Source organism: Mesorhizobium sp. ISC15, assembly GCF_037162615.1.
GTDB lineage: Bacteria > Pseudomonadota > Alphaproteobacteria > Rhizobiales > Rhizobiaceae > Mesorhizobium > Mesorhizobium mediterraneum.
Window position 1 is genome coordinate 1,542,458 of the sequence record NZ_JAVSPX010000001.1, and the last position, 113,626, is coordinate 1,656,083.

Genomic DNA, 113,626 nt, shown 5'->3' on the forward strand with positions numbered 1-113,626 from the left:
GCCCCAGAATGGTGCGCCGGTGGCAAACTCGACCACGGCCCAGACCAGGCAGACCGCGACGATGGCAACGCGCCGCCACAGAGGCCGGAAGAACGGGTGCTCGGAGTCCTTCATCGGATCAACCCCCGCATCGGATCAGCCATTTGCCGGGAATAGTGCATTCAAGCATTGGGGAAGCCCTGTGTTTCAACGGTGTAGCCGGCAGCCGTCATCACCCGCATCAACTCCTTGTAGCCGACTTGTGCCATCTTGAGCGGCGGATTCTTCCTGGGATCCTGCTCGGCCTCGACGACGAACCAGCCTTCATAACCGTAGTTCGCCAGCCTTTCCACAATGGCGCCAAAATCCAGCGAGCCATCTCCCGGCACCGTGAAGGCGCCAAGTGCCACAGCATCGAGGAAGGATTGCTTCTGGCGGTCGAGTTTCTCGATCACCTCCATGCGCACGTCCTTCACATGCACGTGGTTGATGCGTTTGTGATGGTTGTCGATGGCGCGCAGAACATCGCCGCCGGCAAAAGCCAGATGGCCTGCATCGAGCAGCAGTGGAATGCCTTCTCCCGAGTAGCGCATGAATGCGTCGAGTTCGGGCTCGGTCTCGACCACCGCCGCCATATGATGGTGATAGGACAGCGGCATGCCCTGCTCGGCGCACCATTCGCCGAACTGCGTGAGGCGCCTCGCATAGGCTTTCATCTCGTCGTCCGAAAGCTTGGGCTTGGTGGCGAGCGGCTTCGAGCGATCTCCCTGGATGGAGCGGCCCACCTCGCCATAGACGATGCAGGGCGCGTTCACCGCCTTGAACAGATCGATCATCGGCTGGATGCGATCCTTGTTGTCAGCCATGCCTTCGTCGACCAGTGTGCCGGAGAACCAGCCGCCGCAAAGCGTGACGTCGGCCTCTTTCAGGATCGGCAGCATGATCTCCGGATCGCTGGGAAAACGGCGGCCCATTTCCATGCCGGTGAAGCCTGCCGAACGCGACTGCGCCAGGCATTCCTCCAGCGACACATCATCGCTGAGTTCCGCAAGATCGTCGTTCCACCATGCAATGGGGGACATGCCCAGTTTGGCTCTCAAGTCGTTACTCCAGTTCAGGCCTTAGGATCAGCTTCACGGACGGCTTAAGGCCGCCCGCTCAGCGCTTCCTCGTATTTCTTGCGCGCCGCGTTCACTTGCGGGCGCACCGAGACTTCCGGCACGGCGACATCCCACCAGCTTCCACCGGCTTCGGTCGAAACCAGCGGATCGGTGTCGATGACAAGCACAGTGGTCCTGGTATTCTTCCGAGCTTGCGCCAGCGCCGTTTCCAGCCCGGCGATCGACGAAACTTTCTCGGCGATCGCGCCCAGGCTTGCCGCATGCGCGGCGAAGTCGATATCGGGCAGAACCTCGTGGCGGGCGTCCTTCAAGAGATTGTTGAAGTTGGCGCCGCCGGTCGCCATCTGCAGCCGGTTGATGCAGCCATAGCCTCGGTTGTCGAGCAGCACGATGGTCAGCTTGAGGCCGAGCATGACAGACGTTGCGATCTCGGAATTGAGCATCAGATAGGAGCCATCGCCAATCATCACGACGACCTCCTCGTCGGGCTTGGCCATTTTGACGCCAAGCCCGCCTGCGATCTCGTAACCCATGGTCGAGAAGCCGTATTCGGCATGGTAGGAGCCGGGCGCCCCCGCCTGCCAGAGCTTGTGCAATTCGCCGGGCAGGCCGCCGGCGGCATGAAGCAGCGTCACACCGGCGCCCATGGCGCGCTGCACGGCACCGATCACCTGCGCGTCGGAGGGATAGGCGGCATTGGTCGACGCCGTCACCTTGTCGGCATCGGCCTGCCAATCCTTCTTGCCCCTGGCCGCATTGTCGGTCCAGGCGACCGGCGCCTTCCAGTCTTTCAGCGCCGCGCCGAGCTCGGCGAGCCCTTCCGCCGCGTCTGCGACCAGCGGCAGCGCCTGGTGCTTTCCCGCATCGAAAGGCTGGACGTTGAGGCCGATGATGGTTTTGCCGGAATTCTTGAACAGCGCCCAGGAACCGGTGGTGAAATCCTGCAGCCTGGTGCCGACGGCAAGCACGACGTCGGCCTCTTCAGCCAGCCTGTTGGCCGCCGAGGTGCCGGTGACGCCGACCGCCGCCATGTTGAGCGGATGATCGTCCGGCAGCGAGGATTTGCCGCCCTGCGTCTCACAGACCGGGATGCTGGCGTCTTGCACCAGCTTCGCCAATTCACCCGACGCCTGCGAATAGAGCACGCCACCGCCGGCAATCACCAACGGCTTAGTCGCCCCCTTCAGCGCCGCAACCGCAGCCGCGAGTTCTTGGCGGTCCGGACGCGGCCGTCGCTGATGCCAGACCCGTTCGGCAAAGAAGCTCTCGGGGTAATCATAAGCCTCGGCCTGCACGTCCTGGCAGAGCGCCAGCGTCACCGGTCCGCATTCAGCCGGATCGGTGAGCACCTGCATGGCACGGTTGAGCGCCGGGATGATCTGCTCCGGCCGGGTGATGCGATCGAAATAGCGCGACACCGGCCGGAAGCAGTCATTGACCGTCGCGGTGCCGTCGGAGAAATCCTCTGCCTGCTGCAGCACGGGATCGGGGATGCGATTGGCGAAGACGTCGCCGGGGAGAAACAGGACGGGCAACCTGTTTACATGCGCGAGTGCCGCCGCCGTCACCATGTTGAGCGCGCCGGGGCCGATCGAGCTGGTCGCCGCCATGAAGCGGCGGCGAAAATTGGCCTTGGCATAGGCGATCGCCGCATGCGCCATCGCCTGCTCGTTATGGGCGCGGAAGGTCGGCAATTCGTCGCGCACCTGATAGAGCGCCTCGCCGACGCCGGCGACATTGCCATGGCCGAAGATCGCCCAGACTCCGCCGAAGATCGGCATTTTCCTGCCGTCGATCTCGGTCATCTGGCGAGCAAGAAAGCGGGTCAGCGCCTGCGCCATCGTCAGGCGGATTGTCTTGGTCATCTTGTTTTCCTCCGCAGTCCTTATGCCGCGCCTTCTTATGCTGCTTTGCGGCCGCGCGCGGCAAGCCATGCCTCGGTCAGTCTCTCGAAGCGAGACGCCATGTCGGCCACCGCTTCCTCGTCCGACATTCTGCCGGCAAGCCACTGTTCGGCTGCGTTGATGAAGATGGTTCGACCGACGGCGAAGCCCTTGACGATGGGCGCTTTGGCGGTGGCGGCAAAGGCGGCTTCCAGCTCGTCCTGTGGCGCTTCGAGGCCGAGCAGCACAATCCCGCGGCACCATGGGTCGTTCTTCAGGATCACCGCCTCGATCTTTGCCCAAGCCCCGGCTGAAGCCTGCGGTTCGAGCTTCCACCAGTCGGGCTTGATGCCAAGCGCGTAGAGTTCCTCGAGCGCGCGCGGGATCGTCGTGTCGTCGAGCTCGCCGTGCTTGCCGGCAATGATCTCGATGAGAAGTTCTCTGCCCACTTTCCGCGCGGCCTCGAACAGGCTTTTGAGCTTCTGCTGCTGCTCGGTCTTCAGCGGCTCCGGGTCGTCGGGGTGATAGAAGCATAGGCACTTGATGCAATGGTCGACCGGCCACTCGATCAATTGCGAGCCGATGTCCTGCGAGAATTCGAAACGAAGCGGCCGCGATCCCGGCAGTTCGACCGGCCGGCCGAGCCAGGCGAAGGAATGGCGGGCGAATTCGAACATCGCCTCGCGGCCGTATTTCTCGTCGAGCAGCATGCCGTAACCGGCACGGCCGGCGGCAACCCTTGCCGCCGCCTTGACCGTCAGCACCTTGAAATCATGGATGCGCGATGGGTCGGCACCGGCTTTCGCGGCGACATCGTCAAGCTGGATACGGTGGTCGCAGGCCAGCGCCATCAGCGAGGGAATGTCGCGCCTGCGCGTCGTCGCCCAATGGACATGGTTGATCGCCTCGTCCTTGCGCAGCGCCAAGTGCCTGCTGCCGTTCTTCAGGAAGAACTGCAATTCCTCGAAGGTCGGGTATTCCGGAGCGCAGAGCAGCCGCGACACCGCGAAGGCGCCGCAGGCATTGGCCCAGGTGGCCGCCGTCTCAAGACTTTCGCCGCCGAGCCAGCCGCGCAGGAAGCCCGACATGAAGGCGTCGCCGGCGCCGAGCACATTGTAGACCTCGATCGGAAAGCCTTTGCCGACAATGCCGTCTTCGAGATCGTCACTGATCGGTCCGTCATAGACGATGCAGCCCATGGCGCCGCGCTTCAAGACGATGGTGGCCTTGGACAGCGAGCGGATCGTCTTGAGCGCATTCAGGCAATCGTCAGTGCCGGAGGCGATCATGATCTCTTCTTCGGTGCCGACGATGAGGTCGCAATCAGGCAGTACCGATTTCAGCTGCGCCGAGACCCGGTCGGATTTCACATAGCGTTCGAACCCTTCGGCATGGCCGGCAAGGCCCCAGAGATTGGGCCGATAGTCGATGTCGAACACCACCCTGCCGCCCTTGGCCTTGATAGTGCGGATCGCCTTGCGCTGCGCGGCATCGCTGTTGGGCCGTGAAAAATGCGTACCGGTGACGACGATCGCGCGCGCCGAGGCAATGAACGCTTCGTCGATGTCGTCTTCCGAAAGCGCCATGTCAGCGCAGTCGGAGCGGTAGAAGATCATCGGCGAGACGCCTTCGTCCTCGACCGACAGCAGCACCAGCGCGGTCAGCCGGTCCGGGTCGGTTTTGAGGCCGGCGACGGAGACGCCCTCGCGCGTCAGCTGCTCGCGGATGAAGCGGCCCATCTGCTCGTCGCCGACGCGGGTGAGCAGTGCCGAGCGCAGGCCAAGCCTCGCCGTGCCGACCGAAATGTTGGCCGGGCAGCCGCCGACCGACTTGGCAAAGGAGGTGATGTCCTCAAGGCGCGAGCCGATCTGCTGGCCATAGAGGTCGACGGAGGCGCGACCGATGGTGATAACATCGAGCGCCGCATATTTCGCGTCCACGGCTTCGCCCATTCGAACCTCCCATAAGCCTTGTTGTCTTGGGTAACACGCGCGAGCGGCAGCGTGGCGCCGGCAATATGAAATAATAATTCCAATCCATAGTCAATATGGAACACGCGTTCCTTTGCTGAAAAGTGCTGGCGCGATGGCCACCTAGGCCTTGCGCTTGCGGCCGGTATCGCGCCGCTTCTCGCCAACCGCGACGGTCAGCGCCATGGCCAGCGCCATGGTCGCCGACAGCGAGCGGAAGCCGGCGAAATCGGCTTCGGCGACCTCGAACCAGACCTTGGCGAACTGGGCGAGCGGCGAGAACGAGCTGTCGGTGATCGCCACGATCGGCACGCCTTGCTCGGAGATGACGCGCGCCTCCTCGATGGCCGCCGGGGCATAGGGTGAGAAACTGATGGCGATGACGGCATCCCTGGGCGAGGCAAAGCCGATCATCTCGGCGTTGAGTCCGGCGGCCGATTCGATCAGCTGGTTGCGGATCTTGAGCTTGCCCAGCGCATAGGCGATGTAGGAGGCGACCGGATAGGAGCGGCGCTTGGCCAGCACATAGATGGTCTCCGCCTTCGCCAGCAAGGCGATAGCATCTTCGAAATGCTCTTCGTTCAACCTGCCTGAAATATCGTTGAGCGAGGTGCTAGCCGCGGCGACGAAGCCGTCGAAGATCGCTCGGTGACCGGCGCCTTCCTCGGCCTTGGCGCGCAATGCCGCCAGCCTTTCGTCATAGGACGAATTGCGCTCACGCAGGCGCTCGCGAAATACCAGCTGCAGGCTGGTGAAGCCGTCGAAGCCGAGCTGCTGGGCAAAGCGGATCAGGGTCGAAGGCTGAACGCCGGCAGAGGCGGCTATGCTGGCGGCGGTGCCGAAGGCAATATCGTCGGGATTGTCGAGCGCATAGGCGGCGATCTGCGCGATACGCTTGGGCAGGCTATGGCGCCGTTCCAGGATCGTCGTACGCAGCGTCTCGAAATCGCGGGGCACCCGTTCGTCCATCGTCGCTCCGCCTAGGCCCATCAGTCGATGCTGTGTGCCCCATCATAGCGAGCCTGTGCAAGAAGGCCATAAAAAATGAGGCATGCGTTCCATTTCTGGATAAAATGGACTAATTCATCCACGCAAATCTTCCTGATAGCGGAGACAAGGGAATGGTCGGAGTCGGTCTTATCGGCACAGGCTTCATGGGCAAGTGCCACGCCATCGCCTGGAACGCGGTCGGCACTGTCTTTCCCGACGTGGCCAAACCAAGGCTGGTCCATCTCGGCGAGGTCGACGAGGACCTTGCCAAGCGCCGTGCCACCGAATTCGGCTTTGCCAAGGGTTCCGGTGACTGGCGCGCCGTCGTTAACGACCCCGAGGTCGATATCGTATCGTTGACGACGCCAAACCAGTTCCATCCGGAAATGGCCATCGCCATCCTCGAAGCCGGCAAGCATCTATGGTGCGAAAAACCGATGGCGCCGGGCTTCGCAGAGGCCGAAGCCATGGCGGCAGCAGCGAAACAATCCGGTAAGGTGGCCGCTCTCGGCTACAACTACATCCAGAACCCCGCGATCCGCCATATCGGTGCGCTGCTCGACGAAAAGATCATCGGCGAGGTCAACCATCTGCGCATCGAGATGGACGAGGATTTCATGGCCGATCCGGAGGCGCTGTTCTTCTGGAAGCACGAGGCGGCGTCCGGTTACGGCGCGCTCGACGATTTCGCGGTGCATCCGCTGTCGCTGGTCGCCGTGCTGTTCGGCCGCGTCGCCCGCGTCATGTGCGACATGGCAAAACCCTATGCCGATCGCCGCGTCGCTTCAGGCGGGCGCCGCGCGGTCGAGACCTATGACATCGCCAGCGTGCTGATGCATCTCGAAAACGGCGTTGCCGGCACCTTGCTGGCCAACCGTTCGGCCTGGGGCCGCAAGGGCCGGATCGCTATCCAGTTCTTCGGCTCGAAGGGCTCGATCCTGTACGATCAGGAGCGGATGAACGAGTTCCAGCTCTATCTCACCGCCGACCGGCCGACCGAGCAGGGTTACCGAACCATCCTGGTGGCGCCGCACCACAGACCTTACGACGCCTTCCTGCCGGCACCCGGCCACGGTCTCGGCTTCAACGATCTCAAGATCATCGAATGCCGAGAACTGCTGACCAGGCTGGCCGGCAAGCCGGCGCGCATCATCGATTTCGACGAAGGCCTTGAGATCGAGCGCACCGTGCATGCCATGGCGCGCTCGTTCGAGGAGCAGCGCTGGGTGGATGTTAGGTAGCGATTCGCCGACGTTGGCTTCCCTTCTCCCCTTGTGGGAGAAGGTGGCCGAGCGAAGCTCGGTCGGATGAGGGGTGTTGGCCAGATCGCGACTTTGACGTCTTAAGAACCTAAAATCACTCGATATCTCAACGCCTCATTTCTTCCAGCACCCCTCATCCGTCTCGGTGCTTCGCGCCGATCCACCTTCTCCCACAAGGGGAGAAGGGGAAGCGTCAAGCGGCTCCCGGGCGGCTGGCGACCAGGGCGCGTCGCGCCGACCGGCGTTGCTCGACCGCGTCGGCAAGGCCGTGCAGCACCGTTTCGGTGGTTGCCCAGTCGATGCAGCCATCGGTGATGCTCTGGCCGTAGACGAGCGGCTTGCCGGGCATGACGTCCTGCCGGCCGGCAACGAGGTTGCTCTCGATCATGACGCCGATAATGCGCTCGTCGCCTGCCGCGACTTGGCCCGCCACGTCGGCCGCTACCTTCGGTTGGTTCTCTGGCTTCTTGTTGCTGTTGGCGTGGCTGACATCGATCATCAGCCGGGGCGCGACACCGATCCGGGCGAGTTCCGCACTGGCGGCGGCGACGCTTGCCGCGTCATAATTGGACTGAATGCCGCCGCGCAGGATGACGTGGCAGTCCTCGTTGCCGGTGGTCGTCGCGATGGCGCTGCGCCCGCCCTTCGTCACCGCCAAGAAATGATGCGGCTGGGCGGCGGATTTCACCGCCTCGGCGGCGATCCGCAAATTGCCGTCGGTGCCGTTCTTGAAGCCGACCGGGCAGGACAGGCCGGATGCGAGTTCGCGATGGATCTGGCTCTCGGTCGTGCGCGCGCCGATCGCGCCCCAGGCGACGAGGTCGGCAATGTATTGCGGGGTGGCCATGTCGAGGAATTCGGTCGCTGCCGGCAGGCCGAGATTGTTGACGGCGGAGAGCACATTGCGCGCCATCCTCAGTCCTTTGTCGATGTTGAAGCTGCCGTCGAGGTCAGGATCGTTGATCAGGCCTTTCCAGCCGACCGTCGTGCGCGGCTTCTCGAAATACACGCGCATCACGATCTCCAGCCGATCGGATAGGCTTTCGCGCAGCGATGCCAGGCGGCTGGCATAGTCTACGGCGGCGGCCGGGTCGTGGATCGAGCAGGGGCCGACGACGACGATCAGCCGATCGTCAGTGCCGGTCAGCACGGCGTGGATAGCGTTGCGCGACGCGGTCACGGTGCGCGTCGCCGTCAGCGTGCGCGGTATCTCCCGCATCACCTGGTCCGGCGTACTCAATTCCCTTATTTCCTTGACCCGAAGATCATCTGTGGTCGTCAACACGGCTCTCTGCTCCTGATTGGGAGACCTGCCGGCTGAAACAAAAAAGCCGCCAGGTCTGGCGGCTGTTCGGATTTTGATGCTGCAATCTTCAGATCGAGCGCAATCCTCCCGCCGCCAGCGAGTTCCTAAAGTACCAATAGGTGGCGGTCAGGTTGATCATGGGGCTCATATAGTCGAAGCCGTGGCGATTGTCACGTGTCTGATGAGGAGGAGGTCTACTCCAGCCCATTCGCGATTGGCTGAAGCCTTCCGAACTTCGTCATCCTAGGGCGAAGCAGGAGCGAAGCTCCGTCGCGGAGACCCTGGGATCCATTCCGTGACGCTAGCCGAAGAGCGCAGCGGAGCAGAATTCTGCATCGCGGCAACGCGTTGAAGTCACGGCGTGGATCCTCGGGTCTGCGCTGCGTCGCTACGCTCCTTGCTCCGCCCGTGGATGACGAAGTGATGACGAGGACACATCGGTCGCTTTCGAGCCCCAACACGCAGTGCCGAGCGGTTCATGCAGTCCAGGGATTGAAGAGTTCAATCCCAAAGCCTTCGAAATCCGTCGTATTACGCGTTGCCAAGGTGAGCTCCTGCGCAATCGCCGTGGCTGCAATCAGGCCGTCCATCGACGACAGACCGCGACCGCGGCGCTTCGCAAGGCCCATCAGGTCGCCCCACGCCAAGGCAACCGATTCGTCCACCGGAAGAACCCTCTGCTCGAAGCGCTGCGGCAGGTCCCGAGCGAGCCATTGGGCCAGTGCCTCGCGTTTCCGGCCCTCATCCATGAGGGCGACGCCGCGTCGGATCTCGGCGATCGACACGACGCTAATGAATGAGCGGTCCTCATCAAGCCCGTCCAGCCAGTCCAGAACGCGTGCGTCCGGCGCCGGCCTTGTCACCTCGGACAAGACATTCGTATCGAGCAGTAGCCTCACAGCGGCAGATCACGCGGTTCGTCGCGCTGGCGCTCAAGGTTAAGATCGGCGCCGCGCAGCGGCGACTCCAACAGGAACTCCGCAAGCGTACCCTTGCGCGCGGTCTTCCGTTGCCATTCCTCGGCCGAGACGACAACCACGCTTGGTCTGCCGTTTCTGGTGATCGTCTGCGGCGAAGACTGCGCGCGCTCGATAACCTCCGAGAGCCGGGCTTTTGCCCCAGCGACCGTCCAGTTGGTATCCTCTTTGGGCGCAGCCAGCATTTCGACCTCCGTGACCATTATGACCATCTTGACTATATGGGAATGGCAATACGGCGGCAACAGGGAAGGAGAGAGGGTTTTTTCAGAGCCCGGGTGCCTTGGTGAGTTTGGTCGAACCGATCACGCCGGCGCGGGTATTCTCGGGTCATCTCGGCCGACGCATGGCCGAGCTGCTTCTGGACGTGAGGCTACTCGGCTGACCCTACTCCGGCGACGAGCCTGCAATATTCTGGTCATAGTCGACCAGCGACCCGGTCATGACGCCCGACTGCGGGCTGACCATATAGCTGATCAGCCGGGCAAGCTGGTCCGGCTTCACCAATTGGCCCATCGGCTGCGCCGCCTCGGCCTTTTCCAGCCAATTGTCAGGGGCATCGTGCCATTTCTTCTGCACGATCGCCTCGCCCTCGGTGTCCATCCAGCCGGGCAGCACGGCGTTGCAGCGGATACGATTGCTGCGGTAAGCATTGGCGACATTCTTGGTCAGCGTCGCCAGCGCGCCCTTGCTGGTCGAATAGGGCGTCAGGAACGACTGGCCGCAATGCGCCGACATCGACAGCACGTTGACGATCGAGCCCGGCGCCTTGCGTCCCAGCAGATGCGTCACCACGCCCTGCATCAGAAAGAAGGGACCGCGCACATTGGTCGCGAAGATCGTGTCGAAAAGCTCTTCACTCGTCTCGACCAGTGAACCGCGCGCCGAGGTGGCGGCTGCGTTGACCAGCGCGTTGACGCTGCCGAAATCGCCGATCGCCGTTTCGACCGCGCGCTTGCAGTCGGCCACTTTGGAAACATCGGCGCTGATGAAGATGGCGTCGACGCCCGACTTCTTGAGGATGGCGACGGCCTTGTCGCCCTTCTCCTGCGAGCGGCCGATCAGCGCCAGCGCCCGGCAGCCCTCATCGGCCAGCGCCTCGGCGACGGCGAAGCCAATGCCTTGCGCACCTCCGGTGACGATGGCGCGTGTTTCTGAATTGCGACCGGCGGAACCGTTCATCGCCTTGCTCCTGTGCTTGATAGTCAGACTGTCTTGTCGAGGCGAACGGTCTTGCCTTCCTTCGCCGATTTCAGCGCCGCGTCCGCCAGCCTCAGCGCGACGAGCCCGTCCTTGCCGCTCGGCGCCGCCTTCTTGCCTGATGTCGCCGCCGCGATGAAGGCAGCGATCTCGTTGGCATAGGCGTCGAGGTAGCGGGTCATGAAGAAGTCGTGCAGCGGCGGGCGCGTATAGCCCTTTTCATTGGCCAGTTCGATCGACACCGGCCGCTGGTTCTCGGCCGCAATCATGCCTTTCGAGCCATGCACCTCGATGCGCTGGTCGTAGCCATAGGTGGCTCGGCGTGAATTGGAGATGATGCACTGCTTGCCGGAGGCGGTTTCGAGGATGACGCTGACGCTGTCGAAATCGCCGGCCTCGCCGATTTGCCTGTCGACCAGCACTGAGGCATGGGCGCTGACGGCCACCGGCTCCTCGCCGAGCAGGAAGCGCGCCATGTCGAAATCATGGATGGTCATATCGCGAAAAATGCCGCCCGAGCGGCCGATATAATCGAGCGGCGGCGGGCCGGGATCGCGCGAGGTGATGGTCACCATCTCGACCGTGCCGATGGCGCCGTCGTCGATCGCCTTGCGCACGGCGGCGAAATGCGGATCGAAGCGGCGATTGAAGCCAACCATCAAAGTGGCCCCGGCCTTGTCGACCACGGCCAGGCATTCTTCCACTCTGCCGGCGTCCAGGTCGATCGGCTTCTCGCAGAAGATCGCCTTGCCGGCCTTGGCGAACCGCTCGATCAAATCGGCATGGGTGTCGGTCGGCGTGCAGATGATGACCGCGTCGATATCCCCGGCTTTTTCGATGGCCTCAATGGTGCGAACTTCGGCGCCATAGGCCGATGCCAGGTCCGTCGCCGCCTTCTCGAAGGCATCGGCAACTGCCATCAGCCTGGCCTGCGGATTGGAACCAACGGCACGGGCGTGGACCTTGCCGATGCGGCCGGCACCGAGAAGAGCGAAGCGGAGAGACATGGGAATTTCCTTTGAGGATTGTTCGAAAATGGAAGTGCGTCTTTCCTGCACCGTTCAGCGCGAGGCGCAGTAGATTTTCTTATCGCGGCAGATCGGCGACGGGTCGATGACCCGCGCCGGCATTGGCCCTAGGCCGCAAGTTCCGCCTCCCCGGTCTTGGCGCCGGTGATATATGAGACGATATCGTTGCCGTCGGTGTCCTGCTTGCGCAAATTGGCGACGATGCGGCCGCGCCGGAAGACAACGATGCGGTCGCAAAGGTCGAACACCTGGCGCATGTTGTGGCTGATCAGGATCAGCGGCTCGCCATTGGCCTTCAGTGTGCGGATGATGTTCTCCACCTGCATCGTCTCCTGCACACCAAGTGCTGCCGTCGGCTCGTCCATGATGATCAGCTTGGATGCAAAGGTCGCGGTTCTGGCGATCGCCACGCACTGGCGCTGGCCGCCCGACATATGGCGGATAGTGTTGTTGAGGTTGGGAATCTTGACCGCCGTGCGGACCAGCGCCGCCTCGGTCGCCTTGCGCATGAATTTGCGATCGAGGATCGAGAAAGGCCCGAGATTGAAAAGCACCTTCTCGCGGCCGAGAAACAGGTTCGACGGCACGTCGAGATCGTCGGCAAGCGCCAGGTTCTGGAACACGGTCTCGATGCCGGCCTCGCGCGCCGCGATCGGGCCGGCGAAGTTCACTTCCTTGCCATCGAACCAGACCTTGCCGCTGGTGCGCTGCTCGACGGCGGTGATCTGGCGCACGAAGGTCGACTTGCCGGCGCCGTTGTCACCCATGATGGCGACATGCTCGCCCTTGCGCAGCTCGAAGTTCGCGCTTTCGAGCGCATGCACGCCGCCATAGTATTTGGTCAGGTTTTCGGTCTTCAGGACGATGTCTGACATGATCAAGCCCTCATTGCCCGCAGGCGCTGGCGCCACTGGTCGAGAACGACTGCGCCGATGATGATCACGCCCTTGACCATCTCCTGGTAGTAGGCGTCGAGGCGCAGGAAGGTGAAGCCGGAGATGATGACGCCGAAGATCAGCGCACCGATCACCGTTCCGATGATAGAGCCGCGGCCGCCCGACAGCGAGACGCCGCCGATGACGGCCATGGCGATGGCGTCCAACTCGTACATCACGCCCATGCCGGCCTGAGCGGTGAGGTTCTTGGAGCTCAGCACCACGGCGGCGAGCGAGGCGAGGATGCCGGCAATGACGAAGACGAGGATCTTGTGGTTCTGGACATTTATGCCGGACATGCGCGCGGCATCCTCGTTGGAGCCGATGGCATAACAGTGCTTGCCGTACCTGGTGTATGACAGGATCAGCTGGAACAGAATCGCCAGCGATATGAAGATGATGACCGGCATCAGCCCCTTGCCGATGGCGGCGAAACTCTCGGTGGGAAACGAGATCGGCTGCCCCTTGGACCACCATTTGGCGATGCCGCGCGCGGTGACCATCATGCCGAGCGTGGCGATGAACGGCGGAATGCGCGTGTAGGCGATCAACGAGCCGTTGACCAAGCCCGCCAGCAGCCCGCAGCCGATCGCGACCAGCACCGGCACGATCACCGGCAGGTCCGTCCATCCTTGCGCGAGGAACACCGCCTTGGGGTTAGGGTTGCCGTTGACCGTCGCCACCTGGGCGAAACTCATGGCGATCATCGCCGTGGCGCCGACGATCGAACCAGAGGAAAGGTCGATGCCGCCGGAAATGATCACCTGCGTCACGCCGATGGCGATGATGCCGACGATCGACACCTGCAGGATGATGATCTGCAGGCGCGCCTCGTTGAAGATCGTATCGACATTGGCGCGGGTGTTGAACAGAAAGCTGTCGCCAAGAAAGACGCGGCCTATCAGCTCGAAGGCGCCGACAAGGATGATGAGCGCCAGGAAAACGTTGAATTCGGCAGGCCATGTGCGCTTCTTCGCATCATAGCTGAGCCCGCCGACGCCATGGGTTGTCTGTGCCAAATCTTGCTTCCTCCGTCAGCAGTCGCCTCCCGCCGCCTGTCTACGGCGATGAGGGAAAGAGGAGCGGCGTTTCTTTTGCTTGAACATCGGATTACCCCAAACCGGTTCCGATGCTCTGACGCGCCGCTCCCTATCGAAACGATCCCGCTGCCTCAGTTCTTCTTAAGGAACTTGTCGATGTTCGCCGGCGTGACCAGCTGGAAGGGGATGTAGACCTTCTGTTCGACCGCCTCGCCCTTGGAAAGCTTGAGCGCCGCGTCCAGCGCCCCGGCGCCCTGGCCGGCCGCGTCCTGGAACACGGTCGCGTCGAGGTCGCCCGCCTGCATTGCGGCAAGCGCGTCCTGGGTGGCGTCGACGCCGCCGACGACAACCGACTTCATGTCGATATTGGCAGCCTTCATGGCCTGGATGGCGCCGATGGCGCTTTCATCATTGTTGGCGATCACGCCATCGAATGGCGTGCCGGTCGACAGCCAGTTGGTCATCAGATTCTGCGCTTCCTCGCGTTTCCAGTTCGACGTCTGCTTGTCGATGATCTTGATGAAGCTGCATTCCGGAGTGGCGATCACATCGTCAATGTCCTTGGTGCGCTGCACCGCGGCCTGGTTCGACAGCTCGCCCATGATCACGTAGACATTGGCCTCGGTCTTGCCGGCCTCCTTGAACAGGCGGCAGACTTCCTGGGTTTCGAGAGTGCCTGACTCAACCTCGTTAGAGGCGACGAAGGCCTGGTTGTCCGGCAGCGTGTCGACATTGACCGGCTCGCGGTTGACATAGACCAACGGAACCTTGGCCGCAGCCGCGGCGTCCGACATCGCCTGGGTGGCCGAGGTGTCGACCGGATTGACGATGATCGCGTCGACGCCCGAGGCGACGAAGTTCTTGATCTGGTCGAGCTGCTTGGCGACGTCGTTCTGCGCGTCCTCGACCTGCAGCTCCACACCTTCCATGCCCTTGGCCTGCTCGATCATGCCGTTGCGCAGCACGGTGAGAAAATTGTCGTCGAACAGCGCCATCGACACGCCGATCTTGGCCGCGAGGGCGGACGAACTCATCAGCGCCGAAAACACGACGCCCAAAAGCAGTTTCTTCATTTTATTTTCTCCTCCACAGAATTGGTGTCCGGCTGCACCGATCTACCCGGAATCCCCGATCTCACAGGGAATCTCTCCCGATTGCCATCTCCGTTCCCGATGGCGATTTCCGAGTTGACTGGAACGCCAAGCCCTCTGCTTGAAACAGATGTTCCGGAACGAAAGAACCAAAATACCTATCTGGTGAAATATTTATTCCATTCCGCGTGCGGGCGTCAAGGAGATTCCGAAAGCGGATGCCGGATTTTCGGATAACGCAGCTGAGGGCCGGCAAATCTTCTGCAAGAATCCATCAGGCTGATTGTTCACATCATTGCCGACGCATCGTGCCCGAACCTAGATGTTTTCCGGCAGATAGATGTCGAAGGGCAGGAAGGTCTGGCCGGGCGCGTTGGCAGCGCCTGCCTCGATGGCATGCGCCATCAGATCGACAAGCTCGCGGCATAGTGCTGCCAGCGGCGTCGAAATAACCATGGTCAGGATGTTGTCGGCAAGCGCCGCGCGCGATTCGGCGTTGATCTCGTTGCAGACGACCACCGGCATGTTTGCCGGCCTGGCCGCCCGTAGCGCGGAAACTGCGCCTTCCATGCCGCCGCCAGCGACGTAGCAGCCGGCAAGATCCGGGTACCGCGCCAGAAGATCGATCATCGCATCATGGGTCACCTGGTTGGCCTCCAGATTGACCAGCGTCTCCAGCACCGTGAATTCCGGCGCATGCTCGCGGAAGAATGATCTGAAGCCGATCTCGCGCAGCTCATGGCCATGGAAGCGATGACTGCCGACAAAAAGCGCGACCTTGCCGGGCTTCCTCGCCGCCCTGGCGATCATCCAGGCCGCGGTGCGGCCGACCTTGCGGTTGTCGAGGCCGACATAGCCTTCGCGGATGCCGGCGGCAAAGTCGGACAGCAGCGAGAAGACGGGTTGCCCTCTCGCCTTCAGCGCCTCGACGGCTGCCGTCAGCGTCGGATGATCCGGACCGACAAGGGCGACCGCCCTGGATTTCGCCGCCAGCTTGCGCATCTGGGCAGCGATCTCGCCGGGGGCCAGCGAACCGGCGAAATCGATGGTTGCCACGCCGCGGAAGCGCTGCGACTGCGACACCGCCAGTTCGAGCTCCCGCGCGAAATCGCTGTAGAAAACATCATTGCCCCTCAGCAGCAGGAAACCGAGCCGGTACTCCGGCAGTTCCTGGCGCATCCGCTGCTTGATCAGTCCGGCAGCGTGATAGCCGATATCGGTCGCCGCCTCATAGACACGGCGCGCGGTTTCCTCGCGCACCGGCAGGCGATTGTTCAGCACCCGGTCGACGGTGGCGACGCTGACGCCGGAGGCGCGCGCCAGATCGGTGATGGTCGGCCGTTTTGCCATGGCTGTCTCTCCGCTTGCCAAAGCAATTTATATCATTCTGATGGGAAATGATAGAAACTATCTTTGTGATATTGAGCCTATCATGGCTTGGCGCTATTTCTAGCCTACGACGCTTGCGACCGCGGCCCGGTCATTGACCGGGGCGGATCGCAGGGCGCTGGTGGAGGCACTCCCATGGACGCAACGATGGACGCAGCACCGTCCCGGCGCGACTACAGCCTGATCGGCCGCGACGCCAAGCTCGCCGTCGAGACCGGGCTGGCGGCGGCCGAGTGGTATCACACCGACGTCCCCCGCAAGCAGATGAAGGCGCTGATGCAGCGCTCCGACGGCCCGGCGATCCGCGACACCATCATCTGGCTCGGCGCCCTGATCCTGAGCGGCGCGGGCGGCGCCTGGTTCTGGGGCACCTGGTGGTGCGTCCCGTTCTTCTTCGTCTATGGCGTGCTTTACGGCTCTTCCACCGATTCACGCTGGCACGAATGCGGTCATGGCACCGCGTTCAGGACGCAGTGGATGAATGATGTGATCTACCAGCTCGCCTGCTTCATGATCATGCGCAACCCGGTGACCTGGCGCTGGAGCCATACGCGGCATCACACCGATACGATCATCGTCGGTCGCGATCCGGAGATCGCGGTGATGCGCCCGCCGGATCTGTTGCGCGTCGTGCTCAATTTCTTCGGCATTCTCGATGCCTGGCATGCCATGAGCGACATGCTGCGCAATGCGGCCGGCATCGTCAGCCCGGCGGAAAAAACCTTCATTCCCGAGCAGGAGCAGCCAAAGGCGATCCGCATTGCCCGCATCTGGGCGGCGATCTATGCCGCGACCATCGCGCTGGCACTGTATAGCGGGTCGTTCCTGCCCCTGATGCTGGTCGGACTGCCCAGGCTTTACGGCGCCTGGCATCACGTCATGACCGGCCTGCTGCAGCATGGCGGTCTCGCCGAAAATGTCATCGATCATCGCCTCAACAGCCGCACCGTCTACATGAACCCGGTCAGCCGCTTCATCTATTGGAACATGAACTACCATGTGGAGCACCACATGTTCCCGATGGTGCCCTATCACGCGCTGCCCAGGCTGCACGAGATGATCAAGCACGATCTGCCAGCGCCGACGCCGTCGATCCTGGCCGGCTATCGCGAGATGGTCCCTGCTTTCCTGCGCCAGCTGCGCAATGAAGATTATTTCCTCAAGCGCGAACTGCCGCCGACCGCGAAGCCCTATCGCGAGGAATTCCACAACGATAACGATGCTGTCGCGGCAGCAGCGGAATGATATGCGCCCATGCCAGGCAACATGCCGGGCAAGTTGACCAAGCAAAAAACGCCGGGAGGACTGATGAGCGACTGGGTCGAGGCCTGTGATGCCGAAGACATCGACGAAGAGGACGTGATGCGGTTCGACCATGAAGGCCGCACCTTCGCCATCTATCGCAGCCCCGACGACGAATATTTCGCGACGGACGGTTTGTGCACGCATGAGAAGGTGCACCTGGCCGACGGGCTGGTGATGGACGACATCATCGAATGCCCGAAGCACAATGGCCGCTTCAACTACAAGACCGGTGCAGCCAGGGGCGCGCCAGTCTGCGTCAATCTCAAGACATATCCGGTCAGGCTCGACGCCGGTAAAATCCTCATTCAGATCGGGTGACGGTGATGACGAGCGGGATGGTCATCATCGGTGCCGGCGAATGCGGCGGGCGGGCTGCCTTGGCGCTGCGCGATCTCGGCTATGACGGGCCGGTGACGCTGGTCGGCGACGAGCCGCACCTGCCCTATGAGCGGCCGCCGCTGTCGAAAGAAGCGATGGCCAGCGATGCGCCCGAGATCAAGGCGATCGCCAGCGATGAGATCCTGGCCGAGAGATCGATCCGGCATATCCATTCGGTTCAGGCGGTGGCGATCGACCGCGCCGCGCATCTCGTTCGCCTGTCGGATGGCTCGGTCCTTCCGTATGACAAGCTCTTGCTGGCGACGGGTTCTGTGCCGCGCAAGCTGCCGATGCCGGGCCTTGGCGGGCGCTGCGTCTATCTCCGGACCTTCAACGACGCGCTGGCCATTCGCGCTCATCTCAGCGGCGGAAACCGCATCGCCATCGTCGGCGGCGGCTTCATCGGCCTCGAGCTTGCCGCAGCGGCGCGCAGGCTGGGAGCCGCGGTCACCGTCATCGAGGCGCAACCACGCATCCTGATGCGCGGGGTTCCGGCCGAGATCGCCGAAATCATCCACGAGGCGCATGAAGCCGAAGGCGTGAAAATCCTGTGCGGCGACGGCATCGCCGCGATCGCCGACGATGGCGCCGAGGTGCGCATTGCGCTTGCCGGCGGACTGGACATCGTCGCCGATCTCGCCGTGATCGGCATCGGCGCAGTGCCGGTGACCGGGCTCGCCGCGGAAGCCGGGCTGACGATCGACAACGGCATAGCAGTCGATGCCGAGCTTCGCACTGGCGATCCGGCCATCTTCGCCGCCGGCGATTGCTGCTCGTTTCCGCTTGCCGTCTATGGCGGCCGGCGCGTGCGACTGGAAGCCTGGCGCAACGCGCAGGAGCAGGGCGCGCTTGCGGCCAGGAACATGCTTGGCGCCGGCGAAAGCCACGCGGCGGTGCCATGGTTCTGGTCGGATCAATACGGCCTGACCTTGCAGATATCCGGCCTGTCGGACGAGGGCCGCAGCACTGTGCGCCGCGACCTCGACGATGGCGCCTTCATCCTGTTCCACCTCGCCGAGGACGGCAGGCTCGTCGCGGCGAGCGGCATCGGCCCGGGCAACACGGTCGCCCGCGACATCAGGCTGGCCGAGATGCTGATCGCCAAAAGGGCGAAGCCGGCGCCGGAAGCGCTCGGCTCGCAGACGGTCAAGCTGAAGTCTCTGCTGGCGGCGTGAGCCGTGGCGCCGATTGCCGAAAGCCGGCGCCGCCCCTCATCTGCCTGCCGGTGTCCAGTTGATAGATGGGTAACACTTTGAACCGGATACATGGGTTACAGTTTTCCCCCTGTGCTGTCGGCCGCAGCGCCAAGCGGTTTGGTTGGCGCGGCGCTGCGGCGGACAAGCTTCATGCGCCTGGTGTCGAGGATGCCGAGCGGATGGGCATGGAAGCTGAGCGCCCATTCACCATCCTCGGTCTCGGTGGCGGCGACCGCTTCGCCGGCCAGCGTCTTGGAAACGTAAACGAAGCCGCCGTTCCACCTGATCTCGCCGTTGTGACGCACGCTGCGCACCGCCGCCTCGGCCGGATAGTCGGGCTCGGGCGGTGTCGCGGGCATGGCGCGCGGCGAGGCGCGGTAATGCTGCGCTGGAGTGTCCATGGCCAGCGCTTCATGCGGACGCTCCTCATTGTAGCTGCGCCGGAAGGCTTCGAAGGCCTGGCCCTGCGCCATTCTGTCGGCCTCCGGCGCCTTGGCCAGCGGCAGCATGGTCAGGTGGAAGCGCTCGTGCCGTCCGTTCTGCTGCGGCTTGCCGGGCGCAATCCGCTCCAGCGTGATGCCGAGCTTGATGAAGCGCACCGAAAGCGGCGTCAGCCCGGTGACGCCGGCCGACGCGAAAGGCGGGCCATTGTCACTTCTGAGCCGATCCGGCAGACCATTGCTCCTCAAACAGCCGCTCGAATACCGGCCAAGCCTCGTCGTCCGCCGTCGAGCCCGTCGCTTCGAGCGCCAACAGGTAGCGGCTCGACGCATCCATCACCGTCAACGGTTCGCAGCGCCACCCGTCACGGGTCCGGAACCAGCCCTTGTGATCAGCCGTCCACACCGCGTTCGGCTCCTCGGCTTGCGGCCATGGTCCGTTGCCACAGGCCCGCAGCCGTGCCCGCTTGCGGACGCTGACAAGCCCGTGCCGCGCAAGGATCGCACCTGCCGTCGAGGCCGACGGCCACAGCAGCTCGGGAGCGGTGCGCTTGAGCCGCGCTATGATCTTCTTCGGGCCCCACAGCGGGTGCGTCTCCTTTGCCGCAACGATCCGCTCCACCAGATCCAGGGCCGTCGCTCGGCCATGATTGAGCGGCGCCCGTGGCAGATCACGCAAACCTTCCGGGCCGAGCGCGCGATAGCGACCAAGCCATTTGTAGCCGGTCTTGCGCGATATGCCGTAGGCCGCACAAAGCTCGCTCATCGTCTCCTCATCTGCAAGGCAATCCACAACAAACCGAAGCCGCTCGTCCATGATGCCAGTCTCTCGCCAAACCATCGCCGGTCCTCCCGGCGGACAAGAAACTGTCACCCATGCAATCGGTCCATTCTGTTACCTATCTATCCGGTTCGGACAGCCGGGCATTTCTCCCCGTATAGTGACGGGGAGAAGGACACTGTCGCTTAGGATTTCGCCAATCGCCAGCGCCGCCGAACGGGCGTTGCAGCCGATGCCAGCGTTCTTTCTCCCCCGTCACTATACGGGGAGAAATGCCCGGCAGGGCAAGGAGGGGCAGCGCAAACGCCCGAAAGGGGCGACTTCGATCCGGCTCAAAATCCGAATCTCAACACGTTCTAAAACAGCGCCTTCAGCTCCGGCAATTTGTCGTTGACCAGCCAGCCATAGTAATTTTCCTCGGGCAGCTTCTCCGGTTCGCCCGCGGCACGGCGCTTGTCGTTCTCGGCCTTCAGCGCATAGGCGCGCTGTTCCGGATTACCGACATTGTAGAGCGTCGATGTGATCCCGGGATTGTCCGATATGTCGAAGCCGGCAATGTTCTGGTAGGCATCGATCGATTTCCGGATCGTCGCCGCGACATAAGCCAATGTCAGGTCCGGATCCATGATGGTCTTGTAGACCCCGTTCGGATCGCCGACGTCGAGCTTCGGCAGGCCGGAAACCTGGTGCACGAGATCGCTTATCTGCAACGCCGTCAGCGGATTGAGCTGCCCAAGACCGAAGGTCTGGCCGGCATAATAGGGCTGGAAGAAAGTGGCGCCGAAGCGGTCATTGGGAAAGCTTGTCCCCCCGACATTCTTGCCGCGAAAGGACTGGTTCCACACCTGCTCGCGGCACGCCCACAGCGCGTAACTGTCCGATTTGCCGGCGCATTTGGCAAATTGCGGCCGTTGCACGAAATCGGTGATGTCCTCGCCTTCATAGGCGAAGGACAGCTTGCTCGACAGATAGGAGATCGCCTTGACGTAGTAGGTCTGCAGCCGGTCGTAGGCGTCGACATTGTAGGTGTGCTCGCCGACGATGGCGCCGACGATGTGCATCGGATCGATGCCATAGGTCGCCGCCGCTTGGCTGATCTTGCCGCGAAGACCGGCGTCGTTCTGCAGCAGCGCATAGACCTTGCGGTATTTTGCCTGGAAGGTGGTGTTGGTGGCCTGGGTGCGCCGGCTCGATGCGCCCGGTATGATGGGCTGCTCGGCATGACTGTTGCCAGGCGGCACCATCGTCGCCGCTTGCGCAGCGAACATGGCTGCCGCCAGCGTCAGCCAGAGAATGACGAGGATCAGTTTTTTCATGCGCCGCCGCCTGTAATAGTCGCCGGGCAAACTAGGTAAAGCTCCAGGTCGAGTCGAGAGCCCTTCGACAACTGAGACAAAAGGTGGCCAGATGCTTCCATTTGGCCACACACTGCGGAATGTCCGGAAATCGCTCGTCGCCCGGGCACCGGGCTTGGCCGGCGCCGTCTTACAGGATGAAACGCGACAAATCCGTGTTTCTGGATAGGTCGCCGACATGCTTTTGCACATAGGCGGCGTCGATGGTCACCGACGTGCCGTGGCGGTCCGGCGCGTCATAGGAAATCTCGTCCAGCACCCGCTCCATCACCGTCTGCAGCCGCCTGGCGCCGATGTTCTCGACGCTGGCGTTGAGATCGACGGCAATGCCGGCAAGCGAATCGATGGCGTCGTCGGTGAAGACGAGGTCGACGCCCTCGGTCTTCATCAGCGCGATATACTGCTTGATCAGGCTGGCCTCGGTCTCGGTCAGGATGCGGACGAAATCGTCCTTCTCCAGCGCCCGCAGCTCGACGCGGATCGGCAGACGGCCCTGCAGTTCCGGCAGCAGGTCGGACGGCTTGGCGACGTGGAACGCACCCGATGCGATGAACAGGATGTGGTCCGTCTTCACCGGTCCGTATTTGGTCGCGACCGTTGTGCCTTCGACAAGCGGCAGCAGGTCGCGCTGCACGCCTTCGCGGGAAACACCGGCGCCCATGCCGCCCTCGCGCGAGGCGATCTTGTCGATCTCGTCGAGGAAGACGATGCCGTCGTTTTCGGTCGATTCGAGCGCTCTGCGCACCACCTCATCCTGGTCGAGCAGCTTGTCGGACTCGTCGCCGACCAGCAGCGTGTAGGATTCCTTCACCGTCGTCTTGCGCGTCTTGGTCTTCTGGCCACCCATCGCTTTCGACAGCATGTCGTTGATGTTCAACACGCCGATATTGGCGCCCGGCATGCCGGGGATTTCGAAGCCGGGCATGCCGCCCGTGCCGGTGTCGGCCACTTCGATCTCGATCTCCTTGTCGTCGAGCTCGCCGTCGCGCAGCTTCTTGCGGAAACTGTCGCGCGTGGCCGGGCTCGCCGTCTTGCCGACGAGCGCTTCCAGCACGCGTTCCTCGGCATTGATATGGGCGCGCGCCTTGACATCCTCGCGCATCTTCTCGCGCACCAGCCCGATGGCGATCTCGACCAGGTCGCGAATGATCTGCTCGACGTCGCGGCCGACATAGCCGACCTCGGTGAACTTGGTCGCCTCGACCTTGACGAACGGCGCACCGGCAAGGCGTGCCAGGCGGCGCGAGATCTCGGTCTTGCCGACGCCGGTCGGGCCGATCATCAGGATGTTCTTCGGCATCACCTCCTCACGCATCTGGCCTTCGAGCTGCTGGCGGCGCCAGCGATTACGCAAGGCGATGGCCACGGCGCGCTTGGCGTCCTTCTGGCCGATGATGAAGCGATCGAGTTCCGAAACGATTTCGCGGGGCGAGAATGTGCTCATATCACTAAATTCCACTTTGCCACTGCCGGATGGACTCGAACGGATGCAGCAGCATGATCACGTTGAGTGTCAGATTGTCCCTGATGATGTAGCCGACACCGAATTCGAAGACGAGAGCGAGGGTCACGATCACCCATATAGGAAGCCTCCGCGCCATCACAAATCCCACCACCATCGCCAGCGTGTCCGCCACCGAATTGATGATGCTGTCGCCATAGTAATCCAGGGAAATTGTGCCGGCGCGATAGCGCTCGATGATCAAAGGGCTGTTCTCGAGAAGTTCCCAACCGCCCTCTATGACGACCGCAAATGCCAGCCTGAGCCCGATCGGCGAGCGCGGGAACAGAGCCCACGCCAGCGCGTAGAACAGGAAGCCATGGATGATGTGCGAGAATGTGTACCAGTCGGAAATATGCTGGGAATTCTCCGAGCTCTGCACGATGCCGTGCCATAGCTTGACATAGCCGCATGTGCAGATTGGCGTTCGGCCCATGCCGTAAAGGGCTCCGGCCTGGAATATGATCAGGCCGAGGACGAGCAGAAGTCCCATCCGCCAGCTGTCTTCGTAGGCCGAGACGGATTTGTCGGCGCCGGTTGTGCTCATGCTGTTACTGCCCCTCTTCGGCGTCGCCCACTTCGACATCAATCGCCATCAGCAAAACGTCGCCATATTCCGATTGCCTTCGATCGATAGCTCTGAAACCGGCCTTTTCATAGGCGCGGATCGCTCGTCCGTTGGCCGGATCCGGGTCGATGATGACACGCGGCGCCCCTTCCTCGAACAGCTGTTCCACGAACTGCCGCACAATTGCCGAGCCGTGGCCGTGTCCGACAAGCTCAGGCCTGCCGATCGACAGATCGATGCCGAGCGTGCCGAACGGCTGGTCGCTATAGGGATGGCCGTCCTCCAGATGCGGGTCGTAGCTCTGCATATAGCCGATCGGCTCGCCGTCGAGCTCGATGATCAGCGGTTCGACGGAAATCGAGTCGATATGCTCGCGGATCTGCGCGATCTCCGTCTCGGGATCATCCCACCACTCGGCGACATGCGGCTCGGCCAACCATGCCGCGATCATCGGCAGGTCCGCCTCGGTTACCGGCCGAAAATCATATCTATTCTCTTGTTTGGCCATGATTTCCGCCGAAAACCGGTTTCCACTTTTCGGGATCATGGCCAGCGGCCGGCTCAACCGGCATCGAGCGTTTCGATGACGAAGTTGTTGTTGGTGTAGACGCAAATGTCGGATGCGATCTGCATCGCCTTGCGGGCGATCTCCTCGGCATCCTTGTCGCTGTCCATCAGCGCGCGCGCCGCGGCCAGCGCGTAGTTGCCGCCCGAACCGATCGCCATGACGCCATGTTCGGGCTCGAGCACATCGCCGGTGCCGGTCAGCGCCAGCGAGACCGACTTGTCGGCGACCAGCATCATCGCTTCCAGCCGGCGCAGATAGCGGTCGGTGCGCCAGTCCTTGGCGAGCTCGACGCAGGCCCGCGTCAATTGCTCCGGATATTGTTCGAGCTTGGCCTCGAGCCGCTCCAGAAGGGTGAAGGCGTCAGCGGTGGCGCCGGCGAAACCGGCAATGACATTGCCGCTTTTGCCAATGCGGCGCACCTTCTTGGCGTTGCCCTTCATGATGGTCTGGCCGAGACTGACCTGGCCATCGCCGGCGATGACCACCTTGCCGCCCTTGCGCACCGTCACGATGGTCGTGGCGTGCATGGTCAGTTTATCAGACATTCTCTGCTCCGATCAGCACCGATCCCGAAGGCAATTGGCGCGTTACGAGTGACTTGATCGGCCATATGTATGCATAGGCCCGATGATTGCAAACCGGTCATCTGCCAGGCTCGATATCCCCTGGCATGGCAACTGGCAATCGCCGGATCATGCTGCTAGAAGGCTCTCGTTTTCAAGCACGTGGGCGCTTGGAACGTCTGAACTCTGGACAAGGATGAGCTCATGCCGCCCCGTTCCGCCAACGCAAGCCGCAAGACTGGGGAAACCGACATCTCCGTATCGGTCCAGGTCGACGGCTCGGGAAAATCCGATATTTCGACGGGCGTCGGCTTCTTCGACCACATGCTGGACCAGCTTTCGCGCCATTCACTGATCGACATGACGGTCAAGGCCAAGGGCGATCTGCACATAGACGACCACCACACGGTCGAGGACACCGGCATCGCGCTCGGCCAGGCGCTGGCCAAGGCGTTGGGCGAGCGGCGCGGCATCATGCGCTATGCCTCGATCGATCTCGCCATGGACGAGACGCTGACACGCGCCGCGATTGACGTCTCCGGTCGTCCTTTCCTTGTCTGGAACGTTGCGTTCTCGTCGCCGAAAATCGGCACGTTCGACACCGAACTGGTGCGCGAATTCTTCCAGGCCCTGGCGCAGAATGCCGGCATCACGCTGCATGTCACCAATCACTACGGCGCCAACAATCACCACATCGCCGAGACCTGCTTCAAGGCAGTGGCCCGCGCGCTGCGCGCAGCACTTGAAAGCGACCCGCGCCAGCCGGACGCGGTTCCTTCCACCAAGGGATCTCTGAAGGGATAGGCCATGGCCATCTATGTCGTGATGGAACCGCCCGGCCGCGGCGAAAAGCCTGATATGACGGCCTTTGTCCGTGATGGTTTTTCCTGGCTCGGCTTCCTCGTGCCGCCGCTGTGGCTGCTCTGGCACCGGTTGTGGATCGAGGCAGCACTGGCCTTTGTCGCCATGGCTCTCCTTTCGATGCTTGCTGAAGGATTGAGCCTGGGGCTGGCAGGTCCGCTGCTGTCGCTGCTTGTATCGCTCTATGTCGGGCTGGAAGGGCAGGCCTTGCGGATTGCCGCACTGCGCCGCCGTGGCTGGCATGAATGGGGCGTCGTCGAGGCCGACAGGCTCGATGATGCCGATACGCGCTATGTGCTGGAAGCCGAAGCGCATTCGGATGAGCAAGCGCCCGCGCAACGCATCGTTCCCGACGCTGTCCATGCCCGGCCAGCACATATGGGCATAGCGCTAGGGCTGAACCACACGCCGGGAAGACCCTGACATGCGGGTGGCGATCATCGACTACGGCTCGGGCAATTTGCGCTCGGCCACCAAAGCCTTCGAGCGCGCCGCGCACGAAGCCGGCATCGCCGCCGCCATCGACCTGACCGCCGATGCCGAGCGTGTCAGAACCGCCGACCGCGTCGTCCTGCCCGGCGTCGGCGCCTACGCCGATTGCGCGGCCGGGCTGCGCGCTGTGGCCGGCATGTGGGAAGCGGTCGAGGAGGTCGCGATCGTCAAGGGGCGGCCGTTCCTCGGCATCTGCGTCGGCATGCAGCTGATGTCGGAGCGGGGGTTGGAGAAGACTGTTACAAAAGGCTTTGGCTGGATCGCCGGCGACGTCAAGGAGATCGCCCCGGCCGATCCTGCGCTGAAAATCCCGCAGATCGGCTGGAACACCATCGAGCTCACGCACAAGCATCCGCTGTTTTCCGGCATTCCGACCGGCGCCAAGGGATTGCACGCCTATTTCGTTCATTCCTATCATCTTGACGCCAGGAAAGCGGACGACGTGCTGGCGATTGCCGACTATGGTGGTCCGGTGACGGCTACGGTCGCCCGCGACAATCTCGCCGGCACGCAGTTCCATCCCGAAAAGAGCCAGGCGCTTGGCCTGGCGCTGATCACCAATTTCCTGAGCTGGAGGCCCTAGGATGAGCAAGAAAGGCTACTGGATGGCGATGGTCGATGTCCGCGATCCTGAGGTCTACAAGCAATATATCGAGGCGAACGCCGCGGCTTTTGCGAAATATGGTGCGAAGTTTCCCGTGCGGGCCGGGCGTCACGCGAACCCGGAAGGGCCGACAGGCAACCGTCATGTCCTGGTGGAGTTCGAGTCCTACGACAGGGCGATAGAATGCTACGAGTCACCTGAATACCGGGCGGCTTTGAAGTACAGGCTTGCCGCCTCGACCGGTCACTTCGTCATTGTCGAAGGCGCTTGAACGGTGATCCTGTTCCCGGCCATCGACCTCAAGGACGGCAAGTGCGTGCGCCTGAAGCACGGCGACATGGCGACCGCGACGATCTACAATGACGACCCGGCCGCGCAGGCCAGAGCCTTCGAGCAACAGGGCTTTGAATGGCTGCATGTGGTCGACCTCAACGGCGCCTTCAAGGGCCAGAGCGTCAACGGCGCGGCGGTCGGCGCCATCCTCAAGGCGACGAAAAATCCGGTGCAGCTCGGCGGCGGCATCCGCACCCTGGCGCAGGTCGAGGACTGGCTCGATCGCGGGCTGGCCCGCATCATTCTCGGCACTGTGGCCGTGCGCGATCCCGATCTGGTCAGGCAGGCCTGCAAGGCATTCCCCGGCAGGATCGCCGTCGGCATCGATGCCAAGGGCGGTAAGGTGGCGGTCGAGGGCTGGGCAGAGGCCTCAAGCCTTGGCGTCATCGAACTGGCGAAGAAATTCGAGGGCGCCGGCGTTGCCGCCATCATCTACACCGATATCGACCGCGACGGCGTTCTGACCGGCATCAACTGGGACGCCACCATCGATCTCGCCGAAGCGGTTTCGATCCCGGTCATCGCCTCTGGAGGTCTGGCCTCGATCGCCGACATCGTGCGCATGACCATGCCCGATGCGCAAAAACTCGAAGGCGCCATCTCGGGTCGCGCGCTTTATGACGGGCGTATCGATCCGGCCGAGGCACTGGCGATCCTGGCGGCAGGACCGGAGAAGGCGAGGGCGCGATGAAACTCTCGATCATCCTCGCACCCTATGACAGCGGCCTTTACCATGCCGGCTGTGGCCAGGGCCCCGACGCCATCATTGCCGGCGGCCTCGTCGATGAACTTACTTTCCGCGGCCACGATGTCCTCGTCGAGGACATCGGCGAGGTCGGCGATGCCCAGAGACGCGAAATCGCGACGGGCTTCGCGGTTTGCCGGGCAGTCGCCACCAAGGTCGATCTGGCGCGCGACGATGAGCGTTTTCCCATCGTGCTCGCCGGAAATTGCCTGACCGCCGCCGGTGCGGTGGCCGGCAACGCCGCGGATTCGATCATCTGGATCGATCAGCATGGCGATCTCAACACGCCCGAGACGTCCGCCTACGGCTTCCTCGACGGCATGGCGCTGGCGACGACGCTGGGGCTCTGCTGGCGTCCGATGACGTCAGCGATTCCCCGCTTCCAGGCAATAGATCCGTCGCGTTGCATGCTGGTCGATGCGCGCGACCTCGATCCCGATGAAAAGCGCCTGCTGGACACATTGCCTGTCATTCGCACCCAATGCGCCGATGCGCTCGACAATGTCGGAAAGCTGAAGGCGGCCGGCGCGGTTCGGGCGCATCTGCATCTGGATTTGGACGTTCACGATCCGGATGTGCTGCAAGTGAACCGCTATGCGCAGCCTGGAGGCCCAAACCCGGATCAACTGCGGCAACTGGCTTGCGGGCTGGCCAGGTCGATCCCGATTGTCGGCGTCACCCTGTCTGCCTACGACCCGGCATTTGACGCCAAGGGCGAGGTTCCGCCTATCGTCGGGCAATTGCTTGGCGATTTTCTTGCCGCGCTTGAGAGGATTTGATGCTGAAAGCCCGCGTCATCCCCTGTCTCGATGTCAAGAACGGCCGCGTCGTCAAGGGCGTCAACTTCGTCGACCTGATCGATGCCGGCGATCCGGTCGAGGCGGCCAAGGCCTATGACGCCGCCGGCGCCGATGAGCTCTGCTTCCTCGACATCACGGCTTCATCCGAAAATCGCGAGACGATCTTCGATATCGTCGCCCGCACGGCCGAACAATGCTTCATGCCGCTGACCGTCGGCGGCGGCGTGCGCCAGGTCGCCGACATAAGAAGGCTGCTTTTGGCCGGCGCCGACAAGGTGTCGATCAACACGGCGGCGGTGAAGAATCCCGATTTCGTCGCCGAGGCGGCCGACAAGTTCGGCAACCAGTGCATCGTCGTCGCCATCGACGCCAAGAAAGTGTCGGGTGAAGACGAGGCCGACCGCTGGGAGATTTTCACCCATGGCGGCCGCGAGAAGACCGGCATCGACGCAGTCGAATTTGCTCGGCAGATGGTCGATCGCGGCGCCGGCGAGATCCTGCTGACGTCGATGGACCGCGACGGCACCAAAGCCGGCTACGACATTGCGCTCACCCGCGCGGTAGCCGACGCCGTGCGTGCGCCGGTCATCGCCTCCGGCGGCGTCGGCACGCTCGATCACATGGTCGAGGGCATTCGCGATGGCCATGCCGGTGCGGTGCTGGCGGCATCGATCTTCCATTTCGGCACTTACAGCATCGCCGAAGCCAAGGCGCATATGGCCCGCGCCGGCCTGCCGATGCGGCTGGACTCGTCGGGCGATCGGCTCTAAGCATGACCGCCAGCGGGAACCGGTTTTCGGGAAAGATCATTGCTTAAACAAGCAGATAGATGGCGCCATGGCTGAGTTTTCGCTCTCCGATCTGGAGATAATCATCAGGGAACGCGCGCATTCCGGCGATGCGGATTCGTGGACGGCAAAGCTGTTCGCGCGCGGCATCGACAAGGCGGCACAGAAGCTCGGCGAAGAGGCGGTCGAAACGGTGATCGCGGCCGTTGGCGGTGACAGACAAGCTCTCGTTTCGGAAAGCGCCGATCTCATCTATCATTGGCTCGTCGTTCTGGGCGTCGCCGGCGTTCCGCTTGCCGATGTCCTGACAGAGCTCGAGCGCCGCACCGGTCGTTCGGGGATCGCCGAGAAGGCGTCTCGGCAGGACCGGGGCTGATCGCTGCGGAGGGTAGGAAACTCGATGGACCAGCTCGCCCCCACCGAGAAATACTCGCCCTTTCGTTTTTTCTCGGCGGAGCAATGGTCGCAGTTCCGCGCCGACACCCCGATGACGCTCGGCGCGGACGAGATCCGTCGTCTGCGCTCGCTCAACGACCCTGTCGACCTCGAAGAGGTCAAGCGCATCTATCTTTCGCTGTCGCGGCTTTTGTCGGCCCATGTCGAGGCGAGCCAGCTGCTGTTCAGGCAGCGCCAGGCCTTCTTCAACGCGGTGGATATCGTCAAAACGCCGTTCATCATCGGCATTGCCGGCTCTGTCGCGGTCGGCAAATCGACCACGGCGCGCGTGCTCAAGGAATTGCTGGCGCGCTGGCCGTCGAGCCCCAAGGTCGATCTGATCACCACCGACGGCTTCCTGCTTCCCAACGAAATCCTGCGCCGCAACAACCTGATGGAACGCAAGGGCTTCCCCGACAGCTATGATGTCGGCGCCCTGCTGCGTTTCCTGTCGGGCATCAAATCGGCGCAGCGCAATGTCCGCGCGCCTGTTTATTCGCACCTGACTTACGACGTCATTCCCGGTGAGTTCCAGACCATCGACCGGCCGGACATATTGATCTTCGAAGGCATCAACGTGCTTCAGCCCGGCAAGCTGCCGAAGGACGGCAAGATCGTGCCTTTCCTGTCGGATTTCTTCGATTTCGCCATCTATATCGATGCCGAAGAGGAGCTGATCCATCACTGGTACATCGCCCGCTTCATGCGGCTGCGCGAGACCGCCTTCCGCAACCCGGATTCCTTCTTCCACCGCTATTCGCAACTTTCGCAAGCAGCGGCCCGCGCCATCGCCGAAGGCTTGTGGGCCAACATCAACCTGAAGAATTTGCGCGAGAACATCCTGCCGACGCGAGCCCGCGCCGATCTCATCCTGCGCAAGGGCGCCAATCACCTGGTCGAGGAAGTGGCGCTCAGGAAGCTGTGAAATTCCGAGCCATTCCTTAAAGTCATCTTAACCCAGCCTTTCTATTGTCGGGCCTGATCTGCGGACTCCGGCAAACAATGAACGCGCCATTCCTTCATATTGATCGACCGGCAGCTGACCGCGTCGCACATCCGGGGAGCGGGACCGCCACGATTGCGCTGATCGTGCCGGTGCACAATGAGGAAGGCGCGATCGCGCCATTTCTGAAGGCCGTATGCGAAAGCATCGATCCGCTGCAGGAAAATGGCGTTACCTTCGATCTCATCTTCGTCAATGACGGCAGCAGCGATGCGACGCTCGAACGGCTGATCGAAGCCCGACAAGCCGATCCGCGTATTCGGGTGATCGACCTTTCACGCAATTTCGGCAAGGAGGCCGCGATGACCGCCGGTCTCGACAGTTGCGATGCCGATGCCGCAATTCCCATGGATGTCGACCTGCAGGACCCGCCGCATGTCATTCCGCTGCTTGTCGAAAAATGGCGCGAGGGTTTCGAGGTCGTTCTGGCCAAGCGAGCCAATCGGTCGAGCGACAGTTTTCTAAAGCAGCGCTCCGCCTCGACGTTTTACCGCGTTCACAACTGGATCGCGCAGCAGAAGATCCCGCACGATGTCGGCGACTTCAGGTTGATCGATCGTCAGGTCATCGAAGCGCTGCGCTCCTTGCCCGAACGCCGTCGTTTCATGAAGGGCCTGTTCGCCTGGGTGGGCTTCCGCACTGCGACCGTCGAATATGTCCGCGATCGGCGCATCGCCGGCCAGTCGAAATTCTCCGGCTGGAGGCTGTGGAACTTCGCGCTCGAAGGTATCACCAGCTTCTCCACTGCGCCGCTTGAAATCTGGACCTATGTCGGCGCGACGATCTCGGCATTGTCGTTTCTCTACGGCCTGCTGATCGTCGCCAAGACGATGATCTTTGGCGCGGACGTGCCAGGCTACGCTTCGCTGCTGGTCAGTGTTCTTTTCCTTGGCGGCATCCAGTTGCTCGGCATCGGCATCATCGGACAGTACCTCGGCAGGGTCTACGCCGAGATCAAGCAGCGTCCGATCTACATCGTGCGTCGCAAATATGAGGGGATGAACTGATGGAGCTCGACGCCTACCGACAGATGGCCGCCACCGAAGACGAGCATTGGTGGTTCTGCGGGCGGCGCGCCATCGCGGAGGCGGTCATTCGCCAGCTCGACCTGCCCGCAAAGGCGCGCATCGTCGAGATCGGCGCCGGCACCGGCGGCAACATCGCGATGCTGGAACAGTTCGGCGCGGTGACGGCGGTGGAAATGAGTGATCTGGCGCGCGAGATCGCCGGGGAAAAGACCGGCCGCGACTTTCTCGCCGGCCATCTGCCGGACAACATTCCTGTCGCGCCGCAAAGTTGTGACCTCATCTGCCTGTTCGACGTGCTGGAGCATGTCGCGGAGGACGAAGCATCGCTGGCCGCAATCCGCCAAATGCTGAAACCAGGTGGCCGCGTCATCCTTACGGTGCCTGCACATCAATGGCTGTGGAGCGCCCACGACGTGGGGCTGCATCACATGCGGCGCTATTCCCGCAATCTGCTGCGTGAGCGCATTGAAAAGGCCGGCTTCACGATCGACCGGCTGAGCTACACCAATGCCGCGCTGTTTCCCGCAGCTGTGTTGGCACGACTGGTTGACAGGCTGCGCAAACCGGCCAGGCCAGCGGGCCACGCGACGCCGCCGAAGCCGGTCAATGCGGCGATGAAGGCTGTGTTTTCGGCGGAGAGCCGTATCGTGCCAAACGCAAGCCTGCCGTTTGGTGTCTCGCTACTGGCCGTGTTTCGTAGGGATGGCGCCGTCGACACCGGTCGCCTCGACGAGAAACTGGCGGCCTGATCGCGCCATGTCGGCTACTGGCTCGTATCGTCGCCTGTCGCGCTTTGCCCTGATCGGGATCGCCTCGACGCTGATCTATGCCGTTTGCGCTTTCCTGCTGTCGCGTGGACAGGCAACGGCGGGCCTGCCGGCAGCGCTCACATCCTTTGCGGCTTACGCCATCGCCGCGCTGTTTTCTTATACCGGGCATAAATATTTCACATTCATCTCTGGCGGCAGCCACGCAATGGAACTGCCCCGCTTCCTCCTGCTCACCGCTTCGGGCCTCGCTGTCGCGGTCGCTCTGCCGGGGCTTTTGACCCAGATGCTCGGCGTCCCTGCTTCAGTCCCGATCCTGCTTACCTGCATTGCCGTGCCGGTTATCAACTATGTCGTCCTCGGGCGCTGGGTGTTTCGTGGTCTCTAGCGCGCGATCCCTCGGTGAACCGCTGCCTGCCATAGGCCGTTTCTCGCGGTTTGTCGGCGGCACAGGTGCTGTTCCGTTGTTGTTGGCCGGCATGGTCGTGGCGTATGCCGTCTGGTTATCGACAGTTGTGACGCCGACCAATGTCGATGTGTCATGGCTCCTGGTTGCGTGTGATCGGTTGCTCGGCGGAGAGCGACTGAACACCGACATCATGGAGACCAATCCGCCTTTCTCGATCTTTCTCTACATGCCGTTTATGCTCTTGGAAAAGCTTAGCGGCCTACGGGCCGAAGTCTGGCTGACGCTCGGTGTCGTCTGCCTGAGCTTGGCCAGCCTGGTTGTTTCCGCCCGCATTCTCGCCCGCGTCGACCCGATTTACCGACAGCCTAACGCTCTCTTGGCAGCTCCGGTCGCGCTGTTCATGGTCCTGTGTTTCCTGCCGGACCAATTCGGCCAGCGCGAGCATTTCGCGCTGATTGCCATTCTGCCCTGGTTGGCATTGCAGTGCGCACGCCAGCGAACGCCGGACTTCGTCGCAGGCTCGACCGTGGAGCGCGTTCTGGCGGGGCTGGGCGCGGCCACCGTTATCATGCTCAAACCGCCGCATTTTGCCCTGGCCTTCCTGCTGCCCTCGCTGTGCCTTGCGCTCCATCGACGGTCTCTAAAGCCGTTCTTCGCCGTGGAAAATCTTCTCGGCGCTGCGGTCATCGTCATCTATGTGGCTTCCATTGCGATCTTCGACCGCGCCTATTTCAGCGAAATACTGCCCTTCGTCAGGGAGGTGTATCTGCCGCTGAGAGCTTCGGTCGTCGAGATGATGGCAAACTGGCCGAAGATAGTGCTGCTTCTGGCCGCGGCCGTCCTGCTGGCAGCGGGCGACATCAGGCGATTGCATTGGGACGTCCGGATTCCGCTCCTGGCCGCTCTCGGGTTCATCCCCGCCTTCGTCGTCATGGGCAAGGGTTGGCCTAACCATGCGCTGCCGATGGTGGTTGTGGCGGTACTTGCATTCGCTGTCCAGCTTCCGCGGTTCGGTGAGTTCCGCGCTGCAGGCTTCGTTCGCAAAGCCGGCTTTGTCTTCGGCTGCGTGTTGGTGCTGCAAATAACGGGTAGAGCACAATACGCTGCGCTGACCGCGGACAACGAGCCGATAGAGCGGTCCGCCGCCACAATCAGAGCCACGATCGAAAACCCGACGATCATGTCGATCGCGGATCGGATGCAGGTGGGCCATCCCCTCACCAGGCTGGTCGGCGGCAAGTTCATGTCGCGTCACCCAGGCGCCTGGGCGGTGTTCAATGCGGAAATACTTGCCCGCAAGGCCGATGAGTACGGACAGAAACGGAAATTTGAAGGGATCCGCGATCGGGTGATCGGCGAATACGCCGCCGAGATATCAACGAAGAAGCCCGACATCGTGCTGTCAGGCTCTCCCTCGTGGACTGCCTTGATGCTGCAGGACAAGCGAATCGCGGTTGCCTTGAGCGACTATCATGTGCTGCACGCCGAGCCGGAGATCACCGTCTTTCTGCACGGCGGCGCGCGCCAGTTGACGCCCGTTTCGAACTAGTTCCGTCCGGACGATTGGCTGATCGAGGGAGAGGCTACAGAGAACATGGTAAGGACTATCCAATCGTTTTATCGGAGAGCACATATGTCAACGTTCCGGGGCAGGACAGCACCGTGAGCGTCGCGAACGAGACTGGCGGCTGGGGCCGGTGGGGCAGTCGGGATTTTGCGGCGTCGCTGCATCCTGGCCGCAATGTCCTTGCGATTGCTGCGCTCACAGTCTTGTCGATCGCCTGTCAGGTGCGCTGGGGAACTATTCCGGATACGAGTTGGCTGATCACCGTCTGCGAGCGGATACTCTCTGGTGAGCGGCTTTACACGCAAATCTACGAGACCAACCCTCCATTCAGCGTATGGCTCTATCTGCCGCCAGTGGCTGCGGCCAGGTTGCTGGGAATCGCCCCGGAAGTCCTGGTTCAGGCCTGGACCTATCTTGCCGCACTTGTCGGGCTTTCGTTCTCGGGCGTGATCGTCAAGCGTGCGGGTTTCGCCGAAGCAGCATCACTATTTGCGTTGGCGCCAGCTTTCTACGCAATGCTGGTGATGTTTCCCGGCAACGCCTTCAGCGAGCGAGAGCATATCGGCATAGCGCTTTTCATGCCGCTGCTCGCACTTCATGCCTGGCGCGCGCGCCGAGATGCAACGGCGCAACCAGGCTTGGGTCTTGCAGCCCTTGCCGGCCTGTCGGGCAGTGTTCTGTTGCTGATCAAGCCCTACTACGCGATCATGGTGTTGGCGCCGGCACTGCTCGTCGCAGCACGCCGATGCAGTCTGAAATCGGTTTTCGCTCCGGAGCACTGGGTCATAGGCGGCGTCTGCATCGCTTATTTCAGCGCGGTCACATTGATCCATCCGGAATTCCTGCGCGACGTTTATCCCCTGATGGCGGATGTTTATGCAAAGGTCAGCGTCTTTCTGCCGATTGTGATCGTCTACGGTTTTACGTGGGGCTTTCTCGTATTCCTGACGTGGTGGCTGTGGCCGGCCGGGCGATTTCCGGAGCTGGCGGCGGTAGCGCTGACCGCGTCGGTCGCCGGCATGTTCCCGCTGTTCTACCAGGCGAAAGGCTGGGCCTATCATGCCTATCCCGCCATCTTTTGCGCCGTGGCAGCCATTCTCTGCCTGCTGGCATTGCCCAGGATCGAGCAGCAGCAGCCAAGGCTGTTGTCATTTGTGACGGCACCTTCGCGAGCTTGGGCGCTGGCGGGGGTGGCGATCGCTTTCTTGCCGTACTGGAGCACTCAGAAGCCAGACCCCGCGCTGGTTGCCGCCATTCGCGCCGCGACCGATCGGCCGACCGTCGCGTTGATCAGCCCGGACATTTCCTCTGGACATCCGCTGAACCGCATGATCGACGGGCAGTTCGTTTCGACCCATGTCAGCGATTGGCTTGGAGCGTTCTCGCTCCGCCTGTCCCAGCAGGCGGTCCTCTCCGGTGACACCGCCGAGGCGACACGTTACCAAGCCATCATGGTGCGCTACGCCGAAAGCAAGCGCGAAGAATTTGAGCGCCTGCGCGCGGATGTCATCATCTTCAAGAAAAACAACACCAACTGGACAAGCCAACTGACCGAGCGTTTTGGCTTTGACGCGATCCTGGCCCGTTATCACGTGCTCGCCGAAGACGGTGCCCTGCGCATCTATCTACGCGATGACTATGTCCGCCCCGGCCCGTTGACGGTCGGGCGCCTCACGTCGGCGTCGTCACCCGCCTCAGCGTCAGATTGATCCGTCCGCCATTCCTGAGCAACGCCGAGGTCGAGGGATAGATGCGGTCGACGCCGTGAAAAGAGAGGCGGCCTTCGCCGCCAAGCACGACGACGTCGCCGCTTTTCAGCCTGAACGATTTTGTGCCGCCTTCGCGCGTGCTTTGGCCGACCCTGAACAGGCAATCGTCGCCCAGTGAGACCGACACGACCGGCGCGGCGAAATCCTCCTCGTCGCGGTCCTGGTGAAGGCCCATCTTCGCGTCCGGCGAATAGAAATTGACCAAACAAGCCTCTGGCGGATGCGGATAGGCAGACACGTCCCGCCACAACTCGAGCAGCACGTCCGGGATCGGCGGCCAGGGCGTTCCGGTCACCGGGTGCGTCGGCTGGTAGCGATAGCCGTGCTCCTTGTCGGTGACCCAGCCGAGCGGGCCGCAATTGGTCATGCGCACGCTCATCTCCTTGCCGGTGCGCGGCATGGCAGGCACGAACAGGGGAGCCTCCTGGACGACCCGTCTCACATCCTCGACCAGCGCTTCCTGCACCGGACGGGACAGATAGCCGGGCATGTGGCGGACACCTTTGGGCAGAACGAGCATCAGCTTGGTCGCTCCATTAGGTTCATCTGGCGGACAATGCCACCAACAAACAAGAACGGCGACCCGAAAGCCGCCGTTCTTCTCTTGTCGCGATTGCACCGGGCTTAGAGACTGTTTCGAAATTCGCTCTGGCGAGTCATATGGTGGTGGTTTCGAGAACCGGAGCGGAGCGTACTTAAGTACGTGAGCACCGGAAGCGCAGAAAACGCCATCAGATGACTCGCCAGAGTAGAGTTTCCAAACAGTCTCTTAGTCGAGGTCCGGTATGCGCAGGACTTGCCCCGGATAGATCTTGTCCGGGTGGGTCAGCATCGGCTTGTTGGCCTCGAAAATGATCGGGTTCTTCGCACCCTTGCCCTTGCCGTAGCTCTTTTCGGCGATTTTCCAGAGGTTGTCGCCTTTCTTGACCGTGTAGAAGGTCGGTTCCTTGGCCGCGGCAGCGGGCGTGCCGGACTCGGGTGCGGCGACCTGCAATTCGTCCGCCTGCACCTTGGACACGCCGAGCGTATTGCCGACGGCGATGACAGCCTTTTCGAAGATCGATTGATCCTTGACCACGCCTTTCAGGACGGCCGTATCGCCTTTGACGACGACTTCCACATTGTCGGTGCCGAGCGCGTGCGAATCGAGCTCCTTCTTGAGCGTATCGGCGGTCGGCTCCGGCTCATCGTCGCCGAAGCCGAGCTTCTTGCCGACGCCCTTGACGAAATCAAACATGCCCATCTGCGGTCTCCCTTGCTGTGGCGAATACTGAACTTGCCATCTGCAACCTTGAATTGGAAGCCGTCTCGACCGCGGGATCGATGTCGCGCCTACCGCATCGTGGAGGCGCGTCGCTCTAATCGTCGTCCACCCGGCCGCGCAATTTCTTGATTGTGCCGCGCCCAGCCTTGGTCTTCAGCCGCCTTTCGACCGCGCCTTTCGACGGCCTCGTCTTCTTGCGCGGCGGCGGCGGCGGTTCGGCGGCCTTGGCGACCAGTTCCGCAAGCCGCGCGCGGGCGTCAGCCCGGTTCTGCTCTTGCGTGCGGAAGCGTCCGGCCTCGATGACGATGACGCCGTCCTTGGTGGCGCGTTGGCCGGCCAGCTTTATGGTTCGCTCGCGGACGCGCTCCGACAGGCCCGGCGCATTCGCCGCATCGAAGCGCAATTGCACCGCCGTCGCCACCTTGTTGACGTTCTGGCCGCCAGGGCCGGACGAGCGGATGAAGTCCTCATGCAGGTCATCTGGATGGATCACCGCATCGTCGGCAATGATGATCTTGTCGTCGGCGTTCATGCCGCAGTCATGGCGCGGCAAGCGAAAAAAGAAAAGGCCCGATCCCCGGGGTCGGGCGTTCCCGTTCCCCGGGTCGGGCCTCCCCGATCCCGGTCCGGGCCTTGAGGTGCAGGATATCCGCCCGGCGATTATTCCGCGGCTTCGCGCATGCGCGGGGCGGCGCCGAGCACAATGGCGTCGACATGAGGTTCGAATTTTTCGAAATTGATGGCGAACATGCCGACCAGCCTCGCCGCCTGCAGGTCATAGGCTGATGTGTCGGCCCAGGTCGATCTCGGATCGAGAATGGCGCGGTCGACGCCAGCGACCGCCACCGGCACATCGAAACCAAAATTGGCGTCGGTGCGGAAATCGGCCCCGTTCAGCGAGCCGTCGAGTGCCGCGGCAAGCAGCGCCCGCGTCGCCTTGATCGGCATCCGCTTGCCGGTGCCATAGGCGCCGCCGGTCCAGCCGGTGTTGACCAGCCAGCAATCGACACCGTGATGGGCGATCAGCTCGCGCAGCAGATTGCCGTATTCCGACGGATGGCGCGGCATGAACGGTGCGCCGAAACAGGTCGAAAACGTCGCTTCGGGTTCAGTGACGCCCTTTTCGGTCCCTGCCACCTTGGCGGTATAGCCGGAGAGGAAATGATACATCGCCTGCGCCGGAGTGAGCCGGGCGATCGGCGGCATCACGCCGAATGCGTCGGCGGTCAGCATGATGATGTTTTTCGGGTGACCGGCGCGGCCCGTCTTGCTGGCGTTGGGGATGAAGTCGAGCGGATAGGCGCAGCGCGTGTTTTCGGTGAGACTGCCGTCGTCGAAATCCGGCACACGGTCCGCGTCGAGCACCACATTCTCCAGCACCGTGCCGAAGCGCTGCGTGGTGGCGAAGATCTCCGGCTCGGCTTCGGCCGAAAGCTTTATCGTCTTGGCATAGCAGCCGCCTTCGAAATTGAAGATGCCATCCGGGCCCCAGCCGTGCTCGTCGTCGCCGACCAGCGTGCGCGACGGGTCGGCCGACAGCGTCGTCTTGCCGGTTCCCGAAAGGCCGAAGAAGATGGCCGCGTCTCCGCCAGCGCCTTCATTGGCCGAGCAATGCATCGGCATCACGCCCCTCGTCGGCAACAAATAGTTGAGCACGGTGAACACCGATTTCTTCATTTCGCCGGCATAGGAGGTGCCACCGATCAGCACGATCATGCGCGAGAGATCGACGGCGATCACCGTTTCGGTGCGGGTGCCGTGGCGGACGGGATCGGCGCGGAATGACGGCAGGTCGATGATCGTCATGTCAGGCACGAAATGCTCGAGCTCGGCGGCTTCCGGACGAATGAGCAGATTGCGGATGAACAAGGAGTGCCAGGCAAGCTCCGTGACGACCCTGGTCGTCAGCTTCAAGTCCTCGTCGGCGCCGCCGACCAGATCCTGCACATAAAGATCCTTGTCCGCCGCATGGGCGCGAAAATCGGCGAGCAGCGCGTCGAACTGGGACGGCGAAATCGCCTTGTTGTTGTCCCACCACACATGCGGCCCGGTGGTCTCGTCGCGCACGATGAATTTGTCCTTGGGCGAGCGGCCGGTGTGCTGCCCGGTTTCGGCGACGAGCGCGCCATGCGCGGTTGTCCGGGCCTCGCGGCGGCGGATCGCTTCCTCGTAAAGGGCCGCCACGCCGAAATTATAGCGCACCGCGCCCGTGGTTTTCAGGCCGATCCGATCGATCGCCCATGCGGGATTGCGTTTGCCGGCTTCCGACATGAGGGTTCCTTCTTCGATTTGAGCATCCTGGCCGGCGAATTTCCGGAGCCCCCACGACGGAGACTGTAAGCGTCAGAACCAGAAAAGCCAAATGATATCAAATAATTAATCGATTTAAATATTTTGAAAGTTGTTTAAATCGTTTATATATGCAAAAAATCAGGCGGTTGCCCAAAGGATTGGCGGTCTTTATCAGTCCAATCCATATCGAGGTGAGATTGTGGCCGCCGGCATGCCGCTCGTGACAGCGGACTGAGCCTGTGCCACATTTTGTACCTAATTTGTCCTGCAAAAGCCCCTTCTCGACCAAAGAAGGGACAGCTCATGAGGGAGCCACTTGAAATGGCAACAATCGCGCTTGTCGACGACGATCGCAACATTCTGACTTCGGTGTCGATCGCCCTCGAATCGGAGGGGTATCGCGTCGAAACCTACACGGATGGGGCATCGGCGCTGGAGGGCCTGGCGGCGCGTCCGCCGAATCTCGCCATCCTCGACATCAAGATGCCGCGCATGGACGGCATGGAGCTTCTGCGCCGGATGCGCCAGAAATCCGACCTGCCGGTGATCTTCCTGACGTCCAAGGACGACGAGATCGACGAGCTTTTCGGCCTCAAGATGGGCGCCGACGACTTCATCCGCAAACCCTTCTCGCAGCGTCTTCTGGTCGAGCGGGTTCGGGCCGTGCTGCGCCGTGCCAGCGCCCGCGAGGCGTCGGCCAAGACGCCCAACCAGCAGGCACGTTCGCTCGAGCGCGGCCAGCTTGTCATGGACCAGGAGCGCCACACCTGTACCTGGAAGGGCGAGCCGGTGACGCTTACCGTCACCGAGTTCCTGATCCTGCATTCTCTGGCCCAGCGTCCCGGTGTGGTAAAAAGCCGTGATGCGCTGATGGATTCGGCCTATGATGAGCAGGTCTATGTCGATGACCGCACCATCGACAGTCACATCAAGCGGCTTCGCAAGAAGTTCAAGGCCGTCGATGATGACTTCGAGATGATCGAAACCCTTTACGGAGTCGGATACCGGTTCCGCGAAGCATGAATTGATGCATGTCGCCCAAAAGTGGTCCCGGTTTTGGGACAACGACATGCTCAAAACTAAAGACCGAGCGGGGGCTGCTATTCGATGGCAGTGGACGTAGAGCGAGTGAGACGGACGGGCGGCCGGCGCCCGTCGCGGATTCTGCCCGCATTCCTGTCGAGGATCACGGTGCCGATGCGCCGCTTCCTCGGCCACCATATCTTTTCCAGCCTGACGCGGCGCATTCTCTTCCTCAACCTCGCCGGCCTGGCCGTCCTGGTCACCGGCATTCTCTACCTCAACACGTTTCGCGACGGGCTGATCGATGCCCGCGTCGAGAGCCTGATGACCCAGGGCGAGATCATCGCCGGCGCGATCGCGGCATCGGCGACGGTCGAGACCGATTCGATCAGCATCGATCCGGAAAAACTGCTGGAACTGCAGGCCGGCGAAAGCCTGGGTCCCGGCTCCGATCAGCTCGACAATCTGGATTTCCCGATCAATCCGGAGCGCGTCGCGCCGGTGCTCAGGCGCTTGATTTCGCCGACGCGGACGCGTGCCCGCATCTATGACCGCGACGCCAACCTGCTGCTCGATTCCCGCCATCTCTATTCGCGCGGCCAGATCCTTCGCTACGACCTGCCGCCGGTCTCCGCGGAAGAGCCCGACCTTCTGGAGCGTATCCAGAAATTCGTCTTCGATTTCTTCCGCAACACCGCGCTGCCGGTCTATCATGAGCAGCCGGGCGGCAATGGCGCTGCATTTCCGGAGGTGGTCAAGGCGCTTACCGGCAGCCCGTCGACCATCGTGCGGATCTCGGAACAGGGCGAGCAGATTGTTTCGGTCGCCGTGCCGATCCAGCGCTTCCGCGCCGTTCTCGGCGTATTGATGCTGTCGACGGAAGGCGGCGACATCGACAGGATCGTCGCGGCCGAGCGCAAGGCGATCCTGCGCGTCTTCGGCATTGCCGCCCTTGTCACCGCCATCCTGTCGATGCTGCTCGCCTCGACCATCGCCAACCCGCTGCGCCGGCTGTCGGCGGCGGCGGTCAGGGTGCGGCGCGGCGTCAAGAACCGCGAGGAAATCCCTGATTTCTCCGACCGGCAGGACGAGATCGGCAATCTGTCGATCGCCGTGCGCGACATGACCAATGCGCTCTATGCCCGCATTGAGGCGATCGAAAGTTTCGCGGCTGACGTCTCGCATGAGTTGAAGAACCCCCTGACCTCGCTGCGCAGCGCAGTGGAGACCCTGCCGCTGGCCAAGAACGACACGTCGCGCAGCCGGCTGATGGATATCATCCAGCACGACGTCAGGCGGCTGGACCGTCTCATCACCGACATTTCCGATGCCTCCCGTCTTGACGCCGAGCTCGCGCGGGAAGACGCAGGAACCGTGGATCTCAAGAAGTTCATCACGGATCTGGTCGACGTTTCACGCACGGCCACGCGCAACAAAAAGACGGTCGAGATCGAGTTCAAGGTCGCCAAGCCGCCGCAGGGCGTCAAGGGCTACTTCGTCGCCGGCCACGATCTGAGGATCGGCCAGGTCATCACCAATCTGATCGAGAATGCCCGCTCCTTCGTTCCTGAAGAGCGCGGCCACATCACTATCTCGCTGGCGCGCGCCGGCAAGGTCAACATCATCACCATCGACGACAATGGTCCCGGTATAAGAGCAGACAACATCGACCGCATCTTCGAACGCTTCTACACCGACCGGCCGGCCGGCGAGGCGTTCGGCCAGAATTCAGGGCTTGGCCTGTCGATCAGCAGGCAGATCGTCGAAGCCCATGGCGGCACGCTGACCGCCGAGAACATCCCGGGCACCAAACCCGGCGAGATCAAGGGCGCGCGCTTCGTCGTGACGTTGCCGGCCGAAGGCTGATCTATGCGCGCTGAAAACATTCATGGAACGGCGCTGCTGATCGGCGAGCGCGGCGTCCTCATCACCGGACCGTCCGGCGCCGGCAAGACGACGCTGGCGCTGACGCTCCTGGATCATTGCCGCGCGCGCGGGCTGTTTTCGCGGCTTATCGGCGATGACAGGCTGCTCGCCGTGGCCCACGCCGGGCGGCTGGTCTGTCGCGTGCCGGCGACCATCGCCGGTCTCGCCGAAGTGCCTGGGTTCATGCCGCGCCCGCTGCCCTTCGAGCCGGGTGGAGTGATCGACCTGCATGTCCGGCTGGTGCCGAAGGCAGAAATGGCCCGTTTCCAGGAGGAAATCAGCGAACCGGTGGCAGGCTGTCCGGTGCCGCGTATCGACCTTGCCGAGCGCAACGCCGCCACGGCCTTGCCGGCGGTGATGGCACGGCTCTCCATCGCGCCTTTTCTATGATCCGGTTCCGGTTTTTTGCTGCAATGCGTCAAAATGGCCTAGGCCTATGCAATTTTGGGCTTGTCAACGCGTCTCGCGTCGACAAGATAGCGCTCCCGCCGCCTGGAATGGCCGGCGAGTATGAAACGCCTTATGAAGCGGCGATGACGGGAGCCACCAAAGAATGATCGGACTCGTGCTTGTAACGCACGGTCAACTGGCCGCCGAATTCCGCCATGCCGTGGAACATGTCGTCGGGCCACAAGACAGTTTCGAGACCGTGGCGATCGGCGCCGATGACGATATGGAGCAGCGCCGCAGCGACATCGTCGACGCCGTTGCCCGTGTCGACACGGGGGCGGGCGTCATCGTTTTGACAGACATGTTCGGCGGCACGCCCTCCAATCTCGCCATTTCGGTGATGGAATCCGGTCGTACCGAGGTCATTGCCGGCATGAACCTGCCGATGCTGATCAAGCTGTCCAGCATTCGCAAGGGCGACAATATGAGCGCAGCGCTGGACGAGGCGCAGGCAGCCGGCCGCAAATACATCAATGTCGCCAGCCAGCTTTTGAGCAGCAAATGAACGCGCTGTCGGCCAAGAAGGATGACATCGTCCGGGAGTTTCCAATCGTCAACCAGCGTGGCCTGCATGCCCGCGCCTCGGCGAAGTTCGTTCAGGTTGCCAGCGGCTTCGACGCCTCCGTCCATGTCGAGAAGGACGGCGTCAAGGTCGGCGGCACCTCGATCATGGGTTTGATGATGCTGGCGGCGAGCCCCGGCTATTCGATTCGCGTCACCGCCAGCGGCCCGGAGGCCGAGCAGGTCATCGATGCACTGGAGAAACTGGTCGCCTCCCGCTTCGGCGAAGAATCCTGACGCCTGGAGCGCCGCGCGTCCTTTGGACTCGAATTTGCGCATCGTGCTTTCCGAAAATCGCTTCCGAAGACATGCACGGATAAAGATTTCTTTATATCCCATTGTCGTCCGACCGGCGATCTGCTAGTCAGGCCGGCAACTCGCGCCCTTCGAAACGCCTTTGGCGCGGGCGCATCCCGAAGACAATTCTTGATCGGAGCACTGCCATGACGGGTAGCAAAGACTATGTGGTCGCCGACATCTCTCTTGCCGGCTGGGGCCGCAAGGAGATCGAGATCGCCGAAACCGAAATGCCGGGTCTGATGGCCTGCCGCGAGGAATTCGGCAAGGCGCAGCCGCTCAAGGGCGCGCGCATCACCGGTTCGCTGCACATGACCATTCAGACGGCGGTGCTGATCGAAACGCTGAAGGTGCTCGGCGCCGATATCCGCTGGGCCTCCTGCAACATCTTCTCGACCCAGGACCATGCGGCCGCGGCCATCGCCGAGGCCGGCATTCCGGTCTTCGCCATCAAGGGCGAGACGCTCGAAGACTACTGGGTCTACACCGACAGGATCTTCCAGTGGGCCGATGGCGGCACCTCCAACATGATCCTGGATGATGGCGGCGACGCCACCATGTACATCCTGATCGGCGCGCGCGCCGAAGCCGGCGAGGATGTGCTCTCCAATCCGGGCAGCGAGGAGGAAGAGATCCTGTTTGCGCAGATCAAGAAGCGTATGGCGGCTTCGCCCGGCTTCTTCACCAAGCAGAAGGAAGCGATCCGCGGCGTCACCGAAGAGACGACGACCGGCGTCAACCGGCTCTATCAGTTGCAGAAGAAGGGCCTGCTGCCGTTCCCGGCCATCAACGTCAACGATAGCGTGACCAAGTCGAAATTCGACAACAAATACGGCTGCAAGGAATCTCTGGTCGACGGCATTCGCCGCGGCACCGACACGATGATGGCCGGCAAGGTCGCGGTCGTCTGCGGCTATGGCGACGTCGGAAAGGGCTCTTCGGCGTCGCTCAAGGGCGCCGGCGCCCGCGTCAAGGTCACCGAGGTCGATCCGATCTGCGCGTTGCAGGCGGCGATGGACGGCTTCGAAGTCGTCACGCTCGAGGATGCCGCACCGACGGCCGACATCATCATCACCACCACCGGCAACAAGGACGTCGTCACCCTCGACCACATGCGGTCGTTCAAGGACATGGTGATCGTCGGCAATATCGGTCACTTCGACAACGAGATCCAGGTGGCGTCGCTGCGCAATCTGAAGTGGACCAACATCAAGCCGCAGGTCGACATGATCACCTTCCCGGACGGCAAGCGGATGATCCTTTTGTCGGAAGGCCGCCTGCTCAATCTCGGCAATGCCACCGGCCATCCGAGCTTCGTCATGTCGGCGTCCTTCACCAACCAGGTGTTGGCGCAGATCGAGCTCTACACCAAGCCCGGCCAGTACGAGAATCAGGTCTATGTCCTGCCGAAGCATCTCGATGAAAAGGTCGCGCGCCTGCATCTCGACAAGCTTGGCGCCCGGCTTACCGAACTGTCCGGCGAACAGGCCGCCTATATCGGCGTGACCCCGCAGGGGCCGTTCAAGCCGGAACACTACCGCTATTAACCAAAGCTTAAATTACCACTAGATATTGATGCCGGGCGATTGACTTTTCGCCCGGCTTTATTTTTGCGCTGATTGATTCTTCACGCCGATTCGCGCAAGCGCTATGGTGCTGATTCGCGGGTCCGGGGACGAGGGCCGACGCACGCATCAGGGCGGTCTTGCATTCAGGCGGCGAAGAGGACCAAGACATGCCGGGGGATAACCCGCCTCGCGCGGGACAGGCCGTTTCCGGCGGCCACAACGATTCGGTGACCACGGATTCCGCTGCAACAGGCGGAAGCCTCTTATGGTGCGCTGGCGCTCGCGTCGGAAAATTGCTTGCCTCTTCCGCGCTCGCCGGTCCGCTGCTCGGTTTTGCGGCGCATGCTGAAACCGTCGCTGCGCAAAAAGCCGGGCTGTCGGTCTCCACGGTCGAGGTCATGCAACTCGCCATGTTTGTCGGCGTCATGGGCGCGGCACTTGTCTCGGCCATCGCCCTGATCCGCGAAAGAGCGCGCACCTCGGCACAGAATGTCGAACTCAGAGCCCGCTTAGCCGACGTCAACGCTGCGCTGCGGCGCTCCGAGGCGCTGCTCAATCTGCGCGACCAGCGTGTCATCGTATGGGCCGCGGAAAACAAGAAACCCGAGCTCGTCGGAACATTGCCGGTTGAGAGCGGCGCCCCGGAAGACCGCGCCGCTTTCCTCGCCTTCGGCCGTTGGCTGATGCCGCGCTCGGCGGCGGCGCTCGAGAATGCCGTGGCGGGACTGCGGGAAAAGGCGAGGCCGTTCGATCTCGTCATCGAATCGCAGGTCGGTGCGCCGCTCGAAGTGCACGGTCGCAAGAGCGCAGCACACGTGCTTGTGCGCTTCGTCTCGCTGTCTGAAACGCAGCGAAGCGAGGCCAGGCTGAAAATCGAGAACCAGCGCCTCGCCGCCGACTATGACACGATGCTCGGCCTTCTCGACGCGCTCAGCATGCCGTCATGGCTGCGCACGGCGGACGGGCGGTTGAAATGGGTCAACCGCGCCTATGCCAACGCAGTCGAAGCGGAAAATGCCGAAGCGGCCGTTCGCGACGCGAAGGAATTCCTGGGTGGTCAGGCGCGCGATGCGATCGCTGCGCAGCACAAGTCGCATCCCGTCTTCGAGCAGGCGCTTTCCACCGTCATCGAAGGCGACCGCCGCATGTTCGCTGTGACCGACTTCGCCGGCGCGGATGGTTCGGCGGGTCTTGCCTGTGACACCAGCGGCATCGAGATCATCCGTAACGAATACGAGCGGACCGTGCGGAGCCATGCCGACACGCTCGATCAACTCAACACCGCCGTGGCGATTTTCGATACCGACGAGAAGCTGCGGTTTTTCAACCAGGCGTTCCAGAAACTATGGGGCCTCGACAGCGGCTTCCTGCACAGCGCCCCGGACAACGCCTTGTTGCTCGACAGGCTGCGCAGCGAAGGCAAGATCGCCGAGCAGCCCGAATGGCGGCGCTGGAAGGAGAGCCTGCTAGGCGCCTATCGCGCGGTCGAGTCGCAGGAACATTGGTGGCATCTGCCGGACGGCAAGACCATCCGCGTTGTCGCCAATCCGCAGCCCAAGGGCGGCGTGACCTGGGTGTTCGAGAACCTGACCGAGAAGATGGACCTCGAAAGCCGCTACCAGACCGCGGTGCGGGTCCAGGGCGAGACGCTCGACAATCTTGCCGAGGGCGTGGCCGTGTTCGGCCCGGACGGAAGGCTCAGATTGTCGAACCCGGCATTCGCAGCACTTTGGGGACTGGACTCCGACGCCGCCAAGCCCAACGTCCACGTCTCCACGATCCGCGATCTTTGCGACCGGCGCGCCGCCGACAGTCCCTGGGCCGGGTTCGTTGCCGCCATCACCGGTTTCGACGATGAGCGCCGCGACCGCCACGGCCAGACCGAGCTGAACAATGGCAACGTGCTGCGCTACGCGATGATCCCACTGCCCAACGGGCAGGTGATGATGACCTTCGTCGACGTCACCGACAGCGTCAATGTCGAGCGGGCGCTGAAGGACAAGAACGAGGCGCTGGAAAAATCCGACCAGCTCAAGAACGAGTTCGTGCAGCACGTCTCTTACGAATTGCGCTCGCCGCTGACCAACATCATCGGTTTCACCGAGCTTCTTTCGCTGCCGGCGACCGGACCATTGAGCCAGAAGCAGCGCGAGTATGTCGAGCATGTCGGCTCGTCTTCCTCGGTCCTGCTCACCATCGTCAACGACATCCTCGACCTGGCGACCGTGGATGCCGGCATCATGGAGCTTGATATCTCCGAAGTTCACGTCGACCGGACCATCGCAGCCGCTGCCGAGCTTGTTGCCGACCGGCTGGAGGAGCATGCGATCAGGCTCAAGATCGACGCGGCCGCCGCGCCGAAGACCTTCCATGGCGACGAAACCCGCATCCGCCAGATCCTCTACAATTTGCTGAGCAATGCCGCGAACTACGCCCCGGAGGCGAGCACCATCACGCTCGCGTGCCGCCAGCTTGCCGAAGGCGTGGAATTCTCCGTTCATGACGACGGTCCCGGCATGCCGCCGGACCTGCTCGATTCGGTGTTCCGGCGTTTTGAACCGCGCACCAATGGCGGCCGCCGGCGCGGCGCCGGCCTCGGCCTGTCGATCGTCAAGAGCTTTGTCGAGCTGCATGGCGGCAGCGTCCGCATCGAGACCGGCAAGGACAAGGGCACCACGGTCATTTGTGCCTTTCCCGACACGCCGTCCGGCATCCGCGCGGCGGCCGAGTAGCGCGCTCGATGGCAGGCGTGGTGCTGGAGCGTTTTCTCGCCGACGAGGTTGAGACCGCAAGGCTGGGCGAGGACCTGGCCATGTCGCTGCGCGCCGGCGACGTGCTGGCGCTGAAAGGCGATCTCGGCGCCGGCAAGTCGAGTTTGGCGCGGGCGCTGATCAGGGCAATGACCGACGATTCCGGTCTCGACGTGCCGAGCCCGACCTTCACGCTCGTCCAGAGCTATGAGGGGCGCGTTCCCATCCATCATTTCGACCTCTATCGCCTGTCCGCGGCGTCCGAACTGGATGAACTGGGTTTCGACGAAGCGCTGGCGCAAGGCGCTGCCCTGGTGGAATGGCCGGAACGGGCAGAGGCCTATTTGCCAAAGACTTCGATCCAAATCGAGCTGCTCCATCAGGGCGATGGCCGCCTGGCGAGACTGACGGGACAAGGCGCTGCCTTCGAACGCGCGGCTCGATCGCTGGCGATGCGCGATTTTTTGGAAAGCGCTGGCTGGGGCGAAGCGCAGAGACGATATTTTATCGGCGACGCCTCGGCCCGCTCCTATGAGATCGTCTCGCTGGCCGGCCTGCCGCCGCGCGTGTTGATGAATTCGCCAAAACTGGTGCTCGGACCGCCGGTCCGCGACGGCAAGCCCTATGCGGTGATCGCCCACACCGCGCAATCCGTTGCGGCTTTCGTCGCCATCGACCGGGCATTGCGGGCCGGCGGCGTCAGCGCCCCGGAGATCCACGCCCAGGATCTTGACCAGGGCTTTCTTCTGCTGGAGCATCTCGGCTCGGAGGGATTTCTCGGCCAGCATGGTCAGCCGGTGGCGGAACGGTACGCAGCGGCGGCCAAACTGCTTGCCATGATGCATGGCAAATCATGGCCCGATCGAATGGAGGCCGCGCCCGGCGTCTTTCACGACGTGCCGCCTTTCGACCGCGACGCCATGATGATCGAAGCCGAATTGCTGCTCGACTGGTATGTGCCGGCGATATCAGGCGGCCCGGCAAGCGATGCCTTGCGCGCCGGCTATGTCAGGGAATGGAATGCGGTCCTCGACCGGCTGCAGGGGCGCGAATACACGCTCATGCTGCGCGACTTTCATTCGCCCAACATCATCTGGCGCGGCAATCGTACCGGTCACGACCGCCTCGGCATCGTCGATGTCCAGGACGCGCTGATCGGCCCGTCCGCTTACGACCTCGCCTCGCTCGCCATGGATGCGCGCGTCACGCTTTCGCCCGAGATCGAGAAGCGGACGCTGAACGCCTATATCGCTGCGCGCCATAAGGCTGGCGCTTTCAACGAAGACGAGTTCGTCGAGACCTATGCGATCATGGCGGCGCAGCGCAATTCGAAGATACTCGGCATTTTTGTTCGGCTCGAAAAGCGCGACGGCAAGCCCTATTATCTAAAACATCTGCCGCGCATTCGCGACTATCTCAGGCGAGCGCTGGCGCATCCCGGGCTGGCCAGCTTGCGGGATTTCTATACCGCCCACGGCCTGCTAGAGGAGCGGTCGCTGTGACGACACACCTCAAAACCGCAATGGTGCTTGCCGCCGGGCTGGGAAAGCGCATGCGGCCAATCACCGACACGATGCCGAAGCCGCTGGTCAAGATATCAGGCAAGACATTGCTCGACTGGAGCCTGGACAGCCTGGCGCAGGCCGGCGTCGACAAGGCGATGGTCAACGTCCATTATTTCCCCGAACAGATCGTCGCCCATGTCGCCGCGCGCCGCGCCCCGAAAGTCGTCATTTCCGATGAAAGCGAAAGACTGCTCGATTCCGCCGGCGGTATCGTCCATGCTTTGCCGGAACTGGGAGGGGCTCCCTTTTACATCGTCAACGCCGACACCTTCTGGATCGACAGCGGCGTGCCCAACCTTGCCCGCCTCGCCCTTGCATGGGACGCGGCGAAAATGGATATTCTGCTGATGCTCGCGGATCTCCAGTCAGCAACCGGACACAGCGGCGGCACGGACTTCCTGATGGCGCCGGACGGCGCCTTGCGGCGTTCGAAAGGCGACCCGACAGGCCTGATCTATGCCGGGGCGGCGATCGTCCATCCCAGGCTTTTCGCGGATGCGCCGGCCGGTCCGCATTCGCTCAACGCCTATTTCGATGCGGCCATTGCTGCCGGCCGCCTGTTCGGCACGGTGATGCACGGCCATTGGATCACCGTCGGCACGCCAGACGCCATTCCGCTTGCGGAAGCCGCCGTCGCCGCCGCTCTCGCTGAGTCACCCAGTGCTTTTACCGAGTTGACCAGCGCCTTCACTAAGTCGAAATGAGCGGCTCCCGCCGCGTTTTCTCGATCCCGCCCGGAGCGCCGTTTCTGCCGACGCTGGCCGAGGCCTTGCTGTCGGGTCGGCTTGTCCCCGATTTCCGCTTCGACGGCGACCCGCTGGCATTGGCCGACGCCACTATCTACGTGCCGACGCGCCGCGCCGCGCGGGCGCTGCGCGGCGTCTTCGTCGACCGGCTGGGTGGCCGCTCGGCGATCCTGCCGGTCATCCGTCCGCTTGGCGAGTTCGACGAGGACGAAGCTGCATTCGAGGCCGACGCATCGGCGGCGATCGATCTCGCGCCGCCGATCGCGGCGATCGAGCGGCTGCTGCTGCTGGCACCGCTGGTGCGCGCCTGGAAGCGCCGCCTGCCAGCGCATGTCGCGGCACTTTTCGACGAGGAGATCGTCGTGCCGGCCTCCGCCGCCGACGCCATCTGGCTGGCGCGCGACCTGGCCCGGCTGATGGACGAGATCGAGACCGAAGGCACAAACTGGACCAGGCTCGCCGATCTGGTCACCGGCAACCTTGCCGGCTGGTGGCAAGTGACGCTCGACTTCCTGAGCATCGTCACCGAAAACTGGCCGGATCTCCTCGAGGAACGCAACCGCTCCAACCCCGCCGCGCATCGCAATGCGCTGATAAGGCTGGAAGCGGCGCGGCTGAAGCGCAATCCGCCCACTGGGCCGGTGATCGCAGCCGGCTCCACCGGGTCGATTCCGGCCACCGCCGAATTGCTTGCGGTGATCGCCGGCCTGCCCAGCGGCGCCGTCGTGCTGCCCGGCCTCGATTTGATGCTGGATGAGCCGTCATTCCAGGCAATCGCGGCGCCCGGGGCGCGCCCGGCCTTGCTTGGCCATCCGCAATACGGCCTGGCAAAACTGATCGGCAAGATCGGCGTGCTGCGCGGCGATGTCGAGGAGATCGCCGTTGCCGAAAGGCCGCTGGCGCTGCGCGCCGCACTTGTCGGCGAGGCGCTGCGGCCGGCCGAAACCACTGAGCTATGGGCGCAGACGCGCGCTGGCTTTGCCGCCGCGGACATCACTGATGCCTTCGCCGACGTGACGCTTCTCGAAGCCGCCGGCGAACGCGACGAAGCGGTGGCGATCGCCGTCGCGCTCAAACGTGCCGTCGAGCAGCCCGGCCAGCGTGCGGCGCTCGTCACCGGCGACCGCGCCCTGGCGCGGCGCGTCTCGGTCGAGCTGTTGCGGTTTGGGGTCGTGGCCGACGATTCGGGCGGCACGCCGCTCATCAACACGCCAGCCGCCAGTCTGCTCAGGCTGGCGCTTCAGGCCGCGTTCCGGCCCGGCGATCCGGTCGCCCTGCTGTCGCTGCTCAAGCACCCGCTGCTTGGCCTCGGCCTGGAACGCACAAGCGTCCGTCATGCGGCGGAGATCATCGAACTGGTGGCGCTGCGTGGCGGCACCGGCCGCCCCGACATTGCATCGTTGCCGGAGCTCTTCGACATACGTCTCACCGGCCTGGGCGATGCCCGCCCGCCCTTCTGGTTTTCCCGCCTGACCGTGCGCAACATCGAGGGCGCGCGCGAATTGCTCGTCCGTCTTGCCGCGGCGCTGGCGCCGCTGATCGCCTTTCGCAGTCAAGCCGAAGCCGATCTTGCCGAATTGACCCGGGCCAGCGTCGTCACGCTCGAAGGTCTCGGCCGCACCGCGGATGGCAGCCTGAGCGAACTCTATGCGGGCGATGCCGGTGAGAAGCTCGCCGAGCTCTTGCGCGGGCTGGTCGCCGCCTCGGCCTCGTTCTCCTTCGCGGCTGACGAATGGCCCGATGTGATGGAGGCGCTGATCGCGCCCGAAACCGTCAAGCCGGCACGAGGCACCGACAGGAACATCGCCATCTGGGGTGCGCTTGAAGCACGGCTGCAGAGCGTCGACATGCTGGTCGTCGGCGGGCTCAATGAAGGCGTGTGGCCGCGCAAGCCGGAAAGCGACCGCTTCATGTCGCGGCTAATGAAGACCGGCATCGATCTCGAGCCGCCGGAACGGCGCATCGGCCTGGCCGCCCATGATTTCCAGATGGCGATGGGGGCGAAGAAAGTGGTGCTGGCGCGCTCCGCCCGCTCGGGCGACGCGCCGGCGGTGCCGTCGCGCTGGCTGCAGCGCCTCCTGACCTTCATCGGCAAGGATCATGCGGCGGTGCTTCGCCGGCGTGGTGATGAATTCCTGTCGTGGGCCCGTGCGCTCGATGCCGGCGAAAGAGGAGACTTCGCGCCGCGACCGCAGCCGAAGCCGCCGCTGGCTGTGCGGCCGCAGCATTTCTCGGTCACCGAGATCGAGACGTTGCGCCGCGACCCTTACGCGATCTATGCCAGGAGGATTCTCCGCCTGATGCCGCTCGACCCGGTCATCCGCGACCCGGGCGCCGCCGAGCGCGGCACGCTGTTTCACGCCATCCTGCATCTTTTCTCAGCGAGGGTGGCCGATCCGCTTGTGCCGGAGGCGCTTGACGGTCTCATCGTCGCCGGCCGCCAATGCTTTGCCGAAGCGGCCCTCCCTCACGATGTCGAGGCGGTGTGGTGGCCGCGCTTCGAAAAGCTTGCGGCAGGGATCATCGAATGGGAGCGCGGCCGCGCCCTTGCCGTGACGATGCGGCACGCCGAGGAGCGCGCCGAGAAAACCGGCGTCGGCCGGTCCGGCGTGACGCTGTCCGGCTATGCCGATCGCGTCGACCTCCTGGCCGGCGGCATGGCCGACATTCTCGACTACAAGACCGGCTCCTCGCCGTCCAAGGCGCAGGCCCACACCCTGCTGTCGCCACAATTGGCGCTGGAGGGGGCATTGCTGAGGCGCGGGGCCTTCAAGGGGCTTGGCGCGCGCGAGCCGTCGCAACTGGCCTTCGTCAGGCTGAAGCCGAACGGCGAGGTATTCGAGGAATCCATCCTCGAATACAACCGCAAGCCGCGAACCGCCGCCGATCTCGCCGAGGAGGCCTGGGCGCGGTTGGAAAAACTGCTGATCCATTACGCCGACCCGACGACCGGTTATTTGTCGCGGGCGCTGCCATTTCGCGAGGGCGAGACCGATGGCGACTACGACCATCTCGCCCGCGTTCTCGAATGGTCCGCCGGCGGCGACGCCGACGACGAAGGAGGGGAGGCATGAAGAAGACCTATCCCATCCCGACCGATACCGCCGCCAGCCAGGCAAGCGCCTCCGACCCGAAAAATTCCGCCTGGGTGTCGGCCAATGCCGGATCGGGCAAGACCCATGTGCTGGCCCAGCGCGTCATCAGGCTCTTGCTGCGTGGCACCGATCCATCGAAGATCCTGTGCCTGACCTACACCCGTGCCGCCGCCGCCAACATGTCGAACCGGGTGTTTTCGACGTTGTCGGAATGGACTGCGCTTGCCGACGTCGATCTGGCGGCGAGGGTAGAGGCGCTGGACGGTCGCCAGCCCGATCGCGAAACCATGCGCCGCGCGCGCCGGCTGTTCGCCGAGGCGCTGGAGACGCCGGGCGGGCTGAAGATCCAGACCATCCACGCCTTCTGCGAATCGGTGCTGCACCAGTTCCCGCTGGAAGCCAACATTCCGGCCCATTTCGAAATGCTCGATCCGCAGATGGAGGCGTCGCTCTTCGCCGCCGCCCGTCGTGACATGATCTCGGGCACGGCCGCCGGCGATGCGGGACTGGCAGAGGCATTCGCCACCATTCTGGAGCGCGGCGGCGAACATGGGCTCGACGCATTGCTGGCCGAGATCGTGCGCAAGCGCGACGGCTTGCGCGCCTTCATCAGCGCGGCCGGTGGCGATGGCTTCCGGGCGCTGTTCGACGAGTTCAGGTTTCGCGCCGGCCAGACCGCCGAAGGCCTGGCGGCCTCCGTCTGGCCGCTGCCGGGCTTCCTGCCGGACTATTTCATCACCTTTGCCCGCGCTGCCGAAGCCGCCGATGCCCGCATCGTGCTGAACAATCTTCTGCCCTATGCGCGTCTTGCCTTCGCCGAGGATGATCCGGTTCGCCGGCTGCATCTGCTGGCAAAAGCTTTCCTGCGGGCGGATGGCGAGCCTTATGAGCCGGCAAAGACATTCAAGAAGGCGTTGCTCGACCGGCTGCCCGATCTTGCCGAGCGCTATCTCTCAGCTGCCGATGCGATCCTCGAAATCTCCGATCGATTGGCCTTGTTCAGGATGCTGGAGGGCACACGTGCCGCGCTGACCATCGCCGACTGGCTCATCGCCCGCTACGAGCACTTGAAGCGCGCCCGCGGCTTTCTCGACTTCAACGACCTCATCACCCGAACGGTTAATCTTCTGGCGCGGCCCGACGCCGGCCCTTGGGTGCAATACAAGCTCGACCAGGGCATCGACCACATCCTGCTCGACGAGGCGCAGGACACAAGCCCCGACCAATGGGAGGTGGTTAAGCGGCTGGCGGAGGAATTCTTTGCCGGGCTCGGCGCGCGCGACAATGTTCATCGCACGGTCTTTGCCGTCGGCGACGAAAAGCAGTCGATCTATTCCTTTCAAGGAGCGGCGCCCGACTCCTTTGCCGACTCAAGGATCCTGTTTGCCGGAAGGGTGCGCGACGCCAACGCCGCCTTCGCCGATCTCAAGCTGACCTGGTCGTTCCGCTCGACCGACGACGTGCTTGCGGCGGTGGACCGTGTCTTTGCCGACCCGATCGTGCGGCGCGGCATCAGCCACGATCCCGACCCGCTCGACCACAAGGCGATCCGCACCGATGCGCCGGGTTATGTCGAGGTCTGGCCGTCGATCGGCGCCGATGTCGTCGACGAACCCGACGACTGGACGCAAGCCGTCGACCACGCCCATGCGCCGGCGGTGCGTGTTGCCGAGAACGTGGCGGCGACCATTGCTGGCTGGATCGGCACCGGCGAGATCATCGAAGGCCGTGGCAAGAAGCTTCGGCCCGGCGACGTGCTGGTGCTGGTGCGCAAGCGCGATCGCTTTGTCCATGCGCTGACGCGTGCGCTGAAGCGCCGCGACATCCCGGTCGCTGGTGCCGACCGGCTCAGCCTGCCTGGCCATATCGCGGTGAAGGACCTGATCGCGCTCGGCCATTTTCTCATCCAGCCTGAGGATGATCTGTCGCTGGCCGCCGTGCTGCGCAGCCCGATTTTCGATGTTTCGGAAGAGAAGCTTTTCGCGCTGGCGGGCGAGCGGCCGTCCGGTCTCTCGCTGATCGCTTCGCTCAGACAGCATGCCGGCGAAAGCGCTGCCTTGGCCGCAATCGTTGCCCAACTCGACACATGGTCCGATGAGGCCGCATTCAAGCCGGTATTCGAATTCTATGCCGGGGCTCTCGCCCGCGACGGCCTGCGCAAGAAAATGATCGCGCGGCTCGGGCCGGAAGCCGGCGACATCCTCGACGAGTTTCTAAGCTTTTGCCTGGCCGGGGAACGGACCGGCCTGCCGGGACTGGAATCCTTCCTGTCGACGCTGGAAAATGCCGGCCCCGAGATCAAGCGCGAAATGGACCAGACCCGCGACGAGGTTCGCGTCATGACCGTGCATGCCGCCAAGGGCCTGGAGGCGCCTGTCGTGTTCCTGGTCGATGGCGGCTCGGCGCCGTTCAGCGACCAGCATCTGCCGCGACTGATGCCGTTCGATGGCTCGGGCGAGCACTGGGGTGGCAAGGGCTATCTCTGGCGCTCGGCCAGCGATGTCGCCAATGGATTCTCGCGGGCCGCTTCGGTTCGCGCTCGCGAGCTGTCCGACGACGAATACCGTCGGCTGCTCTATGTCGGCATGACCCGCGCCGAGGACCGGCTGATCGTCTGCGGCTACCATGGCAAGCGGGCACCGAACGCCGGTACCTGGCATTCGATCGTCAGCCGCGCGCTGGTCGGCGCCCCCGAAAGCGATGAGCGACTGCACCCCGCCACCGGCGAGACCGTGCATCGGTTTCACGTGACAAAATTGCCGCCGGTCGCACAGGCGGCGGCCGAAGAGGCGCGGCAGACGCAACAGTTCGAGCCGTTGCCGAAGACCCTGTTCCAGCCCTTGCCGCCTTTCGAGGATCTGCCGCGACCGCTGTCGCCCTCCGGCGCCTCGGCCCTGATCGATGAGGCCAAGGAAGCCGTAATCGACACCGGCTCGCCGGTGCTGGACACCGAGGCGGAACCTGGCTTTGCCGTGATGCGAGGGCTGGCGCTGCACAAATTGTTGCAGATGCTGCCCGGCATTGCCGAGGCCGAACGCCGGGATGCCGCGGAACGCTATCTCAAGCGCGTTGGCGCGCAATGGCCTGAAGGCGAGCGCGACAAGGCCTTGACCTCGGTGGCGGCGATCCTTGCCGACAGCCGCTTCGATCAGCTGTTTGCATCATCGTCGCGCGCCGAAGTCGCGGTCAAGGGCAGCCTGGAGGTCAAGGGCAAGCTGCGTTCCATCTCCGGCAAGATCGACCGGCTGGCGGTCACATCAGGCAAGGTGTCGATCGTCGATTACAAGACCAACCGGCCGGCGCCAGCAGCGCTGGCGGACGTTCCACCGGCCTATGTCCTGCAGCTCGCGCTCTACCGCGCGCTGCTCCAGCCGCTTTACCCCCGGCATGAGGTCTCGGCGGCTCTGCTGTTCACTGAAGTGCCGCGGCTGATCGAGCTGCCGCCGGCGGTCATGGACGACGCTCTTGCCCGACTCACGGGAGCGTGACACAACAGCTGCTTGAAGAAGGCCACGATCACCACCACATTTGGTGCGACAATAACTCTCGAAAGGATTTTCGCATGGCCACCGTCAAGGTCGACAAGAGCAACTTCCAGACCGATGTGCTTGACGCCAAGGAGCCGGTCGTGGTCGATTTCTGGGCGGAATGGTGTGGCCCGTGCAAGATGATCGCGCCGGCGCTGGAAGACATCGCCATCGAACTCGGCAGCAAGGTGAAGATCGCCAAGCTCAACATCGACGAGAATCCGGAGCTGGCCGCGCAGTTCGGCGTGCGCTCTATCCCGACGCTGATGATCTTCAAGGGCGGCGAAATGGCCGACATGAAGGTTGGCGCCGCGCCGAAGACGGCGCTGTCGCACTGGATCAACGGCAATCTCGCCTGATCCGACCGAAAATTTCGCAGACGAGCCCGGCCCTCGCGCCGGGCTTTTTGTTGGTGTCACCAATCCGCCGATCTGGCACTCGCCACTTGCCGCGTCATGTTCTTGTCTGGCTTAAAGCAGGAGAACGACATGACCGGATCCGCCAAAGCCACCGTCTTCATCGACAATGAGCGCGTCATCGTCACCGAATATCGCTTCGCGCCGGGCGACAACACCGGCTGGCACCGTCATGGCCACGACTATGTCATCGTGCCGCTGATGGACGGCAAGCTCAAGCTCCTGACCAAGGACGGCGAATCCTTCGCCGAAATGAAGAAGGGCGCGCCCTATTTCCGCAAGGAGGGCGTGGAGCATGACGTCATCAATGCCAATGAGGGCGAGTATGCCTTCATCGAGATTGAGCTGAAGTAGTCCCCACCGAGGCCGTCTCCGCCGTAGGCGTGAGGCGATCACCAATCCGCGATACGATCGCCTCCGACGAACTGCGCACTTTTCTCAGTGTATTCAAACAGTTCTATCTTCACGTTGTTAGGGTCGCGAATCCACGCCTGGTAGGTATCATCGCATGCGTGTTTCTTTGACGTGACTTCAACGCCTTTCGCTCTTACGTGGGCGATCGCGGCGTCAAGGTTTTCCACTTCAAGGCAGAAGTGGTTGATCTGGTTCAAGTCGCTATAGTTGGCCCCGTCTTTCTGGAACACCTCGACGTGGCTGCGGCTGCCGCAATTAAGGTAGAAACCGAAAATCTTGCCGTCGCGCAGGAAGTTGAACTGGGTGTCCATGCCGAGGACGTCCCGATAGAAGCTTCGCGTCACTTCGAGATCATCTGCGAAGATGCAAACGTGAGCGAGCTGCTTTACGTTGATCATGGCTGACTCCTCGTGGTGATTTGACGAAGTCCGTCATCATGGCCTGGTGAACCAGAGCCTCAAACCGGCGGCGTGCCGTTTTCGGCCAGCACAGCGCCGGCCAGATAGAGCGAGCCGCTGATCAGGATGCGCGGCGGCGGTCCGTCCCAGGTATCGCGCAGCAACATCAGCGCATTGGCGACGGAGCTCACCGGTTCGGCCGATAGGCCGGCCTCGACGGCGCGGACCGCCAGTTCGTCATTTGGCACGCTGGCGTCGCTGAGGCTCACCGGTACCGTGTAGACATGCCGCACCAGACCCTTGAAGGCGCTGAAATAACCGCTCTGGTCCTTGGTGTTGATCATGCCGGAAATCAGGAACAGCGGCCGCGGGTTCTTTTCCTCCTGCTCGGCCAGCGCCTCGGCGACGACCACGCCGGCGCCCGGATTGTGGCCGCCGTCGAGCCAGATGTCGGCGCCCTTCGGCGCCAGTTCCGTCAGCCTGCCTTGCGGCAACTTCTGCATCCGCCCCGGCCAGGCGACATTGGCCATCGCCTTGTCGGCGACGCGATGGCTGATCTCGAAGCCCGCCGCCTTGACTGCCGCAATCGCCGCCGCCGCATTGGCGAACTGGTGGCGCCCCGGCAGGCGCGGTGGCGACAGGTCCATCAATCCGTCTTCGTCCTGATAGACCATGCGGCCGTTTTCCTCGAAGGCGAGGAAATCCTGGCCATAGACGAAGGCGGGACAGTCGAGCCGCTCGGCGGTTTCGATAAGCACCTGAAGCGCCGTCTCGCTTTCCTGCGCGCCGATGACCACCGGGCAACCGCGCTTGATGATGCCGGCCTTTTCGGCGGCGATCAGTTCGACACGGTCGCCGAGATAGGATTCGTGGTCGAGTGAGACCGGCATGATCACCGACACCGCCGGCTCGGTGATGACATTGGTGGCGTCGAAGCGGCCGCCGAGGCCGACCTCGATGATGACGGCATCCGCCGGATGTTCGGAAAACAGCAGGAAGGTGACGGCGGTGAGGATTTCGAAGACGGTGATCTTCTGGCCCTCATTGGCCTTGGCGACCCGGGCGATGGCGTCGGCAAAGACTTTGTCCTCGACCAGCCTGCCGCCGCCGTCGGCGGCCAGTCGGTAGCGCTCATGCCAGTTCACCAGATGTGGCGATGTGTGGACATGGACGCGGTGGCCGGACGCTTCGAGCAGCGCCCGCGAAAACGCGGCGCAGGAGCCCTTGCCGTTGGTGCCGGCGATGTGGATGACCGGCGGCAGATGGTCCTGCGGATTGCCCAGCCGCTCCAGCAGCCGCGAAATGCGGTCGAGCGAAAGATCGAAGCCCTTCGGATGAAGCGACATCAGGCTTTCGATTTCGCGGTCGGCGGCAAGCGTGGTCATGGGAGAATCCTAGGCGCGCCACAGATGGCGCGCAATCGCGGTTCGCGACGAAGGATGTCGCGTCAGGCTTGCGGGCGTGCTTCCGCCGGGATCGCCGCCGGCGGCAGGATTTCCGGTTCCAGCGGCTTTTGCTCTTCCGGCAGCTTGAGCAGCATTTTCAGGAGCCGCGCAATCGTCTGGCGCATCTCCAGCCGCGACACCACCATGTCGACCATGCCGTGCTCCATCAGATACTCGGAGCGCTGGAAGCCGTCGGGCAGCTTTTCCCTGATGGTCTGCTCGATGACGCGCGGCCCGGCAAAGCCGATCAGCGCGCCGGGCTCGGCGATGTGCACGTCGCCCAACATGGCGTAGGAGGCGGTGACGCCGCCGGTGGTTGGGTTGGTCAGAACGACGATATAGGGAAGACCGGCCTCCTTCAGCCGATCGACGCCGATCGTGGTTCGCGGCAATTGCATCAGCGACAGGATGCCTTCCTGCATGCGGGCGCCGCCGGACGCTGCGAACAGGATCAGCGGCCGCTTGCGTTGCAAGGCGACCTCGAAGCCACGAACGATGGCGTCGCCGGCGGCCATGCCGAGCGAGCCACCCATGAAGGCGAAGTCCTGCACGGTCACCACCACCGGCAGGCCCTCGACGGTGCCCAGCGCATTGATGATCGCGTCTTCCAGGCCGGTCTTGGCCTTGGCGTCCTTCAGCCGGTCGGTGTAGCGCTTCTCGTCGCGGAATTTCAGCGGGTCCTGCACCACCTTGGGATTTTCGAGCGTCTCGTACTTCCCGTCGTCCATGAAGAATCTCAGCCGCTCCTTGGCCGAGATCTTCATGTGGTGGCCGGAGGATGGGATGACGAACTGGTTCTGCTCCAGATCCTTGTGGAAGACCATCTCGCCGGTCTCGGGATCCTTGATCCAGAGGTTCTCAGGCATGTCGGTGCGCCGGCCGAGCATCGAATTGATCTTCGGGCGAACGTAGTTGGTGATCCAGTTCATCGCTTCGGCTCCTGTCCTGACGAAGACGTAGGAAGACTATTCGGCGGCAGCAAGGCGAGCCGCGCGCACGCCTTGCGAAAGCCCGCTGACCAGCGTGGCGACCGCCTCGGCCGGGTCGGCGGTTTTTTCGCCCTTCGGCCCCAGAACATTGGCGACCGCATTGACGATCGCGGTGCCGACGACGACGCCATCGGCATTGGCGCCGATTACGCGCGCCTGCTCGGCGGTCTTGACGCCGAAGCCGACGCAGACCGGCAGGTCGGTATGGCCCTTGATGCGCGTGACCGCCGCCGCCACCTTGCCGGTGTCGGCAAGGGCTGAGCCGGTGATGCCGGTCATCGACACGTAGTAGACGAAGCCGGAGGTATTCTGCAGCACCTTGGGCAGGCGCTTGTCGTCGGTGGTCGGCGTCGCCAGCCGGATGAAATTGATGCCGGCCTTCAGTGCCGGAATGCACAGCTCCTCATCCATTTCCGGCGGCAGGTCGACGACGATCAGCCCGTCTATGCCGCTGGCCAGCGCGTCGCTCAGGAAGCGGTCGACGCCGTGGATGTAGATCGGATTGTAGTAGCCCATCAAAACGATCGGCGTTTCATTGTCTCCGGCGCGGAATTCCGACGCCATCTTCAGCGTCTTGACCAGCGTCTGGCCGCCTTTTAGCGCGCGCAGGCCGGCCGCCTGGATCGCCGGGCCGTCGGCCATCGGATCGGAAAACGGCATGCCAAGCTCGATGATGTCACTGCCGGCGCCGGGCAGCGCTTTCATGATCGACAGGGAGGTGTCGTAGTCCGGGTCGCCACCCATGAAATAGGTGACGAGCGCCGGGCGGCCTTCGGCCTTCAGCTTGGCCATGCGGCGGTCGATGCGGGTGGTCATGATCAGATCTCCATGCCCAGCATATTGGCCACCGTATGCACGTCCTTGTCGCCGCGGCCGGACAGGTTGACGATGACAATCTGGTCCTTGTCCATGGCGGGCACGATCTTCACCGCATGCGCGATGGCATGGGCGGATTCGAGCGCCGGAATGATGCCTTCGACGCGCGTCGTCAGCTGGAACGCCTCTAGCGCCTCGTCATCCAGGATCGGCACATAGTCGACGCGCCCTGAGTCGCGCAGCCAGGAATGCTCCGGCCCGACGCCCGGATAATCGAGGCCGGCCGAGATCGAATGCCCGTCCATGATCTGCCCGTCGGCATTCTGCAGAAGGTAGGTGCGGTTGCCGTGCAGCACGCCGGGCGCGCCGGCGCTCATCGAGGCGCAGTGCTCGATGCCGTCCAGGCCGCGGCCGCCGGCCTCGATGCCGATGATGCGAACCTCTTTGTCATCAAGGAAGGGGTGGAACAGGCCGATGGCGTTGGAACCGCCGCCGACGCAGGCGATGATCGTGTCCGGCAACCGGCCTTCCTGCTTGAGGATCTGCGCGCGCGCCTCAATGCCGATCACCGACTGGAAGTCGCGCACAAGCTCCGGATAGGGGTGCGGGCCGGCGGCAGTGCCGATCAGGTAATAGGTGTCTTCAACGTTGGTCACCCAGTCGCGCAGTGCCTCGTTCATGGCGTCCTTGAGCGTGCCGTGGCCGGCGGTCACCGGCCGCACCTCGGCGCCGAGCAGCTTCATGCGGAAGACGTTCGGGCTTTGCCGGGCGACGTCGGTTGCGCCCATATAGACGACGCACGGAAAGCCGAAACGCGCCGCCACCGTGGCCGACGCCACGCCGTGCTGGCCGGCGCCGGTCTCGGCGATGATGCGCTTCTTGCCCATGCGCTTGGCCAGCAGGATTTGGCCGAGGCAATTGTTGATCTTGTGCGAGCCGGTGTGGTTCAAATCCTCGCGCTTGAAATAGACTTTCGCGCCGCCCCCGAGGCCCTTCGCCGCGGAAACCTCACGAAGATGCCTGGTCAGGCCTTCGGCGAAATAAAGCTTCGACGGCCGCCCGGCATAGTGGGTCGAAAGGTCAGTCAGCTCGGCCTTGAAATCCGGGTCGTCCTTGACCTCGTTCCAGTGCCGTTCCAGGTCGAGGATCAGCGGCATCAGCGTTTCGGCAACGAAACGACCGCCGAAGATGCCGAACATGCCCTGTTCGTCGGGTCCGGTGCGGAAGGAATTGGGTATCGCCGGCTTGTCCATCGCCGATCTCCTACTTCTTGTTTGGAGCATGTCCTTGTCGGAAAACCGGTTTCCACGTTTCCGGGACATGCTCCGGGTTCTATCCTTCAGGCGGCGCGGTTGTCGCGTGCTGCCCTGACGGCCCGGAAAAACTGTTCGATCAGCGCCGGATCCTTGACGCCCGGGGCGCTTTCCACGCCCGAGGAAATGTCTAATCCGGACGGGTTGGCAAGCCGAAGGGCATCGCCGATATTGGCGGCGTTGATCCCACCGGAAAGCATGTAATCGACGCCTGCGTCAAGACCGGCCAGAATGCGCCAGTCGAAGGCAACGCCGTTGCCGCCCGGCAGTTCCGAACCCTTCGGCGGCTTAGCGTCGAACAGGAAGCGGTCGGCAACGCCGACGAAGGGTTTTAGCCGCTCCAGATCGACAGCGTCGCTGACCGACAGCGCCTTCATCACCGTCAGGCCATAGCGCGCCTTCAACTCGACCACCCGCTCGGGCGTTTCCGAACCATGCAGCTGCAGCATATCGGGCTGCATCTTTTCGACGATTTCATTCAAAAACGCGTCGCTGGCGTCGACCGTCACGGCAACCGCCTTGGCCTTGCCGATTGCCGCTTCGCGCAAGCGGCCGGCTTCCGCCGGCTCGACATAGCGCGGGCTTTTGGCAAAGAAAATAAAGCCGACATGGCTGGCGCCGCCGGCCAATGCCGCGGCCAATGCCTTGTCGGTCTTCAGTCCGCATATCTTGATGTCGAGCGCCATGGCGCGGGATTGGCACGAAACGGCAAAAGAGTCGAGAAAAAGCGCATGTTTGCCACCAGCGCGGAACGCGCTACCTTACTTCAGACAGTACAGGCGGGAGCAAACAAGCATGGCAGACCAAACCGTCGCCCAACTAAGGCAAAAGATCGCCCAGGCCCACGAGGTCATCGCTCATCTGATGGACAAGGCCGCCTTCAACGGCGCCGAGGCACATCGCGCGCTGGCCTATTTCAGCAACGATGCCTTCGAGAAGAATTTCTTGCCATGGCCGCGCCATACCGACGAAGGCTTACGTCCCGAAGAGCTGAACGCCGCCAACGACGATTGATCGGGCGATCTACTCGAACATGATCGCTTGCAGCGCGCCGCCATTGCGCTTGAGCCAATCCTTGCAGCGCTCGGTGTCGGGGCAAAGCTGCTCGCACAATTTCCAGAATTTCGGGCCGTGGTTCATCTCCTTGAGATGCGCCACCTCATGCGCGACGAGATAGTTTATAACAGGCGATGGCGCCATCATGATGCGCCAGGAGAAGGACAAATTGCCGTCGGAGGTGCACGATCCCCAGCGGCTCGACGTGTCCTTGAAGCGGATAGCCTTGGCGCGCTTGCCGACCGCGCCTGTATGCTTGACCACCAGCGCCTCGATCTCGCGCTTGGCTTCGCGCTTGAGGAAATCGGCGATGCGGCGCGGCAGGTGCACGCGATCGCCGTGCACGATCATCAGCGGACCGCGCTCGTCGCGCGACAGCGTGACGGTCCCGCGTTTCGAAGGCTCATGAACGATGCGATGCGGCACGCCGCGCACCGGTACCTTGATGCCGGGCCGCACCTGCGGCCGGTTGGGCACCTTGGCCAGCCGCTGCTCCAGCCAGTCTTGATGGCGGTCCAGGAATTTTTCGACTTCGCCACGGCGCAAGCCCGGCGGCACGGTGATGCGCAAGCCACGGCCGCCGGAATCGATGCGCAGCGTCAGGCGCCGCGCCCGGTCGCTCTCGACGATCTTGAGCGGCAGCGTGCGGCCGGCAACACAATGCTCTCGCTCCACGACGGGGGCGAGCCTGGGTTTGGTCAGGTTGCGGAAGAAGCCGAATGACATGGGGCGACGATACGTGATTCGAGGAAAACGAATAGAACATAAAAGAAACGGCGCCGCTGACGCGACGCCGTTTTTTGATTATTTATCGGGGCAAGTGCCTTACTCGTCCAGTAGGCCTGGCGTGGATTTGCCACCGCGTTTGCCGGTCCCCGTCGAGCCGGTTGATCCACCGGTTGTAGGCGACGTCGACTTGTTGCGGTTCGCCATGAAGCGGTCGAACTCTTCCTGGTCCTTGGCGCGACGCAGTTCCCTGGCATATTCGTCGAACTCGCTCAGCATCTCGTCGAGCTTGCGGCGCTCTTCATTGAGCCGCTCGAGTTCCTTTTCGCGCCAGTCGTCGAAAGCGACGTTGCCGGTGCGGGCGGAGCCGTGGCCCCAGCGCGCCGCTTTGTCGGAACTGCGGCGGCAGCCGGCGAAGATGCCGTCGGTGGCGCGGTTGACGTCGCGCTTGAAGCCTTCAAGCCGGTCGCCCCAGATGATGTAGGCGAGCATGGCGAGGCCGAGCGGCCAGAACACCATGAAGCCGATCACCATCAGTGCGATGGTTGCCGGCGTCCAGGCCGGACGGATCAATGCAGATGTGTTCATTTTCTCCCAATCCTTCAGTTGGAGACAGCCAAACCCGGCTGCGTGGAATCGAAATGGGAAGGGAAAAACGGCGATTCAAGACAGTGTCAGCCAAAACCGGACAAGCAGCTGAAATGATTATCGCTTTTTGAGAGTTTCAAGGAAAAGGATGACCAGGCCCGCAATCAGGCCCCAGAACGCCGCGCCGACGCCGAACAGCGTCAGCCCCGAGGCGGTGACGACAAAAGTGACGGTGGCGGCCATGCGCTCGCCGTCTTCCTTCAAGGCGATCGACAGCGCGTTGGCGAGCGGTGCCATCAGCGCCAGCCCGGCAACCAGCACGATCAGGCTCTGCGGCAGCACGGCGAAGATCGCCACCAGCGAGGCGCCGAAAATCGCGAAGACGAGATAGGCAAGCGCGTAGAAGGGACCAGTCTTCCAGCGCTCGCCCGGATCAGGATGCACGTCGGGGCCGGTGCAGATCGCCGCTGAGATCGCCGCCAGATTGGTGGTCGAGGCCCCGAATGGCGCCGACAGCAGCGAAAGCAGGCCGGTGACGCCGATCAGCGGGCCGGGGTCTGGGTGGTAGCCCGCGGCCCTCAGCACGGCGAGGCCGGACAGGTTCTGCGAGGCCATGGTGACCAGATAAAGCGGCAGCGCCAGGCCGATGATCGCCGTGACGGTGAACTGCGGCGCAATCAGCGTCAAAGTCGAAAGCTCCGGCGTCGGCAGGCCACCGACCCGGCCGGTGAGGAAGGCGGCAGCGCCGCCGCCGATCAGCACCGCCAGCACCGAGAGCGCCGGATTGAACAGGCGGATGACGAAGAAGGCGGCGATCAGCGGCAGGATCAGCCACGGGTCGGCGGGAATGGCCTTCACCGCGTTGATGGCGAAGGTGACGACGATGCCGGCAAGCATTCCCGACGCGACCGAGGCCGGTATCCTGGCGATCAGCTTGGTCAAAGGCCTGAACAGGCCCGTGGCGATCAGCAAAATCCCGGTGACGATGAAGGCGCCGACAGCCTCGCCGATTGAAAAGCCGCTAGATGCCGCGATCAGCGCCACCCCCGGCGTCGACCATGCGGCGATGACCGGCATCCTGGTGCGCCATGACAACCACAGGCTCTCGATCGCCATGGCGAGGCAGATCGCCGTCACCCAGCTCGCGGTTTCGACCTGCGTCGCGCCGACCGCCTTGGCAGCGGCGATGACGATGGCCAGCGTGCCGCCGAAGCCGACGATCGCCGCGACGAAGGCGGATATCGGAATGGAAATACGCATGTCTCTACCCCGCCTGCCGCACCATGGCGTCGACCGCCCGCACCAGCATGTCGAGATCCTGCGGCCGCGACAGGCGGTGATCGCCGTCGGGGATCAGCGACAGCGTGACGTCGTCGGCCGGCAGCAGGCCGACCAGTTTCAGCGCATGGCTCGACGGCACGTCGGCATCGGCCAGCCCTTGCAATATGTGAACGGGGCAATGGGTGTCGATCGGCCCGGTCATTGTCAGGTTGTTGCGGCCGTCCTCGATCAGCGCTCGGGTGTAGACGTAAGGCTCGGCCGAATAGTTCGACGGCTCCTCGAAAAAACCCTTTTTGGCAAGGTCTCGCTTCTGCGCTTTGGTCAGGGCCGGCTCGACCAGCTCGGCGGTGAAATCCGGCGCCGGAGCCAGAAGCACCAGGCCGGCGATGCGGTTCTCGCCTGCCTTGTGCAATTCCTGAACCATGCGCAGCGCAATCCATGCGCCCATCGACGAGCCGACCAGGATTTGTCTGCCTTGCGTGAAATGGCGAAAGACAGCGAGGCTCTGCGAAAGCCATTTCGAGATGGTGCCGTCGGCAAAGGCGCCACCCGATTCGCCATGGCCGGAATAATCATGGCGCAGGAAAGCACGACCTTGCCCGCTCGCCCATTCCGACAGCTTCTCGGCCTTGGTGCCCAGCATGTCCGACTTGTAGCCGCCGAGCCAGACAATGCCTGGTGCAGCACCCGCAGCGCGCCTGACAGCGATGCTGGTTCCGTCGACGTCGAGAAAAATCGGTGCGGTCATGGCTAACTCCTCAGGCAGGTCTTTTGGCACGGCTGGCGGTTCAACGAAAAGCGCTCGGCAAGTTTCTTCGTTTGGTGCAGGCTGCGGTCAGGGAACAGGTGATTTCCTGTGAACGCTGTGCTATTGACTCCGGCCGCGCGCTCACCACATTGGCGCGTTCACAAATCTGAACTGAAAATCCTGAACGAAACGGCTCAAGGAGACCACGACCATTCGCAGACCTTTCAAAGCAACGGCGCCCACCAAGGAGGGCCCGCGCTCCAACCGTGACATCCGGGTCCCCCGGGTCCAGCTTATCGACGCCGAAGGCCAGAACCACGGCGATGTCTCCATCAACGACGCATTGTTGCTCGCCGAAGAGGCTGGGCTCGATCTGGTCGAGATATCGCCCAACGCGGTGCCGCCCGTCGTAAAAATCCTCGATCTCGGCAAGCTGAAATACGCCAACCAGAAGAAGGCGGCCGAGGCGCGCAAGAACCAGAAGGTCATCGAGATCAAGGAGATCAAGATGCGCCCCAACATCGACAGTCATGACTACGAGACCAAGATGAAAGCCGTCCGGCGGTTTTTCGAAGAAGGTGACAAGGTCAAGCTGACATTGCGCTTTCGCGGCCGCGAGATGGCGCATATGGAACTCGGCATGCAGCTTCTGAACAAGGTTCGCGAGGAAGTGGCGCCGATCGCCAAGGTCGAAGCCGAACCGAAGCTCGAAGGCCGCCAGATGATGATGGTGCTGGCACCCCGCTAAGAGCGATCCCGTCAAAGCAAAGGCCGCTTCGGCGGCCTTTTGTTTTTGTTTTTGTCTTCGTCATGATTTCTCCGCAAGTTGCCCATGATTTCTCCGCAAGTTGCATCGACAAGGAACCTGGTTGCCGGTCCTCGCGGCAAAAGGATTGTTCCATGGCCGCTGCGGCACGTTCTCCGATCGAAAAGTCGTTCGACGAAATGGGCCGCTATCAGCGGCGCCGGCGCCTTCTGCTGGCGCTGCTGATCGGTGTTTTTTGCGCTTTGCTGATCTTCGGCGGCTCCGCGCACGATGAGCTTGGCCACGAACGCATAGAGGGGCAGTACGGCGTCGCCCTGATACTGATCGGGATCGGCGGCCGGCTCTGGTCGATCCTCTATATCGGCGATCGCAAGTCGGCCGAAGTGGTTGCTACCGGCCCATATTCGGTGATGCGCAACCCCTTGTATTTTTTCTCTACCGTGGCGGCCGCCGGCATCGGCGCCCAGACCGGCAGCGTGATCGTCTCGGTGGCGTCGGCGGTTTTGTGCGCGGCCGCGTTCTACATCGTCACGCTGCGCGAGGAACGGCATTTGACGACCGTGCTCGGGGCGCCGTACAAGGACTACCTCGCCCGGGTGCCGCGGTTTTTTCCCAATCCCCGGCTTTTTCGCGATCAGGCTAAGGTCACCTTCACACCGCGCGTCTTCAATCACACGCTGCGCGACGGCTTGATGTTCCTGGCTGCCATACCGTTTTTCGAACTCATCGAGTCCGGACAGGAAAGCGGTGTAATTCCCGTCCTCTTCTGGCTGTATTGAGCTGCGGATGCCGGCAAAAGAGGCGACATGCATTAAATACGCCTGAATTATCCTGCAAAGGCGTCCCGGCGATCGGCGGGGCGCCTGTTTTCTTAGCCAGACGCTGCGATCGCCGGCAAAGTTCCTCGACGATCGGATTCCCGACATGCTCAATGAAGTTAAATCGGCGCAGGCCGAACAAGTGCAGGCCAGGCGTGCGCTGGGCAGCTACCAGCACGCGCGCAGGATGGTGCTTGCCGTGCTCGTGCTCGTCATGTTCGTGGCGCTGCTGTTCGGCCAATCTGCCTTTCCTCCCGAAAGCGTGCCGCACGAAACGATCGAAATGGTCGGCATCCTGCTGATCTTTCTCGGCATTGTCGGGCGTTTGTGGTCGACGCTCTATATCGGCGGACGCAAATCCTCCGAGGTGGTCACCGGCGGACCCTATTCGATTACCCGCAATCCGCTCTATGTCTTCTCCTCGGTGGCTGCCGCCGGCGTCGGCGCGCAGATGGGCTCGATCACCGCGACGGTAGGCTTCGCGGTGATTTGCGCCGCCGCCTTTCATGTCGTCATCCTGCGCGAAGAGAAGTTCCTGAAGGAAGCCCTCGGCACTCCATTCCAGGCCTATGTGGCGCGGGTGCCGCGCTTCTTCCCGAAGCTTTCGCTGTATCAGGAAGGCGACACCGGCAGCTTCAAGCCGCGCCTGCTGCGCACGACGCTGCTGGACGGATTGGTGTTCCTCGTTGCCTTGCCGTTTTTCGAGTTGATCGACGGCGCCCAACAGTCGGGCATACTGCCGGTGCTGTTCCGTTTCCCATGAGCGCTGGTGTTGCTGAGCACTGGGTGTTGCGCGCCGGCCCGCTTTGACGTATAGGACCGCCGTTCCCAAAAACCGCCCGGCAGGGCATGCCGTGGCGGTTTCATTTGCTTTTCGGGCTTTGGTCGGCCTGAAGCGAACAAAAAGCGCGATGATGCGCATATAAACGGAGTAGCAAAATGCCCAAGATGAAGACCAAGTCAGCCGCCAAGAAGCGGTTCAAGATCACAGGTACGGGTAAAGTCCTGTCGGCTGCGGCCGGCAAGCGTCACGGCATGATCAAGCGTTCCAACAAGTTCATTCGAAATGCCCGCGGCACGATGGTTCTGGCTGAACCGGATGGCAAGAAGGTCATCAAGAATTTTCTGCCGAACGGCCTCTAAGGCATTCGGTCTGGACAGCGTTTTAAGGAGATCATGACATGGCACGCGTAAAAAGAGGCGTCACCTCGCACGCCAAGCACAAGAAGGTCCTGAAAGCCGCCAAGGGTTTCTACGGCCGTCGCAAGAACACCATCCGCATCGCCAAGCAAGCGGTGGAAAAGTCGCTGCAGTATGCCTACCGCGACCGCAAGAACCGCAAGCGTTCGTTCCGCGCTCTGTGGATCCAGCGCATCAATGCCGCGACCCACGAGCATGGCCTGACCTATGGCCGTTTCATCGACGGCCTCAACAAGGCCGGCATCGAGATCGACCGCAAGATCCTGTCGGATATGGCCATCCACGAGCCGCAGGCATTTGCCGCACTTGTGGCTAAGGCGAAGGTCGCGCTCGAATACCTCAAGAACACCACGCCGAACGCTTTTGAAAGCGCTGTCGCCTAAGCCAGCGCTTCCCAAGCATTCGCAATTCTGATTTTGGGGAACCCGCGCTGGCACGGCTGGCGCGGGTTTTCTTTGCTTCCAATCGAGTCTGAAACATGAGTGATATGGAAACTCTCGAAAATTCCCTGATGACCGACATTGCGTCGGCCGCCGACGAACAGGCGATCGAAGCCGTGCGTGTTTCAGCGCTCGGCAAGAAGGGCTCGGTCTCAGAAATGCTGAAGACGCTCGGCTCGATGAGCGCAGAAGAGCGCCAGATAAAAGGCCCGGCTATCAACGGCCTCAAGAACCGCGTCACCGAGGCGCTTACAGCGCGCCGCGCCGAGCTGAAGGACGTGGCGATCGCAGCCAGGCTCGCGGCGGAAAAGGTCGATGTGACGCTACCGGTGCGGCAATCGCCGGCCGAGCGCGGTCGTATCCATCCGATCAGCCAGGTCAGCGACGAGATCGCCGCGATCTTCGGCGATCTCGGCTTTGCCATCGCAGAAGGTCCCGATATCGAGACCGATTATTACAATTTCACCGCGCTGAATTTCCCGGAAGGCCATCCGGCGCGCGAGATGCACGACACCTTCTTCTTCCAGTCGGACGAGAAGGGCGAGCGCAAGCTGTTGCGCACCCACACCTCGCCGGTGCAGATCCGCACCATGGAGGCGCAGAAGCCGCCGATCCGCATCGTCATTCCCGGAAAAACCTACCGGCAGGATTCCGATGCCACACACTCGCCGATGTTCCATCAGGTCGAGGGTCTGGTGATCGACAAGACAGCCAATGTCGCCAACATGAAATGGGTGCTGGAGGAGTTCTGTAAGGCCTTCTTCGAGGTGCCACAGGTCAAGATGCGCTTCCGGCCGTCCTTCTTCCCGTTCACCGAACCCAGCATGGAGGTCGACATCCAGTGCGACCGTTCGCGGCCGGGCGAGGTGCGCTTCGGTGAAGGCTCCGACTGGATGGAGATCCTCGGTTGCGGCATGGTTCACCCCAATGTGCTGAGATATGGCGGGCTCGATCCCGACGAGTATCAGGGCTTTGCCTGGGGCATGGGCATCGACCGCATCGCCATGCTGAAATACGGCATGCCGGACCTGCGCGCCTTCTTCGACGCCGATGTGCGCTGGCTGTCGCATTACGGCTTCCGGCCGCTCGACATGCCGACGCTATTCGCAGGCTTGAGCGCATGACAGCGGCCCACACCGGCGGCTGCCGCTGCGGCGCCGTGCGGTTCGAGGCTTCGGCCGAACCGCACCATGTCAGCTATTGCCATTGCGGCGATTGCCGGCGGGCCAGTGGCGCGCCGGTGTCGGCCTTCGTCGGGTTCCTGACTGAGCAGGTCGCCTTTACGGGCAAGGCGCTGAAGATGTTCGAGAACGGGTCGGTGACGCGCTCCTTTTGCGGTGTCTGCGGCTCGCCGATCGCCTATGTCGACGAGCGGCTGGCCGACCACATCTATTTTATGCTCGGCGCCATGGACATGCCGGCCTATTTCAAGCCGATGCACCACGCCCATGTACGCGAGCAGCTTCCCTTCGTGCACATGCCGGACGACTTGCCGCGCCATCTGAAGACCAGCGTGCCCAGGCCTGACGGGCAAAGACCAGACGGAACACAGTCATGAAATTCACTCTCTCCTGGCTCAAGGACCACCTCGAGACCGACGCCTCGCTGGCCGAAATCGTCGAGCGGCTGACCTCGATCGGCCTCGAAGTCGAGCATGTCGACGACAAGGCGAGCCTGAAACCCTTCGTCATCGCCAAGGTGCTGACGGCGGTGCAGCATCCCGACGCCGACCGGCTGCGCGTGCTGACCGTCGACACCGGCGACGGCAGGCCGCCGGTGCAGGTTGTCTGTGGAGCGCCGAACGCCCGCGCGGGCCTGATCGGCGCCTTTGCAGCGCCTGGCACCTATGTTCCCGGCATCGACGTGACGCTGACGGTCGGCAAGATCCGCGGCGTCGAAAGCCACGGCATGATGTGCTCCGAGCGCGAGCTCGAGCTTTCTGACGAGCATGGCGGCATCATCGACCTGCCCGAAGATGCGCCGGTCGGCACCAGCTTCGCCGCCTATGCCCATCTCGACGATCCGCTGATCGAGATCAATTTGACGCCGAACCGGCCGGATGCGACCAGCGTCTATGGCATCGCCCGCGATCTGGCGGCGAGCGGGCTCGGCCAACTTAAGAGCGCGCCGGTCGAGGCGATCCCCGGCAAGGGCGAGACGCCGGTCAAGGTGACGATCGAAGCGCCGGAGCTGTGCCCCGGTTTTGCGCTGCGCCTGGTGCGCGGCGTGAAGAACGGCCCGTCCCCGAAATGGCTGCAGCAAAGGCTGATCGCCATTGGTCTGCGGCCGATCAGCGCGCTGGTCGACATCACCAATTATGTCACCTTCGACCGCGGCCGGCCCTTGCATGTGTTCGACGCGAACAAGGTCGCCGGCAACCTGGTCGTGCGCCGAGCGCGCGACGGCGAAAAGGTGCTGGCGCTCGACGGCCGCGAATACACGCTGACGCCTGATATGTGCGTGATAGCAGACCAGGACGGCGTCGAGTCGATCGCCGGCATAATGGGCGGCGAGCATTCCGGCTGCGACGAGAACACCACTGACGTGCTGATCGAATCGGCACTTTGGGACCCGATCACCACCGCCCGCACCGGCAGGACGCTCGGCATCATCAGCGACGCGCGCTACCGCTTCGAGCGCGGCGTCGACCCTGAATTCATGGTGCCCGGCGTGGAGCTGGCGACCAGACTGGTGCTGGATTTCTTGGGCGGCACGCCGACCGAAACCGAAGTCGTCGGCTATGCCGGCCATGTCGAGAAGATCGTTTCCTTCCCGCTGTCGGAAGTGAAGCGGCTGACCGGCATCGAGGTGCCGAGGGACGAGAGCCTCGGCATCCTGAACCGCCTCGGCTTCAAGCCGGAAGGCGCGGGCGATGTCGTCAATGTGGCGGTCCCGTCCTGGCGGCCGGATGTCGACGGCAAGGCCGACCTGGTCGAAGAGGTCATGCGCATCCATGGCGTCGACAATATCGCGCCGCAGCCGCTCGGCGCCCATGATGCCGTCAACGCCAAGATCCTGACCGTGCTGCAGATCCGCACCCGGGCGGCCAAGCGGGCGCTGGCGGTGCGCGGCATGATGGAGGCCGTCACCTGGTCGTTCATTCCGGCAAAACATGCCGAACTGTTCGGTGGCGGCCAGACCGCGCTGAAGCTCGCCAATCCGATCGCCGCCGACATGTCGGACATGCGGCCGTCGCTGCTGCCGGGCCTGATCGCCGCCGCCCAGCGCAATGCCGACAAGGGCATCGGCGATGTCGCGCTGTTCGAAGTGTCGGGCACCTATGAAGGGGACGGCGCCGACCAGCAGCGACGCGTCGCTGCCGGTGTGCGGCGCGGCACGGCCAAGCTCGACGGCTCCGGCCGCAATTGGGCCGGCAATTCGGGTCCGGTCGGTGTGTTCGACGCCAAGGCCGACGCGATCGCCGCGCTCGAAGCCTGCGGCGCGCCGGTCGAGCGGCTGCAGATCGAGGCCGGCGGGCCGGCCTGGTATCATCCCGGCCGTTCCGGCACGATCAGGCTCGGGCCTAAAGTCATTTTGGGGACATTCGGCGAATTCCATCCGAAGACGCTGGAGGGGCTGGATGTCTCCGGCCCGCTTTGCGGCTTCGAGGTTTTCGTCGACGCCGTGCCCGAGCCGAAGGCTAAGCCGACGCGGACAAAGCCGAAGCTGGAACTGTCCGCCTTCCAGGCGGTCAAGCGCGATTTCGCCTTTGTCGTCGACAAAGCGGTCCAAGCCGCCACGCTGACCCGCGCCGCCCTTGCCGCCGACAAGAAGCTGATCACCAATGTCTCGGTCTTCGACGTGTTCGAAGGGGCGTCGCTGGGTGCTGCCAAGAAATCGATCGCCATCGAGGTGTCGATCCAGCCGGTGGAGAAGACGCTGACCGACGAGGATTTCGAGGCGCTGGCCAAGCGCATCGTCGAGAATGTGCACAAGCAGACCGGTGGCGTGCTCAGAGCGTGACGGCTTGCGGGAACCTGGCGATCACTGTTGTGCCGTGATGAGCCTAGTATTCTCCGCAGACATTGGCGGGACAGCGCCCCCCTCTGTCCTGCCGGACATCTCCCCCACAAGGGGGGAGATCGGATCTCCTCCGCTTTCGCCGACTACCAACGCAGGAAGCTGAGCGGGACGGCGAAGCTGCCAATCTCCCCCCAAGTGGGGGAGATGTCCGGCAGGACAGAGGGGGGCGCTGTCCCGCCAACGTCTCGCAATCTTCTGCACCGCCGTATTCGAAAAAAGGGACGCCGCAGCGCCCCTCTCGGTTGTCTCTGACGTCGATGTTTATCCGTTGACCAGCGCCAGCGCCGCTTCGGTGTAGCGCTTGCCGACGACCTTTTCTGGCGACAGGGCGTCGCCGATGGAAGCCACCTCGGTGTCGCTCAGCGCGATCTGTGCCGCTGCCGCGTTCTGCTCCAGATGGCGGATTTTTCGCGCGCCGGGGATCGGCACGATGAAATCGCCCTGATGCAGCACCCAGGCGAGCGCCAGTTGCGCCGGCGTGACGCCCTTCTCGGTTGCCATCCTCTCCAGCGTGGCGATAACGGCCGCATTGGCGGCCATGGCGTCGGCCTGGAAGCGCGGCAGGGTGAGGCGCCAGTCGTCGGCGCCGAGGGCTTCGGGCTTGGCGATCGTGCCGGTCAGCAGGCCGCGGCCGAGCGGGCTGTATGGGACAAAGCCGATGCCGAGCTCGCGGCAGACGGCAAACACCTCTTCTTCTGGATCGCGGCTCCACAGCGAGTATTCGCTCTGCACGGCTGATATCGGATGCACGGCATGCGCCCGGCGAATGGTCGCCGCACTAGCCTCCGACAGGCCGAGCGCGCGCACCTTGCCCTCGCGCACCAGCTCGGCCATGGCGCCGACCGTATCCTCGATCGGCACGTTGGGATCGACACGATGCTGGTAGTAGAGATCGATCACCTCGACGCCCAGCCGCTGGAGCGAGGCTTCGGCGACCGCCTTGACGTGTTCGGGACGGCTGTCGACGCCAGCCATGCGCTCGACGCCGTTGCCTTCCTCAAGAATCTTAAAGCCGAATTTTGTCGCGATCGTCACCTGATCGCGCACCGGCTTCAACGCTTTGCCGAGCAGGGTCTCGTTCTCGTAGGGGCCATAGACTTCGGCCGTGTCGAAGAAATTGACGCCGATCTCGACGGCGCGGCGCAGCGTGGCGATCGCGTCGGCCTCAGGCTGACCGCCATAGACGAAGCTCATCCCCATGCAGCCGAGGCCGACCGGATAGACGTCAAGTTCATTTCCAAGCTTGCGGGTTTGCATCACGCGTCTCCTTGTTGTGATGCGACGGAAATAGCGTCTTGCATCGCGTTCGATAATCGGCTCTCATTCGCACGGGTTGTTCTAAAGAATAGATCAATGAACCGAACCTATCTTTCCCAACTCGCCGTGTTGGCAACCGTCGCCCAATGCGGCAGCTTTCGCGGTGCGGCCAGGGAGCTCGCCGTCGCGCCTTCGGCGGTCAGCCACGCGATCTCCAGTCTGGAAGCGCGGCTCGGCGTTCGCCTGCTGGCGCGCAGCACGCGCAGCGTCGCCCCGACGGAGGAGGGCGCGCAATTGCTGGAGCGTCTGCGCCCTGCGCTGTCGGAGATCGACCTTGCACTGGAATCGGCGGTCGAGGCGCGCGACCGGCCGGCCGGCAATCTCAGGCTCACCGTGCCGCGCACCGCGGCCCATCTGGCGCTGACGCCACGGCTCGGCGCCTTTGCCGCGGCCTATCCGGACATCGTGCTGGAGATCGTCATCGAGGATCGCTTCACCGACGTCGTCGAAGGCGGCTTCGACGCTGGTGTCCGGCTCGGCGAAAGCCTGCAGCGCGACATGATCGCCGTGCGCATCGGCCCCGACATTCGCGGCGCCGTGGTTGGCGCGCCGTCCTATTTCCGAACCATGCCAGAGCCACGGCATCCCAATGATCTCGCCGGCCACCGCTGCCTCCGGTTTCGTTATTCCAGCGGCATCCTCTACCGCTGGGAATTCGAGAAGGGCGGCGAGGAAATCGAGCTCGCCGTGCAAGGGCCACTGATCCTCGACGAGGATCATCTGATCGCCAATGCGGCGGTCGATGGCGCCGGGCTTGCCTTTCTGTTCGAGGACTATGTGCGCGAGGCGATTGCCGATGGCAGGCTCATTCGCGTGCTGGAGGATTGGTGCCAACCCTTCGACGGTTTCTTCGTCTACTACCCGAGCCGCCGCCAGATGCGGCCGGCACTCAGGGCGTTTGTCGATTTCTTCAAGATGAGCGGATAAGAGCTGCCCAGGCAGGCATGTGGAAGTACCCCCACCCTAACCCCTCCCCACAAGGGGGAGGGGGACTCTCGTAGGCGCTGACCACGGCAAATAGCGGATGTCTCGGCACCAGCGATAAATAGAAGGCGCGCGGCAGCGTCCCTCTCCCCCTTGTGGGGAGGGGTTAGGGGTGGGGGTAAGCGGCGGGAAGAAAGCCGGTCCGGCAATCGTTCACCGACCATGCCGGCATTGATCACAAACGACACCACCCGCTATGGCTGGGCGGCGATCGTCCTCCATTGGCTGATCGCCGCGATCTTCATCGGCCAGTTCGTGCTCGGCTTCGTCATGATGCGGGTGTCCAGCCAGCGCACCGCCTTCGAGCTGATCCAGCTGCACAAATCTTTCGGTTTCTTGCTGCTCGGCTTGGTGATCCTGCGCATTGCCTGGCGGCTCGGCAATGCGGCGCCGGCGCTGCCACGCTCAGTCGGACGCTTCGAGCGCCGGGCGGCGGCGCTCGTTCATTTCGCGCTCTACGCGTTTCAGCTTGCGCTGCCTCTGTCCGGCTGGGCGCTGGTATCAGTGTCGATGCTGGAGATACCGAGCGTGCCGTTCAACCTGTTCGTCATGCCGGACCTGCCACTCGTGGAATCGGACACGGCGGAAAGCTTCTGGATCTCAACGCATTGGTATCTCGCTTATGCTGGCATCGGACTTGTCGCCCTGCATATCGCCGCGGCGCTGCGCCATCATTTCTGGCTGAAGGACGCGGTGCTGACGCGCATGGTCCGGCCTTCGTCAAATCACGAGGCGGAATAGAGCTAGCGGTTCATTCGTTCACGGGGTGAGGCGCGGAGAACGCGTTGCCTGCAAGAAAAGGATCAAATCCATGTATGCGCGCATCCTCGGATTTGCGGCGGTCGCCACTTGTCTTGCCATGCCTGTTTTCGCGGCGGTCACCCTTGGTGATGCCGCCGGCAGCTACACGATCAGCCCGGCCGGTTCGAGCATTCGCTTCTCGATCGGCAAGCTCGGTGGCGGCGGATTCGACGGCGCCTTTGCCCGTTTCAAGGGCAGCATCCGCATCGACAACAGCGATGTCGGGCGCTCGCGTGTCAATATCACCATCTTTCCCGAAAGCGTCGGCACCGGCCAGAGCCGCATCGACGCCTTCCTTCGCTCCGACGCGGTGTTCGACGCCGCCAACAACCCGGAAATCCAGTTCCGCTCGACCAGCGTGAAACGCACCGGCGAGACGTCAGCCCTTGTCACCGGCCGGCTGACGGCGCGCGGCAAGACTTTTCCGGAAAAGTTCACTGCCGAGCTTAGCGGCCTCAAGGCGGGCACGATAAAATTCCATGTCACCGGCAAGGTGCTGCGGTCGCGCTACGGCATGGACGTCGGCACGCCGATCTATTCGAACGTCGTCCACTTCGACATGACACTGACCGGCAAGCGGAGCTAGCTTCACTTTCGCGATTGGCAGAGACACCTCTCACTTCGTCATCCTGGGGCGGAGCAAGGAGCGAAGCGACGCGGCGCAGACCCCAGGATCCATGCCGGGACATCAAAGCGTTGCAACGGTTCAGAATTCTGTTTCGTCGCATTCCTCGGCGATGTCGCGGCATGGATCCTCGGGTCAAGCCCGAGGATGACGAAAGTGCGGATCGACGAGCCAGTGTCTGATTGGCTTTTCTCCTGAATTAGGGCAAACCTCCAGTCCTGCAATCGAGAGGGAGAAGCCTGATGTTCCGATGGGGTGTTTTGTCGACGGCCAAGATCGGCCGTGAGCATCTTTTGCCCGCAATGGTCGAGGCGGAGAACGGCGTGCTGTCGGCGATCGCCAGCCGCGACCTGTCGAAAGCCCGTGCCCTGGCCGACCGTTTCGGCGCGCCCCATGCCTTCGGCTCCTATGACGAGCTGCTCGCATCCAAGGACATCGACGGCGTCTACATCCCGCTGCCTACCGCGCAGCATGTCGAATGGACTGCGAAGGCCATTCAAGCCGGCAAGCATGTTCTGGTCGAAAAGCCGCTGGCGCTCGATGCCAGGGACATTCCGCCGCTGATCAAGCTGCGCGATGCCAAAAACGTGCTGGTCTGCGAAGCCTTCATGGTCGTCTACCACCCGCAATGGATCAAGGTGCGCGAACTGATCGCCAATGGCGCCATCGGCCGGCTGCGCCATGTCCAGGGCGCGTTCTCCTACTACAATGTCGATCCCAAGAACATGCGCAACCAGCTCGACCTCGGCGGCGGCGCGCTGCCCGACATCGGCGTCTACCCGACGGTGTCGACGCGCTTTTCGACGGGCAAGGAGCCGCTGCGCGTCCAGGCGACGATCGAGCGCGACAAGACGTTCGGCACCGACATCTACTCCTCGATCCGCGCCGATTTCGGCGACTTCGAACTGTCGTTCTATCTGTCGACGCAGATGGCGGCGCGGCAGGTGATGGTGTTCCACGGCGAGAAGGGCTTCATCGAGGTGCTTTCGCCGTTCAACGCCGGTATCTACGATCATCATCGCATCGAGCTGCACAACCAGAAACACAGCGAGGCGCAAGTGTTCCGCTTCCCCGGCATGCAGCAGTACCGGCTGGAGGTCGAGGCCTTCGCGCGGGCAGCACAGGGCGGCACGGAGCGCGTCTTCACGCTGGAAGAGTCCGTGCTCAACCAGAAGGTCATCGACGCCATCTTCCGCGCCGGCGAGAAGGAAGGCTGGGAGACGGTCTGACAATTTCGTCAAGCCGGGGAGGAGAAAATGGCTGACGATGCCGATGTGATCATTGTCGGCGCCGGCCTTGCCGGCCTCGTCGCCGCGGCGGAACTGGTCGAGGCTGGCAAGAAGATCATCGTCGTCGACCAGGAACCGGAACAGTCGCTCGGCGGCCAGGCGTTCTGGTCACTTGGCGGCATCTTCCTCGTCGGTTCGCCCGAACAGCGGCGCATGCGCATCCGCGATTCGCATGACCTGGCGCTGGAGGACTGGCTGGGCACTGCCGCCTTCGATCGCGCGGAAGATGCCTGGCCGCGCAAATGGGCCGAGGCCTATGTCGGCTTTGCCGTCGGCGAGAAGCGCTCGTGGCTGATGCAGCGCGGCATAAAATTCTTTCCCGTGGTCGGCTGGGCCGAGCGCGGCGGCGGCAACGCCGTCGGCCCCGGCAATTCGGTGCCGCGCTTCCACGTCACCTGGGGCACCGGGCCCGGCGTGCTCGCCCCGTTCGTTCAGCGTGTGCGCGAGGCCGAGAAAAGCGGACTGGTCCGCTTCAGATTCCGCCACCGGGTCAACGAACTGACACGGACGGGCGGCGTCGTCGACGGCGTGCGCGGCGACATGTTGGCGCCGAGCGATGTCGATCGCGGCCGCAAGAGTTCGCGCGAAATCGCTGGCGATTTCGAGTTCAAGGCGCAAGCGGTCATCGTCGCTTCCGGCGGCATCGGCGGCAATCCCGAGCTTGTCCGGAAAAACTGGCCGCAGCGGCTGGGCACGCCGCCCAGGCGCATGATCAGCGGTGTTCCTGACCATGTCGACGGCCGCATGCTGGCGATCACCGAGGCGGCCGGCGGCAGCATCATCAACCGCGACCGCATGTGGCACTATGTCGAGGGCATCAAGAACTGGGCGCCGCTCTGGACCGACCATGCCATCCGCATCCTGCCCGGCCCGTCACCGCTGTGGCTCGACGCCCGCGGCAAGCGCCTGCCGGTGCCGCTCTATCCCGGCTTCGACACGCTGGGCACGCTCAGCCACATCATGGGCACCGGCTTCGACTATTCCTGGTTCATCCTGACCCAAAAAATCATTCAGAAGGAGTTCGCGCTGTCGGGCTCCGAACAGAACCCCGATCTCACTGGAAAGAGCTGGCGCCAGGTGCTCGGCCGCGCAACATCAGGCGTTCCCGGTCCGGTGAAGGCATTCATGGAGAAGGGCGAGGATTTCATCGTCGAGCCTGATTTGCCGGCGCTGGTCGCCCGCATGAACGCGCTTGTCGGTGGCGAGCCGCTGCTTGAGCTTCGCCAGGTCGAGCGCGAAATCCGCGCCCGTGACCGGCAGCTCGACAATCCGTTCTCCAAGGACATGCAGATCACCGCCCTGCGCGGCGCTCGCGCCTATCTCGGCGACCGGCTGATCCGCACGGCCAGGCCGCACAAGATGCTAGATCCTGCCAATGGCCCGCTGATCGCGGTCAGGCTCAACATATTGACCCGCAAGACGCTGGGCGGCTTGCAGACCGATCTCGGCAGCCGAGTGCTGGATGCCGAGGGCCAGCCGATCGAAGGGCTCTATGCCGTCGGCGAAGCCGCCGGTTTCGGCGGCGGCGGCATGCATGGCTATGCAGCGCTGGAAGGCACGTTTCTCGGTGGCTGCATTTTTTCCGGCCGCAGCGCCGGCCGCGCCGCGTCACGCGGGGTGGGGTAGAGCCCTCACCAGATCCATTCGCCGCGTCCCAGAACCGACACAGCGTCGACGATGCGGGTGAAGCTCGAACGGGCGTGGCCGACCGTATGCCTGGCTCTGAGATAGCCATGCACCAGCCCCGGCTCCTCCAACCAGTAGGCGTGGCCGTCCGCCGCAACGATGCGGTCGCGATAGGCCTCTCCGTCTGACGACAGCGGATCGCATTGCGCGGTGATCAGCACGGTCGGCGGCAGATTGGCAAAATCGGCATCGGCCAGCGGCGACAGAGTGAGATCGCCGGTGCGGTCCTCGCCGCCAGTCCTGATATTCGTGTAGAAATCGAGGTCGCGCACCGTCAGCAACGGCGCTTCGGCATGGGCCACGTAGGACCCTTGCGAGCGGTCGCCGCCAAGACCGGGATAGATCAGCACCTGGCCGATCGGCCTTCGCGCATGGCCGCGTGTCGCGTGGCTGACGGAGGCGCAGAGATTGCCGCCGGCGCTGTCGCCGCAAAGCAGGATCGCGCGCTTATAAGTTGTCGCCGCCCATTCGAAGGCGCTGATGGCATCGTCGAAGGCAGCCGGATGAAGATGTTCCGGCGCTAGCCGATAGTCGACCGAAACCACTTCATAGCCGGTGCGGCTGCAAAGCTCGGCACAGACGTCGTCATGGCTGTCGAGCCCGCCGAGGATAAAACCGCCGCCATGGAAATAGAGCACCATCGCCGCCGCTTCCGGCGCCGGCGTCAGGTAGATGCGGATCGGGATGGGATGCGAGGGCGTGGCAATGGCGGTGGTCTCCGCCGTGACATTGTCTGGGTAGCCGGCAAAGAACTCGCGGCACATGCGGTCGTAGATTTCACGTTGCTGATCGATCGTGTAGTCGATCGTGTCAGGCGGATAGTAGGAATTGGTCCGCTCGATGAAGGCCCAGGTCTCGGCGTCGATCAGCTTATTGTAGTCGGTCATGAGAGGAGACCAACCTGCGACGACGGCGCCCAGGCACCCCCCTCTGCCCTGCCGGGCATCTCCCCCTCAAGGGGGGAGATTGGCAGCTTCGGGCTCGGCGCTTTCCCTGCGACATAGAAGATTGACGAAAGCCTTCGCGACATCCGATCTCCCCCCTTGAGGGGGAGATGCCCGGAAGGGCAGAGGGGGGTGCCTCGCGCCATCATCTCCGACGTTATCGTCCCTTCCACACAGGCTGGCGCTTCTCCGCAAAGGCACGAAAACCTTCCATGTTGTCCTCCGAACCGTAGAGGACATCGACGGTCGGCAGCTGCCTGCGCGTCACCCGGTTCATCGCGTCCTGGAAGGTGAGCGATTCGGCGACCCGGGCCGTCTCCTTGATCGCGGCGAAGACCAGCGGCGGACCGCCGGCCAGCAGCCGTGCGACCTCCCAGACGCGGTCCTCGAGCCTGTCCTTAGGCAGCACCTCATTGACCAGGCCCCAGCGATGCGCCTCTACGACATCCATCCAGCGGCCGGTGAGCAAAAGATCCATGGCGACATGATAGGGGATACGCTTCGGCAGCTTGATCGTCGCCGCATCGGCAAGCGTGCCGGCGCGGATTTCGGGCAGCGCGAAGGAGGAATGATCGGAGGCGTAGATGAGGTCGCAGGACAGCGCCAGCTCGAAGCCGCCGCCGACCGCCATGCCGTTGACGCAGGCGATGACCGGCTTGTTGAGGTCGCGCAGTTCCTGCAGCCCGCCGAACCCGCCGACGCCATAGTCGCCGTCGACCGCATCGCCGCCGGCCGCAGCCTTCAGGTCCCAGCCGGCGCAGAAGAACTTGTCGCCGGCAGTCCTGACGATGGCGACCCGCAGATCCGGATCGTCGCGGAACGCCTTGAACGTCTCTCCCATCAGCCGCGAGGTCTTCAGATCGATGGCATTGGCCTTGGGCCGGTCGAGCGTGACTTCTAGGATCGTGCCCTCGCGGCGCGTTGAAATGACGTCAGACATTCTTTTTCTCTCCAAGCACCAGCAGCGCGTCGGCGATCCAGGCGCCTTTGCCTTGCGCGCAGACAATCAGCGGATTGATGTCGAGTTCCTCGATCTCGCCGGCATTTTCCTGCACGAAGGCGGCGATGCCTGATATTGCATCGATGGCCGCCGCGACATCGGCCTTCGGCCGACCGCGATAGCCTTCGAGCAGCGGGAACAATTTGAGCCCGCGCAGGGCCGCCTCGATGTCGTCGCGTGTCGCCGGCAGCATCAGCGTGACGCTGTCGCGCAACAGCTCGACCAGCACGCCACCGGTGCCGAGCGTCATCACCGCGCCGAACATCGGGTCGCGGGTGAAGCCGACGAGCAGCTCGGCGACGCCGTCGCGCACCATGCGCTCGACATAGAGGCCGGTGCCGAGCGGCTCGAGATCATGGGCGGCGGTGCTGACGGATTCGGCATCCCTGAGGTTGAGCCGCACCGCGCCAAGCTCGGATTTGTGGGTGACGCCCAATGCCTTCAGCGCTACCGGAAAGCCGAGCGCCATCGACGAGATCACCGCCTCGACGGCGTTGCCGGCGCGTTCGCCCCTGGGCACGGGAAGCCCGGCCTCGATCAGCCGTGCTTTCGCCTCGGCCTCATCAGGTGTGACATGGTCGCCACTCGGTGCACCGGAAGCGGAGGTGTCGATCGGCTGCGCCTGCGGCTCGCGCCAGGCCCAGCCGATAAAGGCTGCCGCCTGGGCGGCGTCCATGGCCTCGGAAATGCCGAACAACGGCACCATGCCGCGCGCCATCAGTCCGGCGGTGTATTCCTCGGGCAGGTTCTCCGGCAGCGACGAGACGATCGCGCCCCGCGCCTTGTTGGTCTTCAGCGCCGATTCGAAGGCACGTAGCGTCGCCCACCAGTCGGTGTCCGAGCAACGGTCGGGACGCGGGAAGTCGAGCACCAGCATGTTGAGGTCGAAGCCGCCCGACACCATGGCGGTGAAGGTGGCGGTCATCGCCGGCTCGTTGTTCCAGATGAAGGTGTGGTAGTCGAGCGGGTTAGCCACTGCAACCAGCGGCCCGAGCGTCGATTTGACGTGCGCACGGTGCTCGGCGGTCAGCGCCGGGAAGTTCACCCAGCGGCCTTCGGCGCTGTCGGCCATGACCGATGCCTCGCCGCCCGAACAGCTCATCGACGACAGCCGGTAGCCGGGCAGGGGGCCGGTGACGTGCAAGAGCTTGAGTGCCTCGATGAAGGCAGGGATGGAATCAACGCGGGCGATGCCGAGTCGCCTCAGGAAGGCGCCGGAAGCTGCATCGGAGCCGGCCAACGATGCGGTATGCGTGACCGTCGCTTGCCGCGCCTGCTCGGAGCGGCCGATCTTCATGGCGATGATCGGTTTTCTCAACTCACGCGCCCGCGCGGCTAGCCTTTCGAAGCCGGCTACCGAATCGAAGGCCTCGATGTGCAGGCCGAGCGAAGTGACGCGGTCGTCCTCGATTAGGCCAAGCGCCATTTCGGAGAGGCCGGTCTGCGCCTGGTTGCCGGCGGTCATAAGAAAGGCGATCGGCAGGCCGCGCTTCTGCATCGTCATGTTGATGGCGATGTTCGACGATTGGGTGATGATGGCGACGCCGCGGCCGCCCTCGGCCAGCCTGATGCCGCCGTGCTGGTCGGGCCATAGAAGCGCGCCATCGGCATAGTTGATCAGGCCATAGCAGTTCGGCCCGATGATCGGCATCCGGCCCGCCGCTGCGACCAGTTCGGCCTGCAGCCGTTCGCCGTCCTCATCATAGGCCTCGGTTTCGAGAAAGCCGGCGGCAAAGCAGACGGCGCCGCCGGCACCGCGCTCGGCCAGCGCCTTGACCACCTCGATGGTCAAATGCCGGTTGACGCCGACAAAGGCAGCGTCGGGGGCGCCGGGCAGATCGGCCACGGAACGATAGGCTTTCCGGCCGGCGACCTCCTCCTTGGTCGGGTGAACCGGCCAGATATCGCCGGCAAAACCCATCTTGATCGATTGCGCGACGACGGCAGCCGCCTGCGCGCCGCCGAAGACGGCAATGGAGCGTGGACGCAGGAGACGTTCAAGTCTGTGCATGGTCATCTTTTCGTCTGATCATGATCTTTTCCAAAAACCGGATTCCACTTTTTGGGATCATGCTCTAAGCCCCAAACGGGCGCAGCAGCGCCCGCGAGATAATGTGGCGCTGGATTTCCGACGTGCCTTCCCAGATGCGCTCGACGCGGGCGTCGCGCCAGATGCGCTCCAGCGGCAAATCGTCCATCAGGCCCATGCCGCCGTGGATCTGGATCGCCTCGTCGGCGACGAAGGCGAGCATTTCGGTGGCCTTCAGCTTGGCCATGGCCATGTCCTGATCGGTGACGGTGCCTTGATCGTACTTCCAGCCGGCTTCGAACACCATCAGGTCGGCCGCCTTCAACTCGGTCGCCATGTCCGCGAGTTTAAACGATACGCCCTGGAACTTGCCGATCGGCTGGCCGAACTGCTGGCGCTGCGCGGCGTATTCGATGGCATGGCCAAGCGCCCGCTCGGCCCGGCCGAGGCAAGTCGCGCCGACCTGCAGGCGGGTTGCGCCAAGCCACGAATTGGCAACGTCGAAGCCCTTGTGGACTTCGCCGAGCACCTGGGCTCCGGGCAGCCGGCAATCGTCGAATTCGAGTATGGCGTTGGTGTAGCCGCGGTGCGAGACGTTGCGGTAGCCGTCGCGCACCGTAAAACCCTTGGTGCCCTTGTCGACGAAGAAGGCGGTGATCTTCTTTCGCTTGCCGCGCGGCGAATCCTCTTCGCCCGAGGCCATGAAGACGATGGCGAAGTCGGCGAGGTCGGCATGGCTGATGAAATGCTTGGTGCCGTTCAGCACCCAGTCGTCGCCGTCCTGGACGGCGGTCGCCTTCATGCCGCGCAGGTCGGAGCCGGCACCCGGCTCGGTCATCGCCAGGCAGTCCCATTTCTCGCCGCGAATGCAGGGATAAAGGTATTTCTCGCGCTGCTCTGGCGTGCCGGCCAATAGGATGTTGGAGGGCCGCGCCACACAGGTCCAATGCAGCGCGTAATTGGCGCGGCCGAGCTCCTTTTCGTAGAGCAGCCAAGTCACCGTATCGAGGCCGGCGCCGCCGACATCGGCCGGCATGTTGGCGGCATAGAGCCCGGCTTCGATCGCCTTGGCCTTGATCTCCTCGATCAGCTCGCGGCGCAGCACGCCGGTGCGTTCGACCTCGCGCTCATGCGGATAAAGCTCGTTCTCGACGAAGGCGCGCGTCGTCTCGACGATGAGTTTCTGCTCCTCCGAAAGACCAAAATCCATAGTCTCAGCCTTTCTTCTTTTTCTTCGGCTTTTCAGCTTTGGCCTTCACCGGCTTGGTTGCCTTGGCCGCCTTGGAAGTGGCGGGCTTCTTCGCCGCAAGCTTGGCGAGCTGCTTGGTATAGTCCTTGTGCAAAGCGCCGGCGCCCCAGCCCTTGCCTTTGTTCTGCTTCGACAACGCATCCATGATGGCGACCAGATTGTCGTCGCGGATCTTTTCGAGCTCGCGGATCGACAGGCCATGCGCCTGGTCGTCCGACTGGGTGGCGATCAGGTCGACCAGTTCGTCGTTGAACTCCGGCACATCCATCAGCTTGGTCCACGGCCATTTCAGGCACGGCCCGAACTGCGCCATGAAGTGGCGCATGCCGGCCTCGCCACCGGCGACGCGATAGACCTGGAACATGCCCATCTGCGCCCAGCGCAGGCCGAAGCCATAGCGCATGATGTCGTCGAGTTCCTCGACCGTGCAGATGCCGTCCTTGATCAGCCACAGCGCCTCGCGCCATGCGGCCTCCAGCAGGCGGTCGCCGACGAAGGCCTCGATCTCCTTGCGGATCACCACCGGCTTCATGCCGATCGAGGCATACATCTCCTTGGCGACTTCGATCGCCTCGGGAAAGGTCTGCTCGCCGCCGACGATCTCGACCAGCGGCAAGAGATAGACCGGGTTGAACGGATGGCCGACGACCAGCCGCTCCGGATGCTTCTTCATCGCCACCTGCATGTCGGTCGGCTTGATGCCGGAGGTCGACGAACCGACAATGGCGTTAGCCGGCGCATAAAGGTCGATCTCGGCCAGCACGCGGTGCTTCAGGTCGAGCCGTTCCGGCACGCTTTCCTGGATGAAATCGGCATCGGCGACGGCATCGGCGATGGTCTTGGCAAAGGTCAGTTTTCCTTCCTTGGGCAGGCCACCGGGCAGCATCTGCTTGTAGGCGCGGCGTGCGCCTTTCATCACCTCGCCGACCTTGCGTGCGGCTTCGGGGTCGGGATCGAAGCTCGACACGTCGATGCCATTCAAGAGAAGCCGCGCCACCCAACCGGCGCCGATGACGCCGCCGCCGATGGCGGCCGCCTTGTTGATGATGCTCATGCGGAGGCTCCGGTTCTGGTCCTGGCTACTTTGGAATCGGTGAGAGGCACTCGCTCGCCGGCTCGAATCACGGTGGGGTCATAGGCCTTGCGCGCAAACACTTCGAGCACGAAGGGCCGGAAGAAGTCGATCGGTAGCGTCTCGTAGTCCGGGTCGAAGCTCGACTGGTCCCAGCGCTCGCAAAACTCATCGCAGTCGTCAAAATAATGATGGCCGGCGAAACGGTCGCGCGCATGCGGATTGCCGCCGAGATGGTGGGCGTAATAGAGACGCTGGAAGTCGCCGTGCTTTTCCACCACCCAGGTGCATTGCTCGCGCACGAACGGTTTTAGGATCGAAGCTGCATATTCGTCGTGATTGTAGGGTGCGTAGATGTCGCCGATGTCGTGCAGCAGCGCGCAGGCGATCCAGTCGGTATCGGCGCCGTCGCGCCATGCGCGTGTCGCCGCTTGCAGCGAATGGCCAAGCCGGGTGATCTTGTAGCCGGACAGCCCCTCGTCGAGCTGGACAAGCGCGTCAAGCAGCCGGTCGCCGGTTTTCGCCGCATAGTCGATCTCGTGCTCGGTGAGGAAGGCGTAGTCCTCGCGGTCGCCGTCCTTCATGGCGGTGAATTTCACGGTCTTCATCGGCGGCTCCTCCCTACCGATTCCGTTTTCAAAGCGGCGCGCGCTTCGTCAGGTTGAGCTTCTTGCGCACTTCCTCCGGGCCGATGACCCTTGCGCCCATGTTCGACACGATGCTGACCGCCCGCTCGACCAGTTGCGCGTTGGTCGCCAGCACGCCCTTGTCGAGCCAGAGATTGTCCTCGAGCCCGACGCGGACATTGCCGCCGGCCAGCACCGCGGCGGCGGCATAGGCCATCTGGTTGCGGCCGATAGAAAAGGCCGACCAGGTCCAGCTCGACGGCACGTTGTTGACCATGGCCATGAAGGTGTTGAGGTCGTCAGGTGCCCCCCATGGCACCCCCATGCACAATTGCACGAGCGCATCCGGATCCAGCACTTTTTCCTCGACCAATTGCTTGGCGAACCACAGATGGCCGGTGTCGAAGGCCTCGATCTCCGGCTTGACGCCGAGCGCCGTCATCATGCCGCCCATGGCGCGCAGCATGCCGGGCGTGTTGGTCATCACGTAGTCGGCCTCGGCGAAATTCATGGTGCCGCAGTCGAGCGTGCAGATTTCCGGCAGGCATTGGCGGACATGTTCCACGCGGCTGGTGGCGCCGCCCATATCGGTGGCTTTTTCGTTCAGCGGCAGCGGGTTTTCCGGCGAGCCGAACACCATGTCGCCGCCCATGCCGGCGGTCAGGTTCAGCACCACGTCGACGTCTGCCGCGCGGATGCGCTCGGTCACTTCGCGGTAGAGATGCACGTCACGCCTCGGCTTGCCGGTTTCGGGATCACGCACATGGCAGTGCACGATCGCCGCACCCGCCTTTGCCGCATCGATGGCCGAATCGGCGATCTGCTTGGGCGAACGCGGCACATGCGGGCTGCGGTCCTGTGAGCTGCCGGACCCGGTCACGGCACAGGTAATGAAAACCTCCCGGTTCATCGCAAGCGGCATGGACTTTCCTCCCAATCAGCACAGACGGTTCCGATCAAACATGGCCCAATCAAACATGGGCCCGATCGAGCAGATGGCAACAATGCCTGACTTGCTGGAAACTGTTTTGCGTTTTACGAAGGCCATATGATAAAAAGCGAAAAGCCATCGATCTTTCGCGCTGAGCGCGCGCCGCTCAAGGTGACGCTGCTGGTGTTTTCCGGCTCGTCGATCATGTGCGTTGCATCGGCCGTCGATCCGCTGCGTGCCGCCAACCGTATCGCCGGCGAGACGCTGTTCGATTTCAGGCTGGTTTCGGTGACCGGCGAAGCGCCAATCACCACATGCGGCCTGCCGGTTGCGGTCAGCGACCGCTTCGATTCGGCTGAGCCGACGGATATGCTTGTCGTCGTCGCCGGCTTCGGCACGCAGAACTATGCCACATCGGCCCTGCTTTCAGGCCTGCGACGGGCGGCGCGAGCCGCGCGCGCTTGCGGCGGCGTCGAAGCCGGCACCTGGCTGGTTGCCCGCGCGGGCTTGCTGGAAGGGCGCAGCGCCACCACCCATTGGGAGGACATGGAGGATTTCTCGGCGGCTTTTCCAGGCGTCGATGTGCGCCCCGACCGCTATGTCATCGACGGGCCGGTCTTCACCTCCGGCGGCGCTTCGCCGACCTTCGATCTGATGCTGCATCTGATCCGCACGCGGCTCGGCATGGCTGTCGCGCTCGATGTGGCAAGTGTCTTCATCTACGACCAGGCGCGGGCGGCGACCGATGCGCAGCCGCTGGTCTCGCTCGGCCGCCTAGACGGCTACGATCCGCGACTGGCGCAAGCCATCCGGCTGATGGAAACCCATGTCGACCAGCCTTTGACCATTGCCGCGGTGGCAAAGCGCGCCGGGGTGACGGCGCGAACGCTGGAAAGCATTTTTCGCAAATCGATCGGCGAGACGCCGGGTGCCTATTATCTCCGGCTGCGGCTGGGCGCCGCGCGCCGGCTGGTGGTCGACACGCGCGTGGCCATGGCCGATATTGCCGGGCGGACAGGGTTCTCGTCCGCCGCGGCATTTTCCAGGGCGTTTTCAAGAGCTTTCGGCGAAGCGCCGGTCAGGCTGCGTCAGAGATAGTGTGGGGATTAGGCAGCGTCCTGGCGGTCGCTGTTGCCGTCGATCTGCGAGCGCATCTGTCTCGCAAGGTGGGTCTCGAAGCGGCTGGCGACCGCGCGATCCCATTCGTTTGCACTGCGCGCACCATGCTTCGGATGCGGCAGCGCCATCAGCCGGTCGATGATCGATCCGGCCTCGCCAGATGAGAGCAGGGCGTCGATTTCGCGTTCGTGCTGCATATCGTTTCGCCTCCTTCTTTCTGTTCCCGCCACGAACCACACTATACGAGATTCGTGACGGCTGTTTGAAGGCAAGAGCGAGGCGATTGAGGGGCGTGCGAGGCAAAACCTTGTCGCCGGTTCCGCCCTCGCGCAAAGCTGTTCCGGGCCGGCGGGTCGGTTAGGAGACCCGCCGGCGCGACACCTCAGACGTAGCGGTTGACGATATTCTCGAGCAGTTCCTGGCGGCCGGATTTGGGCTGCGGCTCGATCTTCTTCTTGACGACGCGCTCGGCGATCTCCTCCAGCGTCCGCTTGCCGGCAAGCATCGCCTTGGCCTCGGCAGAGTTCCAGCCGGCATAGCGCTCGGCCAGCGGACCCGACAGCGCCTTGTCCTCGACCATCTTGGCGGCAGCCTTGAGGCCGCGTGCGCAAGCGTCCATGCCGCCGATATGGGCGATCAGCAGATCCTGCGGATCGAGCGACTGGCGCCGCAGCTTGGCGTCGAAATTGGTGCCGCCGGTCTTGAAGCCACCCGCCAACAGGACCTGGTAATAGGCCAGCGCCATCTCCGGCACATTATTGGGGAACTGGTCGGTGTCCCAGCCCGACTGGTAGTCGTTGCGGTTCATGTCGATCGAGCCGAAGATGCCGAGCGCATTGGCCAGCGCCAGCTCATGCTCGAAGGAATGGCCGGCCAGGATCGCATGTCCCTGCTCGATGTTGAGCTTGACCTCCTTCTCAAGTCCGAAGCGTTTCAGGAAACCGTAGACCGTGGCGACGTCATAGTCGTACTGGTGTTTTGTCGGCTCCTGCGGCTTCGGCTCGATCAGGATGGTGCCCTTGAAGCCAATCCTGTGCTTGTAGTCGACGACCAGGTTGAGGAAGCGGCCAGCCTGTTCCTGCTCGCGGGAAAGATCGGTGTTGAGCAGCGTCTCATAGCCTTCACGGCCGCCCCACAGCACGTAGTTCTCGCCTTTCAGCCGCTTGGTGACGTCAATGCAGTGTTTCACCGTCGCTGCCGCGTAGGCAAACACATCCGGATCGGGATTGGTGGCCGCCCCCGACATGAAACGGCGATTGGAGAACAGGTTCGCTGTCCCCCAAAGCAGCTTGACGCCGGTCTGCTTCATCTTCGTCGCAAAGTAATCGGCGATCTCGTCGAGCCGCGCGGCACTCTCGGAAAAGTCCCTGCCTTCCGGCCGCACATCGGCATCGTGGAAGCAGAAATAGGGTGCGCCGAGCAGCGAAAACATCTCGAAGGCGACATCGGCCTTGAGCTTGGCCAACTCCATCGTGTCGGTGCCGCCGGCCTTGGCGAACCATGGCCGGTCAAAAGTCTGGCCGCCGAACGGATCGCCGCCCGGCCAGGCGAACGAATGCCAGTAGGCGACGGCAAAGCGCAGATGGTCCTCCAGCCGCTTGCCGGCGACCACCTCGTCTGGGTTGTAGAAGCGGTAGGCCAGCGGATTGGTAGAATCCGGTCCTTCGTATTTGATCGTCTTGATGTCGCCGAAAAAGCCGCTGGTCATGTTTGTCTGTCCTCTCGCATGGTTCTGTCCTGATTACCTCAGGCGTAATTGGTTTCGCGCTGGCGCTGGGTGAAAAGGGTCGTGTCAAAGCCACTCAACAACGGAGACAGACCATGACCGACCTCAACACGATCGCCGAAAACTACATCACCGCCTGGAACGAGAGTGATGCGGCTCGCCGGCAAGCCTTGCTGAAGGCGACCTTCACCGAGGACGTCAGCTACCGCGACCCGATCATGCAGGGCGACGGCCATGACGGCGTCGCCGCGCTGATCGATGGCGTCCAGCAGCGCTTTGCCGGCTTCCGGTTCTCGCTCAAGGGCAAGCCGGACGGTTTTGGCGACACGATCCGCTTCTCGTGGAATCTCGGGCCGGAAGGCACTGATTCCGTCATCGAAGGCACCGACATCGGCGTCATCGAGAATGGCCGCCTGAAAAGCGTCACCGGCTTTCTCGACAAGGTTCCGGCGCAGTGAAGACTTCTGGGTAAGGCGGGCGCCAAGCACCCCCCTCTGGCCTGCCGGCCATCTCCCCCTCAAGGGGGGAGATTGGCTGTCTTTTCTGCTTTCGCCAATCTCCAGCGAAACAAGGTTGGCACCAGCGCTGGAACTGCCGATCTCCCCCCTTGAGGGGGAGATGGCCGGCAGGCCAGAGGGGGGTAAGCGCCGGCTCACGCGGTTACAGCCCTGATCGCCGGATAAAGCGCCCGGTAGCGCTGATAGGCATCCGCATAGGCGTCGCTCAGCGCAGCGACCGGTTCGATGGTGGCATCGGTGGCCGGCGCCGTGCACACTCTGAGCGGATCGGCGCCCGTCGCCGCGATCAGGCCAAGCCGGGCCGCTCCGAAGGCAGCGCCGAAATCGCCGTCGGCGGGAATGTCGACGGGCAGGCCGAGCGCGGTGGCGATTGCCTTCAGCCAATAGAGGGAGCGCGAGCCGCCGCCGATCGCCGTCACCCGCGTCAGCGTCGTGCCCGCTTTGGTCAGGGCTTCGAGACTGTCGCGGAAGGCGAAAGCCACGCCTTCCAGCACGGCCTGGGTCAACACGGTGCGGCTGGTTTCATGCGCAAGCCCGGTAAACGCGCCGCGAATGGCCGAGTCATTGTGGGGCGTGCGCTCGCCTGAGAGATAAGGCAGGAAGGATACGCCCGACGGCGCCTTCAGCGTATCGCCAAGTTCGGCGGTCAGCTCGCCGGGCCCTTTCCCTGATATCTCCGACAGCCAGTTAAGCGAATCGGTTGCCGACAAAATGACGCCCATCTGGTGCCAGGTGTCGGGCAGCGCATGGCAGAACGTATGCACCGCGCTTTCTGGGTTTGGCAGATAGGACGCGTTGGCGGCGAACAGCACGCCTGACGTGCCGAGCGAGACGAAGGCCTGGCCTGCTCCGACCGTTCCCATGCCGCAGGCCGAGGCCGCATTGTCGCCGGCGCCGCCGGCGATCGGGATGCCGGCCTGCATCCCCCATTTCGAGGCCAGTTCGCTGCGCAAGGCGCCGGCCTTCTCGGTGCCCTCGACCAGCGACGGCATCTGCTTTTCGTCGAGCGACGTCGCGGAAAGCAGGTCGGGCGACCAGCTCCGCTTGCCGACATCGAGCCAGGACGTGCCGGCCGAGTCAGACATTTCCGAAATATGCTCGCCGGAGAGCCATAGCCGCAGGAAATCCTTCGGCAGCAGGACCTTTGCCACCTTGGCGAAAATATCGGGCTCGTTGTTTTTCACCCAGACCAACTTCGGCGCGGTGAAACCGGGGAAGACGATATTGCCGGTGAGCTTGCGAAAGCGCGGATCGGCGTCGAGCTTGGCCGCCTCGGCATGGCTGCGCGTATCGTTCCACAGGATGCAGGGACGCAGCACCTGGTCGCCGGCGTCGAGCAAGGTGGCGCCATGCATTTGGCCGGACAGGCCTATGCCCTTCACGGCGGCGAGCTGCCCTGGATGCGATGCCTTGAGCTCGGCGATCGCGTCCTCGCAGGCGCGGATCCAGTCGGCGGGATTCTGCTCCGACCAACCGGGATGCGGCCGCGACACGTCGAGTGAAGCATGGCCGGAGCCGATGACGGTCTGCCCGGCATCGATCAAAAGCGCCTTGACGCCCGACGTGCCCAGATCGAGGCCGAGATACATGGTGTCCTCCCAATGCCATTAATTTTTTCGGATCTCGAAAAAATCTGACTTGGCAGTTTTTAAGACAAGATCCGCCTCCGGTCAATTCTCCGACAAATCGGCCGCCCGACGCGAGAACAGTGCCGACAGCGGACTGTCCGGCCGCGCCAGCGCGCGTTCCGCCGCGAGCGCCCTTGCCAGCGCATGGTCGCCGGAACGCAACGCCGCCTCGATCAGCGTCAGGTCGATGACGTCGCGTTGCGCGTGGCTGCCGCCGAAGCGGTGGGCAATCGCCCGGATTGGCCGGATGAGGCGCACCGTCTCGGCATAATTGGCGTCGCCGAACGACTTGATGGCGAGCGTCAGGGGATGGCCGACGTCCCGGGCGAAGGCGGCGTTGTCGTCGTTGCCGTTCATGGCCTCGCGCTGCGCCTCGAGCAAGATGCGAACCGGCGCTTCTTGGCCGGCGCCGACGAAGGCCATCATCGCGTGGGCATCGTTGAAGGCATAATTGCCGGCGCCAGCCTTGGCCCAGTTGGCGGCAAGCGCCGCCCAGCGATCGCCGATATCGACGCCGCCGAGATGCAATCGCCACAGAATCGCCGAGGCGTCGACCATATTGAGCGCCAGCGTCGAGCGCTCGCCGTAGATCGGCCCATCATAAAGCGCCAGCACCTGGTCGGTCTCGCCGAGATCGTAGTGGAACAGCGCCAGATGCCACCAATTGTGCACTTGCAGGAAGCTCTCTTGCGTCCACGCTTCGGGGTTGGCGCGCATCCAAGCGATGCCGTCCTTTTGCCGGCTCTGCATCTCCATGACATGCGCGACGGCGTGCTGCGCCCAGCCGTCGCGCGGCTCGATGTCGACTGCCGCGCGGCCCAGCTTTTCGGCGCGCGCAAAGTCGCCCATTTCCTCCAGCCCGAACGCCTGCATGCCGAGTATGGCGTGATAGCCGGGCATGCCGTTCTGCCACGACGGCAGCGCGCGGCCGATGCGGTCGCGCAGCATGCGGGCGTTGCCGGTGAAGAAATCGATCTGGTGCCCGGTCTGCAGCGCCAGCGCGTCGAGCGGAAACTCGATGGCGATATCCTCGAGCAGACGGGCGGCTTCATGCCAATGTCCTGCGGCAAGATGGCCAAGTGCTGCGACGTGCGCCTGCTCACGCGTCGTCGCGGCAAGCGGCAGCGCCGCCTCGTGGCATGTCCTGGCCACAGCAGTCGCCTCGCGCTCGGTGGCGAGGCCGAAGAGATAGCCCTTGAACACATGCGCCATGACGAAGCCGGGATCCTCGGCGATGGCTCGGTCGACCGAGCCGACCGGATCGCCGATGAAGCATTGCAGGTCGCGGACAGCCTGGCTGTAGGGCGAAAACCCGGCTTCGGTCGCGCCCGAAAATGTCAGGCCGAATGCGTCCCTGACTGCCATGTCATGTCCTCAATTGCCCGAACGCATCGCCACCGTGGCGATGCCGGCGCCGACCAGCAGCGTGCCGCCGGTGCGGTTGAAGATACGGATCGCCCGGGGATTGCGCACCACGTTGCGCGCCTTTGCGGCGATCAGGGCATAGCCGAAGGCATTGGCGAAGGCGAGCGCCAGGAAGGTGGTTTCGAAGATCAGCATCTGCGTCCAGAAATCGCCATGCCGGTCGAGGAACTGCGGCAGGAAGGCGACGAAGAAGGTGATGCTTTTCGGGTTGAGCGCGGTGACCAGCCAGGCATGCGCCATCATCTTGGCCGACGACACCGCATCCAGGCGCGGCTCGGCCCTGAGCGTGCCACCGGCGCGAAACAGCTTTACGCCGAGATAGATCAGATAGCCGGCGCCGATCACCTTCAGCACCGTGAACACGGTGGCCGACGCCGCCAACAGCGCGCCGATGCCCAGCATCGACAGCGTCATCGCCGTGAAGTCGCCAAACGCCACGCCGACCGCCATCGGCAGCGCCGTGCGCCAGCCCTGGCCGAGCGCATAGGACACGACCAGAAGGATGGTCGGGCCGGGAATGACAAGAAGGATCGTCGAGGCCGCGGCAAAGGCGGCCCAGTTTTCGAAGGACATGCTCGTCTCCTTGAGCTCAAAGAAGAGGATAAATCCTCGACCCCGCGAAGATGTAAAGGGGCAGCATTGAAATAGACGGCACGACGGGCTCGGCCAGAGGTTAAGGTAGGGCAAGACGTCTTCACGCTTTTTCAACCATGATTGGTGAAAATACCATCGATCCGGCCGGACCGTGTTTCCCGCCGATAGCGTAGGGTTTGGGTACATGCGTGAGTTGCCGCAAGGTCTGACGCCGCCGTACAATGGCGACGCCGTCGAAATCGAAATTTCCGAAATCCAGCTTTCCCGCCGCGCGGTGTTGTCCGGCGCCGGTGCGCTGGCGCTGCTCGGGGTTGCCGGCTGCAGCCAGACGCTCGATTTGCCATCGCTGCAGCTCGACGGCGTCACCACTGGCGCGATCACCCCTGTCCGCCCGAGCATCAGCGTCGACAAGAACATCACCAGCCCTGGTGTGATGTATGCCTCCGTCACCGATGGCGGCTTCACGCTGCCGGAAGTGCCCTACCTCAAGGTCAAGCCGGAATTCCGCCGCCAGATCGTCGTCGACCCGACCGGCGAGCAGCCCGGCACCATCGTCGTCCATTCGCAGGAGCGGCTGCTCTATCTGGTGCAGCCCGGCGGTGACGCGATCCGTTACGGCGTCGGCATCGGCAAGGAAGGCTTCCGCTGGTCCGGCCGCGCCAACATCCAGTACGGCAAGGAATGGCCGGTCTGGACGCCGCCGGCCGAGATGATCGCCCGCAAGCCGGAGCTGGTGAAATGGCAAGGCGGACAACCCGGCGGCCTCGAAAATCCGCTCGGCGCGCGCGCCCTCTACATCTATCAGAATGGCCAGGACACCGGCTACCGCATCCACGGCTCGCCCGAATGGTGGAGCATCGGCCAGGCGATGTCGTCGGGCTGCGTTCGCCTGATCAATCAGGACATTATCGACCTCTACAGCCGCGTCTCCAGGAAGAACCCCGTCGTCGTCGTCTGACCCTCCCGGTCGTCGCCTGACCTCATAGCGGCTGGCGCGGCCGCTCGACTCTCCCGTTGCGTGATCTCGCAAGACAGGCGAATGTGCCTGCAAAGCCACTGCTCGGGAGACGTGAAGCATGTCCGGAACTTTTGTGATCGCGCAAGGCGGCGGCCCGACCGCCGTCATCAACCAGACGATGGTGGGCGCCGCGCTCGAGATCCGCAAGCGGCATCCCGGCGCCAAGGTTTTAGGCTCCATCCATGGCGTGCGCGGCATTCGTGACGGCAACTATGTCGATCTTTCCGCCATTGCCGAGGACCGGTTGAGGCTGATTGCGGCCACGCCGAGCGCCGCCCTCGGCTCGACGCGCGACAAGCCGGACGAGGCCTATTGCGAGATCATCCTCAACGGCCTGAAGAAGGCCGGCGCCGACGCCTTCATCTACATCGGCGGCAACGACACGTCGGGCACGCAGCAGATCCTGACCGCCGCCGGCGGCGGCAAGATGGCTTTCGTCCATGCGCCGAAAACCATCGACAACGATCTCGAGGAGAACGACCACACGCCCGGCTTCATTTCGGCGGCCGAGTTTGTCGCCGGCGCCTTTCTCTCGGTCGACCTCGATTTCCGTGCCCTGCCCGGCATCTATGTCGGCATCGTCATGGGCCGGCACGCCGGTTTCCTCACCGCCGCCGCTGCCGCATGGCAGCTTGACCCCGACAGCGGCCCGCATCTCGTCTATGTGCCGGAGCGCCCGTTCTCGGCTGCGGCCTTCATCGACGATGTTCGAGCCACGCTCGATCGCCATAAGCGCTGTATCGTCGCCGTCTCCGAAGGCGTCAGCACCGCCGACGGCAAGGCGCTGGTCGAAAGTCTGGTGCCGCCGGACAAACTGGAGCGCGATGCGCATGGCAACGTCAAGCTGTCGGGCAGCGACCTGCCGGCCGCTCTCGAGCGTGCGCTGGCCGAAGGATTGCCGGGCAAGCGGGCGCGCGTCGATGCGCTCGGCTACATGCCGCGCGGCTATGTCGGCGCCATCAGCGCCGTCGATGCGCAGGAAGCCTTCGACGCCGGCGCTTTCGCCGTCAAGGTGGCGGAGGAGGGCGGCGGATCGGTAGCGCTGCAATATGACGGCAAGAAAACCGTGCTGAGGAAAGTGCCGCTGAAAAACGTCGCCGGCAAGACGCGCCACATGCCCGACGATTTCATGCTGCCGGATGTCAACCAGCTCTCCGATGCGGGCATGGCCTATCTGAAGCGCCTGGTCCCCGAAAAATACAAGGTCGGGAAGCCGTTCGTCTGATGCCGGATATCTCCTGATGCTTGACTGGTTCAGCAAGACGGAAGTCGACGCCCATACGACGATGCTGACCGAGCCGTTCGTGCATGATTTCGTGCGCGCCAACATCTGGCATCTGCGCGGCCGTGACGTCGACCTGCTCGTCGACACCGGCATGGGGATTTGCCCGCTGGCGCCGCAGATCAATACGCCTGCTGGCAAGCCGCTGCTCGTCGTCGCCACCCACATCCATCTCGACCATGTCGGCTCGCTGCACGAATTCCCCTCGCGGGCGGGGCCGAGGATGAGTGCCGCGCATTTCGACAGCATGGACGAAGCGGTCACCTACGCCCACATGTTCCACGATCTCGACGGCGCCGTCTCCAAGCTGCCGGCGCCCGGCTGGAAAGCGGCCGATTACAAAATCCCACCGGCCCCGCTGACGCGGACGCTTGACGAGGGCGATCTGGTCGACTTCGGCGATAGGCGGTTCCGCGTGCTGCATCTGCCCGGCCATTCGCCCGATTCGATCGCGCTATTCGATGAGGCCGATGGCCTGTTCTTCGCCGGTGACGCCATCTACGACGCCATGCTGATCGACGACCTGCCGGACTCCGACCGACCAGCCTATCGCCGCACCATGCAGCGGCTGCTCGATTTGCCGATCCGCATCGGCCATGGCGGCCACGGCCCGAGCTTCGACGCCAAACGGATGCGCGAGATCGCTAACGGCTATCTCAGGCGGACTGACGGGATCGGCGCATAGGAGGCTCCGGCAGGACGGGAAGAGATGCGGGCAGGCGCCGTCGACGAAGCTGCTGATCTCCTCCGCAAGGGGGGAGATTGGATGCCGCCACGGCTTTCGCCAGTCGTCAACGCCGGAAGCAGGGCCAGAGGTGTTCATGCTCTTGTGCCGGGTCTCAGTGATTTTGTTCTTGCTTTGTGCCGGCAGTTATGCTAGTAACTTTGGCATGGTGCTGATTGCGCCAGCGACCCGCCGTTGAGGCGGGTTTTTTGTTTTCGGGTTTCGGCGCCATCCGGCAGGCCGGTGCCAGGCCGTTATATTAAATCTTCGTAATATCATCTGGAAACCACGATCGCCGCCCTAGATGCGGGGGCTGTCGATCGGTCGGCTGCCTGCCAGGCGAGACAGGCAAGGCGACCCTCGACACGCCGAATGGGCGGTTTCCCAGCCGGAACGCCACGGTGCCCGACCAATTTCTCGCCCGGACAACGGCCATGTCACCCATCCACATTCTTCGCAGACATCGCGTCGCCGCCTTGCTGGGCGCCGCATTGATCGTCAGCCCTTTCATCCTGCCGCTCGCCCCCAAGCTGAATGGCGCCCTGGCAGAAACAGTGACCCCTCCCGTCACTGGCATGACGGTGCCCAATGGATCGTTCGCCCCGATCGTGGCGGCCGACAAGCCGGCAGTGGTGACGATCACCACCGTCATGAAGGCACAGTCGGAGACCATGAGCGACGCTGCTCCCTTCGGCGACAGCTCACCGTTCGACGACTATTTCCGCCAGTTCTTCGGCGACCAGGGGCTGCCCGGCCCCAGGACCCCGCCGCAGCAGCAGGCGCCTCGCGCAGAGGCGCTCGGCTCTGGCTTCATTGTCGCAGCCGACGGCACCATCGTCACCAACAATCACGTCATCGACGGCGCCACGTCGATCAAGGTGACGCTCGACGACGGCACCGAGCTTCCCGCCGAGCTGGTTGGCCGCGACGCCAAGAACGACCTCGCTGTCCTCAAGATCAAATCCGACAAGACTTTGCCGACCGTCAAATGGGGCGATTCCGACAAGCTCATGCCGGGCGACCAGGTGCTCGCTTTCGGCAATCCGTTCGGCCTCGGCACCACGGTTACATCAGGCATCGTCTCGGCGCGCGGCCGCGATCTGCACAGCGGGCCGTTTGACGACTTCATTCAGATCGACGCACCGATCAACCACGGCAATTCCGGCGGTCCGCTGATGGATGTGAGCGGCAACGTCGTCGGCATCAACACGGTGATCTTTTCGCCGAATGGCGGCAGCGTCGGCGTCGGCTTCGCCATCCCGTCGGACCAGGCGCAAAAGGTGGTCGCCAAGCTGATGAAGGGCGGCTCCATCCAATATGGCTATCTCGGCGTCCAGATTCAGCCGGTGACGCCCGACGTGGCGAGCGCCGTCGGCCTCGGTCAGCCCAGCGGTGCGCTGGTTTCCGAGGTCAGCGACGGCTCGCCGGCGGCAAAAGCCGGGATTGAGACCGGCGACGTCGTCACCAGCTTCGCCGGTCAGCAGATAAAGGATCCCAAGGACCTGTCGCGTGCCGTTGCCGATGTCTCGCCCGGCGAGACGGAAACGCTGGGTGTCTGGCGCAAAGGGCAGAATGTGAAGATTTCCGTCGATGTCGGGCGCAATGGAGACGATGTGGAGACGGCATCGGCCGGCGGCGGACCAGAGACACCGTCCGCACAGCAAGGCCTTCGTGCTCCTGCGATCGGCCTCGGCCTGATGGACGTCACCCCGGATGTCCGACAGGCGATGAACCTGGCGCCCAACCAGCGCGGCGCGCTGGTCGAGAGCGTCAATCCTGACAAGGCGGCCTCGGCTTCCGGGATCCAGCCGGGCGACATCATCATCGCCGTCAATCAGGCGCCGGTGAGGGACGCCAGGCAGGCGGACCAGGCGATCGCGCAGGCCGGAAAGGCTGGCAAGAAGTCCGTGCTCCTGCTCGTCGAACGGGGCGACGAGCAGATCTTCGTCGCCGTGCCCTTCGCCGCCGGCTGAAGCGCATTGGCGCGAGGTCGCGGCCAAGATTTCGGTTGCCCGTCAGAGCATCTTCGAGAAGACTAGCGCAGGTTGGCTTCAACCTGCATGGATTGTCTCGATGGTCACCCGCGGCTTCTCTTCAGGACGAAAGCCCCCGACGGATGCGGATGCCCGCATCCCGCCGGGGCAGTATCTCGAACAAGGATTCCCGGTGCTGTCGGCCGGGCCGACGCCGCGTGTGCGCACCGAGGAGTGGTCGTTCACACTCAAGCACGGACCGCGGCCGATCAAGAAGTGGAATTGGACAGAGTTCAACGCGCTGCCTTTGACCAAGATGACGCGCGACATTCATTGCGTCACCGCATGGACCAAGTTCGACACGGCGTGGCAAGGCGTGCTGGTCGACGATATTCTGGCGGATGCCGGCATCGAGCCGCCGAGCCCCTTCACGCTGGCGCTGTCGTTCGACGGCTACACCACGAATGTGCCGACGAAGGACCTCACCGCCGGCAAGGCGATGGTGGCGCTGCTTTACGAAGGCAAGCCGATCACGCCGGACCATGGCGGCCCGGCGCGGCTGCTGGTTCCGCATCTCTATTTCTGGAAGTCGGCCAAATGGCTGAACGGGCTGCAGTTCACCGCGCGCGACGAGCCGGGTTTCTGGGAACTGCGCGGCTATCACATCTATGGCGACCCGTGGCGCGAGCAGCGCTATACGGGCGATCCATGAGCGACCAGCCGGCGGCGCAGTCGCCCTGGCAGACGGTGACCATCACCCGCATCAAAAAGCGCACGCCGCGCGTCACCAGCTTTTTCCTCCGGCCGTCACGGCCCTTCGCCTATCGTGCCGGGCAGCATGTCGATGTCAGGCTGACGGCGCCGGATGGCTATCAGGCGCGCCGTTCCTACTCCATTGCCTCGGCGCCGGAAGGCGGCGAGACGATCGAGCTGGCGATCGAAAGGCTCGATGATGGCGAGGTCTCGCCATTCTTCCACGAGGTCGCGGCAGTCGGCGACGAGGTCGAGCTGCGCGGACCGCTCGGCGGACACTTTGTCTGGTCCGACAGTGACGGCGGCCCGCTTCTGCTGGTCGGCGGCGGGTCGGGCGTGGTGCCGCTGATGGCGATGATCCGCCATCGCGCCGCACGCAAATCGGCGGTTCCTGCCACGCTGGTGTTTTCCGCACGGATCTGGGACGAGGTGATCTTTCGCGACGAGCTGATCGATTTCCATGATCGCCGGGACGGCTTCGATCTGGTGCTGACGCTGACGCGCGAGCCGGCCCGGCGCCCGGCGGACTATTCTCGGCGGATCGACGTTGCAATGATAGAGCAATCGATGGTGCGGCTGCCCACGCCACCAAGGTTCGCCTTTGTCTGCGGCTCGAATGCCTTCGTGTCGGCCGCCGCCCAGGCGCTGATCGATGCCGGCGTTCCGGCAAGCCTCATCCGCACCGAGCGCTACGGGGTCTAATGCATGTCGCGCAACAACCTAAAGCGCGTCGCATAAGGCCGGTCAAAACGCGACGCGCTTTAGGGCCGCCGGTCATGCCTCGATCTCGATCGCCGTCAGCGGCTTCGAACAGCAGGCAAGGATGAAGCCGTCGTCGATCTCGTGATCGAGGATGCCGCCATTGTGGCTCATCTCGACCGTGCCCGAGACCTTTTTCACCTTGCAGGTTCCGCACAGGCCGAACTCGCAGGCCGCCGGGATGCGCACGCCCGAAGCGCGCGCCGTCTGCAGCACGGTCTGGCCGGCAACGCAGTCGGCATCGACATCCGAAAGCGAAAAGCGGACTGGCGTTGCGGCTTCGGCAGGTATTTCGACCCCGCCCTCTGCCGGCCCACCCTCTGCCGGCGAACCGAACGGGGCCGGTATTTCCTCCACCATCGGGGCCGCAAAGCTCTCCTGATGATAGTTGCCCATGTCGAAGCCGGTGGCCTCCAGCATCTGCCGCACCGCACGCATAAACGGGTCGGGGCCGCAGCAGAAGATTTCGCGCTCGCGGAAGTCTGGCGCCAGCAGCGGCAGCCGTATCGCGTCGATCCGGCCCATATGGCCGAACCAACCCTCGCGGCTGGACCGTTCCTCGATCATGAAGCCAAGCGTCAGACCCGGCATGCGGCTGCCGAGCAGTTCGAGCTCCTTGCGGAAGATGATCTCCTCGGGCTTTCGTGCACAGTTGACGAAGCCGACATCGGTCCATGGCGCGCAATCGTTCAGCCAGCGCAGCATCGACATCATCGGCGTCACGCCGGAGCCGGCCGAAATGAACAGATACTTGGCCGCGGGATGGCTGTGCAGCGAAAAGTCGCCCGTCGGACCATAAGCCTTCACGTGAACGCCGGGCTTCAGATTGTCGAACATCCAGCGCGTGCCGAGACTGCCGGCTTGCGCCTTCACCGTCACCGCGATCGAGAACGGCCGCGACGGCGAGGAAGACAGCGTATAGGTCCGCATCAGCGGGCCGTCGGAGGTCGGCAGTTCCAGCGTCACGAATTGGCCCGGCTTATAGCGGAACCAGGTCTGGTTGTCGGAGCGGAAGGTGAAGGTCTTCACGTCGGGCGCCTCGTCGCTGACGCCGATCACCTCCAGCACCTGCAGCCGGTCGTTCCAGGGCGCCATTTCGTCGAGATGGCGATAGAGCCCGAGGTCCGTCATCGCATTCATCCCTCTCACCTTTCTCTAGGCGACGCTGCGCAACGCCGGCCGGCCGTCCTCGGCAAGGCGCGGTCCGATGAAGGAGGCGTACCATTCGACGAACTGGATGACGCCGCCCTCATGCAGTTCCGAATAAGGGCCGGGCTCATAGGCCGGCGACAGGATGCCGAAGGCGTTTTCCTCGACGATGCGGCGGTCCTGGTCGTTGGTCTCGGTCCATACATGGGTGAGTTCGGCAAGGTCGTAATCGACGCCTTCGACCGCGTCCTTATGGACGAGCCATTTGGTTGTCACGGCGGTTTCCGTGGCGCTGATCGGCAACACGCGGAAGGTGACCGCATGATCGCCGAGGATGTGGTTCCAGGTCGTCGGATAGTGATAGAGCAGCAGCGAGCCGACACGGTCGGTCGAAACGCTGTCGGAAAGGTTCTTCTTCACGGCGCGTCTTCCCGTCATCGTATAGCTGACAGCGTCGCGCAGCAGCGGTGCGCGGGTGGCGCGGTATTGCCCGGCCGGATCGATGCGGAACTTGCTCGGCAGGCCCGCCGCCTCGCATTTCGCCCAGTGCGCCAGCATCTCAGGATCGCTGTCGGCGCCCTGCACGCCGGTCACGGTCGGCGCTTCCGGGAATGTCTTGCACAGTTCCGGATGATTGCCGGCGCAATGATAGCACTCGCGGTTGTTCTCCCAGACGAGCTTCCAATTGCCCTTCTCGACGATGGTCGATTCGAAGGCGACCTTTGCCTCGCGCAGCCGGTGCGGCAGCAGGTAAGGCTCGATCATGGCGCGCATCGGCGCGAAATCGGCGGGCTCCTTGGCCAGGCAGATGAAGATGTAGCCGCCGACACTTTCGCAAGCCACCGGCTTGAGGCCGAACTGGCTCTTGTCGAAGCCGTCCGCCATCTGGCGGGCGAACAGGAGCCGGCCGTCTAGCTCGTAGGTCCACTGGTGATAGGGGCAGACGAGCTTTGCCGCCGTGCCCTTGTCGGCGTTGCAGACGCGGCTGCCGCGATGCCGGCAGGAATTGTGGAAGGCATTGATCTTGCCTTGCTGGTCGCGGACCAGCACGACCGGATAGTCGCCGATCTGGGCGGTGATGTAGCTGCCCGGCTTCGGCAACTCGCAATCGTGGCCGATGAACAGCCAATCGCGATACCAGATCAGCTCCATGTCGAGCTTGAAGAAATCGGGATCGGTGTAGAAGGGCTGCTCGAGCGAATAGCCTTGCCTGCGGCCGTGCAAGAGCCTCAGCATGTCGTTGCGCGAATCCATGTCCTGTCCTCATAGCCGTCGCATCGGCCCGAAATCGGAATCGATTTCGGAAAGCACGATGCGCAATTCAAATTCTTGGAGCGTACTTTATGCGTCCAGATGGACGCATGTCGCTCCAAAGACTGAACTGGTGGTGATTGAGGAAGGATCGCTTGCACGCCGGCGACAGGCCAGACATGCATCATCCACCTCTTGACCGCCCACCGCGATCAGTCGAGTCTAGACACCTCGGGCTGGTTTCCGGGCTCTGGAGTGTCCTTGCGGACAGTCGCGACACCTTCCCAGGCTTGTGGCCCAGTGGTCTCCCGTTGCGACTTGAACTCCACCACCGTTGCGGGGGCAGCGCCGGGATTTGACCGGCTTCCCAATTCTCCGCTTCGTCGTCACCAAGCGGCACCTGAGATGGCGTCATCTAATCATGACGGCCAGCTGACTGTCGGCATGAAAGCGACATCGTATCCATGCGGCGCGACACGGCCCGCGAAACGTGCAGGTTGGTAATTGCAGGGCTGAAACCCATTTTTTCGGCCACCATTGTCGGCCGCCGTGACATCGAATTCCGACCCGCGGCGGAGGCAAAGAAGGTTAACAGTTTCCAAAAGTGACTATTAGCCGCTCCTAAAATCGAACCGAACGGTTCGTTTCTGTTGACAATGCGTGCATGACGCTGTGAACGCAGGTCCGCCAATCCGTCAAATCGTCAAATGGCGACTTTGGCATAAAGCTTTGAAAATAAAAGATAAAGCAGCGCCTGTAGAAGCGTCTGGTACAATTTCAAGGTGTAGATTCTTGGTCCACACGGAACAACTTCGTGATTGGAATCTGCGGGATGGCCTTCCCACATCGGGGCTGTCCGAACGACGCGAATTCCTTCCAAGACACGCCGCTAGCCGGACGGAAAACTAAGATACTGGAGTACCAAAAATGAAAAAGATTGCTCTTACTGCCGTCGCCGTTCTGGCCATCACCGGCAGCGCCTTTGCCGGCAGCGACCATTATGGGTCCAACGGCGCCAACCAGCCGGCCGCTGCGGTCGACAGCTCGTACACGGCTTCCATTCAGAAGCCGGCTCACGCTGAAAAGCCCGCCGTCCAGGGCGCCGACCGCAACCTTTTCGGCAACAATTAACAGCTGATCCCAGACCATGGTCCCAAAAAGTGGAAACCGGTTTTCGGAAAAGATCATGGTCAAACAAGAAGACAGAGCGGCGGCAGGTCCGCCGCTAGGGATCTTTAGAAATTCAGGAGTATTGGAAATGAAGAAGATTGTTCTTGCCACCGCCGCCATTCTGGCCATCTCCGGCAGCGCTTTTGCCGGTAGCGACAACTATGGATCGAACGGCGCCAACCAGCCGGCCGCTGCGGCCGACAGCTCGTACACGGCTTCGGTTCAGAATTCCGCTTCGGCGCAGAATCCGGTTCCGGCCGACGAGAAACCCGTCCACGGCAGCGACCGTAACCTCTTCGGCAACAACTAACAGCCAGTTCCAACAGCAGCGGCGGCATTTGCCTGCCGCGCTGATGGGATACGAAAATCCAGGAGCACTGAAATGAAGAAGATCGTTCTTACCGCCGCCGCGCTTTTGCTTGCTGCCGGCAGCGCCTTTGCCAACAACGACAATGTTGGCGGGACCGACATCAACAAGCAGGCGACCGTCAACGTCGACAACACGCAGACGTCTTCGGTACGCAACACCGGTTCGCCGATCTACAAGCTGCTCAATTCGTCGGGCGACGTAGAGAAGTCCGCCCCGCAGGGCAGCGACCGGAACCTGTTCGGCCGCTAGCGCATCGGCCCGAAAATCGGAATCGATTTTCGGAAAGCACGATGCGTAGGTTCAAAGTGTTAGAGCGTACTTTGTGCGTCCACTTGGACGCACGTCGCTCTAACAGCAACCTGAATGCACAAGAGCGGCGGGCTTTGCCCCGCCGCTCTTGTTTTTGGCTTCGCCAAACAACAACTGCTCGGCAGTCCTGCTGCCGTTCTCAGGCCGCCTTTGCTTCCGCTTCGTGAAGCGTGAAGGACCGCCCGTCGGTATCGAAAATATGCAGGTCGCCGGCATCGGCACTCAACCGCAGCGTCGCGCCCCGCTTGACCTCGACATTGCCGGGCAGCTTGGTCACCAGCGGCAGGTCGGCGCGGCCGATGTCGACATAGACGAGCTGGACCTCGCCGAGCTGCTCGACATAATCTACCGTTCCCTCGAAAAGATAATCCGCGCCGCTAGCGATCATCAGATCCTCCGGCCGCACGCCGAAGCTCACCGAAGCGCCCTTCGCTGAGGCCGGCGTGGCGATCGGCACCGTCGCCTTGCGCCCGCCGACATGGCTGACGATGGTCGGGTTGCCTGATTTGTCGATCGTCGCCGGCAGGATGTTCATTGCCGGCGAGCCGATGAACTGGGCGACGAACAGATTGCCGGGTTTCTTGTAGAGCTCCATCGGCGTGCCGACCTGCTCGATATGGCCGTCCTTGAGCACCACGATGCGGTCGGCCAGCGTCATCGCCTCGACCTGGTCGTGGGTGACGTAGATCATTGTTGTGGCAGGCATCGACTCCTTGAGCTTGGCGATCTCGATGCGGGTGGCGACGCGCAGTGCCGCGTCGAGGTTCGACAGCGGCTCGTCGAACAGGAAGACCTTCGGGTTGCGCACGATGGCGCGGCCGATGGCGACGCGCTGGCGCTGGCCGCCCGACATCGCTTTGGGCAAGCGGTCGAGATATTTGGTCAGCTGCAGGATTTCCGCCGCTTGGCGCACCCGCTTGTCGATCTCGGCCTTGCTCTCCTTGCCGATCTTCATCGAGAACGCCATGTTGTCGTAGACGGTCATGTGCGGATAGAGCGCATAGGACTGGAAGACCATGGCGATGCCCCGCTTCGACGGCGGCACGTCGTTGACCACCTCGCCGGCGATCTTGAGCTCCCCGGAGGTGATTTCCTCAAGCCCGGCGATGGACCGCAGCAAGGTCGACTTGCCGCAACCCGAAGGGCCGACGAAGACGATGAACTCGCCCGACTTTATGTCGAGGTCGATACCGTGGAGAATGTTGAGATTGCCGTATGATTTCTTCACTTGCCTTAGCGTGACATCGGCCATGGGTTCCCTCCAGTGAATTGCAAACTCAGTCGATGCGCCCGAACCAGGCGCCGTAGCCGCCGAGGCGGATAGAGCCGGCGCCAGTCTGTCCCGAAAACCCGTGCCCCGGCAAGGGCTGCAGCGAGCGTCCGCCGAGATTGACTTCCGCCGGTCGGCTGCCGAGATTGAAGACGCAGACGATCTGCTCGTTGCCCTCGCGGCGCGTGAAGGCGACCGTATCGCCGTCGCTCTCGATGAAGTTGATATCGCCCTTGGCCAGCGCCGGATGCAAACGGCGGAAGGCGAGAAAGCGCCGGTAGTGTTCAAGCAGCGAGCTGTCGTCGCCCTGCTGCACATCGACCGCTTGCGAAAGGTGCTTGGCGGGCACGGGCAGCCATGGCTTTGCCTTGGAGAAGCCGCCATTGCTGTCGGCGCCATCCCAGACCATCGGCGTGCGGCAGCCGTCACGGCCCTTGAATTCCGGCCAGAAGCGGATGCCGTAGGGGTCCTGCAGATCCTCGAATTGCAATTCCGCTTCGCCAAGACCAAGCTCCTCGCCCTGATAGATGCAGACCGAGCCGCGCAGCGACATCAGCAGCGCCGAGATCACCTTGAGATAGGCGGTCTGGTCGGCTTCGCCGGCCGCCCAGCGCGAGGCAGTGCGCATCACGTCGTGGTTGGAGAACGCCCAGCACGACCAGCCGTCGCTGGCGACCTTGCCGAAGGCTTCCAGCACCGAGCGCACCTTGGCCGCGCTGATTTTTTCGGGCGCCAGGAAGTCGAACGAATAACACATGTGCACGCGCTTGCCGCCGGCGGTATAGGCCGCCACCACCTCCAGCCCGCGTTGCGAATCGCCGACTTCGCCGACCGCCGCTGTCGCCGGATAGTCGTCGAGCAGGGCGCGGAAGCGCTCGAGGAAGCCAAGGTTTTCGGGGCGGCTCTTGTCGTAGAGGTGGTCCTGGTAGTTGTAAGGGTTGACGGAAGGAGCAGTCTGGTCGTTGCGTTCTTCGGGCGGCAGCGGCGGATTGTCCTCCAGGCCCTGGCTGTGGAAATAGAAGTTGATGGTGTCGAGGCGGAAACCGTCGACGCCGCGCTCCAGCCAGAAGCGGGTGACATCGAGCAGCGCGTCCTGGACGGCGCGGCTGTGGAAATTAAGATCGGGCTGCTCGGCCAGGAAATTATGCAGGTAATATTGCTGGCGGCTGGTGTCCCACTGCCAGGCAGAGCCGCCGAAGATTGACAGCCAGTTGTTGGGTGGCGTGCCGTCGGGCTTGGCGTCGGCCCAGACATACCAGTCCGCCTTGGGATTGGTGCGGCTCGAGCGGCTTTCCCTAAACCACGGATGGATGTCGGCCGTATGCGACAGCACCTCGTCGATCATCACCTTGAGCCCGAGCCTGTGCGACTCGGCGGTCAAGGCATCGAAATCGGCCAGCGTGCCGAACATCGGATCGACGTCGCAATAGTCTGACACGTCGTAGCCGAAATCCTTCATCGGTGATTTGAAGAACGGCGAGATCCAGATGGCATCGACGCCGAGCGCAGCGATATAGGGGAGCCTGGCGATGATGCCCCTGAGGTCGCCGATGCCGTCGCCGTTCGAATCCTGATAACTGCGCGGATAGATCTGGTAGATCACGGCACCGCGCCACCAGTCGCGGCCGACGGCGAGGTCGGGGCTCAACGTCGCTTTCACAGCGGATTGCATGATCTCAACCACCTTTCACTGAGCCGGCGAGCAGCCCGCGGACGAAATAGCGCTGCAGCGAGAAGAATACGATCAGCGGCACGACAATGGTGATGAAAGCCGATGTCGTCAGGATCTCCCAGTCGCCGCCGCGCGAGCCGAGCAACGCATTGAGCTTGGCGGTCAGCACGATCTGGTCGCCCTCAGTGCCGAGGAAAACCATCGCAACCAGCAGGTCGTTCCACACCCACAGAAACTGGAAGATGGCGAAGGAGGCCAGCACCGGGAACGACAGCGGCAGCACGATCTTGACGAAGATCTCGAAATCGCTGGCGCCGTCGATGCGCGCCGATTCCATGATTTCGCGCGGCAGGCCGGCAATGTAGCTTCTCAGGAGATAGATAGCGAAAGGCAGACCGAAGCCGGTATGCGCCAGCCAGATGCCGAGATAGGTTTTGGACGGCACGCCGAAGAAGCTGCCGACGCCGTTGTAGAGCTTCAGCAGCGGGATCAGCGACATTTGCAGCGGCACGACCAGGAGGCCGATGATAACCGCGATGAGCAATGCCCGGCCGGGAAAGCGCATCCAGGCCAGCGCATAGGCCGCGAACGCCGCGATCAGGATCGGGATGACAGTCGCCGGGATGGTGACGGTCAGCGAATTCATGAACGAGCGGCCGATGCCCTCCGAAAACAGCACCGTATTGTAATTGTCGGTGGTGAACTTCGGCGGCGCCGACGAGGCGTAGTAGACGCGCTGGCCGCGCTTGCCCTCGAAGGGCTTCGTTGAGGTCATGACGAAACTGCCGTCGGCGTTGAGCTGCAAGGTCTCGCCGTCGCCGAGATCGGCTGTCGTGCCGGCGGGATATTGCGTCGGCGCCGCCGACTTGACGCCGAAGGCGCTGATGTCGCGGGCCGCATCCTCGCCGAAGATGTTGCCCTCGAGGACGAACTTGCCGTCCTTCTCGACTTGCGCCGAGGCGGGTGGCAGCCGGCCCGCTTCCGTCTGGGTGGAACTGGCAAACGAGTTCCACCAGCCCGAGGCGATGATCTGATCCTTGTCGCGCAGCGACGAGACGAGAATGCCGAGGGTCGGGATGGTCCAGATCGCGACGAAGATGAAGACGGCGATATGGACGCCGAAACGGCTGGCAAAAGACTTTCCGGTCGCCACGGCCATCTCAATGTCCTCCCGTCTCTTTGTTCGCCTGGCGGATGTTCCAGACCATGATCGGAATGACCGCGACCATGATGATGATGGCGATGGTCGCGCCACGGCCGAAATCACCGCCGCCGCGGAACATCCAGTCGAACATCAGATTGGCCAGCACCTGGCTATTCCATTGGCCGTTGGTCATGGTCAGCACGATGTCGAACACCTTCAGCACCAGGATGGTGATGGTGGTCCAGACGACGGCGATCGTGCCCCAGATCTGCGGCACCATGATCTTCCAGAAGATCTGGAACGGATTGGCGCCGTCGATGACGGCCGCTTCCAGCGTCTCTTCGGGAATCCCCCGCAAGGCTGAGGACAGGATGACCATGGCAAAGCCGGTCTGGATCCAGATCAGGATGATCATCAGGAAGAAATTGTTCCAGAACGGCAGCGATATCCAGACCTGCGGCTGGCCGCCGAAATACTGGATGATGGCGTTGAGCAACCCGATCTGCGTCTGGCCGGCGCCTCTATACTCATAGATGAATTTCCAGATGACGCTGGCGCCGACAAAGGAGATGGCCAGCGGCAGGAAGATGAGGCTCTTGGCGATGGTGCCCCACCAGATCTTGTCGGTGAGGACGGCGATGATCAGCCCGAGGAAGGTGCAGGCGGCAGGCACGACCGCCAGCCAGATGATGTTGTTGAGGATGGAGGTGCGGAACTCGCGGTCGCCGAACGCCCATTCATAATTGGCGAAGCCGACGAAATTGGCGCCGCCGCGATCGAGGAACGACAGCCTGAGCGTTTCCACGACCGGGTAGATCAAATAGATGGTGAGGATGATCATGGCCGGGCCGACGAACAGCCACGGCCGGATCATCCCCTGCCGGCGCAAATTGTCGATGGCCGCAGCACCTGCGACGCCGCGCGACGGGAAGATGATGTCCACCAGCTTGTTGGCGCCCCAGAAATAGGCGACGCAGCCGCCGACGCCGACGATGATGACAAATATGGCCGAGAAAATCTGAGCCGCCACGGGTCCCTCCCTCTGCGCATGATCCGCCAGTCGAGAATGGCTTTGGCGACGGGATCATGGGCCGATTCAGTTGTTGAGAGCGATCGAACGCAAACCGGTTTCCACCATTGCTGATCGCACTCCAAGCTGGAATGTCGTTGTACTCGTGACAATCGGTGCGGCGCGGGCCGCCGGTCGGATCCGGGCCATTGAGGCCCGGATCCATTCAGGATCGGTAGTCCGCACGTTCAGCCGGGGGCGCCTACTTGATCGCGTCCCAGCTCTTCTGGATGTCGGTGGCGACATCCTGCGCGGACTTGCCGCCGACAAGATCGATCATGCCGGTCCAGAAGGCGCCGGCGCCGATCTTGCCCGGCATCAGGTCGGATCCGTCGAAGCGGAACGTCGAGGCTTCGGCAAGGATTTCGCCCTGCTTCTTCAGCGCGTCGCTGGCATAGGCATCCTTGTTGACCGATTTGAGCGGCGTCACGAAACCGCCCTGGGCCATCCAGATCTCATGGGCGAGCGGCATCTTCAGGAATTCGATGAACGCGCGGGCACCCTTGCTATCCTTGGTGATCATGGCCAGCGTGCCGGCGCCGAGCACCGGGGTGCCGAGGTCAGGCTTAGAGGCGTAAGGTGGGAAGTAGAAGAAGTCGGCATCCTGGCCGATCTCTGTGCCTTCCGGAAAGAAGGTCGGGATGAACGACGCCTGATGATGCAAATAGCACTTCGGCGGCACCGAGAAGAGGCCTTTCGGGCTGTCGCGGAAGTCGGTCGCGGCAACCGCCTTGGCGCCGCCGTCGACCATTTTGTCGTCGGTCGCGATCTTGCCGAAAATGTCGATGGCATTGACCACCGCGGGATCGTTGAACGGAATTTCGTTCTTCACCCACTTGTCGTAAGTTTCGGGCGTCTGGGTGCGCAGCATGATGTCCTCGACCCAGTCGGTCGCCGGCCAGCCGGTGGCGCCGCCCGAACCGAGCCCGATGCACCATGGCGTGCCGCCGTCGGCGATGATCTTCTTTTCGAGCTCGGCGAGCTCTTCCTGCGTCTTCGGCACCTCGTAGTCGGCTTCCTCGAAATTGTCAGGCGAGTACCAGACCAGCGATTTCACGTCGGCCTTGTAGGGAAAGGCGAAGAAGCCCGGCTTGCCGCCCTTGTCGTTGAAGGTGCCGAGATCGACCCATGACTGGCCGGCGCCGTAATTGTCCTTGATCCAGTTGGCGGTGTCGTCGCCGAGCGGCGTCAGCAGGCCCTTGGACGCCAGGTCCTGGATCAG

108 protein-coding genes, 2 pseudogenes and 1 riboswitch (2 of these 111 cut by a window edge) are annotated in these 113,626 nt (G+C 63.2%); of the genes and pseudogenes, 55 read left to right on the top strand and 55 right to left on the bottom strand.

Annotated elements, in window-relative coordinates:
- The 5 genes from RPG13_RS07690 to RPG13_RS07710 form a co-directional block, all read right to left on the bottom strand.
- Window positions 1–114, bottom strand: partial view of a DUF3329 domain-containing protein gene (locus tag RPG13_RS07690; protein ID WP_095484506.1) — the 5' portion only. It extends 105 nt beyond the left edge of the window; the window shows 114 of its 219 coding nt (coding positions 1–114); it begins with the start codon at window positions 112–114; its stop codon lies beyond the left edge, outside the window.
- A gap of 47 nt (window positions 115–161) precedes the next feature.
- Entirely contained in the window at window positions 162–1,079 is a 918-nt protein-coding gene (gene iolE, locus RPG13_RS07695) for a myo-inosose-2 dehydratase (protein WP_095484505.1), read from the bottom strand.
- 44 nt (window positions 1,080–1,123) lie between these two features.
- Complete coding sequence (gene iolD / locus RPG13_RS07700; RefSeq protein ID WP_337124782.1) at window positions 1,124–2,965, bottom strand: 3D-(3,5/4)-trihydroxycyclohexane-1,2-dione acylhydrolase (decyclizing); 1,842 nt, start codon at window positions 2,963–2,965, stop codon at window positions 1,124–1,126.
- A gap of 35 nt (window positions 2,966–3,000) precedes the next feature.
- Window positions 3,001–4,935 (bottom strand): bifunctional 5-dehydro-2-deoxygluconokinase/5-dehydro-2-deoxyphosphogluconate aldolase, encoded by a 1,935-nt coding sequence (locus tag RPG13_RS07705; protein ID WP_337124783.1) that lies wholly within the window; start codon window positions 4,933–4,935, stop codon window positions 3,001–3,003.
- 141 nt (window positions 4,936–5,076) lie between these two features.
- Window positions 5,077–5,922: a MurR/RpiR family transcriptional regulator gene (locus RPG13_RS07710; protein ID WP_164547059.1), complete on the bottom strand. Its 846-nt coding sequence runs from the start codon at window positions 5,920–5,922 to the stop codon at window positions 5,077–5,079.
- 152 nt (window positions 5,923–6,074) lie between these two features.
- Here RPG13_RS07710 and RPG13_RS07715 point away from each other — a divergent pair, with 152 nt between their 5' ends.
- A complete protein-coding gene (locus tag RPG13_RS07715; protein WP_337124784.1) occupies window positions 6,075–7,184 on the top strand; it encodes a Gfo/Idh/MocA family protein in 1,110 nt (369 codons plus the stop codon).
- Window positions 7,185–7,398: 214 nt separating this feature from the next.
- Here RPG13_RS07715 and RPG13_RS07720 read toward each other — a convergent pair whose 3' ends face one another.
- From RPG13_RS07720 to RPG13_RS07765, 10 genes and pseudogenes are all read right to left on the bottom strand, one after another.
- Window positions 7,399–8,490 (bottom strand): 3-deoxy-7-phosphoheptulonate synthase, encoded by a 1,092-nt coding sequence (locus RPG13_RS07720; RefSeq protein ID WP_126104019.1) that lies wholly within the window; start codon window positions 8,488–8,490, stop codon window positions 7,399–7,401.
- Window positions 8,491–8,987: 497 nt separating this feature from the next.
- The gene (locus RPG13_RS07725) at window positions 8,988–9,410 is read right to left on the bottom strand and encodes a type II toxin-antitoxin system VapC family toxin (RefSeq protein WP_337124785.1); all 423 of its coding nucleotides are present in this window, start codon (window positions 9,408–9,410) and stop codon (window positions 8,988–8,990) included.
- A complete protein-coding gene (locus tag RPG13_RS07730) occupies window positions 9,407–9,673 on the bottom strand; it encodes a type II toxin-antitoxin system Phd/YefM family antitoxin (protein WP_337124786.1) in 267 nt (88 codons plus the stop codon). The genes RPG13_RS07725 and RPG13_RS07730 overlap by 4 nt, the downstream gene beginning before the upstream one ends.
- An 82-nt stretch (window positions 9,674–9,755) precedes the next feature.
- Window positions 9,756–9,858: pseudogene (locus RPG13_RS07735) on the bottom strand (integrase); the annotation flags it as partial.
- A gap of 17 nt (window positions 9,859–9,875) precedes the next feature.
- Window positions 9,876–10,670, bottom strand: coding sequence for an SDR family oxidoreductase (locus tag RPG13_RS07740; RefSeq protein WP_337124787.1), 795 nt, complete (start codon window positions 10,668–10,670; stop codon window positions 9,876–9,878).
- A 23-nt stretch (window positions 10,671–10,693) separates the two neighbouring features.
- Entirely contained in the window at window positions 10,694–11,695 is a 1,002-nt protein-coding gene (gene iolG / locus RPG13_RS07745) for an inositol 2-dehydrogenase (protein WP_337124788.1), read from the bottom strand.
- 128 nt (window positions 11,696–11,823) lie between these two features.
- Window positions 11,824–12,591: an ATP-binding cassette domain-containing protein gene (locus tag RPG13_RS07750; RefSeq protein ID WP_292724675.1), complete on the bottom strand. Its 768-nt coding sequence runs from the start codon at window positions 12,589–12,591 to the stop codon at window positions 11,824–11,826.
- 2 nt (window positions 12,592–12,593) lie between these two features.
- Window positions 12,594–13,670: an ABC transporter permease gene (locus RPG13_RS07755; RefSeq protein ID WP_095484496.1), complete on the bottom strand. Its 1,077-nt coding sequence runs from the start codon at window positions 13,668–13,670 to the stop codon at window positions 12,594–12,596.
- A 152-nt stretch (window positions 13,671–13,822) separates the two neighbouring features.
- Complete coding sequence (locus tag RPG13_RS07760) at window positions 13,823–14,764, bottom strand: sugar ABC transporter substrate-binding protein (RefSeq protein WP_292222198.1); 942 nt, start codon at window positions 14,762–14,764, stop codon at window positions 13,823–13,825.
- Window positions 14,765–15,100: 336 nt separating this feature from the next.
- A complete protein-coding gene (locus RPG13_RS07765) occupies window positions 15,101–16,132 on the bottom strand; it encodes a LacI family DNA-binding transcriptional regulator (RefSeq protein ID WP_292222197.1) in 1,032 nt (343 codons plus the stop codon).
- Between the two features lie 174 nt (window positions 16,133–16,306).
- Between RPG13_RS07765 and RPG13_RS07770 the strand changes: the two genes are divergently transcribed.
- The 3 genes from RPG13_RS07770 to RPG13_RS07780 all read left to right on the top strand — a co-directional run bounded on the left by RPG13_RS07770 (window position 16,307) and on the right by RPG13_RS07780 (window position 19,029).
- Complete coding sequence (locus RPG13_RS07770; protein ID WP_292724681.1) at window positions 16,307–17,416, top strand: fatty acid desaturase family protein; 1,110 nt, start codon at window positions 16,307–16,309, stop codon at window positions 17,414–17,416.
- A gap of 63 nt (window positions 17,417–17,479) precedes the next feature.
- Window positions 17,480–17,794: a MocE family 2Fe-2S type ferredoxin gene (locus RPG13_RS07775; RefSeq protein ID WP_292505708.1), complete on the top strand. Its 315-nt coding sequence runs from the start codon at window positions 17,480–17,482 to the stop codon at window positions 17,792–17,794.
- 5 nt (window positions 17,795–17,799) lie between these two features.
- Window positions 17,800–19,029, top strand: a complete 1,230-nt coding sequence (locus tag RPG13_RS07780) for an NAD(P)/FAD-dependent oxidoreductase (protein WP_337124789.1) — start codon at window positions 17,800–17,802, stop codon at window positions 19,027–19,029.
- A 95-nt stretch (window positions 19,030–19,124) separates the two neighbouring features.
- On the opposite strand, the pseudogene RPG13_RS34910 reads toward RPG13_RS07780, so the two are convergent.
- The 6 genes and pseudogenes from RPG13_RS34910 to hslV form a co-directional block, all read right to left on the bottom strand.
- Window positions 19,125–20,331, bottom strand: a pseudogene (locus tag RPG13_RS34910) (integrase core domain-containing protein).
- 296 nt (window positions 20,332–20,627) lie between these two features.
- On the bottom strand, window positions 20,628–21,587 hold the full coding sequence (locus RPG13_RS07795; RefSeq protein WP_337124792.1) for a DUF1402 family protein: 960 nt from the start codon (window positions 21,585–21,587) through the stop codon (window positions 20,628–20,630).
- 169 nt (window positions 21,588–21,756) lie between these two features.
- On the bottom strand, window positions 21,757–23,070 hold the full coding sequence (hslU, locus tag RPG13_RS07800) for an ATP-dependent protease ATPase subunit HslU (protein WP_095484491.1): 1,314 nt from the start codon (window positions 23,068–23,070) through the stop codon (window positions 21,757–21,759).
- Between the two features lie 4 nt (window positions 23,071–23,074).
- A complete protein-coding gene (locus RPG13_RS07805) occupies window positions 23,075–23,674 on the bottom strand; it encodes a DUF2585 domain-containing protein (RefSeq protein ID WP_337124793.1) in 600 nt (199 codons plus the stop codon).
- Window positions 23,675–23,678: 4 nt separating this feature from the next.
- Window positions 23,679–24,203, bottom strand: coding sequence for a GNAT family N-acetyltransferase (locus RPG13_RS07810; protein WP_095485061.1), 525 nt, complete (start codon window positions 24,201–24,203; stop codon window positions 23,679–23,681).
- Between the two features lie 53 nt (window positions 24,204–24,256).
- Window positions 24,257–24,808, bottom strand: a complete 552-nt coding sequence (hslV, locus tag RPG13_RS07815; RefSeq protein ID WP_095484490.1) for an ATP-dependent protease subunit HslV — start codon at window positions 24,806–24,808, stop codon at window positions 24,257–24,259.
- Between the two features lie 222 nt (window positions 24,809–25,030).
- On the opposite strand from hslV, the gene hisB reads away from it, so the two are divergent.
- From hisB to RPG13_RS07880, 13 genes are all read left to right on the top strand, one after another.
- Window positions 25,031–25,630, top strand: a complete 600-nt coding sequence (gene hisB / locus RPG13_RS07820; protein ID WP_126104009.1) for an imidazoleglycerol-phosphate dehydratase HisB — start codon at window positions 25,031–25,033, stop codon at window positions 25,628–25,630.
- Window positions 25,631–25,633: 3 nt separating this feature from the next.
- Window positions 25,634–26,110, top strand: a complete 477-nt coding sequence (locus RPG13_RS07825) for a DUF2628 domain-containing protein (RefSeq protein ID WP_095484488.1) — start codon at window positions 25,634–25,636, stop codon at window positions 26,108–26,110.
- A gap of 1 nt (window position 26,111) precedes the next feature.
- Window positions 26,112–26,762 (top strand): imidazole glycerol phosphate synthase subunit HisH, encoded by a 651-nt coding sequence (gene hisH / locus RPG13_RS07830; RefSeq protein ID WP_095484487.1) that lies wholly within the window; start codon window positions 26,112–26,114, stop codon window positions 26,760–26,762.
- 1 nt (window position 26,763) lies between these two features.
- A complete protein-coding gene (locus RPG13_RS07835; RefSeq protein ID WP_095484486.1) occupies window positions 26,764–27,054 on the top strand; it encodes a DUF1330 domain-containing protein in 291 nt (96 codons plus the stop codon).
- A gap of 3 nt (window positions 27,055–27,057) precedes the next feature.
- Window positions 27,058–27,807, top strand: a complete 750-nt coding sequence (gene hisA, locus RPG13_RS07840; RefSeq protein ID WP_292648321.1) for a 1-(5-phosphoribosyl)-5-[(5-phosphoribosylamino)methylideneamino]imidazole-4-carboxamide isomerase — start codon at window positions 27,058–27,060, stop codon at window positions 27,805–27,807.
- Complete coding sequence (locus RPG13_RS07845; RefSeq protein ID WP_292222187.1) at window positions 27,804–28,640, top strand: arginase family protein; 837 nt, start codon at window positions 27,804–27,806, stop codon at window positions 28,638–28,640. The genes hisA and RPG13_RS07845 overlap by 4 nt, the downstream gene beginning before the upstream one ends.
- A complete protein-coding gene (gene hisF / locus RPG13_RS07850; protein WP_292648314.1) occupies window positions 28,637–29,431 on the top strand; it encodes an imidazole glycerol phosphate synthase subunit HisF in 795 nt (264 codons plus the stop codon). Before RPG13_RS07845 ends, hisF begins: the two co-directional genes overlap by 4 nt.
- Before the next feature lie 67 nt (window positions 29,432–29,498).
- Entirely contained in the window at window positions 29,499–29,825 is a 327-nt protein-coding gene (locus tag RPG13_RS07855; protein ID WP_292648311.1) for a phosphoribosyl-ATP diphosphatase, read from the top strand.
- A 24-nt stretch (window positions 29,826–29,849) separates the two neighbouring features.
- The gene (coaA, locus tag RPG13_RS07860; RefSeq protein ID WP_095484481.1) at window positions 29,850–30,809 is read left to right on the top strand and encodes a type I pantothenate kinase; all 960 of its coding nucleotides are present in this window, start codon (window positions 29,850–29,852) and stop codon (window positions 30,807–30,809) included.
- A gap of 77 nt (window positions 30,810–30,886) precedes the next feature.
- On the top strand, window positions 30,887–31,894 hold the full coding sequence (locus tag RPG13_RS07865) for a glycosyltransferase family 2 protein (protein ID WP_292401546.1): 1,008 nt from the start codon (window positions 30,887–30,889) through the stop codon (window positions 31,892–31,894).
- Complete coding sequence (locus RPG13_RS07870; RefSeq protein WP_292648307.1) at window positions 31,894–32,664, top strand: class I SAM-dependent methyltransferase; 771 nt, start codon at window positions 31,894–31,896, stop codon at window positions 32,662–32,664. The genes RPG13_RS07865 and RPG13_RS07870 overlap by 1 nt, the downstream gene beginning before the upstream one ends.
- A gap of 7 nt (window positions 32,665–32,671) precedes the next feature.
- Entirely contained in the window at window positions 32,672–33,070 is a 399-nt protein-coding gene (locus RPG13_RS07875) for a GtrA family protein (protein WP_126104000.1), read from the top strand.
- Between the two features lie 76 nt (window positions 33,071–33,146).
- Window positions 33,147–34,640: a hypothetical protein gene (locus RPG13_RS07880; protein ID WP_337124794.1), complete on the top strand. Its 1,494-nt coding sequence runs from the start codon at window positions 33,147–33,149 to the stop codon at window positions 34,638–34,640.
- A 1,689-nt stretch (window positions 34,641–36,329) separates the two neighbouring features.
- On the opposite strand, the gene RPG13_RS07885 is transcribed toward RPG13_RS07880, so the two are convergent.
- From RPG13_RS07885 to RPG13_RS07900, 4 genes are all read right to left on the bottom strand, one after another.
- A complete protein-coding gene (locus tag RPG13_RS07885; protein WP_337124795.1) occupies window positions 36,330–36,947 on the bottom strand; it encodes an alpha-ketoglutarate-dependent dioxygenase AlkB family protein in 618 nt (205 codons plus the stop codon).
- Between the two features lie 249 nt (window positions 36,948–37,196).
- Entirely contained in the window at window positions 37,197–37,670 is a 474-nt protein-coding gene (gene lysM / locus RPG13_RS07890; protein ID WP_337124796.1) for a peptidoglycan-binding protein LysM, read from the bottom strand.
- Window positions 37,671–37,785: 115 nt separating this feature from the next.
- Complete coding sequence (arfB, locus tag RPG13_RS07895) at window positions 37,786–38,223, bottom strand: alternative ribosome rescue aminoacyl-tRNA hydrolase ArfB (RefSeq protein ID WP_077374749.1); 438 nt, start codon at window positions 38,221–38,223, stop codon at window positions 37,786–37,788.
- Between the two features lie 128 nt (window positions 38,224–38,351).
- Entirely contained in the window at window positions 38,352–39,962 is a 1,611-nt protein-coding gene (locus RPG13_RS07900; RefSeq protein ID WP_337124797.1) for a phosphoenolpyruvate carboxykinase, read from the bottom strand.
- Between the two features lie 342 nt (window positions 39,963–40,304).
- On the opposite strand from RPG13_RS07900, the gene RPG13_RS07905 reads away from it, so the two are divergent.
- The 13 genes from RPG13_RS07905 (at window position 40,305) to RPG13_RS07965 (ending at window position 58,261) form a co-directional block, all read left to right on the top strand.
- A complete protein-coding gene (locus RPG13_RS07905; RefSeq protein WP_023796909.1) occupies window positions 40,305–41,006 on the top strand; it encodes a response regulator transcription factor in 702 nt (233 codons plus the stop codon).
- An 84-nt stretch (window positions 41,007–41,090) separates the two neighbouring features.
- Complete coding sequence (locus tag RPG13_RS07910) at window positions 41,091–42,872, top strand: sensor histidine kinase (protein WP_127206473.1); 1,782 nt, start codon at window positions 41,091–41,093, stop codon at window positions 42,870–42,872.
- A gap of 3 nt (window positions 42,873–42,875) precedes the next feature.
- Window positions 42,876–43,322, top strand: a complete 447-nt coding sequence (locus tag RPG13_RS07915; RefSeq protein WP_095484473.1) for an HPr kinase/phosphorylase — start codon at window positions 42,876–42,878, stop codon at window positions 43,320–43,322.
- Between the two features lie 163 nt (window positions 43,323–43,485).
- Window positions 43,486–43,887 carry a PTS sugar transporter subunit IIA gene (locus RPG13_RS07920; RefSeq protein ID WP_029347440.1) on the top strand — a complete coding sequence of 134 codons (402 nt, stop codon included), beginning with the start codon at window positions 43,486–43,488 and terminating at the stop codon, window positions 43,885–43,887.
- Complete coding sequence (locus RPG13_RS07925) at window positions 43,884–44,180, top strand: HPr family phosphocarrier protein (RefSeq protein WP_126103994.1); 297 nt, start codon at window positions 43,884–43,886, stop codon at window positions 44,178–44,180. Before RPG13_RS07920 ends, RPG13_RS07925 begins: the two co-directional genes overlap by 4 nt.
- Before the next feature lie 206 nt (window positions 44,181–44,386).
- Window positions 44,387–45,787, top strand: coding sequence for an adenosylhomocysteinase (gene ahcY, locus RPG13_RS07930; protein ID WP_095484471.1), 1,401 nt, complete (start codon window positions 44,387–44,389; stop codon window positions 45,785–45,787).
- Between the two features lie 188 nt (window positions 45,788–45,975).
- Window positions 45,976–48,540, top strand: a complete 2,565-nt coding sequence (locus RPG13_RS07935) for a sensor histidine kinase (RefSeq protein WP_292648303.1) — start codon at window positions 45,976–45,978, stop codon at window positions 48,538–48,540.
- An 8-nt stretch (window positions 48,541–48,548) separates the two neighbouring features.
- Window positions 48,549–50,060: a tRNA (adenosine(37)-N6)-threonylcarbamoyltransferase complex ATPase subunit type 1 TsaE gene (gene tsaE, locus RPG13_RS07940; RefSeq protein WP_337124798.1), complete on the top strand. Its 1,512-nt coding sequence runs from the start codon at window positions 48,549–48,551 to the stop codon at window positions 50,058–50,060.
- 20 nt (window positions 50,061–50,080) lie between these two features.
- Window positions 50,081–50,827, top strand: coding sequence for a nucleotidyltransferase family protein (locus tag RPG13_RS07945; protein ID WP_292648350.1), 747 nt, complete (start codon window positions 50,081–50,083; stop codon window positions 50,825–50,827).
- Window positions 50,824–53,943, top strand: a complete 3,120-nt coding sequence (gene addB, locus RPG13_RS07950) for a double-strand break repair protein AddB (protein WP_292648298.1) — start codon at window positions 50,824–50,826, stop codon at window positions 53,941–53,943. The genes RPG13_RS07945 and addB overlap by 4 nt, the downstream gene beginning before the upstream one ends.
- Entirely contained in the window at window positions 53,940–57,452 is a 3,513-nt protein-coding gene (addA, locus tag RPG13_RS07955; protein ID WP_337124799.1) for a double-strand break repair helicase AddA, read from the top strand. The genes addB and addA overlap by 4 nt, the downstream gene beginning before the upstream one ends.
- Window positions 57,453–57,526: 74 nt before the next feature.
- On the top strand, window positions 57,527–57,850 hold the full coding sequence (gene trxA, locus RPG13_RS07960) for a thioredoxin (RefSeq protein ID WP_027152031.1): 324 nt from the start codon (window positions 57,527–57,529) through the stop codon (window positions 57,848–57,850).
- Between the two features lie 129 nt (window positions 57,851–57,979).
- Window positions 57,980–58,261 (top strand): cupin domain-containing protein, encoded by a 282-nt coding sequence (locus RPG13_RS07965; RefSeq protein ID WP_065011517.1) that lies wholly within the window; start codon window positions 57,980–57,982, stop codon window positions 58,259–58,261.
- A gap of 38 nt (window positions 58,262–58,299) precedes the next feature.
- Here the strand turns inward: RPG13_RS07965 and RPG13_RS07970 are convergent, their stop codons facing one another.
- The 6 genes from RPG13_RS07970 to RPG13_RS07995 form a co-directional block, all read right to left on the bottom strand.
- On the bottom strand, window positions 58,300–58,719 hold the full coding sequence (locus tag RPG13_RS07970; protein WP_128243709.1) for a VOC family protein: 420 nt from the start codon (window positions 58,717–58,719) through the stop codon (window positions 58,300–58,302).
- Between the two features lie 59 nt (window positions 58,720–58,778).
- Complete coding sequence (locus RPG13_RS07975) at window positions 58,779–60,104, bottom strand: bifunctional folylpolyglutamate synthase/dihydrofolate synthase (protein WP_337124800.1); 1,326 nt, start codon at window positions 60,102–60,104, stop codon at window positions 58,779–58,781.
- Between the two features lie 62 nt (window positions 60,105–60,166).
- Window positions 60,167–61,093: an acetyl-CoA carboxylase, carboxyltransferase subunit beta gene (gene accD, locus RPG13_RS07980; RefSeq protein ID WP_292648293.1), complete on the bottom strand. Its 927-nt coding sequence runs from the start codon at window positions 61,091–61,093 to the stop codon at window positions 60,167–60,169.
- A 36-nt stretch (window positions 61,094–61,129) separates the two neighbouring features.
- Entirely contained in the window at window positions 61,130–61,969 is an 840-nt protein-coding gene (gene trpA / locus RPG13_RS07985) for a tryptophan synthase subunit alpha (RefSeq protein ID WP_095484461.1), read from the bottom strand.
- 2 nt (window positions 61,970–61,971) lie between these two features.
- A complete protein-coding gene (trpB, locus tag RPG13_RS07990) occupies window positions 61,972–63,222 on the bottom strand; it encodes a tryptophan synthase subunit beta (protein ID WP_337124801.1) in 1,251 nt (416 codons plus the stop codon).
- Between the two features lie 86 nt (window positions 63,223–63,308).
- A complete protein-coding gene (locus tag RPG13_RS07995) occupies window positions 63,309–63,968 on the bottom strand; it encodes a phosphoribosylanthranilate isomerase (protein ID WP_292505657.1) in 660 nt (219 codons plus the stop codon).
- 109 nt (window positions 63,969–64,077) lie between these two features.
- Between RPG13_RS07995 and RPG13_RS08000 the strand changes: the two genes are divergently transcribed.
- The gene (locus RPG13_RS08000) at window positions 64,078–64,296 is read left to right on the top strand and encodes a hypothetical protein (RefSeq protein WP_095484458.1); all 219 of its coding nucleotides are present in this window, start codon (window positions 64,078–64,080) and stop codon (window positions 64,294–64,296) included.
- A 9-nt stretch (window positions 64,297–64,305) separates the two neighbouring features.
- On the opposite strand, the gene RPG13_RS08005 is transcribed toward RPG13_RS08000, so the two are convergent.
- From RPG13_RS08005 to RPG13_RS08020, 4 genes are all read right to left on the bottom strand, one after another.
- Window positions 64,306–65,064, bottom strand: coding sequence for a M48 family metallopeptidase (locus RPG13_RS08005; RefSeq protein WP_292505655.1), 759 nt, complete (start codon window positions 65,062–65,064; stop codon window positions 64,306–64,308).
- A 99-nt stretch (window positions 65,065–65,163) separates the two neighbouring features.
- On the bottom strand, window positions 65,164–65,652 hold the full coding sequence (locus RPG13_RS08010; RefSeq protein ID WP_095484456.1) for a DUF2852 domain-containing protein: 489 nt from the start codon (window positions 65,650–65,652) through the stop codon (window positions 65,164–65,166).
- Between the two features lie 117 nt (window positions 65,653–65,769).
- On the bottom strand, window positions 65,770–66,912 hold the full coding sequence (locus tag RPG13_RS08015) for a benzoate/H(+) symporter BenE family transporter (protein WP_292505653.1): 1,143 nt from the start codon (window positions 66,910–66,912) through the stop codon (window positions 65,770–65,772).
- Between the two features lie 4 nt (window positions 66,913–66,916).
- A complete protein-coding gene (locus tag RPG13_RS08020; protein ID WP_292505651.1) occupies window positions 66,917–67,681 on the bottom strand; it encodes an alpha/beta hydrolase in 765 nt (254 codons plus the stop codon).
- A 211-nt stretch (window positions 67,682–67,892) separates the two neighbouring features.
- On the opposite strand from RPG13_RS08020, the gene infC reads away from it, so the two are divergent.
- The 8 genes from infC to pheT all read left to right on the top strand — a co-directional run bounded on the left by infC (window position 67,893) and on the right by pheT (window position 74,868).
- Window positions 67,893–68,429, top strand: a complete 537-nt coding sequence (gene infC, locus RPG13_RS08025) for a translation initiation factor IF-3 (protein WP_095484453.1) — start codon at window positions 67,893–67,895, stop codon at window positions 68,427–68,429.
- 152 nt (window positions 68,430–68,581) lie between these two features.
- Window positions 68,582–69,226 carry a methyltransferase family protein gene (locus RPG13_RS08030; RefSeq protein ID WP_292648277.1) on the top strand — a complete coding sequence of 215 codons (645 nt, stop codon included), beginning with the start codon at window positions 68,582–68,584 and terminating at the stop codon, window positions 69,224–69,226.
- Between the two features lie 145 nt (window positions 69,227–69,371).
- The gene (locus tag RPG13_RS08035) at window positions 69,372–70,028 is read left to right on the top strand and encodes a methyltransferase family protein (RefSeq protein ID WP_337124802.1); all 657 of its coding nucleotides are present in this window, start codon (window positions 69,372–69,374) and stop codon (window positions 70,026–70,028) included.
- A gap of 176 nt (window positions 70,029–70,204) precedes the next feature.
- The gene (rpmI, locus tag RPG13_RS08040) at window positions 70,205–70,408 is read left to right on the top strand and encodes a 50S ribosomal protein L35 (RefSeq protein ID WP_006201248.1); all 204 of its coding nucleotides are present in this window, start codon (window positions 70,205–70,207) and stop codon (window positions 70,406–70,408) included.
- Between the two features lie 38 nt (window positions 70,409–70,446).
- Window positions 70,447–70,848 carry a 50S ribosomal protein L20 gene (rplT, locus tag RPG13_RS08045; RefSeq protein WP_006201247.1) on the top strand — a complete coding sequence of 134 codons (402 nt, stop codon included), beginning with the start codon at window positions 70,447–70,449 and terminating at the stop codon, window positions 70,846–70,848.
- Between the two features lie 95 nt (window positions 70,849–70,943).
- Window positions 70,944–72,029, top strand: coding sequence for a phenylalanine--tRNA ligase subunit alpha (gene pheS / locus RPG13_RS08050; RefSeq protein ID WP_095484450.1), 1,086 nt, complete (start codon window positions 70,944–70,946; stop codon window positions 72,027–72,029).
- A complete protein-coding gene (locus RPG13_RS08055) occupies window positions 72,026–72,463 on the top strand; it encodes a GFA family protein (RefSeq protein ID WP_095484449.1) in 438 nt (145 codons plus the stop codon). The genes pheS and RPG13_RS08055 overlap by 4 nt, the downstream gene beginning before the upstream one ends.
- On the top strand, window positions 72,460–74,868 hold the full coding sequence (gene pheT, locus RPG13_RS08060) for a phenylalanine--tRNA ligase subunit beta (protein ID WP_095484448.1): 2,409 nt from the start codon (window positions 72,460–72,462) through the stop codon (window positions 74,866–74,868). The genes RPG13_RS08055 and pheT overlap by 4 nt, the downstream gene beginning before the upstream one ends.
- Before the next feature lie 321 nt (window positions 74,869–75,189).
- Here pheT and RPG13_RS08065 read toward each other — a convergent pair whose 3' ends face one another.
- A complete protein-coding gene (locus tag RPG13_RS08065) occupies window positions 75,190–76,185 on the bottom strand; it encodes an aldo/keto reductase (protein WP_095484446.1) in 996 nt (331 codons plus the stop codon).
- A gap of 96 nt (window positions 76,186–76,281) precedes the next feature.
- Here RPG13_RS08065 and RPG13_RS08070 point away from each other — a divergent pair, with 96 nt between their 5' ends.
- The 5 genes from RPG13_RS08070 (at window position 76,282) to RPG13_RS08090 (ending at window position 81,570) form a co-directional block, all read left to right on the top strand.
- Window positions 76,282–77,172, top strand: coding sequence for a LysR family transcriptional regulator (locus RPG13_RS08070; protein ID WP_337124803.1), 891 nt, complete (start codon window positions 76,282–76,284; stop codon window positions 77,170–77,172).
- A 219-nt stretch (window positions 77,173–77,391) separates the two neighbouring features.
- Complete coding sequence (locus tag RPG13_RS08075) at window positions 77,392–77,970, top strand: cytochrome b (protein WP_095484444.1); 579 nt, start codon at window positions 77,392–77,394, stop codon at window positions 77,968–77,970.
- A gap of 70 nt (window positions 77,971–78,040) precedes the next feature.
- The gene (locus RPG13_RS08080) at window positions 78,041–78,616 is read left to right on the top strand and encodes a YceI family protein (RefSeq protein WP_095484443.1); all 576 of its coding nucleotides are present in this window, start codon (window positions 78,041–78,043) and stop codon (window positions 78,614–78,616) included.
- 281 nt (window positions 78,617–78,897) lie between these two features.
- Window positions 78,898–79,884, top strand: coding sequence for a Gfo/Idh/MocA family protein (locus tag RPG13_RS08085; protein WP_095484442.1), 987 nt, complete (start codon window positions 78,898–78,900; stop codon window positions 79,882–79,884).
- A 27-nt stretch (window positions 79,885–79,911) separates the two neighbouring features.
- Window positions 79,912–81,570, top strand: coding sequence for an FAD-binding dehydrogenase (locus RPG13_RS08090; RefSeq protein WP_337124804.1), 1,659 nt, complete (start codon window positions 79,912–79,914; stop codon window positions 81,568–81,570).
- 5 nt (window positions 81,571–81,575) lie between these two features.
- Here RPG13_RS08090 and RPG13_RS08095 read toward each other — a convergent pair whose 3' ends face one another.
- The 7 genes from RPG13_RS08095 to RPG13_RS08125 form a co-directional block, all read right to left on the bottom strand.
- Window positions 81,576–82,517 (bottom strand): alpha/beta hydrolase, encoded by a 942-nt coding sequence (locus RPG13_RS08095; RefSeq protein WP_337124805.1) that lies wholly within the window; start codon window positions 82,515–82,517, stop codon window positions 81,576–81,578.
- A gap of 214 nt (window positions 82,518–82,731) precedes the next feature.
- On the bottom strand, window positions 82,732–83,514 hold the full coding sequence (locus RPG13_RS08100) for a carnitinyl-CoA dehydratase (protein WP_337124806.1): 783 nt from the start codon (window positions 83,512–83,514) through the stop codon (window positions 82,732–82,734).
- The gene (locus RPG13_RS08105) at window positions 83,507–85,585 is read right to left on the bottom strand and encodes an acetate--CoA ligase family protein (RefSeq protein ID WP_337124807.1); all 2,079 of its coding nucleotides are present in this window, start codon (window positions 85,583–85,585) and stop codon (window positions 83,507–83,509) included. The genes RPG13_RS08100 and RPG13_RS08105 overlap by 8 nt, the downstream gene beginning before the upstream one ends.
- Before the next feature lie 64 nt (window positions 85,586–85,649).
- Window positions 85,650–86,813: an acyl-CoA dehydrogenase family protein gene (locus tag RPG13_RS08110; RefSeq protein WP_337124808.1), complete on the bottom strand. Its 1,164-nt coding sequence runs from the start codon at window positions 86,811–86,813 to the stop codon at window positions 85,650–85,652.
- A 4-nt stretch (window positions 86,814–86,817) separates the two neighbouring features.
- Entirely contained in the window at window positions 86,818–87,906 is a 1,089-nt protein-coding gene (locus RPG13_RS08115) for a 3-hydroxyacyl-CoA dehydrogenase NAD-binding domain-containing protein (protein ID WP_337124809.1), read from the bottom strand.
- The gene (locus tag RPG13_RS08120; protein WP_337124810.1) at window positions 87,903–88,532 is read right to left on the bottom strand and encodes an HD domain-containing protein; all 630 of its coding nucleotides are present in this window, start codon (window positions 88,530–88,532) and stop codon (window positions 87,903–87,905) included. The genes RPG13_RS08115 and RPG13_RS08120 overlap by 4 nt, the downstream gene beginning before the upstream one ends.
- 28 nt (window positions 88,533–88,560) lie before the next feature.
- The gene (locus RPG13_RS08125) at window positions 88,561–89,472 is read right to left on the bottom strand and encodes a 3-keto-5-aminohexanoate cleavage protein (protein ID WP_337124811.1); all 912 of its coding nucleotides are present in this window, start codon (window positions 89,470–89,472) and stop codon (window positions 88,561–88,563) included.
- A 126-nt stretch (window positions 89,473–89,598) separates the two neighbouring features.
- Here RPG13_RS08125 and RPG13_RS08130 point away from each other — a divergent pair, with 126 nt between their 5' ends.
- Window positions 89,599–90,579: a GlxA family transcriptional regulator gene (locus RPG13_RS08130; RefSeq protein ID WP_337124812.1), complete on the top strand. Its 981-nt coding sequence runs from the start codon at window positions 89,599–89,601 to the stop codon at window positions 90,577–90,579.
- Between the two features lie 8 nt (window positions 90,580–90,587).
- Here RPG13_RS08130 and RPG13_RS08135 read toward each other — a convergent pair whose 3' ends face one another.
- Window positions 90,588–90,797: a hypothetical protein gene (locus RPG13_RS08135; protein WP_095484432.1), complete on the bottom strand. Its 210-nt coding sequence runs from the start codon at window positions 90,795–90,797 to the stop codon at window positions 90,588–90,590.
- Between the two features lie 185 nt (window positions 90,798–90,982).
- Entirely contained in the window at window positions 90,983–92,308 is a 1,326-nt protein-coding gene (gene xylA, locus RPG13_RS08140) for a xylose isomerase (protein WP_337124813.1), read from the bottom strand.
- Window positions 92,309–92,421: 113 nt separating this feature from the next.
- Here xylA and RPG13_RS08145 point away from each other — a divergent pair, with 113 nt between their 5' ends.
- A complete protein-coding gene (locus RPG13_RS08145; protein ID WP_095484430.1) occupies window positions 92,422–92,784 on the top strand; it encodes a nuclear transport factor 2 family protein in 363 nt (120 codons plus the stop codon).
- Between the two features lie 194 nt (window positions 92,785–92,978).
- Here RPG13_RS08145 and xylB read toward each other — a convergent pair whose 3' ends face one another.
- The 3 genes from xylB to RPG13_RS08160 form a co-directional block, all read right to left on the bottom strand.
- Window positions 92,979–94,433: a xylulokinase gene (gene xylB, locus RPG13_RS08150; RefSeq protein WP_337124814.1), complete on the bottom strand. Its 1,455-nt coding sequence runs from the start codon at window positions 94,431–94,433 to the stop codon at window positions 92,979–92,981.
- 81 nt (window positions 94,434–94,514) lie between these two features.
- Window positions 94,515–95,837: a tetratricopeptide repeat protein gene (locus RPG13_RS08155; RefSeq protein ID WP_337124815.1), complete on the bottom strand. Its 1,323-nt coding sequence runs from the start codon at window positions 95,835–95,837 to the stop codon at window positions 94,515–94,517.
- Window positions 95,838–95,846: 9 nt separating this feature from the next.
- A complete protein-coding gene (locus RPG13_RS08160) occupies window positions 95,847–96,470 on the bottom strand; it encodes a LysE family translocator (RefSeq protein WP_337124816.1) in 624 nt (207 codons plus the stop codon).
- A gap of 205 nt (window positions 96,471–96,675) precedes the next feature.
- Between RPG13_RS08160 and RPG13_RS08165 the strand changes: the two genes are divergently transcribed.
- The 6 genes from RPG13_RS08165 (at window position 96,676) to RPG13_RS08190 (ending at window position 102,943) form a co-directional block, all read left to right on the top strand.
- Window positions 96,676–97,449: a L,D-transpeptidase gene (locus tag RPG13_RS08165; RefSeq protein WP_337124817.1), complete on the top strand. Its 774-nt coding sequence runs from the start codon at window positions 96,676–96,678 to the stop codon at window positions 97,447–97,449.
- A gap of 118 nt (window positions 97,450–97,567) precedes the next feature.
- Complete coding sequence (locus tag RPG13_RS08170; RefSeq protein WP_337124818.1) at window positions 97,568–98,734, top strand: diphosphate--fructose-6-phosphate 1-phosphotransferase; 1,167 nt, start codon at window positions 97,568–97,570, stop codon at window positions 98,732–98,734.
- 16 nt (window positions 98,735–98,750) lie between these two features.
- Window positions 98,751–99,476: an MBL fold metallo-hydrolase gene (locus RPG13_RS08175; protein ID WP_337124819.1), complete on the top strand. Its 726-nt coding sequence runs from the start codon at window positions 98,751–98,753 to the stop codon at window positions 99,474–99,476.
- A gap of 473 nt (window positions 99,477–99,949) precedes the next feature.
- Window positions 99,950–101,488, top strand: a complete 1,539-nt coding sequence (locus RPG13_RS08180; protein ID WP_337124820.1) for a DegQ family serine endoprotease — start codon at window positions 99,950–99,952, stop codon at window positions 101,486–101,488.
- 100 nt (window positions 101,489–101,588) lie between these two features.
- The gene (locus tag RPG13_RS08185) at window positions 101,589–102,200 is read left to right on the top strand and encodes a molybdopterin-dependent oxidoreductase (RefSeq protein ID WP_292651492.1); all 612 of its coding nucleotides are present in this window, start codon (window positions 101,589–101,591) and stop codon (window positions 102,198–102,200) included.
- Window positions 102,197–102,943: an FAD-binding oxidoreductase gene (locus RPG13_RS08190; protein ID WP_292220916.1), complete on the top strand. Its 747-nt coding sequence runs from the start codon at window positions 102,197–102,199 to the stop codon at window positions 102,941–102,943. Before RPG13_RS08185 ends, RPG13_RS08190 begins: the two co-directional genes overlap by 4 nt.
- Before the next feature lie 72 nt (window positions 102,944–103,015).
- Here RPG13_RS08190 and RPG13_RS08195 read toward each other — a convergent pair whose 3' ends face one another.
- On the bottom strand, window positions 103,016–104,131 hold the full coding sequence (locus RPG13_RS08195) for a hybrid-cluster NAD(P)-dependent oxidoreductase (RefSeq protein WP_337126995.1): 1,116 nt from the start codon (window positions 104,129–104,131) through the stop codon (window positions 103,016–103,018).
- A gap of 24 nt (window positions 104,132–104,155) precedes the next feature.
- A complete protein-coding gene (locus tag RPG13_RS08200; RefSeq protein WP_126103957.1) occupies window positions 104,156–105,403 on the bottom strand; it encodes an aromatic ring-hydroxylating oxygenase subunit alpha in 1,248 nt (415 codons plus the stop codon).
- Window positions 105,404–105,617: 214 nt separating this feature from the next.
- A riboswitch (cobalamin riboswitch) is annotated at window positions 105,618–105,819 on the bottom strand.
- Between the two features lie 508 nt (window positions 105,820–106,327).
- Here RPG13_RS08200 and RPG13_RS08205 point away from each other — a divergent pair.
- The 3 genes from RPG13_RS08205 to RPG13_RS08215 all read left to right on the top strand — a co-directional run bounded on the left by RPG13_RS08205 (window position 106,328) and on the right by RPG13_RS08215 (window position 107,189).
- Entirely contained in the window at window positions 106,328–106,531 is a 204-nt protein-coding gene (locus tag RPG13_RS08205) for a DUF680 domain-containing protein (protein ID WP_126103956.1), read from the top strand.
- Between the two features lie 127 nt (window positions 106,532–106,658).
- Complete coding sequence (locus RPG13_RS08210; protein WP_126107273.1) at window positions 106,659–106,880, top strand: DUF680 domain-containing protein; 222 nt, start codon at window positions 106,659–106,661, stop codon at window positions 106,878–106,880.
- A gap of 72 nt (window positions 106,881–106,952) precedes the next feature.
- Entirely contained in the window at window positions 106,953–107,189 is a 237-nt protein-coding gene (locus RPG13_RS08215) for a DUF680 domain-containing protein (RefSeq protein WP_126103955.1), read from the top strand.
- Between the two features lie 199 nt (window positions 107,190–107,388).
- Here RPG13_RS08215 and RPG13_RS08220 read toward each other — a convergent pair whose 3' ends face one another.
- The 5 genes from RPG13_RS08220 to RPG13_RS08240 all read right to left on the bottom strand — a co-directional run.
- Window positions 107,389–108,501, bottom strand: a complete 1,113-nt coding sequence (locus RPG13_RS08220) for an ABC transporter ATP-binding protein (protein WP_095484416.1) — start codon at window positions 108,499–108,501, stop codon at window positions 107,389–107,391.
- A 25-nt stretch (window positions 108,502–108,526) separates the two neighbouring features.
- Window positions 108,527–110,191, bottom strand: a complete 1,665-nt coding sequence (gene bglA / locus RPG13_RS08225; RefSeq protein WP_292724060.1) for a beta-galactosidase BglA — start codon at window positions 110,189–110,191, stop codon at window positions 108,527–108,529.
- 4 nt (window positions 110,192–110,195) lie between these two features.
- Entirely contained in the window at window positions 110,196–111,350 is a 1,155-nt protein-coding gene (locus tag RPG13_RS08230; protein WP_126103953.1) for a carbohydrate ABC transporter permease, read from the bottom strand.
- A 1-nt stretch (window position 111,351) separates the two neighbouring features.
- Window positions 111,352–112,365, bottom strand: a complete 1,014-nt coding sequence (locus tag RPG13_RS08235; protein ID WP_126103952.1) for a carbohydrate ABC transporter permease — start codon at window positions 112,363–112,365, stop codon at window positions 111,352–111,354.
- Window positions 112,366–112,606: 241 nt separating this feature from the next.
- A protein-coding gene (locus RPG13_RS08240) for an ABC transporter substrate-binding protein (RefSeq protein WP_337124821.1) crosses the window boundary here: on the bottom strand, window positions 112,607–113,626 show its 3' portion. Its footprint extends 336 nt past the window's final position; only the last 1,020 of its 1,356 coding nucleotides appear in the window; its start codon lies beyond the right edge, outside the window; the stop codon is at window positions 112,607–112,609.

Coding starts and splice junctions, on each gene's coding strand:
- RPG13_RS07925 (WP_126103994.1), top strand. CDS start 43,884: ATGAACGCGCTGTCGGCCAAGAAGGATGACATCGTCCGGGAGTTTCCA.
- RPG13_RS07770 (WP_292724681.1), top strand. CDS start 16,307: ATGGACGCAACGATGGACGCAGCACCGTCCCGGCGCGACTACAGCCTG.
- RPG13_RS07855 (WP_292648311.1), top strand. CDS start 29,499: ATGGCTGAGTTTTCGCTCTCCGATCTGGAGATAATCATCAGGGAACGC.
- RPG13_RS07730 (WP_337124786.1), bottom strand. CDS start 9,673: ATGCTGGCTGCGCCCAAAGAGGATACCAACTGGACGGTCGCTGGGGCA.
- RPG13_RS08220 (WP_095484416.1), bottom strand. CDS start 108,501: ATGGCCGATGTCACGCTAAGGCAAGTGAAGAAATCATACGGCAATCTC.
- coaA (WP_095484481.1), top strand. CDS start 29,850: ATGGACCAGCTCGCCCCCACCGAGAAATACTCGCCCTTTCGTTTTTTC.
- trpA (WP_095484461.1), bottom strand. CDS start 61,969: ATGACCACCCGCATCGACCGCCGCATGGCCAAGCTGAAGGCCGAAGGC.
- bglA (WP_292724060.1), bottom strand. CDS start 110,191: ATGCAATCCGCTGTGAAAGCGACGTTGAGCCCCGACCTCGCCGTCGGC.
- RPG13_RS08000 (WP_095484458.1), top strand. CDS start 64,078: ATGGCAGACCAAACCGTCGCCCAACTAAGGCAAAAGATCGCCCAGGCC.
- trpB (WP_337124801.1), bottom strand. CDS start 63,222: ATGGACAAGCCGGCGATACCCAATTCCTTCCGCACCGGACCCGACGAA.
- RPG13_RS08075 (WP_095484444.1), top strand. CDS start 77,392: ATGCCGGCATTGATCACAAACGACACCACCCGCTATGGCTGGGCGGCG.
- RPG13_RS08210 (WP_126107273.1), top strand. CDS start 106,659: ATGAAGAAGATTGTTCTTGCCACCGCCGCCATTCTGGCCATCTCCGGC.
- pheS (WP_095484450.1), top strand. CDS start 70,944: ATGAGTGATATGGAAACTCTCGAAAATTCCCTGATGACCGACATTGCG.
- RPG13_RS08030 (WP_292648277.1), top strand. CDS start 68,582: ATGGCCGCTGCGGCACGTTCTCCGATCGAAAAGTCGTTCGACGAAATG.
- RPG13_RS08135 (WP_095484432.1), bottom strand. CDS start 90,797: ATGCAGCACGAACGCGAAATCGACGCCCTGCTCTCATCTGGCGAGGCC.
- RPG13_RS08145 (WP_095484430.1), top strand. CDS start 92,422: ATGACCGACCTCAACACGATCGCCGAAAACTACATCACCGCCTGGAAC.
- RPG13_RS07945 (WP_292648350.1), top strand. CDS start 50,081: ATGGTGCTTGCCGCCGGGCTGGGAAAGCGCATGCGGCCAATCACCGAC.
- xylA (WP_337124813.1), bottom strand. CDS start 92,308: ATGACCAGCGGCTTTTTCGGCGACATCAAGACGATCAAATACGAAGGA.
- RPG13_RS08190 (WP_292220916.1), top strand. CDS start 102,197: ATGAGCGACCAGCCGGCGGCGCAGTCGCCCTGGCAGACGGTGACCATC.
- RPG13_RS08095 (WP_337124805.1), bottom strand. CDS start 82,517: ATGACCGACTACAATAAGCTGATCGACGCCGAGACCTGGGCCTTCATC.
- RPG13_RS07875 (WP_126104000.1), top strand. CDS start 32,672: ATGTCGGCTACTGGCTCGTATCGTCGCCTGTCGCGCTTTGCCCTGATC.
- RPG13_RS08180 (WP_337124820.1), top strand. CDS start 99,950: ATGTCACCCATCCACATTCTTCGCAGACATCGCGTCGCCGCCTTGCTG.
- RPG13_RS07780 (WP_337124789.1), top strand. CDS start 17,800: ATGACGAGCGGGATGGTCATCATCGGTGCCGGCGAATGCGGCGGGCGG.
- RPG13_RS07715 (WP_337124784.1), top strand. CDS start 6,075: ATGGTCGGAGTCGGTCTTATCGGCACAGGCTTCATGGGCAAGTGCCAC.
- RPG13_RS07810 (WP_095485061.1), bottom strand. CDS start 24,203: ATGGCCAAACAAGAGAATAGATATGATTTTCGGCCGGTAACCGAGGCG.
- RPG13_RS08160 (WP_337124816.1), bottom strand. CDS start 96,470: ATGTCCTTCGAAAACTGGGCCGCCTTTGCCGCGGCCTCGACGATCCTT.
- RPG13_RS07765 (WP_292222197.1), bottom strand. CDS start 16,132: ATGGCAAAACGGCCGACCATCACCGATCTGGCGCGCGCCTCCGGCGTC.
- RPG13_RS08205 (WP_126103956.1), top strand. CDS start 106,328: ATGAAAAAGATTGCTCTTACTGCCGTCGCCGTTCTGGCCATCACCGGC.
- RPG13_RS07835 (WP_095484486.1), top strand. CDS start 26,764: ATGAGCAAGAAAGGCTACTGGATGGCGATGGTCGATGTCCGCGATCCT.
- RPG13_RS08005 (WP_292505655.1), bottom strand. CDS start 65,064: ATGTCATTCGGCTTCTTCCGCAACCTGACCAAACCCAGGCTCGCCCCC.
- RPG13_RS07905 (WP_023796909.1), top strand. CDS start 40,305: ATGGCAACAATCGCGCTTGTCGACGACGATCGCAACATTCTGACTTCG.
- RPG13_RS08105 (WP_337124807.1), bottom strand. CDS start 85,585: ATGCACAGACTTGAACGTCTCCTGCGTCCACGCTCCATTGCCGTCTTC.
- addB (WP_292648298.1), top strand. CDS start 50,824: ATGAGCGGCTCCCGCCGCGTTTTCTCGATCCCGCCCGGAGCGCCGTTT.
- iolD (WP_337124782.1), bottom strand. CDS start 2,965: ATGACCAAGACAATCCGCCTGACGATGGCGCAGGCGCTGACCCGCTTT.
- accD (WP_292648293.1), bottom strand. CDS start 61,093: ATGAACTGGATCACCAACTACGTTCGCCCGAAGATCAATTCGATGCTC.
- addA (WP_337124799.1), top strand. CDS start 53,940: ATGAAGAAGACCTATCCCATCCCGACCGATACCGCCGCCAGCCAGGCA.
- RPG13_RS07885 (WP_337124795.1), bottom strand. CDS start 36,947: ATGCTCGTTCTGCCCAAAGGTGTCCGCCACATGCCCGGCTATCTGTCC.
- RPG13_RS07805 (WP_337124793.1), bottom strand. CDS start 23,674: ATGAGCACAACCGGCGCCGACAAATCCGTCTCGGCCTACGAAGACAGC.
- RPG13_RS07710 (WP_164547059.1), bottom strand. CDS start 5,922: ATGGACGAACGGGTGCCCCGCGATTTCGAGACGCTGCGTACGACGATC.
- RPG13_RS08015 (WP_292505653.1), bottom strand. CDS start 66,912: ATGCGTATTTCCATTCCGATATCCGCCTTCGTCGCGGCGATCGTCGGC.
- RPG13_RS08080 (WP_095484443.1), top strand. CDS start 78,041: ATGTATGCGCGCATCCTCGGATTTGCGGCGGTCGCCACTTGTCTTGCC.
- RPG13_RS07775 (WP_292505708.1), top strand. CDS start 17,480: ATGAGCGACTGGGTCGAGGCCTGTGATGCCGAAGACATCGACGAAGAG.
- RPG13_RS08170 (WP_337124818.1), top strand. CDS start 97,568: ATGTCCGGAACTTTTGTGATCGCGCAAGGCGGCGGCCCGACCGCCGTC.
- RPG13_RS07910 (WP_127206473.1), top strand. CDS start 41,091: ATGGCAGTGGACGTAGAGCGAGTGAGACGGACGGGCGGCCGGCGCCCG.
- hslV (WP_095484490.1), bottom strand. CDS start 24,808: ATGTCTGATAAACTGACCATGCACGCCACGACCATCGTGACGGTGCGC.
- RPG13_RS08155 (WP_337124815.1), bottom strand. CDS start 95,837: ATGGCAGTCAGGGACGCATTCGGCCTGACATTTTCGGGCGCGACCGAA.
- RPG13_RS08125 (WP_337124811.1), bottom strand. CDS start 89,472: ATGCCGCTTGCGATGAACCGGGAGGTTTTCATTACCTGTGCCGTGACC.
- tsaE (WP_337124798.1), top strand. CDS start 48,549: ATGGCAGGCGTGGTGCTGGAGCGTTTTCTCGCCGACGAGGTTGAGACC.
- RPG13_RS07750 (WP_292724675.1), bottom strand. CDS start 12,591: ATGTCAGACATCGTCCTGAAGACCGAAAACCTGACCAAATACTATGGC.
- RPG13_RS08110 (WP_337124808.1), bottom strand. CDS start 86,813: ATGGATTTTGGTCTTTCGGAGGAGCAGAAACTCATCGTCGAGACGACG.
- RPG13_RS08085 (WP_095484442.1), top strand. CDS start 78,898: ATGTTCCGATGGGGTGTTTTGTCGACGGCCAAGATCGGCCGTGAGCAT.
- RPG13_RS08090 (WP_337124804.1), top strand. CDS start 79,912: ATGGCTGACGATGCCGATGTGATCATTGTCGGCGCCGGCCTTGCCGGC.
- RPG13_RS07965 (WP_065011517.1), top strand. CDS start 57,980: ATGACCGGATCCGCCAAAGCCACCGTCTTCATCGACAATGAGCGCGTC.
- RPG13_RS07825 (WP_095484488.1), top strand. CDS start 25,634: ATGGCCATCTATGTCGTGATGGAACCGCCCGGCCGCGGCGAAAAGCCT.
- RPG13_RS07865 (WP_292401546.1), top strand. CDS start 30,887: ATGAACGCGCCATTCCTTCATATTGATCGACCGGCAGCTGACCGCGTC.
- RPG13_RS08165 (WP_337124817.1), top strand. CDS start 96,676: ATGCGTGAGTTGCCGCAAGGTCTGACGCCGCCGTACAATGGCGACGCC.
- RPG13_RS07795 (WP_337124792.1), bottom strand. CDS start 21,587: ATGAAAAAACTGATCCTCGTCATTCTCTGGCTGACGCTGGCGGCAGCC.
- RPG13_RS07845 (WP_292222187.1), top strand. CDS start 27,804: ATGAAACTCTCGATCATCCTCGCACCCTATGACAGCGGCCTTTACCAT.
- RPG13_RS08100 (WP_337124806.1), bottom strand. CDS start 83,514: ATGTCTGACGTCATTTCAACGCGCCGCGAGGGCACGATCCTAGAAGTC.
- RPG13_RS07760 (WP_292222198.1), bottom strand. CDS start 14,764: ATGAAGAAACTGCTTTTGGGCGTCGTGTTTTCGGCGCTGATGAGTTCG.
- rpmI (WP_006201248.1), top strand. CDS start 70,205: ATGCCCAAGATGAAGACCAAGTCAGCCGCCAAGAAGCGGTTCAAGATC.
- RPG13_RS08175 (WP_337124819.1), top strand. CDS start 98,751: ATGCTTGACTGGTTCAGCAAGACGGAAGTCGACGCCCATACGACGATG.
- RPG13_RS08195 (WP_337126995.1), bottom strand. CDS start 104,131: ATGACGGACCTCGGGCTCTATCGCCATCTCGACGAAATGGCGCCCTGG.
- arfB (WP_077374749.1), bottom strand. CDS start 38,223: ATGAACGCCGACGACAAGATCATCATTGCCGACGATGCGGTGATCCAT.
- hisH (WP_095484487.1), top strand. CDS start 26,112: ATGCGGGTGGCGATCATCGACTACGGCTCGGGCAATTTGCGCTCGGCC.
- RPG13_RS07915 (WP_095484473.1), top strand. CDS start 42,876: ATGCGCGCTGAAAACATTCATGGAACGGCGCTGCTGATCGGCGAGCGC.
- lysM (WP_337124796.1), bottom strand. CDS start 37,670: ATGGGCATGTTTGATTTCGTCAAGGGCGTCGGCAAGAAGCTCGGCTTC.
- RPG13_RS07740 (WP_337124787.1), bottom strand. CDS start 10,670: ATGAACGGTTCCGCCGGTCGCAATTCAGAAACACGCGCCATCGTCACC.
- RPG13_RS07970 (WP_128243709.1), bottom strand. CDS start 58,719: ATGATCAACGTAAAGCAGCTCGCTCACGTTTGCATCTTCGCAGATGAT.
- RPG13_RS07705 (WP_337124783.1), bottom strand. CDS start 4,935: ATGGGCGAAGCCGTGGACGCGAAATATGCGGCGCTCGATGTTATCACC.
- RPG13_RS07920 (WP_029347440.1), top strand. CDS start 43,486: ATGATCGGACTCGTGCTTGTAACGCACGGTCAACTGGCCGCCGAATTC.
- RPG13_RS07870 (WP_292648307.1), top strand. CDS start 31,894: ATGGAGCTCGACGCCTACCGACAGATGGCCGCCACCGAAGACGAGCAT.
- RPG13_RS07975 (WP_337124800.1), bottom strand. CDS start 60,104: ATGACCACGCTTGCCGCCGACCGCGAAATCGAAAGCCTGATGTCGCTT.
- RPG13_RS08200 (WP_126103957.1), bottom strand. CDS start 105,403: ATGGATTCGCGCAACGACATGCTGAGGCTCTTGCACGGCCGCAGGCAA.
- RPG13_RS07995 (WP_292505657.1), bottom strand. CDS start 63,968: ATGGCGCTCGACATCAAGATATGCGGACTGAAGACCGACAAGGCATTG.
- RPG13_RS08020 (WP_292505651.1), bottom strand. CDS start 67,681: ATGACCGCACCGATTTTTCTCGACGTCGACGGAACCAGCATCGCTGTC.
- RPG13_RS08215 (WP_126103955.1), top strand. CDS start 106,953: ATGAAGAAGATCGTTCTTACCGCCGCCGCGCTTTTGCTTGCTGCCGGC.
- pheT (WP_095484448.1), top strand. CDS start 72,460: ATGAAATTCACTCTCTCCTGGCTCAAGGACCACCTCGAGACCGACGCC.
- rplT (WP_006201247.1), top strand. CDS start 70,447: ATGGCACGCGTAAAAAGAGGCGTCACCTCGCACGCCAAGCACAAGAAG.
- RPG13_RS08065 (WP_095484446.1), bottom strand. CDS start 76,185: ATGCAAACCCGCAAGCTTGGAAATGAACTTGACGTCTATCCGGTCGGC.
- RPG13_RS08130 (WP_337124812.1), top strand. CDS start 89,599: ATGATAAAAAGCGAAAAGCCATCGATCTTTCGCGCTGAGCGCGCGCCG.
- iolG (WP_337124788.1), bottom strand. CDS start 11,695: ATGTCTCTCCGCTTCGCTCTTCTCGGTGCCGGCCGCATCGGCAAGGTC.
- RPG13_RS08120 (WP_337124810.1), bottom strand. CDS start 88,532: ATGAAGACCGTGAAATTCACCGCCATGAAGGACGGCGACCGCGAGGAC.
- RPG13_RS08010 (WP_095484456.1), bottom strand. CDS start 65,652: ATGAACACATCTGCATTGATCCGTCCGGCCTGGACGCCGGCAACCATC.
- trxA (WP_027152031.1), top strand. CDS start 57,527: ATGGCCACCGTCAAGGTCGACAAGAGCAACTTCCAGACCGATGTGCTT.
- RPG13_RS08055 (WP_095484449.1), top strand. CDS start 72,026: ATGACAGCGGCCCACACCGGCGGCTGCCGCTGCGGCGCCGTGCGGTTC.
- RPG13_RS08185 (WP_292651492.1), top strand. CDS start 101,589: ATGGTCACCCGCGGCTTCTCTTCAGGACGAAAGCCCCCGACGGATGCG.
- xylB (WP_337124814.1), bottom strand. CDS start 94,433: ATGTATCTCGGCCTCGATCTGGGCACGTCGGGCGTCAAGGCGCTTTTG.
- RPG13_RS08115 (WP_337124809.1), bottom strand. CDS start 87,906: ATGAGCATCATCAACAAGGCGGCCGCCATCGGCGGCGGCGTCATCGGC.
- RPG13_RS08230 (WP_126103953.1), bottom strand. CDS start 111,350: ATGGCCGTGGCGACCGGAAAGTCTTTTGCCAGCCGTTTCGGCGTCCAT.
- hisB (WP_126104009.1), top strand. CDS start 25,031: ATGCCGCCCCGTTCCGCCAACGCAAGCCGCAAGACTGGGGAAACCGAC.
- RPG13_RS08035 (WP_337124802.1), top strand. CDS start 69,372: ATGCTCAATGAAGTTAAATCGGCGCAGGCCGAACAAGTGCAGGCCAGG.
- RPG13_RS08070 (WP_337124803.1), top strand. CDS start 76,282: ATGAACCGAACCTATCTTTCCCAACTCGCCGTGTTGGCAACCGTCGCC.
- hslU (WP_095484491.1), bottom strand. CDS start 23,070: ATGAGCACATTCTCGCCCCGCGAAATCGTTTCGGAACTCGATCGCTTC.
- RPG13_RS07935 (WP_292648303.1), top strand. CDS start 45,976: ATGCCGGGGGATAACCCGCCTCGCGCGGGACAGGCCGTTTCCGGCGGC.
- ahcY (WP_095484471.1), top strand. CDS start 44,387: ATGACGGGTAGCAAAGACTATGTGGTCGCCGACATCTCTCTTGCCGGC.
- RPG13_RS07900 (WP_337124797.1), bottom strand. CDS start 39,962: ATGTCGGAAGCCGGCAAACGCAATCCCGCATGGGCGATCGATCGGATC.